This is a genomic window from Pseudomonas sp. WS 5503 (assembly GCF_012985385.1).
GTDB lineage: Bacteria > Pseudomonadota > Gammaproteobacteria > Pseudomonadales > Pseudomonadaceae > Aquipseudomonas > Aquipseudomonas paracarnis.
The window spans coordinates 285,740-370,053 of record NZ_JAAQWI010000008.1; the positions used below are offsets into that span (position 1 = coordinate 285,740).

Here is an 84,314-nt window from a genome sequence, read left to right on the forward strand (position 1 = left end):
CCAGCCGCTGCGTGCGCTGGCTTTGCTGCCGAAGCCGCCGCGGGAGGTGGCCGATGAAACCGAGCTCGACTTAGGTGAAGAGCGCAGCGTGTTGGTGTAATTGCTGCTGCCGTACCGGGCCTGATTGGAACGGCCAAAGGTCGCGCCATTGGACACGCGCTGGTTGAGCGTCGAATTACCGTAGTTGCCGCGATCATCGCGATAGCGGTACACCGGTTCCGAACGGTAGCTGTTGCGGTTGTTGCTCAGCATGTTGCCGATCAGCAAGCCGGTCAGCAGGCTGCTGGTGGAGAAGCCCGAGCCGCCGCCGCTGGCCTGAGCGTTGGCCGCTTGCGCATTGGCAGCGTCGACCTGGGATTGCGTCACCTGGCCTTCGGCGGTCAGTTCGAAACCGCCCAAGCGCGGGATGAATTTGCCGGTGGAGTCTTGCTGGCACCAATCAGCGACAAAGTCGGCGTCGCAATCGGCCTGGCTGTCATACACCGGCGCAATGCGGCGATGCTCGGCCATGGCCGTCATGTAGGCGTCCGAGCAGACGTCCACCGGAAGCTTTTCATCGGCGCATTGCTGTACCGACTGGAAGTTGTACTTCTTTTGCAGATCGTAGGTTTTTTCCGTTGGGCCGCAGCCGGATATCGCCATGGCGACCGACGCTGCCAGCGACAGCTGGACGTACTTGCTTCGTTTCATCGGGAGCTCCGTGGGCAATCAGTTCGAGGTGGGCGTCATGCACGCGGCATTCAGCATGCCGACGCTGATGGCCACCGCGGCCACGTAGATACCGGCCGCCAGTTCGCCCTTCTTGATGCGCTCGGACGTGCCTTTGAGCACCAGGCTGGTCAGCAGGAACGCCAGCAGTTGGACGACGGCGGCGATCACGGCCCAGACGATGAAGTCGAGAACGTTGATCGAGTAGGCAATCACATTGCTGGCCGGAATGGCGAAACCGACGATGGCACCGCCCAGGGCGACCGCTGCGGAGGTGTTGCCCGCACGGATCAGTTCGAACTCCTTGTGCGGGGTGATGCGGGTGTAGATGAACTGGAACAGCGCGAACAGTACCGCAGCCCCCAGGATGTAGAGGACAAAGCCGAGCACCGCAGCTTTGTTGAGGGAGATGGAGAGTGCTTCTAGCATGGACGGCTTCCTTTTTTTAGAGCGTAGTCAGGTCGGTGGTGTACAGCGAAATGCCCAGGGATGTGCTCAGGCTGATGGTGCCTTCGGCATCTTCTTCGACGGAGAACAGCAGGAACTCTCGACGGTCGGTCAGGCCGGTGTCGCGGGCGTATAGCATCGAACGGTGCTCGACGCTGTAGGTGGCTTCTGGGCTGGTGACCTGTTCGCTCATCGCCACCAATTCGGTCTGGCCGTCCTCGCTGCCCCACTCCCGGAAGTACTCGACGCCGTCGTGGATGTAGGTCGGCAGCCCGATCAGGCTCTGTGGGCCCGCCAGCCTGCGCAGTTCCGCTTCACTGCTGATGGTGACGTAGCTGAGGTAGTTGAACAGAATCACTGACTCGACCTGGCCCGCTATCTGGCCGGTGGTGTGCACCTGCAACCAATAATCTTCGTCGTTCATGTAATAGCGCGACAGCCAGGTGGACTGGCCAAGATCGATGGTGCCATTGCTCCAGATTTCCTGGGAGCCGGGGATCACCACGTTGGTTTTTTCATCGAGCAGCAATTTCAGGGTCGTGTCAAACATCACGCCCTTGCCCGGCGCCAGGCCCAAAGGACCGGTAACAGGCAGGCTTGGGCTGGCGGTTCGGCTCGAGTCGGTAGTGGCTTTTGGGGCCTCAAGCCCCATCAACTGTTTAAGCCATCCCATGGGAGATTTCCTTAAGGCGAGTGGAAGCGATGTAGAAGAGTTCGCCGCCTTTGACCTGTGTGGCACTGGGCGGATTGATCGACGGCTGCTGAACGCCTTTGGCGCGATAGCCGATGAGGGTGGCGTTGTGGCGCTCCTTCATCTGCGTGTACAGCTCGCCGAACGTTGCCTCAAAGGCATCGGGCAATTTCATCAGGTACTGGGTGGCGCCCTGCCCCACGCACAGCAACTCATTGATGACCACCGACGAGCCCGGATCCTGGGAGGCGCGCACCAGCATTTCGATCGCCATGCTGGACGTGCATTCAAGGCGCGGGGCGTAGGAGCTGGCCAGTGCAGCGATTTCACTTTCGTTGAAGTGGGCGACCACATGCCCGACGGGACTCAGTTGGTTCACCGCCAGCACGGTGGCCAGCGTCAGGTCATCAGACGGGGTTCGCACCAGCACACGCTCGGCACCAGGCACACCGGCACGCAGCAACAGTGCGGTGGAAGACAGGCTTTCGCCGCGGATGAACGCTGCTTTGCCCGGCATCGGGTTTTCTTCAAGGCTGCAATCGCAGATCACGATCAGGTTGTCGTTCGAGGTTTCGTCTTGCAGCAACAATTCAATCACCCGCTCGCTGGACGCGCCCTCCCAGCCGATCAGCACGGTATGGCCGACCTTGCCGGTGAAATCACCTTTGCCCTTCATGCCTTTTCTCCATGCATCGATAACACTGCTGGTGGTTTTGCCGATGGCGGCCGTGAGCAGCGCAATGCCCCCGAGCATGACCCAGGTCGCCACGAAAATTCGTCCCGCCGAGGTCTGCGGCGCGAGGTCGCCATAGCCGACGGTGAGTGTGGTGGTGAGGTAGAAGTAGATAAACGTGGCGGGAGCGGTGAGGTGTTGTTCGCCCAGCAACACCAGGCCCAGATAAGCCGTGCTCAGGTGGACACCCAAGGCAATGATCAGCCCTGCCCAACCGAAGCGGTGAAAGAGGGACGAGGCGTACATGCGTAACAGTAGGAAAATCGACATTTGGCCCCTGGCTCCCTGGGTACTTGAATCCTGACGACAGCATCGCCTCGGCGTCTGGATGCTCAAGTGCGGTCACCCGGCATTAAACCCGCTGCGCGGCGTGGATAGAAGTACCTTGGCTGCAATAAATCCGGCGAGCGCACCAAACAGATGCCCTTCGAAGGAAACGCCCTGCCGCGGAAGGAAGCCCACGATCAGCCCGCCATACAGCAAAGCCACGACAGCGGCTGTTAGCAAATTGCCCCAGCTTCTGTGAAACCAGGCGCGAGACAGCAGATAGGCCCATAGCCCGAACACCCAGCCGCTGGCGCCGACGTGTACGCCCGAAAAACCAAACAGCCAGACCAACAAGCCGCCCAGCAGAATGATGATGGCGCTGACGGCGATGAACCGGTTGACCCCTTCGATGATGACCAGAGAACCCAGGATCACAAAGGCAATCAGGTTGGCGCTCAGGTGGGCGAAGGAGGCGTGCAAAAACGGCGAGGAGAGGATGCCGAACAGACCCTGCACCGTTCTCGGGATTAGCCCGAATGCCATGAGGCTGTAACCGGTCGCCACATTGAGCAGTTGCAGCGCGACCATGAAGAGGGCCAGGCCTGCGATTGTCTTGAAACCCTTCAAGGCGTTCATCCTGACCTCAACATACAAAAGAAAGGCACTGCGACTGTGGCGAGGGAGCTTGCTCCCGCTGGGACGCGAAGCGGCCCCAAAAACAGGACTGCTGCGCAGCCCAGCGGGAGCAAGCACCCTCCCCACAGAGTTGCAGGCTTAACTGACCTGCGTTGATTACTCAGCCGACTTTTGCTTCAGACGCTCCAGAATCGCATTGGCACTGCCTTCGTTCGGCGTGATGCCGGCATCGCGCAGTTTGCGCTCCAGGTCCGTGCCCGTTGACGCATCAGCCAGCTCATCCTGGGCTTGCAGCTCAGCGGCACGTTGCTGCTGCTTGGCCTGCAAGCGGTTGAGCGTACCGACGGCGGTTTCCAGCTTGCCGTTGGCACCACCGCTGGCAATGGAGGCACTGACCTGGGCCTTTTGCACGCTGTCGCGAGCCTTGGCCATGTCCACTTGCTGGCGCAGGCTTTTGATGCGGCTCTCGGCTTTGGTGATGTCTTTGCGCATGCTTTCAGCGTACCCGCCGAACTCGGCGGTCTGCTTTTGCTCCACGTCCCGCTCGTTGGTCAGGGTCGAAATGGCTTCGGCCACTTCCAGGGCGAGGTCTTCACGGTTGGCCTGGATAGCGGCCATCGCCTTGGATTCCAGGTCTTTGATCTTGGCGTCGTACTCGCCAACACGATCACCCGCCAGTTTGTGCTTGGCCATGATGCTCACCAATTCACGCTTGGCGTTGGCCAAGGCGCTGTCGGCATCGCGAATTTCCTGGTCGAGGATGCGCAGGGCCTGTTGGTCGACGATCGATTCGCCGACTTCGCTGGCACCGCCACGCAACGCGGTGAACAATTTGCTCCAGATGGACTGAGTCATTGGATTTTCCCGAATAATTAAATGAAGAAACGTTCGAAGGCTTCGCTGGCGCGCTGCACGTTATCAACCAGGGTTTTCACCTCGGTCACGATGTTGGTCAGGCTGGAGTCGGAGCTGAGCGCACCGAACATGTTGTAAACCACCTGCCCGTTCGGCATGGACTCGATACCGATGGACGACAACGGGAACATCTCCCGGCTGCGCAGCACGGCGTCGTTGAATTTCGCGACATCGTTGATGGACTCGGCGTCGACCAGGACGGTATCCACGATGATTTGCTCGCCCACCACCGCGATGTAAATCGGCAAGCCACCAAAGTCGTTCATCTCCAGCTTGATGCTGGACTCGGAGCCTTGGACGAGAGAAAGCGTAATGTCATTGGACGTCACGTCATCCAGCGCCTGAAGAGCACTGAAGAGGCGATCGATATTCCAGTTGGTACCTGCGCTCATGAAATTCTCCGACATGAATGAGCCAGCCAGGATCGGTTGGCGTAGCTGTTTCTCCATTTGCTTGAGCAGGCTTCGGTTTTCGGGAAGCACCCAAGTCTCGTGTTTCACATAACCGGCCGCCGCCAGCCCCGCACGCATCTGCTTCATGTAAAAGCTCGACGGCTTTTTTGCGGACGGCTTCAAGCGCTCTCCCTTGAGGCTTGTTGAATCGGTATCGGGCCCAGTTGATGGGCTCGATGGAGAGCTGCTGTTCATGGTACTGACCTCGCTGCGAAAAACTCACGCGTGAGAAAATCTACAGACAATCCGCAAGGTACTCAATAGCTCACGCGTGAGATTTTTCCTTACATTTTTCAACCACCGAAAAGCCCCTGGCTACCCCGCCAACTCTCGCTCGATTTGCTCGTCTGCAGGGAAGTTTGTCCAAAAGCGCGACTTGATGGCACCAAGACAATTGTGCAGTAGCCTGTTGCACAATTTTCCGAATCCGACCACGCCTTAGCAAAAGCACGCCTGTACTTGAAATCGCGCGGCGAAGAACCCTGATGTCAGGGAAGGCAGGCTAGCCAGCCCACAGTACCGTCACAAGCGTTCATGAGCACTTCAGGAAGGGTCCTGCGCACCTCACAGAAAGGTCCTGCTGGCACTTGACTCTCCCCTATACGGCACCCCCTACCCTGAATGCCCTTTTCTCAGAACTTATCACCATGAGTCAGCGCATTCTGGTCATTCTCGGCCACCCGTCCGCCGATAGCTTTTGTTCCGCCCTCGCGCACACTTATATCCACGCTGCTAAAACGGCCGGTCACGAAGTCCGCGTCCTGCGCCTGGGTGATCTCAGGTTCGACCCCATCCTTCATCATGCTTACACCCAGGTTCAAGCGCTGGAACCTGACTTGCTCAGCGCCCAAGCCGACATCCTTTGGGCCGAGCATCTGGCCTGGGTTTTCCCTGTCTGGTGGGGCGGTGTCCCGGCACTGATGAAGGGCTTTATCGACCGCGTTTTCCTACCCGGCTTTGCCTTCAAATATCGCGAAGGCAAGGCATTCCCAGACAAGCTGTTAAAGGGCAGAACCGCGCACTTGTTAGTGACCCTGGACACGCCGTCGTGGTATTACCGCTGGGTTTATCGCATGCCGGCCATCTACCAGATGCGGCGCACCACGCTGGCGCTGTGCGGCATCGCGACGAGCAAGACGCTGCTGTTGGGGCCGGTGCTGGGCTCTTCGCTGACGCAGCGGGCCAAGTGGCTGAAACAGGCCGGCGCACTATTTGAAAAAGGGAATTTTCATGTACATCGGCAAAGCCGCGCAGTTGTCCGGCACGACCATCAAGGCGATTCGTCACTATGAGGCGATCGGGCTGATGCCAGCGCCTGCGCGTCGGGGCGGTTATCGCATTTATACCGAGCAGAGTGTCGAGCGGCTCATGTTTATAAAGTGCGCGCAACAGCTGGGGTTCAAGCTCAAGGAATTACAGGAGATTTTGCAGGGGTACGAGGGTGACGCGCTTCCTTGGGACAAGGCTGATCAAGCCATCGCCAATAAGAAGCAAGCGTTAGCCATGCAAATTGTGGCATTGCAGAATATGCATCGGGGTTTATTGGTCTTCGAGGCCCAATTGAAAGCGGCGCAGGCGGAGTGCTCGGTCGCCACGAAGGCAAGCTGAGACTCGGTGAGCCGAATAAACCCATCAATCGGCTCACATCACCGTGTGTGCGCCACTCATTTGCCCCAATCCCCCATGTCTGCTAGTGTCGCGCCGGTTTACCGTCTACCGGAATTGCCGCCATGGCCCGCAAAAAAGTTGCACTCGATTTCGAACAATCCCTCGCCGACCTGCAAGCCCTGGTCGAGCGTCTGGAGAACGGCGAGTTGTCGCTGGAAGACTCGTTGACAGCGTTTGAGCAAGGCATCGGCCTGACCCGCGACTGTCAGAGCGCGTTGGCGCAGGCGGAGCAGAAGGTCCAGGTGTTGCTGGAGCGTGACGGGGAGTTGGCCGAAGAACCTTTCGATGCGGAACAGCCGGAATGATCAGCGCGTATCAGGCCAGTAGCCAAGCCCGGGTGAATGCCGCGCTGGAGCCCCTGTTTGTTGCGCCAAGCCCGGAAATGACGCGCCTCTATGAAGCCATGCGCTACAGCGTGATGAATGGTGGCAAGCGGGTGCGCCCGTTGCTGGCCTATGCGGCCTGCGAAGCCCTGGGAGCGCCGGCGGCCGAGGCCAATGGCGCGGCGTGTGCGGTGGAGTTGATCCACGCTTATTCTCTGGTGCATGACGATTTGCCAGCCATGGACGATGATGATTTGCGTCGCGGCCAGCCCACCACCCATAAAGCCTTTGATGAAGCCTATGCGATCCTGGCCGGTGACGGCTTGCAGAGCCTGGCGTTCAGCGCATTGCTGGACCCGCGCTTGAGCAGCGTCAACGCCGAGATCCGCCTGCGCATGGTCACCGCCTTGGCCCACGCCGCAGGCCCGGCTGGCATGGTCGGCGGGCAAGCCATCGACATGGGCTCGGTCAGCCTCAAGCTGGATCAAAAAGCCCTGGAACACATGCATCGCCACAAGACCGGCGCGCTGATTGAGGCGGCCGTGCAGTTGGGCGCCCTGGCCAGTGGCCGCGCCGGCGCCGAGCAATTGGCGGCCCTGCAGACCTATTCCCGCGCTATCGGCCTGGCCTTCCAGGTGCAGGACGATATTCTCGACGTGGAAAGTGACACCGCCACCCTCGGCAAACGCCAAGGCGCCGATATCGCACGGGACAAGCCGACTTATCCTGCCTTGCTGGGGCTGCAAGCCGCCAAGGCGTATGCCGTCGAGCTGCGCGACCAGGCCCTGGATGCCCTGCGACCTTTCGACGCGGCGGCCGAGCCACTGCGTGACCTGGCGCGGTATATCGTCGAACGTCGCCACTGACAGCCGCGGCCATTTGCGCCGCATATCGGCCAAGTTAGGCCCTCTGCGTGGGCAGTTTGCACGGCTTGAGGTAAACTGCCGCCTCTTCTATACCTATAACGATTCGCCTGATGCCCACGACGTTTCAAGAGATTCCCCGCAAACGCCCGTCTACGCCCCTGCTCGACCGTGCTGCCACGCCGGACGGCCTGCGTCGACTGGGTGAAGCCGAGCTGGAAACCCTGGCCGATGAGTTGCGCCTGGAATTGCTCTACACGGTCGGCCAGACCGGTGGGCATTTTGGCGCCGGGCTGGGTGTGATCGAGCTGACCATCGCCTTGCATTACGTGTTCGACACCCCGGACGACCGGCTGGTGTGGGACGTGGGCCACCAGGCGTATCCGCATAAAATCCTCACCGGCCGTCGCGAGCGCATGGCCAGCCTGCGTCAGAAGGACGGCCTGGCCGCCTTCCCGCGCCGTGCCGAGAGCGAGTACGACACCTTTGGCGTCGGCCACTCCAGCACGTCCATCAGTGCAGCGCTGGGCATGGCGATTGCCGCCCGCCTGCAAGGCAGTGAGCGCAAGGCGATTGCGGTGATTGGTGATGGCGCGCTGACCGCAGGCATGGCCTTCGAAGCGCTGAACCATGCGCCGGAAGTGGACGCCAACATGTTGGTGATCCTCAACGACAACGACATGTCGATTTCGCGCAACGTGGGTGGCCTGTCCAATTACCTGGCGAAGATCCTCTCCAGCCGTACCTACGCCAGCATGCGCGAAGGCAGCAAGAAAGTGCTGTCGCGCCTACCTGGCGCGTGGGAAATCGCGCGTCGCACCGAAGAATACGCCAAGGGCATGCTGGTACCCGGCACCCTGTTCGAAGAGCTGGGCTGGAACTACATCGGCCCTATCGACGGCCACGACCTGCCCACCCTGATCGCCACGTTGCGCAACATGCGCGACCTCAAGGGCCCGCAATTCCTGCATATCGTCACCAAAAAAGGCAAAGGTTTCGCTCCGGCGGAAGTCGACCCGATTGGTTACCACGCGATCACCAAGCTCGAACCCCTCGATGCCCCCGCCGCCGCGCCGAAAAAGGCCAGCGGGCCGAAGTATTCCGGGGTGTTTGGCGAATGGCTGTGCGACATGGCCGCCGCCGACCCGCGCCTGGTAGGGGTTACCCCGGCGATGAAGGAAGGCTCCGATCTGGTGGCGTTCAGCGAGCGTTTCCCGCTGCGTTACTTCGACGTGGCGATTGCCGAGCAACACGCCGTGACCTTCGCGGCCGGCATGGCCTGCGAAGGCGCCAAGCCAGTAGTGGCGATCTACTCCACCTTCCTGCAACGCGGTTATGACCAGCTGGTTCACGATGTGGCGGTGCAGAACCTCGATGTGCTGTTCGCCATCGATCGCGCCGGCCTGGTAGGCGAAGACGGCCCGACCCATGCCGGCAGTTTCGACCTCTCGTACCTGCGCTGCATCCCCGGCATGCTGGTGATGACTCCGAGCGACGAGAACGAACTGCGCAAGATGCTCAGCACCGGCCACCTGTACAACGGCCCGGCCGCTGTGCGGTACCCGCGCGGCACCGGCCCGAACGCCGTGATCGAAAAAGACCTGGAACCGATTGAAATCGGTAAAGGCATCGTGCGTCGCCAAGGCAGCAAAACTGCATTCCTGGTGTTTGGCGTACAACTGGCCGAAGCCTTGAAAGTCGCTGAGAAGATCGACGCCACCGTGGTCGACATGCGGTTCGTCAAGCCACTGGATGACGCGTTGGTGCGCGAGATCGCCGCTGGCCATGAGCTGCTGGTGACCGTCGAAGAGAACGCCATCATGGGCGGCGCCGGTGCGGCGGTCAGCGAGTTCCTGGCGCGGGAGAATATCCTCAAGTCGGTGCTGCACCTAGGCTTGCCGGATGTATACGTCGAGCACGCCAAGCCGGCGCAGATGCTGGCTGAATGCGGGTTGGATGAAGCGGGTATCGAGGCGTCCGTTCGCGAGCGCCTGGCGCTACTGAATCTGTAATCTGCCCCAAATGTGGGAGCTGGCTTGCCTGCGATGACGGCGGCACATTCGCTAACAATGTGTCAGATACACCGATATCGCAGGCAAGCCAGCTCCCACAGTGGTTTTGCATGACCTTCGAATGCTATGGACAGCCCATGAAACGCCTGTGCCTTGCCCTGCTGCTGCTACCCTGCGCTGACCTGCTCGCCGATACCCGCGACCAGGCCCTGAAGCTCTCCGACGTGGTCATCAGCGCCAACCGCCAAGTCCAGGCGCGTAATGACAGCAGCGCCGCCAACACCGTATTCACCCGCGCCGACATCGACCGCCTTCAGCCCACCAGTGTCACCGACCTGCTCAGCCGCGTGCCGGGCGTGCAAGTTGCGCCAACCGGTGGGCGTGGCAGTTTGCCGGGGATTTTCATTCGCGGCACCAAGTCGGCGCAGAGCCTGGTGCTGGTGGACGGCCAACGCATCGCCAACACCACCTCCGGCGACAGCGGCTTGCAATACCTCAACGTCGATCAGATTGAACGGGTGGAAGTGCTGCGCGGTTCACGTTCGGTGATTTACGGCAGCGATGCGATTGGCGGGGTGATTCAGGTGTTTACCCGGCGCAATGCCGAGCAAGGCTTGCAGCCGCGCTTGAAACTGGGCTTTGGCAGCAACCAGACCTGGGAGCGCAGCTTGGGCCTGTCGGGCGGTGATGAACACACGCGCTTCAACCTGGGCGCGAGCCTGGATGAAACCGCCGGTATCAATGCGAGCCACGCGTCGTTTCCCAGTGACGGCGACCATGATGCCTACCGCAACCAGTCCATCAGCCTGAACCTCAGCCATTCGTTCAGCGATGAGCTGGAGGCGGGCTTCAACCTGTTGGATAACCGTGGCAAGTCGGAGTACGACAACAGTTATGGCCGCTACGACGGCGCCACCGGGCAGAGCCTGGGCCAGAAACCCTACACCGACTACACCGTGAGCAGCGCCAGCGGCTATCTCGATGCCAAGCTCAATGACAGCTGGCAGTCGCGCCTGGAGCTGGGCCACAGTGAAAACCGCGACACCAAGCGCGATACCCTCAGCGATGATTACAGTGCATTCAACACCTACCGCGACTCGGTCAATTGGCAGAACGACCTGACCCTGGATGAGCAAAACAGCCTGATCGTCGGCGGCGACTGGTACGAAGATCGTTTCCACGGTTCTACCACCTTTACCGAGAACAGCCGCTGGAACCGGGCAGCGTTCGTGCAGCATCGCTTCCGTAGCCAGTGGTTTTCCACCGAGCTGGGCCTGCGCCGCGACCAGAACCAGCAGTTCGGCGGCCAGAACAGTTGGAGCGGCACCCTGACCTTGCCGGTCAACCCTGACAATGACCTGCTCTTGAGCTACAGCGAAGGCTTTCGCGCGCCGACCTTCAACGACCTCTATTACCCCGACACGCAGTACAGCAACCCCAACCTGCAGCCCGAGACATCAAAGAGCTACGAGCTGCAATGGCGCAGCCAACTGAGCGACAGCACGCGCCTGGAAGCCTCGCTGTATCGCACCGACCTGAGCGACGCGATTATCCTTGACGCTGGCAAGCCGCAAAACGTGGCGTCGGCGCGGATCAACGGCTTTGAAGCGGCGCTCAAGCAGGAACTGTTTGGCTGGCAGGGCAACCTGGGCCTGTCGCTTATCGACCCGCGTGACCGTGACAGCGGCCACACCCTGGCACGTCGCGCACGGCGAACGGTGAACCTGGATCTGGACCGGCAATTTGATCAACTCGGTCTCGGCGCCAGCTGGCAAGCGATCAGCAGCAGCTACGACGATGAAGCCAACCGCAACCGTCTGGGCGGTTATGCTTTGTTGGGGCTGCGCAGTAGTTGGGCGTTGAACCGGGAGGTGTCGTTGTCGTTGAAGGTGGATAACTTACTGGACAAGTCTTACGCACGGGCGAAGTACAGCTACCTCGGGGAAAGCCAGAATTATCGTGAAGAAGGTCGGGTGTGGATGGTTGGGGTGACGTGGACCCCTGAGATCTAAGTAGCCTGATCCGGCGTCATCGCAGGCAAGCCAGCTCCCACAATTGAAATGCATTCCCTAGTGGGAGCTGGCTTGCCTGCGATAGCGTTGTCACAAGTTCGGCGCGATCACCTGGCACAACCGCCCCACCGCCTCCAACATCTGCCCGCTGGGCCGTTCCAGGCCCTTCTCCGGTACCAACCGCACCCGAGCAGCCATCGCCGGCCATGCTTTCCAGGCCTCCTTCTGAGCCTGATCCCCCACCAGGATCACCTCGGGGTCTCGCGCCAGCACCGATTCGATATTCACCTGCGGCGCCGGCAACTTCAGGTCATCAAACACATTGCGCGCCCCGCACACGCTGAGGGCATCGCTGATGATCTGCCCACCGCCCACGGTGTACAGCGGCTGGTTCCACACTTGGTAGAACACACGCAGCGGCTCGGCCCGCTGGTAGCGCTGGCGCAACTCGGCCAAGCGCTGGCGTAATTGTGCGGCACGCTGGCGCCCCGCCTCAGCTCGGCCTAATTGCTCGGCAATGGCCTGCACCTGGGCGGTCAGTTGTTCAAGGCTGTGGGGTTCGGCGACGTACACCGGGATATTCAACCGCTGGAGCTGCTCACGCTGGGCCGGACCGACGCTGCCAGGCCACAGCAGGATCAAGTCGGGCTTGAGGCTGAGCAGGCGCTCCATGTCCAACTGGCCGTAGTGCCCGACCGAAGGCACCGTCGCCAACGCCGCCGGGCGGTCACCACCGTCAAGCACGCCGGCCAGCAAGTCCTCGGCCCCCAGTTCAAGCACGATTTCAGACAGTGACGGCGCCAGGCTGACAACCCGCTCGACCGGCCAGCCCTGGGCACTGAATACCAGCAGCAGCGCCAGCCAATAGCGCTTCATCCCAGCTGGCGCGGTATGCGATAGAGATAGAACAACACCAGCGTCGACAGCGCCAACAGAAACAGCGGCACCGCCTCCAGGCCGACGAATACCGCCAGCGCGCCAATCCAGGCCGGTAACGCTGCAACCAGCAACGCCGTGCGCCGACGCGCCGCCAGGGTGATCCAGGCCGCGGGTTCGTCAGCAGTATCAAGGGCTTTGGAGGTGGCGATCAGCGCGTGCTTGTAGGCATGAAAATAACGCAGGCTGAGAAACATCGAGGCCACGCCGGCGATGAAGAACGGCATGGCCAATACGGGCAACAAGGATTCAGCACGGCCAAACAGCAGGTTGATCACGAACAAGGGCAGCAACGCCAGGGCCAGGTACTGCCACCAGTTGAAGGACAGTCGCCGTTTCACCTGGCCACGGGTCACGCGCGGTCGACCTCGCCCTGGTGCTCGTTGCCCATCATGTGGTCGAGCTTGCTGGCTTTGGTGGCCAGGTAGAGTTTGTTGTGCGGGTTGTGCCCGGTGTGTAGCGGCACCCGCTCGGCCACGGTGATGCCCATCTCGGTCAAGGCTTTGACCTTGCGGGGGTTGTTGGTCATCAGGCGCAGGGATTTGACCCCCAGGTGCTCGAGCATCGGCAGGCAGATGGCGTAGTCGCGCTGGTCGGCAGCAAAGCCCAGGCGCTCGTTGGCCTCGACGGTGTCGGCGCCGCCGTCTTGCAGCTCGTAGGCACGAATCTTGTTCAACAGGCCAATGCCCCGGCCTTCCTGGCGCAAGTACAGCAGCACGCCACGCCCTTCACGGGCGATGGCCTGCAGTGCGGCCTCCAGTTGCGAGCCGCAGTCACAGCGCTGGCTGAACAGCGCATCGCCGGTCAGGCACTCGGAATGCACACGCCCCAGCACCGGCGCGCCATCGGTGATGTCGCCGAGGCTGAGCACAACGTGCTCGCGCCCGGTGGCTTCTTCAAGAAAGCCGTTCATGGTGAACGTGGCAAAAGGGGTAGGCAGCTTGGAAGCGGCGACGAAAACGACGGGCACCGTGTGCTCCTGATTTCAGATTTCACAGAGGCGGGCATTGTAACAGCACGTTCCTACAGACGCTTAAGCTGAATTATCGCTGATAAAGATCAATAGGTTCGATTGGCCTTTGAGTCAGTTCTATGGGCGTCAGAACGGATACGGCTGTTTCCAGCGTTCGAATATCGCTTTCAACTCACCGGTCTGGACCAGGATACCCAAACGCTGGTCATACACGGCCATCAATGCCCTGCCGCGCTCGGTGTCGGCAAAGCCTACGTAGAGCGGCAGCTCAGCGATATGGGTGAGTTTGAACAGCGCCGGGTCTTGCGCCTGGCTGAGCACGTATTTGGCTTCGGTGAGGGCGTCGATATAAAAATCGGCACGGCCGTGTTGCAGCATTGGCAGAATGCCGCTGCGCCGCTCGATCTGGTTGAAGCGGCGCACGGTGGGCAGGTATTCCTCGTATTTATAGCCGCGCACCCAGGCCAGGCGGTAGTTGCCCAGGGTCGCCAACGTCGGCGTGGGTGAAGTTGCCAGCCCGAGAGCGTAGACATGATCGGCGTCGAAGTTCCTGCGCGGGTACAGCACTGCGCTGACCTCATCGCGGTAGGTGCCGACACAACCATCCGCCTCACCACGCTGGGCCAGGCCGACCGATCGGGTATAGGGCACGCTGCGAGTTTCCAGGGTAATGCCTGCTGGCTCGAAGACGCGGCGCAGCAGGTCCCAGGCCAGGCCGCTACCATCTCTGTTGGTGTAGTCGTTCCACTCCTCACTGGCCAGCACGATTTTACCGGGCACGGGAGTGTCCGCCTGGGCCAGGGAAACGAAGGAACACAGCACGATCAGCAGCCAGCGGCATGCAGCCATAGTCACGGCCTCTTACTCGGGATAATCGTCTAAAGGGTAGCGCAGACCGCCGGCTCAGGGCGTCTGGCGAAAATGCTGGTAGCCGCGCACGGCTGGGGTGATGTCCTGGCCGTCGCCGTCGAGCAGCGTCACTCCCTGCCCCGTTTCGACCCGACCGACCACATGCACCGGCCAGCCATCCGCCTGCAACGGCGCCAACTCGGACGGTGGCAAGGTGAACGCCAACACATAGTCGTCGCCCCCGCTCAACGCCGCTACTTGAGCCTGGTCTTCACCGACAAACGCCAGCAAGGCCTCGGACAACGGCAACCGCTGGCGCTCAACCACCAGGCGCACCGCTGACGCCTTGGCGATATGCCCACAGTCAGCCAACAGCCCATCGGAGATATCCATCGCCGCTGTCGCCTTGCCCCGCAGCGCCAGCCCCAGGGCCAGCTGCGGTTGCGGCGACCAGTAATGCGCCAACAGCGGCTCGGCGATTGCTGCGTCAGCCGTGCGTTGCCCCAATACCAGCGGCAAGGCACCAGCGGCATTGCCTAACTCGCCACCCACACACAGCAGGTCGCCGGGCTGTGCACCGCTGCGCGTCAAGGCCTGGCCAGCCGGCACACGGCCGAACACGGTCAGGGTCAGGCTCAGCGGCCCACGGGTGGTATCGCCGCCCACCAAGCCTACGCCGCAGCTTTGCGCCATGGCGTTCAAGCCTTGGGCATAGCGTTGCAGCCAATCGGCTTCGACGCTCGGCGTGGTCAGGGCAAGGGTAAAGGCGAGGGGGTGGGCGCCCATGGCGGCCAGGTCGCTCACCGCCACGGCCAGCGAGCGCTGGCCGAGCAGGAACGGGTCACAGGGGTCGGCAAAATGCACGCCAGCCACCAGCGTATCGGTGGAGACTGCCAGTTGCTCCCCGGCGGGAAGCGCCAGCAAGGCGCAGTCGTCGCCGATCCCCAGGGCAATGCCTTCGCCGCCTTGCGCACAAGGCGCGGCGGCGAAGTATGTGCGGATCAGCTCAAACTCACCCATTGAGGAATCAAGCGCAGATTAGCGCTTGTGTTCCTTCACTTCGGCTTCACGCAGGCGCGGGGCCAGCTTGTCGAGCACGCCGTTGACGAACTTGTGGCCATCGGTCGAACCGTAGACTTTCGCCAGTTCGATGCCTTCGTTGATCACGACGCGGTACGGCACGTCGACGCGCTTGAGCAGCTCCCAGGTGGACAGGCGCATCACGCACAGCTCAACCGGGTCGAGTTCTTCGATGGTCAGGTCCAGGCATGGCGCCAGGGCTGTGTCGATCTCGGTCAGGTTGGCATGCACGCCGTGCAGGATGTCATGGAAGTAGCTCTGGTCGGCGAAGGTGAAATCGTTATCGACGCGAAACTGTGCCTCGATTTCGTTCAGCGAAGCGCCTGCCAGGTGACGCTGGTACAGCGCCTGGGTCGCAAGTTGACGCGCCTTGCGACGCTTCTCGCTCTTGGACGGTTTGCCGGCATCGGCAGGACGCGGGTCCTGAGGATTGAACTGATCGCTTTCGTCGGAAATCACTTGGCCTCCAACTGCGACAGCAGGCTGACCATTTCCAGGGCGGACAAGGCAGCTTCAGCGCCTTTGTTACCGGCCTTGGTGCCGGAACGCTCGATGGCTTGCTCGATGGAATCCACGGTCAGTACGCCGAAAGCGACTGGCACGCCGAACTCCATGGACACCTGGGCCAGGCCCTTGGTGCATTCGCCGGCTACGTATTCGAAGTGCGGGGTGCCGCCACGAATGACCGCGCCCAGGGCGATGATCGCCGCGTATTCACCCTGCTGAGCAACTTTTTGCGCAACCAGTGGAATTTCGAAGGCGCCAGGGGCACGGATAAGGGTGATATCGCTCTCGCTCACACCGTGGCGAACCAGGGCGTCAACCGCACCGCTTACCAGGCTTTCAACCACGAAGCTGTTGAAGCGGCCAACCACCAGGGCATAGCGGCCTTTGGGGGCGATGAAGGTACCTTCGATGGTCTTCAGGGTCATTCGACAAATCTCTTAAAGAGCCGGGACGCGAAAAGTGCGTCCCTCAGTGATGATTTAACCGCGAACAAGGGGCAAAAATCGCCAGCCTTTATTCGGAGGGCACGTATTCTACAACTTCCAGGTCGAATCCGGATATCGCATTAAATTTCATCGGTGCGCTCATCAGGCGCATTTTGCGCACGCCCAGGTCGCGCAGGATCTGCGAACCGGCACCGACGATGCTGTAGGTGGTCGGTTTTTTCACCGGCACGGCGTCGGCGGTTTCGCGGATGTGCGCCAGCAGCACATCACCATCGAGCGGGTGACCGAGCAACAGCACCACACCGCTGCCGGCCTCGGAAACCGCAGCCATGGCGGCGCGCAGGCTCCAGCGACCGGGCTGCTTGACCATCAACAGGTCACGCAGTGGGTCCATGTTGTGTACGCGTACCAGGGTCGGTTCTTCTGCGCAAATGTTGCCCAGGGTCAGGGCCATATGCACGTCGCCTTCCACTGAATCACGGTAGGTCACCAAATTGAATTGGCCCAGCTCGCTGTCCAGTGGCTGCTCGGCAATCCGCTGAACGGTACGTTCGTGGATCATCCGGTAGTGAATCAGGTCGGCGATGGTGCCGATCTTGAGGTTGTGCTCTGCGGCAAAGGCCTCGAGTTCAGTACGACGGGCCATGGTGCCATCGTCGTTCATCACTTCGCAGATCACCCCGCTTGGCTCGAAACCGGCCATGCGCGCCAGGTCGCAGGCGGCTTCGGTGTGACCAGCGCGGGCCAGGGTACCGCCCGGTTGGGCCATCAGCGGGAAGATGTGGCCGGGGCTGACGATGTCTTCGGCCTTGGCGTCTTTCGCGGCAGCGGCTTGCACGGTGCGGGCGCGGTCAGCGGCGGAAATGCCAGTAGTGACGCCCGTGGTGGCTTCAATCGATACGGTGAACTTGGTGCCGAAACCCGAGCCATTGCGCGGCGCCATCAAGGGCAGCTTGAGCAGTTCGCAGCGTTCACGGCTCATGGGCATGCAGATCAGCCCCCGGGCGTGCTTGGCCATGAAGTTGATGTGCTCGGGCTTGCACGCCTCGGCGGCCATGATGATGTCGCCTTCGTTCTCGCGATCTTCGTCATCCATAAGGATGACCATCTTGCCTTGGCGGATGTCTTCAACCAGTTCTTCGATGCTATTGAGCGCCACGCGGCACCCCCTTGGTCAGGATTTCAGGTAGCCGTTAGCGGCCAGAAAACTTTCGGTGATGTTGCCTGATGCAGGCTCTGCGGCCTTTTCGCCCAGCAACAGGCGCTCCAGGTAACGGGCAAGCAAGTCCACTTCCAGGTTCACCCGGCGACCCGGCTGGTACGAGGCCATGATGGTTTCGCTGAGGGTGTGGGGAATGATGGTCAGTTCAAATTCAGCGCCATTCACGGCGTTCACGGTCAGGCTGGTGCCATCGACGGTGATCGAGCCTTTGTGGGCGATGTACTTGGCCAGCTCTTTTGGCGCGCGGATACGGAATTCCACGGCGCGGGCGTTTTCGCTGCGGGCCACCACTTCGCCGACACCGTCGACGTGGCCGCTGACCAGGTGACCGCCCAGGCGGGTGGTGGGCGTCAGGGCTTTTTCCAGGTTGACCGGGCTGCCGGCCGCAAGATCGTTCATCGCGGTGCAGTCCAGGGTTTCCCGGCTGACATCGGCAGCAAAGCCGTTGCCCGGCAGCTCGATGACGGTCAGGCACACGCCGCTGACGGCGATGCTGTCGCCCAGCTTGACGTCGCCGAGGTCCAGCTTGCCGGTTTCAACCAGCAGGCGGACATCCCCGCCTTTGGGGGTCATTGCACGGATGCTGCCGATGGATTCGATAATGCCGGTGAACATTTCGTTCTCCTGAAAACGAGGGGGCTGACGCTCAAGCGCAGGCCGGGAATTATACGCTCACTGCTGGGACGGGGATGGCAGTGACTCGCCAGTCGTCGCCCACAGCGCGCATTTCGGTGATCTTGAGTTGGGGAGCATCGGCCAACTTATCAAGCGGCCAGTCCAGCAACGGGCGGGCAGCGGAGCCGAGGAACTTGCCGGCGATGAATATCACGTATTCATCCACCAGGCCTTGTTGGGCAAACGCGCCGGCCAGGCTTGGGCCGGCTTCCACCAACACATCGTTGACGCCACGGGCGGCCAGGGCGACCAATGCCGAGCGCAGGTCAACCTGGCCCTCCACACCTGGAACCACAAGGCACTCAGGCCCGCGGGGGAACTGGTTCTCCGGAGTCACGCAGGTGATGACCAATGCCGGGCCGGCCTTGAAGAACGGTGCGTTGAGCGGCACCCGCAGGCGGCCATCGATCAGCACGCGCAACGGCGGGCGCGACATGGCCAGGGCGGTGGTTGCGTCGTCCAGGCCCAGTTCGGCAGCGCGTACGGTCAAGCGGGCACCGTCGGCCAGTACCGTGTCGGCACCGGTCAGCACCACGCTGGCCTCGGCACGCAAGCGTTGCACCGCAGCACGGGCGGCGGGGCCGGTGATCCATTGGCTTTCGCCGCTGGCCATCGCCGTGCGGCCGTCCAGGCTCATCGCCAGCTTGACCCGCACAAACGGCAGACCGTGCTCCATGCGCTTGAGGAAGCCGGGGTTAAGCGCCCGCGCTTCGGTTTCCAACACACCACTACGCACCTCGATACCGGCCTGGGCCAGGCGTTGCATGCCTCGGCCAGCCACTTCGGGGTTCGGGTCCTGCATGCCGGCCACCACCCGGGCGACGCCGGCGGTCACCAGCGCATCGGCACAGGGCGGCGTACGGCCATGATGGCTGCACGGTTCAAGGGTCACGTACACCGTCGCGCCACGGGCCTTGTCGCCAGCGGCGCGCAGGGCATTGGGCTCGGCATGGGGCTCGCCGGTGCGCTCATGCCAGCCTTCGCCGACAATCTGCCCGTCACGCACGATCACGCAGCCAACCCGCGGGTTGGGGTGGGTGGTGTACAGGCCCTTGCGCGCCAATTCGAGGGCACGGGCCATGTAGTGGGCGTCAAGCACAGCCTGTTCAGATGTCATTGTTTGGAGGGCTCACGGGCCAGGCGGTCGATCTCTTCGCGGAACTCATTGAGGTCCTGGAAGCGTCGATACACCGAGGCAAAACGGATATAGGCGACTTCGTCGAGCTTTTGCAGCTCGCCCATCACCAACTCGCCGACCACCAGGCTCTTGACCTCGCGCTCGCCGGTCGCCCGCAGCTTGTGCTTGATATGCACCAGCGCCGCTTCCAGGCGCTCGACACTCACCGGGCGTTTTTCCAGGGCGCGCTGCATACCGGCGCGCAGTTTTTCTTCGTCGAAAGGCTGGCGGCTGCCGTCGGACTTGATCAGACGCGGCAACACCAGTTCGGCGGTTTCGAAGGTGGTGAAACGTTCACCACAGGCCAGGCATTCGCGCCGGCGACGCACTTGGTCGCCCTCGGCGACCAGACGCGAGTCGATGACCTTGGTGTCGTTGGCACCGCAGAAGGGACAGTGCATGGTTGGCAGGCAACAAAAAATGGGAGGGCCATGGTAGCGCATCCCTGTGGCAAGACAAGCCATAGCCTTTACGGTATATAGGCAGGCTTATATGTTTCATATTTTTAAGCCACGGATTTTGTCCTTTCTGGAGCCGTACATGCAGTTACGACCACTCGTTCTACTCAGCCTGTTCAGTTTTCTGGTCGCCTGCAGCAGCGAAGCCCCCAAGCCGGCCGCGCCTCAACCAACACCGGCGCAAGAGAAAAAAGTCCCGGGCATTGAAGACCTCGGCCCCTTGCCCGCCTATCAGCGCGAAATCAGCGGCAGCCTGACCAACGTGCCCGCCGGTGCCGAAGTCGAGATGGCGCTCTTGGTGATCGACGACCGTTCGCGCCCGCAGCAACTGCTCGCCAGCAGCGTACTGAGCGGCAACGGCAAGCCCTTGGCCTTCCGCCTGCGCTTCAACCCTGAAGCCTTCCCGGCCGGTGCCCGCGTGGAATTGCGCGGCCGCGCCAGCCAGTCCGGCCAGTTGATCCTGCATCTACCCGCCGTGCGCGTCACCCAGGCGATCACCCAGAGCACCGGCCCCTTGCAACTCGTCAAGGCACCATGACACCACCGCTGCACCTGCAGCGTGCCTTGAGCGAACTGATCGGCGACGCGCAATTAGTGCCCTGCCCACTGCCGGGCACCGAATTGTCGCTGTGGCTGCTGGACGCCGACAACATGGACCGCGCCTTCAGCCAGGAAGAAACCCGGCGCATCCTGCATGAGCCGCCCTACTGGAGCTTTTGCTGGGCCAGCGGCCTGGCGTTGGCCCGCTACTTGGCGGCGCATCCCGAGTGGGTCGCCGGCAAACGCGTGCTGGATTTCGGCGCAGGTTCGGGAGTAGCCGGGATCGCCGCCGTCAAGGCTGGGGCCTTGGAGGTGGTGGCCTGCGACCTGGACCCACTGGCCTTGGCCGCTTGCCGTGCGAATGCCGAGCTCAACCAGGTGTCACTGAGTTATTCGGCAGACTTTTTTGCCGAAGCCGACCGCTTCGACCTGATCCTGGTGGCCGACGTGCTCTACGACCGCGCCAACCTGCCGTTGCTGGATCAGTTCCTCACCCGCGGCCGCGAAGCGCTGGTGGCGGATTCACGGGTACGGGACTTCCAGCATCCGGATTATCAGCGGTTGGAGATCCTCGAGGCTTTGACCCTGCCGGACCTGGCCGAGCCTTGGGAGTTTCGCAAGGTGAGCCTGTACCATTCGCGGCGCGCTTGAGGCCATCGCGGGCAAGCCCCAATGCCAGTCAGTTAAGGTTTTTTTGTAGGAGCGAGCTTGCTCGCGAAAAACTCACAGGCGCCGCGTTCATTCAGCAAGCACGCGTTATCGTTGACGATTTTCGCGAGCAAGCTCGCTCCTACAGTAGGCGATGGCCGCTTAACTGACTGCGATGGGGCAAGCCCGCTCCCACAGGGGAATGCATTTCAAAGGTGAGAGCGGGTTTGCCTGCGATAGCGGTCTTGAATCCAGGATGCTTTCAGCCAACCTCGCCAGCCCTTATAGTTGCCCCCATTCCCGCTTTATTCGAGACGCCCCATGAGTGAGCCCACGCCGTACATCTTCGACGTCACCACCGCCAACTTCGACCAGGCCGTTATCCAGAACTCCTTTGAAAAGCCCGTATTGGTCGATTTCTGGGCCGAGTGGTGCGCCCCCTGCAAAGCATTGATGCCAATGCTGGCGAAGATTGCCGAGAGTTATCAGGGTGAGTTGCTGCTGGCCAAGATCGACTGCGAAGCCGAACAGGACATCGTGGCGCGTTTTGGCATTCAAAGCCTGCCGACGGTGGTGCTGTTCAAGGATGGCCAACCGGTGGACGGTTTTGCCGGTGCACAGCCGGAGTCGGCAGTGCGGGCGATGCTGGAGCCCCATGTGCAAATGCCACCGCCGGCTGCGGCGGATCCGTTGGAGCAGGCTCAGGCGCTGTTCAGCGAAGGGCGTATCAGCGAGGCCGAAGCGTTGCTGGTGCAATTGTTGGGCGAGGACAATACCAACGCCGCCGCTCTGATCCTGTATGCACGCTGCCTGGCCGAACGCGGTGAATTGGGTGAAGCCCAGGCCGTGCTCGACGCGGTCAAGAGCGACGACCACAAGGCCGCCCTGGCCGGGGCCAAGGCGCAAATCACCTTCCTGCGCCAGGCTGCGGATTTGCCGGACGCTGCCGAGCTGAAAAGCCGCCTGGCGCAAAACCCGCAGGATGACGAAGCGGCCTATCAGTTGGCGATCCAGCAACTGGCGCGCCAGCAATACGACGCGGCACTGGAAGGTTTGCTCAAGTTGTTTATCCGCAACCGCAGCTACAGCGAAGGCCTGCCCCACAAGACCTTGCTGCAGGTGTTCGAATTGCTGGGCAATGATCACCCGCTGGTCACGGTGTACCGCCGCAAGTTGTTTGCCGCGTTGTATTAACCCAACCTTGTAGGAGCGAGCTTGCTCGCGAAAAACGACAACGATAACGCGGGCATCCTGAATGAACGCGGAGCCTGAGGGTTTTTCGCGAGCGAGCTCGCTCCTACAAAGGGCCAATCCATGTGTAGAGCGGTGTGTCGCCGCCGCTGGCCACCTTCACGTTCGCGCTGTGGCGCAGGCGCACCAGCAGGCGCTTGCCCGCCCCGGCATCGCCAGCCAAGCCTTCGAGTTGGTCGAGCAATTCCAGGCCATTGAGTTGCCCGGCCTTGCGTAGCAAATCCTGGGCGTTCTGCCACAGGTCTTCGTTCTGTTTGACCGGCGCCGCAGCCGGTGCGCTGGGCGTTGGAGCGGCCTGCAGTTGAGCGCCTAATCGCGCCCAATCGCCGTCGTCCAGCTCAAGGGTCAAGTCCACCGGCAGGTCGCCGATGGTTCCACGAATTCGCAACATCGTCCTTACTCCTGCATTTTTCTGACGGGCATGCTCCCATGCAGCTTGCGCAACACCAAGCGGGCGGTCAAACTCTCGAATCAATTGTTATAAGATCACATAACAAAACTTTCATCCTGGAGCCCTCTCATGCGCCGTTTGCTGCTTGCTTTGCCGTTTGCCCTGCTGCCACTGGCTGTCGCTCATGCCCACGAAGACCACGACCACGAGCACGGCAGCCTCGGCGCCCATGAACATGGCGTCGGGCGCCTGAATGCCGTACTGGACGGCCAGGCCCTGGAGCTGGAACTGGACAGCCCGGCCATGAACCTGGTGGGTTTCGAACATGCCGCCACCAGCGCCGCCGACAAAGCCAAGGTCGCCGCCGTACGCAAGCAGCTGGAAAATCCATCGGCACTGTTCAACCTGCCCAAGGCCGCAGGTTGCGTGGTCAGCAGCCAGGAACTCAACAGCCCGTTGTTCGGTGACAAACCAGAAGCTGAGCATGACGACGATGACCACGCCACCGACGGCAAGGGCGCAGCCGCCCACAAGCATGATCACGACCACAGTGAAATCCACGCCCATTACCAGTTCACCTGCGCCACGCCGGCGGCCCTGGGCAACCTGGACTTGAGCCAAGTGTTCAAGACCTTCCCCGCCACCCAGAAAATTCAGGTACAACTGATCGGCCCGAGCGGTCAGCAAGGTGTTGACGCGACGGCCACCGCCGCCACCCTGAAGTTCTGACTTGAAAGCACAGTCCCTGTGGGAGCTGGCTTGCCTGCGATACAGGCGATGCGGTGCAGCAGGCACACCGTAGCGATGCCATCGCAGGCAAGCCAGCTCCCACAGTGGATCGGCGCCATTTTCGACTACCAGGCGACACTGACTTCCCATGACTCAAGCGTTAATCGAACTGTCCGACCTGGGCTTCAACTGGCCCGGGCACCCGCGGTTGCTGGACATCCCCGCGTTCCGCCTGGAACCCGGGGAAACCCTGTTCCTCAAGGGCCCGAGCGGCAGTGGCAAGACCACTTTGCTCGGGCTGTTGGGAGGCGTGCAGAAACCCAGCCAAGGCAGCATCCGCCTGCTCGGCCAGGAGTTGACCGAACTCTCGGCCGGCGCTCGTGACCGTTTCCGTGTGGACCACACCGGTTATATCTTCCAGCAGTTCAACTTGCTGCCGTTTCTATCGGTACGCGAAAACGTCGAGCTGCCTTGCCACTTTTCCAAGCTGCGCGCGCAACGGGCCAAACAGCGCCACGGCAGTGTCGACCAGGCCGCCGCGGCCTTGCTAGCGCACCTGGGTTTGAAGGACCCGAGCCTGCTGGAACGCCGCGCCGATTCGCTGTCCATCGGCCAGCAACAACGGGTGGCCGCTGCCCGAGCGCTGATCGGACAACCGGAACTGGTGATTGCCGACGAACCCACCTCGGCCCTGGACTACGACGCCCGCGAAGCCTTCCTGCAGTTGCTGTTCGCAGAATGCCGCGAAGCGGGCGCCAGCCTGTTGTTTGTCAGCCATGACCAAAGCCTGGCGTCGCTGTTCGACCGCAACCTGTCGCTGGCCGAACTCAATCGCGCCGCCATGCCCGCAGAGGTTTGAGATGTATCTGTTCCGTCTAGCCATGGCCAGCCTGGCTAACCGCCGCTTTACCGCGATCCTCACCGCGTTTGCCATCGCGCTTTCCGTCTGCTTGCTGCTCGCGGTGGAGCGTGTGCGCGTCGAGGCGCGCAACAGTTTCGCCAGCACCATCAGCGGCACCGACCTGATCGTCGGTGCCCGTTCCGGCTCGGTCAACCTGCTGCTGTATTCGGTGTTCCGCATTGGCAACGCCACCAACAACATCCGTTGGGACAGCTACGAGCACTTCGCCGCCAGCCCTCAAGCGAAATGGGCGATCCCGATCTCCCTCGGCGACTCCCACCGCGGCTACCGGGTGATGGGCACCAACGAATCCTACTTCGAGCACTACCAGTACGGGCGCAAGCAAAACCTCGAGCTGGCCAGCGGCCGCGCCTTCGCCACCGACCCGTTCGAGGTGGTGCTCGGCGCCGAAGTGGCCGACGCGCTGCATTACAAACTCGGCGACAAGCTAGTGCTGGCCCACGGCGTGGCGGTGGTCAGCCTGGTCAAGCATGACGACAAGCCGTTCACGGTGGTCGGTATTCTCAAGCGCACCGGCACGCCGGTGGACCGCACGCTGCATATCAGCCTCGGCGGCATGGAAGCGATCCATATCGACTGGCACAACGGTGTGCCGGCTCAGGGCAAAGGCCGCATCAGTGCTGACCAGGCGCGCAATATGGACCTGACGCCGCAGGCCATTACCGCGTTCATGCTCGGCCTGAACAACAAGATTTCCACCTTCGCCTTGCAACGGGAGATCAATGAATTCCGTGGCGAGCCAATGCTGGCGATCCTGCCCGGTGTCGCGCTGCAAGAACTCTGGAGCATGATGGGCACTGCCGAAAAAGCCTTGTTTGTGATCTCGCTGTTCGTAGTACTGACCGGTTTGATCGGCATGCTCACGGCGATCCTCACCAGCCTTAACGAGCGTCGCCGCGAGATGGCGATCCTGCGGTCGGTGGGCGCGCGGCCTTGGCACATCGCAACGCTGCTGATCTTCGAAGCCTTCGCCTTGGCCTTGTCTGGCGTGGTGGCGGGCCTGGGGTTGCTGTACCTGTGCATCGCCGCCTCGCGGGGTTATTTGCAGGCCAACTACGGTCTGGACCTGCCGATGTCGTGGCCGAGCGAATATGAATGGACGTTGCTCGCCGGTATCCTGGCAGCCGCCCTGTTGATGGGCAGCGTGCCCGCGTGGCGCGCCTACCGCCAATCTTTGGCCGATGGCCTGTCGGTTAGGCTGTAGGACAGCAGTTGCCAGTTTCAAGCTTTAAGCTGCAAGCGCATCGGCTTTTACTTGACGCTTGCAGCTTGCAACTACCCACTGAGGAACGATTCATGCGTCGTGCCCTGTTTGCCCTGTTGTTGTTGATGGCCGTGCCTGCCTGGGCGCAGGAACAGCCCAAGGATCTGTCCTGGCAGGAGATGATCCCGCCGGATGCGCCACCTGAAGTGCCCAATATGAAGCCGCTGCACGACCTGTCGAACATGGCCGATGCCTTGTCCGTCGAAGCCGCGCCGGCGGCCAAGCAGGACATGCCTAACGCGCCAGTGGTACAGAGCCTGGACGGCCAGCACATTCGCCTGCCGGGGTATATCGTGCCTCTGGAAGTCAGCGAAGAAGGCCGCACCACGGAGTTTCTGCTGGTGCCGTATTTCGGCGCATGCATACACGTGCCCCCACCGCCATCGAACCAGATCGTGCATGTTAAAAGTGAAGTCGGGGTGAAGCTCGATGAGCTGTATCAACCGTACTGGATCGAGGGTGCGATGCAGGTCAAGCCATCGTCCAGCGAGTTGGCGGACGCTGGCTACCAGATGGATGCACAGAAGATTTACATGTACGAGCTTGAGGAATAACTCCACACACCGAAGCTCCCACAGGTTTAGATCAGTGGCGCAAGTGACTGATCACCCTTTCATTGAGCTGAGTCAAAAGACCGTACGGAACGATCTTTACCATTGGACGTACAACTTTTAAACGTCCTTTGGAGCTCCCATGAACAAGTCTCTGCTCGGCGCGTCCCTCTTCGCGCTCGCCCTCGTCGCCCCCGTCGCCCACGCTCACCAGGCGGGCGATATTCTGGTTCGCGCCGGTGCAATCACCGTGAACCCGAAGGCCGACAGCAGCAGCGTCAAGGTTGACCAGGGCCCATTGGCCGGCACCAATCTGGGCGGCAAGGCGACCATGAGCAGCGACACCCAATTGGGCTTGAACTTCGCCTACATGATCACCGACCACGTCGGCATCGAATTGCTCGCGGCCACGCCGTTCGAGCATGACGTGAAGATCAAGAACACCGCCCTGGGCGCCGCCAATGGCAAGCTCGGCACGCTGAAGCACCTGCCGCCGACCTTGAGCGTCGTGTACTACCCGCTGGATCACAAATCCGCGTTCCAACCGTATGTGGGCGCCGGTATCAACTACACCTGGATCTACGACGAGCACGTGGGCAGTCGCGCCGAGCAGGCTGGTTTCAGCAACTTCAAGGCCGAGAACTCCTGGGGCTGGGCTGCACAGATCGGCGCCGACTACATGATCAACGACAAGTGGATGATCAACGCCCAGGCGCGCTACATCGACATCAGCACCAAAGCGACTGTGGATAACAACGCGCTGGGCCAGGGCACTCGGGCCAAGGTCAATGTGGATGTAGACCCGATGGTTTACATGGTGGGTATCGGCTACAAGTTCTGAGTTCGGTTTAAGCCACACCGCATTACCCATGTGGGAGGGGGCTTATGTGGGAGCCGGGCTTGCCCGCAATGCAGACACCACGGTGTATCAGTGATACCCAGGTGATGCTATCGCAGGCAAGCCAGCTCCCACATAAGTCCCCTCCCACATTTTGGTTTTGAGGGTGTCAGCTATGGCGGTAGAAGCGATCCAGTAGCGCCGGCAAACCTGCCCGCCATGCCCGTGGTTTGATGCCAAAGGTGTGGAGGATTTTCTTGCAGGCCAACACCGCATGCTGCGGTTCATCCGCCGCATCCGGCCGCGCTGCGTGAGCCTGGGCGGTGGGGGACTCGATGGTCAGCGGATGGAAGTTGCGCGCTTCAGTCAGAATCGCCTGCCCCAGCGCCAACGGGGTAGTCGCCTCGTGGCCGGCGTAGTGGTAGGTGCCCCATAGCGGCGCAGCGCAATCGAGTTGCTTGAGCACCGAGATGATCACCCGCGCCGCATCGTCCACCGGCGTCGGGTTGCCCCGGCGGTCGTCGGCCATCAGTAGCTCGTCGGCGTTCTCGGCCCGGCCCAGGAAGCGCCCGAGCGTGCCGTCGACGCTGTCATCGAGCAGCCAGCCAAACCGCAGCAGCACATGCTGCGGGCACGTAGCGCGCACGCTTTGTTCGATACGCCACAACGCCTGGCCGCGCAGGCCCAGGGGCACCGGCTCGTCTTTCTCGCTGTAGGCCGTGGCGCGGGAGCCATCGAACACGCGGTAGCTGGAGGGTTGCAGCAGCGTGATGCTGTGATGCTGGCACAGCTCGGCCAGGCGTTCGATGGCGAACTCCTGGGCGGCCAAGCGGGTTTCGCTCACGGCTTCGGCCTGGAACCAGTCGAAATAGTAGGCGAGATTGATCAAGGCATCGGGACGGGTGTCGTCGAGCAATTGGGTGAGGCTTGCGGCATCCCAGCCGTCTTGGGGCGGTTTGGGGGCGAGGAAACCGATGTCTTCCTCCGCACCGAGGCGAATCAGCGCCTGCCCGAGGGCATTCCCGCCGCCCAGTAACATAAGGCGCATTCGCATAGATTGAGCAGGCCCGGTCTGTTTGGAACGATGGTTATTAACGACAGGCATGTGCGCCTTGCCGTAGGTAGTTGCCAGAATCGTTGCATTTTGCGGGTTTGTAGCGCAACCGTCACGGATAAAGTGCGGGGTTGCAACTTGGCCCCGCCGGTTGCATATAGGGTGAATGAACCTTCCCGAATCAACGGACAAGGGTTTGCACGGCTTTCACCCCGCCGTCAGCACTTGGTTCCGTAGTACCTTTCCTTCGGTGACCAACGCCCAGGCCCAGGCGTGGCCGTTGATCCGCCAGCGCCGCTCGACGCTGATCGCCGCGCCCACCGGCTCCGGCAAGACGCTGACGGCCTTCCTGGCAGTGCTAGACGACCTGGTGCACCAAGGCCTGGCCAACGGCGGCGAACTGCCGGACCAAACCCTGGTGGTGTATGTGTCGCCGCTCAAGGCGCTATCCAACGATATCCAGATCAACCTGCAAAATCCGCTGGCCGGCATTACCGAACATCTAGAGAAGCGGGGGCTGCCGCCGCTGGTAATCCGCACCGCTGTGCGCACCGGCGACACCCCGCAAAAAGACTGCGCGCAGATGCGCAAACGCGCACCGCATATCCTGGTAACCACTCCTGAATCGCTCTACGTGCTGCTTGGCTCGGATTCCGGCCGGCACATGCTCGCCAGCACACGTACGGTGATCGTCGATGAGATCCACGCCATCGCCGCTGGCAAGCGCGGCAGCCACTTGGCCTTGAGCCTGGAGCGCCTGCAAGGGCTGTGTGCCGAGCCATTGACCCGTATCGGCTTGTCGGCCACGCAAAAACCCATCGAAGCCGTCGCACGCTTTTTAGTTGGCAACGAACGTGATTGCGCCATTGTGGATATCGGCCACGCCCGTCCCCGTGACCTGGCGATCGAAGTGCCGCCGGTGCCGCTCTCGGCGGTGATGGCCAACGACGTGTGGGAGTTGGTCTACGATCGCCTCGCGCAATTGGCCCGTGAACACCGCACCACCCTGGTATTCGTCAACACCCGACGCCTGGCCGAACGCCTGGCCCGGCACTTGAGCGAGCGCCTGGGCAAGACCGCCGTGGCCGCTCACCACGGCAGTCTGGCCAAGGAGATGCGCCTGGATGCCGAACAGCGCCTCAAGGCCGGCGAACTGCAAGTGTTGATCGCCACGGCGTCCCTGGAGCTGGGGATTGATATCGGCGAAGTGGACCTGGTGTGCCAGATCGGCTCACCCGGTTCCATCAACGGCTTCCTGCAACGGGTCGGCCGTTCCGGGCACCAGGTCGGTGGCACGCCCAAGGGGCGCCTGTTTGCCACCACCCGCGACGACCTGATCGAGTGCGCCGCGCTGCTCGACTGCGTGCGCCGTGGCGAGCTGGATACCTTGCATATTCCGGTGGCACCGCTCGATGTACTGGCCCAGCAGATCATCGCCGAGGTCAGCGCCCAGGAATGGCCGGAACAGGCGCTGCTGGCGCTTATCCACCGCGCCGCGCCTTACGCCGAACTGGATGAACGACACTACCAGGCCCTTTTGCAGATGCTCAGCGAGGGCTACAACGGCCGCCAGGGCATGCGCAGCGCCTACCTGCACCGCGACGCTGTGGCCCACACCCTGCGTGGCCGCCGTGGCGCCAGGCTCACGGCGGTAACCAGCGGCGGCACGATCCCCGACAATGCCGACTACAGCGTGTTGCTGGAGCCGCAAAGCCTGAATATCGGCAGCGTCAACGAAGACTTTGCGGTGGAAAGCATCGCCGGGGATATCTTCCAGCTCGGCAATACCTCCTATCGCATCCTGCGTGTCGAAGCCGGCAAGGTGCGGGTCGAAGACGCCCAGGGCCAACCCCCGACCATCCCGTTCTGGTTGGGTGAAGCACCCGGGCGCAGCAACGAGTTATCGGTGGCCGTGGCCCGCTTGCAAGGGCAATTGGACAGCTTGCTCGGCGCCACGCCCGGCGACCTGCAACCGGCCCTCGACTGGCTTACCGGCACCCTGGGTCTCAATGTCGCCAGCGCCGACCAACTGTTGGATTACCTCGCCCGGTCGCGCCAGGCCCTGAGCGCCTTGCCGTCCCAGGACACATTGATCATGGAACGGTTTTTCGATGCGTCCGGCGGCACCCAACTGATCATCCACACGCCGTTTGGCAGCCGCATCAACCGCGCCTGGGGCCTGGCCTTGCGCAAGCGCTTTTGCCGTACCTTCAATTTCGAGTTGCAAGCGGCGGCCAGTGAAAATGCCATCGTGCTGTCGTTGTCCACCAGTCACAGCTTCGCGCTGGATGAGGTGTGGCGTTACCTCAACAGCAACAGTGCCGAGCACATCCTGATCCAGGCCGTGCTGGATGCGCCACTGTTCGGTGTGCGCTGGCGCTGGAATGCCGGCGTGGCCCTGGCGCTGCCGCGTTATACCGGCGGGCGCAAGGTGGCGCCGCAGATCCAGCGCATGAAGAGCGAAGACCTGATCGCCAGCGTATTTCCCGACCAGATCGCCTGCCTGGAAAACCTCTCCGGCGAACGCGAAATCCCCAACCACCCGCTGGTGGAGCAAACCCTCGACGACTGCCTGCACGAGGCCATGGACAGCGACGCCTGGCTGGCGCTGCTGCGGCGCATGGAACGCGGCGACGTGCGGTTGATCAGCCGCGACCTGCCCGCGCCCTCGCCCATGGCCGCAGAAATCCTCAGCGCTAAACCCTATACCTTCCTCGACGACGCCCCCCTGGAAGAGCGCCGCACCCAGGCCGTGCTCAACCGACGCTGGAGCGACCCGCAGAGCACCGACGACTTGGGCGCCCTGGATGCCGACGCCATCGCCGGTGTACGCGAAGAAGCCTGGCCGGCGCCCAATGGCCTGGATGAAATGCATGAAGCGTTGATGAGCCTGGCGTGCATCGCAGCGGGCGAAGTTACGCCGCAATGGGCCCAATGGTTGCAGGCCTTGCGCAAGGCCGGGCGGGCCTATCAGTTGCCCAATGGAATGTGGGGCGCCGTAGAGCGCTTGAATTGTTTGCAGGCGCTGTATCCCAACGATCTGCCGTTGCTGCCGGGGTTCGATGAGCCCTGGTCCTTTGATGAAGCGCTGGTGGAAGTGCTACGTGCGCGCCTCAGTGGTTTTGGCCCACTGACCCTGGTCGAGATCGCAGCGCCCCTGGCATTACCGGTGGTGGCGCTTACCCAGGCCCTGGCACGCCTGGAACAAGAAGGCTACGTGCTGCGCGGTCACTTCAGCCCCGGCGTGGGTGAAGAACAATGGTGCGAACGTCATTTGCTGGCGCGCATTCATCGCTACACGGTCAAGCGCCTGCGCCGGGAAATCGAGCCGGTGGCATTGCAGGATTTCATGCGCTTTCTGTTCGATTGGCAACACCTGTCCGACAGCACCCGCGGCCAGGGCAGCGCCGTGTTGCCGCAAATCGTCGGCCAGTTCGAAGGCTATGCCGCCGCCACGTCAGCCTGGGACACAGACCTGCTCAGCGCCCGCATCAAGGATTACTCATCGACCTGGCTCGATGACCTGTGCCGCAGCGGCAAGCTGGTCTGGACGCGCCTGAGCAACAAGGCCGGCGCCATGGCATTGCGCAGCACCCCGGTGGTTTTGCTCCCCCGTAGCCAGGTAGCGTTGTGGAGCGGGCTGACCGAGCCTACCGACAGCACCACGTTGTCGCCCAAGACGCAGAAGGTCCACCTGGCCCTGCGCGAGCATGGCGCGCTGTTTTTCGATGAACTGGTACACGAGGCCCATTTGCTGCCCAGCGAGTTGGAGACAGCCTTGCAGGAATTGGTAGGCGCCGGCTTGGTGAATGCTGACAGCTTCGCCGGCCTGCGCGCCTTGACCACCCCCGCGAGCAAACGCCAGGCGCGCAGCAGTCGACGTGGGCGCGGGGCGTTTGTCGGCGGTATGGATGACGCCGGGCGTTGGGCCTTGGTTCGCCGCTCGGCGACCGCCGCCGGCGCGCATACGGCCGAGACCCTGGAGCATGTGGCGATGACCCTGCTGCGCCGCTATGGCGTGGTGTTCTGGCGGCTGCTGGAGCGCGAGGCAGATTGGTTACCGAGTTGGCGCGAGTTGCTGCGCACCTTCCATCGGTTGGAGGCGCGAGGCGAGATCCGTGGCGGGCGGTTTGTCAGTGGGTTGGCGGGAGAGCAGTTTGCATTGCCGGAGGCGATACCGCTGCTGCGCGAGGTGCGGCGACGGCCCCATGATGGCAGTTTAATCGCGGTGTGTGGGGCGGATCCGTTGAATCTTGTCGGCACGCTGTTGCCGGGAGCCAAGGTGCCAGCGGTAAGCGGTAACCGGGTTGTGTACCGTGATGGGGTGCCGGCGGCGGTGATGGTAGGGGGCAAGCAGCAGGTTTTGTTGGAGGTGGATCAGCAGGCGGTGCAGGAGAAGTTGATCAGGCGCTGACCTTGAGGGCCTCATCGGAAGCAAGCCCCCTCCCACACTTGAAACGTGTTCACAAATCTCAATGTGGGAGGGGCTTGCTCCCGATGGGGCCAGAACAGCCACCTTCATCATTGAGACCTGGGCTGCTCCGTCAACACCACCGCATCCTGCTCATGCTCCTGCGCCACACGCTTAGGCAACAACACCTGCTGTGGATAAGTTTGCGCAAAATGGACCTCATCACAGTTATCCACAAGCTTTTTCAAACGCTGATTAAACGCACGGCTGACTGCGTATTGGCCACCCGAAACCGTGCGGAACTGCGCCGTGAGCACCACGCCATTGAGGTCCATCTTGTCCACCCCGAACACTTCCAACGGCCCTTGCAGGTTGTACTTGAGGAACACATCGTCGCGAATCGACTGGCCGGCCTCGCGGATCAGCTCCACGGCCCTGTCCACGTCAGTGTCGTAGGTGAACTGCACCGAGAAGAAGGCATAGGCAAATTGACGGGACTGGTTGGTGACCGCCTTGATCTGCCCGAACGGCACCGAATGCACAAACCCCTTGCCGTCACGCAGGCGCAGGGTGCGGATGGTCAGGCCCTCCACGGTGCCAGCGTGACCAGAGTCGAGCACCACCCAATCGCCGATGGACAGGGTGTCTTCGATAATGATGAACAGGCCAGTAATCACGTCCTGCACCAGTTGCTGGGAACCGAAACCGATCGCCAGTCCCACCACCCCGGCGCCCGCCAGCAACGGCGCGACATTGATGCCCAGATTGGCCATGGTGGTGATCGCGCAGATCACCACCAGGATGATCTTCACTGCATTGCGCAGCAGCGGCAGGATGGTTTTGACCCGGGTACTGGGCTGGCGACTGGAGCGTTTATTCACCGGTGGTTTGAGGGCTTCCTGGATCGCGGTGTCGAGCACCACCCAGAACAGCCAGGTCACCAACAGGATCAGGCCGATGCTGCTGAGGGAGTCACTGATGGCCCGCCCCACCGAGTTGCGCTGGGCGAATTCGAACAGCGAAACACCCCAGATACGCCCGAGTATCTCGATAAACGCGATGGCCATGACGATACGCAAAATTGCGTGCAGCAAACTCAGGAAGCGTTCCTTGTAGGCACTGCTGCGCTGGATCGATACCTGGCTGCGGGACTTGAACAGGTGTTGCAGCACAGTGCTGAGAAACACCGTGCCGATCAGTAACAAGGTGGTGAGCAACGCGCAGCGCAGGGCCTCTTGGTTGTCGTCACCGGCGCCAATCAGGTTGACCACCGACACCAGCACCATCAACAGAATCGGCCAGTACCAGAGCCCGGAAAACACCCGCAGCGACTGTTGCAATGCTGGATGTTTGAGACGCTGGGCCAACGGCCGATTGCGGATCAAATGGGCCACCGGCCGCCGCAGGCGTACCACCAGCACGCCAAAGATGACCGCGGCAAACAGGCCGGTAAACACGGCGATGCTGCTGGTGATATTGCCGCCCAACTGACGAGCGATTTGCGGGCTGGTCAGCGCATCGCTGAGGGCCGCGAGAAAGCCGATCAGGAACAGCGGCTTGGGGCAATAGTCACGAATGACCTGCACGGCAGGCCGCTTGTGCCCGACGTTGAACATGACAATGACGCACAGCAACAGCGAGGTGGAAAAGATGCCACTGCTGGTGGCGTAGGCAAAACACAGTGCCAGGGCTCGGCCGACAGACGCAGGTAAAAAGTGACTGACATAAAGGGTCAGCGGCAGGCAGATCAGCGCTGGAATCGTGTAGGGCACCACATAGCTCAGCAAGCCTTGGAGCCGTTGACGCCGCGCAAGGAACGAGCGGCGGCTCGATCGTTGCACAACCAGGCGCCCAAGCATCGTCAACAGGGCAAAGGCACCGGCCCACACGCCGGACAACAGCAGGAAATCGCCGGCCACGCTCCAGGGCGAGCGTGCGGCTGTCTGGTCTACCAGGCGTCCTACTTCGTCTGCGGCGCGATCAGCACGCAGGCGCCAGGCGTCGATGAGGTTCTGGTCGAGGTCGAGCTTGTTCTGCACGTCGTCGATGCTGGAGCTGATGGCCCCGAGCAACCCGCCTTCTACCAGCAGTTCCGGCTTGTCCGGCGTTTCGGCAGCGGGCGCCGTTGCCGCGGCTTGCAGCGCGCCATTGCCGCAGAGCAGCAGCGCGCCGAGCAGTAATGCAGTCTTTAAATTCAGCAAAACAGCGGGCTCCTTCAGCAGGGTGTGTAAGGAACTGACGAGCTGGGGCCTTTATCGTTCCCTGCATTTGCAATGCCCCTCCCGCATTTCACCCCTATTACCGCCTGTAGGAATGTGGAAACTTTCAGCCAAATAGCGCAGTCATCCCATAACGGAGGTCACCTCACCCACCATCCACGGGAGTAAACATGGCGGCGATTCACATCGGCATTTCCGGCTGGCGCTACACGCCCTGGCGCGGGGACTTTTACCCCGAAGGGCTGACCCAGAAACGCGAGTTGCAGTTTGCGTCACGCGCCGTCAACAGCATCGAAATCAACGGCTCGTTCTACGCGCTGCAAACCCCCAAGCGCTACGCCGAGTGGTATGCCGATACGCCCGAAGGTTTCCTGTTCAGTGTCAAGGCGCCCCGTTTCATCACGCATATCCTGCGCCTGCGGGACGTGCACAAGCCGATGGCGAATTTCTTCGCTTCCGGCGTGCTGGAACTCAAAGAAAAACTTGGCCCCATCCTCTGGCAGTTTCCGCCCAGCTTCAAATTCGACGCCACGCTGTTCGAAACCTTTTTGGCTGAATTACCTACCGATACCCAGCAGGCAGCCGCCCTCGCCCGCCAGCATGAGCCACGCCTGAACGGCAAGGCGAGCATGAAGGCCTATGCCAAGAAGCCTTTGCGCCATGCCGTGGAGATTCGCAACAAGAGTTTTGCCGTGCCGGAGTTCATCCAACTGCTGGATAAGCACGGTGTGGCGCTGGTGGTCGCGGACACCGCCGGCAAGTGGCCGTACGTGGAAGACGTGACCGCCAACTTCATGTACCTGCGCTTGCACGGCGACAAGCAGTTATACGCCAGCGGTTATAGCGCCGAAGCGCTCCAGCGCTGGGGCGACCGCATCGAGCGCTGGGCCCAGGGCAAGCAGCCTGCCGATGCACACCTCGTCGACCCGCACCACACACCCCGCAGGCGTAAACACCGTGACGTGTTCTGCTTTTTCGACAACGACATCAAAGTTCGCGCCCCCTTCGATGCACGCCAATTGCTGCAACGTTTCGGGCTGGACCAACACCTGCTCACCGAACCTGGCCGGCTGCCGGAACCAGGAGTATTGCCATGACGCATCCAGAGCTGATCCCCACCCCGCCGACCACCGCCATCACCCGTTTCACGGTGCTGACGGTTAATATCCACAAGGGTTTCACCGCACTGAATCGCCGTTTCATCTTGCCCGAGCTGCGTGAAGCGGTGCGCAGCGTGGGCGCAGACATGGTGTTCTTGCAGGAGATCCATGGCACTCACGAACGCCATCCCCAGCGCTACAGCGACTGGCCAAAAATGCCGCAGTATGAATTCCTCGCCGACAGCATCTGGCCGCAGTTTGCCTATGGGCGCAATGCGGTGTACCCCCATGGCGATCATGGCAATGCACTGCTGTCGAAATTCCAGATCATCCGCTACGACAACCTCGATATTTCGCAAAGCGGCCATGAAAACCGCGGCCTGCTGCATTGCGTGTTGCGCCTGCCGGGCAGCGGCCAGCAGGTGCACGCGATCTGCATCCACCTGGGCTTGCGCGAGGTGCATCGCCAACAACAATTGCGCTTGCTGGAACAACGTATCAGCGAGATTCCCGCCGATGCGCCGTTGGTGGTCGCTGGCGATTTCAACGACTGGCGGCAAAAAGCCGACCTGAGCCAAAGCGGCCTGCAGGAAGTGTTCATGCACACCCTCGGCAAACCGGCGCGCACCTTCCCGGCACGCCTGCCGTTGCTGCCGCTGGACCGCATTTATGTGCGCAACCTGACGGTGCACAACCCTCGCGTGCTCACCACTCGTCCCTGGTCCCATTTATCAGACCATGTGCCGCTGTCGGTGGAGGTTGAGCTATGAACGTTGCGGTAGACCATATCGCCACAGACCAACCGCCAGATGACAGCAAGGCGCGAGATCTGGATTACGGCTGGCAGAGCGGCAACCAGGTGGTGTTGCTGGAGAACGGCGAGGCGTACTTTCCTGCCGTGTTCGAGGCATTGCGCAGCGCCGAGCGCGAGATCCTGCTGGAGACCTTCATCCTTTTTGAAGACAAGGTCGGCTTTGAGCTGCACAGCATCCTCATCGAGGCGGCCCAGCGCGGGGTGAAGGTGGTGGTCAGCCTCGACGGTTTTGGTTGCGGCGAGCTGAGCCCGGGCTTCCTGCGGGAGTTGGCCGAAGCCGGGGTGATGGTGCAAATGTTCGACCCGGCGCCCAAGACCTTCGGCATACGCACTAACTGGTTTCGCCGCCTGCACCGCAAGATTGTGGTGGTGGATGCCCGCGTGGCGTTTATCGGCGGGATCAATTTTTCTGCTGACCACTTGGCGGATTTCGGCCCCGAAGCCAAGCAGGATTACGCCGTGCAGGTGATCGGCCCGGCCGTGGCCGACCTGCACCATTTCGCCCTTGCCCAAAGTGGCCGCCAGGTGCGCAGCCGTCGCGGTTGGCGGCGGCGCCAGCAGCGGCCTTCACCCTGGACGAACGAGCCAGGCGACGGCCTGGTACGCCTGATCTACCGCGACAATATCCAGCATCGTGACGACATCGAAGACGCGTATATCCACGCCTTGAGCCAGGCCCGGCAGCGGGTGGTGATCGCCAACGCGTACTTCTTCCCCGGCTATCGCCTGCTTCGCGAGATCCGTAACGCGGCGCGCCGTGGCGTGCAGGTGCAATTGATCATGCAGGGCCAGCCCGACGTGCTGTTGGCAAAACTTGCCGCGCGCATGCTCTATGACTACTTGCTCAAGGATGGCGTGGTGATTCACGAATACTGCCAACGCCCACTGCACGGCAAGGTGGCGCTGGTGGATGACGAATGGAGCACCGTCGGTTCGAGCAACCTGGACCCACTCAGCCTGGCATTGAACCTGGAGGCCAATGTGCTGATTCGCGACCGGGCTTTCAATCAGCAGCTCTACGAACGCCTGGAAGCCCTCGCCCACAATCATTGCCAGACCATGCCGGAAAAGCGCAAGCCACGCCTGTGGCTCTGGCGCTTGACCGTAGGTTTCCTGGTGTTTCATGTGATGCGCCATTTCCCGGTACTGGCCAGTTGGTTGCCGGCCCACAAACCGCGCTTGAAACCTTTTGAGGCCACGCCCCATGACGTCTGAAGCCCGCCCCCAAACGCAAGCCTCGGGGTTCAAGCGCTGGAAGAAACCGCTGACGATTGCGTTCTTCGTGCTGCTGATCGTGTTGTTTACCCTGCTCGCCCGGCGCATCGACTGGAGCGAAGTGTTCCAGACCCTGAGCGAGTTCAAGCTACGCACATTGTTCATCGCCGGCGCGCTGACGCTGTGCAGTTTTATCGTCTATGCCTGCTTCGATTTGATCGGCCGCACCTACATTCGCCAGCCGTTGCGTTGGAAGCAGATATTGCCGGTGGGCATCATCAGCTACGCGTTCAACCTCAACCTCAGCGCCTGGGTCGGCGGCATCGCCATGCGGTATCGGCTGTATTCACGCCTGGGCGTGAGCACCAGCAATATCGCCAAGATCCTCGGCCTGAGCCTGGCCACCAATTGGTTCGGCTATATGGTGTTGGCCGGGGTGGTGTTCAGCAGCGGGTTGGTGACCCTGCCGCCAGGCTGGAAGCTCAGCAGCGGCGCCTTGCAAGGCGTCGGGGTGTTATTGGTGATCGCGAGCCTGGGCTACCTGGCGGCGTGCCGGTTTTCGAAAAAGCGTGCGTGGTCGATTCGCGGTATCGAGATCAACTTGCCGTCGTTGCGCATGGCCTGTTTGCAGTTGGCCCTGGGTGCGTTGAACTGGTCATTGATGGCCGCGGTGATCTTTACCTTGCTGCCGGCCAAACTGGATTACCCACTGGTGCTGGGCGTGCTGTTGATCAGTGCGATTGCCGGGGTGGTCACCCATATCCCCGCCGGGTTGGGGGTGTTGGAGGCGGTGTTCATTGCGCTGTTGCAACATGAGGCGTCGCGGGGGAGTTTGCTGGCGGGGCTGATCGCGTATCGGGCGATTTACTTTATCTGCCCGTTGTTGATTGCATTGGTGATGTATTTGGGGGTGGAGGCCAAGGCCAAGGCGTTGCGAGTGAAGAAGACAGCCTGATGAGGCGGTGGTGACTGTTGAATCGCTATCGCGGGCAAGCCCGGCTCCCACAGGGGAATGCATTCCAAGGTGGTGCCAGGCTTGCCCGCGATAGCGATCACAAGGGCAACGACTATCGGGCCTGAATGATGCTCAACCGCTCCCCCACCACCATCTCGGTAATCCAGTCCACCAGGATCGAGGTGTACGCCTGCTGCGACACCGGGTCGCTCAGGGAATGGTCGGCGCCGTCGATGATGCGGTGGGTCAGCGAATGGGTCTGCTGGCACGCTGCGCGGTAACTCATGATGGTGGCGTGGGGCACATGGTCGTCGGTTTCCGACTCGACAATCAGCACATCGCCGGTAAATTGCGCGCAGGCATGCAGGGCGCGGTTGGTTTCGGCGTGCACGAGGGTGCCGCGGTAATCCATCAGGTCGGCTTTATCCAAGTCGCGCTTGGGCTTGAGCCATTCCTGGTCGCGGTACAGCGCCGGCACTCGCAGCGCCAGCCAACGTACCGGGCGCAATGAGGTGAGGATCGCCGCGAGGTACCCGCCATAACTGGTGCCCACCACTGCCACCGCCGAGGTGTCGATAGCCGGGTGGGACAGCAGGCGATCGTAAGCGGCCAACAGGTCGCGCAGGTTGTCTTCGCGGGTGACGCGGGACAAGGGGATGCCGGTGCCAGCATGGCCACGCAGGTCGAAGGTCAGGCATACACATCCAAGGCCTGCGATGCCTTTGGCCCGCTCCAGGTCGCGCTCCTGGCTGCCGCCCCAGCCGTGCACGAACAACACGCCGGGCACTTTGGACTTGGGACTGAGGAATGTCCCGCTCATCTGTTCGTCGTCTATATCGATGGTGATGCTCTCGCTTCTAGCCGTCATAAGTCTTGACCGTCACATACTTGAGTAGAAAGTCGCTGTTTTCGGCCGGGCCTCGGTATACCTCGATGGCATCCGCCGGCAGCGCCTGGTCTACATAGGTTTCTACCGAGGACACACGGATGGCCTTAAGGCCCGGATGGTTGATAAAACTCTGCAACGCCGCGACTTCCGCGCTGCTGGCCCCGCCCATGCGCCAGGATTGTTCGAGCACACCACTGCGGCGCTGGCCTGTGCTGTCCAGGCCTTGGGCGATGTCGTAGTTGCGGCGCGAGGCGAAGAAGCCTGGGTAGGCCTCATTCGCAGCACGGTCGAAAACCAGCGCCTGTTCGATGGCCTCACGCACGTCTTCAGGCAGATCCAGTTTGAGCAGGGCAGCGTAATCACCGGGGACGACCAGCAGATCGGAACCGCCGTAGACCTCTTCCCCCTGCCCGTCTTGCGTCAGGTGCTGCTCGCCGCAGTAGCTGAAGAGGTGATCGCCGATAAAGCTCTGGCCTACACTGTGGGTGACCACCGCGTGCAGGTCTTGTTCCAGCACCACACCTTCATTGAACATTCGGGCCGCTTCCGGGCGCGCCACTATCGCGTCGAACTCATCCAGGCTGTGGATAACTTCCTGCCCCCGCCCTGCACAGGCATTTACGGGTTTCAGACGAATCGGGCCGCTGTAGAGCAAGCGGGTCGCGGCAGGCCGTGCATCCTCAAGGGCGAACACACTCACACCGTCCAACACCACGTCACGCACACGCTCGCAGAATGACGGCGACCAGCCTTCGGGCGCCTTGGCCTCGGGACTCAGCAGCCCGTGACTGATGGCTTTGGTGCAGATGAACGCGTGATCGACATAGCCGCCCCACAGATCTTGTGGCCCCTTGATATTGAGCTGGCGCGCTTGGGCTGGCCCGACCAGGGTTTGCGTGGGCAGCAGATACAACTCCCGACCCGCATGCAGGGCCGGGTCGTAACTGCCACCGAACTTGAGCCCCAGGATCTGCGCGAGCCAGCGTGCGAGGGCGCGGTTGGTTTCGATTTCATGCAGGGGCGCCCCCTCTCGCATGGAGTGGGCGACCACCAACTTCTTGCGACTTATGGGGGTCATGCGGTCCCCTTTTCTATCAACCTTTGTGTAGCAGTGAGGTTGCATGGATCAGGCCAACGCTGGGATTGAGGGAAGAGCTGTTAAATCAATCAGTTGCGCAAAGGGTGATGGCCGTTAGCCTGTTTTATTCTGCACGACCCGGGGAGAAGCCTGCGGCGTTCTGCACGATTCAAACCCCGAAGCGGTTGCGGTAATCGCTGGGGGACAGGCCGGTGATTTTCTTGAAGATGACGCGAAAGGCGCTGGGGTCCTGATAGCCCACGGTCCAGGCAATGTGATCGATCGTGCCGTTGGTGAACTCCAGCATCTGCCGCGCCTTGCCGACTCGCAGATGCTGACAGTACTCGGTGGGTTTCAGCCCGGTGGCGTTGCGAAAGCGGCGCAAGAACGTGCGCTCCTCCAGGTTCGCCTCCTGCGCCATCGCCGCCACGGACACATCCACCGCACCACTGGCCTGCAGCCAATGCTGGACCTTGAGGACCGCACCATCACCATGCCTGAGAATCGGCGCAAAGTTGCTACCGCACTGGCTGGCACTGGCGCTGTGCTCGATCACCAGAAAGCGCGCAGTGTCAGCTGCAATGCTCGGCCCCATAAGCCGATCGACCAGGCGCAGGCCCAATTCCGACCAAGCCATCAGCCCAGCGGAGGTGATCAGGTCGCCGTCATCGACAATAGGTTTATCCGCTTCCAGTCGCACCGCCGGGTAACAGGCCGCAAAAGACTTCGCGGAGGACCAGTGGGTGGTGGCACTGCGGCCATCCAGCAGGCCGCTGCGTGCCAGCATGATCGAGCCGATGCACACGCCGCCCAGCACGGTGCCGCCCGCATGTTGCAGGCGCAGCCATTCCAGCAGCGCAGGCGGCGCCTGGTCTTCGGTGAACTCTGCAATCGAGGGCGGCACCAACACGGCCATCATCGGTTGCTCGGGGCCTGGGTGGCTGTCGAACGTGCGCGCGGGCGTGCCGTGGGCATCTACCTGCCAGTGGCTGACCCGCAGCAGCGGTAATTGCGCAGATTCATGCTCGGCGGCGATGCGGTTAGCGACCCCGAACAGGTCGGTCAGCCCGTGGACTGCGGCGAGTTGTGCGCCCTGGTAGATCAACACACCCAGCTCGACAGTGCTGCGTTGCGCGGCCATTGTCAGTTTTCCCCCTGTTATTGTCGGTGCAGCCAATTCTCGGTGTGATCGCCAGCTAAGATACTAGGCCCATCAACCCATCACGAGGCAACACACATGGCCAAGCAGGCGCTCATCCTAATCGATATCCAGAACGACTACTTCCCCCAGGGCAAGTGGCCGCTCGACGGCGTGGAAGCCGCAGCGGACAAGGCGGCGCAGGTGCTCCAGGCGTTTCGGCAGGCAGGCGATGCGGTGATTCATGTACGGCATGAGTTCGCTGGCGACGACGCACCGTTCTTCACACCGGGCTCCGAAGGCGCGCATTTGCATGCCAAGGTGCTCAACGAGGGCGATGAACCGGTGGTGCTCAAACACTTCGTGAATGCGTTTCGCCAAACCAACCTGCGCGAATTGCTGGAACAGCGCAGCATCACCGATGTGGTGGTGGTGGGTAGCATGAGCCATATGTGCGTTGACGCCGTGGTGCGGGCGGCAGCGGACCTGGGCTACAAGGTTACGGTGATCCATGACGCCTGCGCGACCCGCGACCAGGAATTCAACGGCCAGGTGATTCCGGCGGCACAGGTGCACGGGGCGTACATGGCCTCCCTGGCATTTGGCTATGCGGGTGTAGTGTCGGCAGAGGAATATCTGAAAGCCCAAGCAGCGGCTGCGTGACCGCCACCTGGGCTGATCGCTTTAGCGTGTGGCAATGATGAACAGCCGCGGAAAGGGCAACAACACCGTGCCATCGGCCAGGGCTGGATAAGCCTGGGTAATTCGCGCCTGGTATTGCTGCAGGAAGGCGGCTTTTTCATCGTCCGTCAACGGCGCAAGAAAAGGCCGCAATGCCGAAGCCTTGAACCACTCCACCACCGCCGCGTGGTCCGCCAAGGGGTGTTGATAGGTGGTGCGCCACACGTCCACGGTACTGCAATGCTTGCTCAGCAGTTCGTAGTAGTAACTGGCGGTGTGCCGTTCATTGTGTTTGACCGCCCCTATCTTTGCCGACCATGGGCCATCGGCCGCGACTTCTCGGGCCAGGCGATGAGCGGGCTCGTCAAGGTTGTCCGGGGTTTGCACCGCTAGCGTACCGCCTGGGTTCAGTTGGTGGACCAAATGCGGGTAGAGCGTGGCGTGGTCGGGCAGCCATTGCAGCGAGGCATTGGCCAGAATCACATCCAAGCGTTGCGCAGGATGCCAGGCGCCGATGTCCGCCAGCTCGAAGTTCAACCTGGGCAGGCGCTTGCGGGCATTTGCCAACATGTCATCGGAGCTGTCCATGCCAGTGACGTGCGCTTGGGGGAAACGTTCGGCCAGCACTTCAGTGGAGTTTCCCGGCCCGCACCCCAGGTCGACTGCGGTGCCCACGTCGGTGTTGGGAATTGCCGCAACCAGGTCACGGACGGGGCGAGTGCGCTGCTGTTCGAACATCGTGTACTGCTTGGCGGACCAGGTCATCACAGCCTTCCTTCTTTGTTAGAGGTGGCGCCAGCCTAAATCTTGTGAGCCATGAGAACAAATGCTGGGGTTGGTGTGCTGCCTGTACAAAGGCACCCCACGCGCGACGCCTGCACGTCGACCATAAAAAACCCCCGATGCTTTCGCTATCGGGGGTTTTGTTTGTTCAGGGTCGGTCTTGGACCTTAGAACGGGATATCGTCATCAAAGCTGTCAAAATCCGGAGCCGGTTGCGGAGCAGCCTGTTGTGGTGCTGGGCGCGACTCACGCTGTGGCTGCTGGCTTGGCTGCGGACGCGACTGCTGTGGGCGCGGTGCCGAGTTGGACATGCCGCCCTGGCCCTGTTGGTCGCCCTGTGGACGGCCGCCCAGCAGTTGCATGGTGCCTTGCATGTCGACCACGATTTCGGTGGTGTAACGCTTGATGCCGTCTTTTTCCCACTCGCGGGTTTGCAGTTTGCCTTCGATGTACACCTGCGAACCTTTGCGCAGGTATTCACCGGCGATCTCCGCAACCTTGCCGAACATCGACACGCGGTGCCATTCGGTCTTCTCGACCTTCTGGCCGGTCTGCTTGTCGGTCCACTGTTCGCTGGTCGCCAGGCTCAGGTTGGTCACGGCGTTACCGTTAGGCAAGTAGCGAACTTCGGGATCCTGGCCGCAAGTACCGACCAATATGACTTTGTTAACCCCACGGGCCATAACGTTCTCCTAGGCTGGGCGCGCTGTCGGCACTGGGTTGACCAGTTGCTCGAGCGTCGCGCGATCCAATAATTCGGTGTCCAATTTGATGTAAATGGCCGCCTCTTCAGCGACCACGACTGCATCCGTTACCCCTACGACAGCCTTCAGGCGCTCTACCAGGCCGGCTTCGCGGATCGCCTCGGGCGATAGCGGCAAACGCAGACTGGTGACGTAGGGAGGTTCGCGCATGGTAACAGCAAAGACCAGCCAAAGTGCAGCCAGCCCGGCGCATCCGAGGAACACAACCGACAAACCGCCATGCTGGAACATCCAGCCGCCCATGATGCCCCCCAACGCGGAACCCAGGAACTGGCTGGTGGAATACACCCCCATGGCCGTGCCCTTGCCGCCTGCCGGTGAAACTTTACTGATCAGTGACGGCAACGACGCTTCGAGCAGGTTGAAGGCGGTGAAAAACACCACCGTACCGATCACCAATGCTCGCAGGCTGTCGCCGAACTGCCAGAAGAATAGTTCAGTGAGCATCAATGTCGCGACGGCGCCGAGTAAAACTCGTTTCATTTTGCGTTTCTTCTCGCCATAGATGATGAACGGGATCATGGCGAAGAACGAAATCAACAGCGCAGTGAGGTAGACCCACCAGTGCTGTTCCTTGGGCAGGCCGGCTTTTTCCACCAGGGCCAGGGGCAAGGCGACGAAGCTGCACATCAGCATGGCGTGTAATACGAAGATACCTAAATCCAGGCGCAGCAGGTCCGGGTGCTTGAGCGTGGGAAGCAACGCCTTGCGTGCGACGCCCGATTCACGATGCTGCAGGGTACCGGTGGAGCGCGGCACCATAAAGGCAACTATCAGGATGCCAAACAACGCCATGCCGCCCGTGGCCAGGAACAGCCCATGCAAGCCGAACGCGCGCGTGAGCAAGGGCCCGACCACCATGGCCACGGCAAACGACAGGCCGATGGTCATGCCGATCATCGCCATGGCCTTGGTGCGGTGTTGTTCGCGGGTCAGGTCCGACAGCAGCGCCATCACGGCGGCGGAAATCGCACCGGCGCCCTGCAGGATGCGGCCGGCGATCACGCCCCAGATCGAATCGGATTGGGCCGCTAGCACACTGCCAAGGGCGAATACGATCAGCCCGAGATAGATCACCGGGCGACGGCCAATGCGGTCGGAAATAATCCCGAACGGGATCTGGAAAATTGCCTGGGTCAGGCCATAGGCACCAATCGCCAGGCCGATCAAGGCGGGGGTCGCACCTGCGAGATCCATCCCATAGGTGGCCAGCACTGGCAACACCATAAACATGCCCAGCATACGGAAGGCGAACACCAGGGCCAGCCCGCTTGCCGCTCGGGTCTCGCCGCTACTCATGCGTTCGCTGTGGGGATCGTGCATGGAAAAACCTCGTGTGAACCGGCGGCGATTCTACCAGTCCCATCGATTGAGAGGGTATATGCGGCGCTTTGCCGCGCAGCTTTCATGTAAGGCTGCAAGCGGCGTTTTGACAGTGTATATTCATCCAGTCTTTAGCCGTATACTCCGGCATCATTTACGCCCGCCGTGCGAGGCCATCTTGGACAAGATCCTGATTCGTGGGGCTAGAACCCACAACCTGAAGAACATCGACCTGACCCTGCCCCGGGACAAACTGATCGTCATCACCGGCTTGTCCGGCTCCGGCAAATCGTCCCTGGCGTTCGACACGCTGTATGCCGAAGGTCAGCGTCGCTATGTGGAATCGCTGTCGGCCTACGCCCGGCAGTTCCTGTCGATGATGGAAAAGCCCGATGTCGACACCATTGAAGGCCTGTCGCCGGCTATTTCCATCGAGCAGAAATCCACGTCCCACAACCCGCGCTCCACCGTGGGTACCATTACCGAGATCTACGACTACCTGCGCCTGCTCTACGCACGCGTGGGTATCCCCCGCTGCCCGGACCACGATATCCCCCTGGAAGCCCAGACCGTCAGCCAGATGGTCGACCTGGTGCTGGCCCAGCCCGAAGGCGCCAAGCTGATGCTGCTGGCGCCTGTCATTCGCGAGCGCAAGGGCGAACACCTGTCGGTCTTCGAAGAGCTGCGTGCTCAGGGTTTTGTACGTGCGCGCATCAACGGCAAGCTCTATGAGCTGGACGAAGCGCCGAAGCTGGACAAGCAGAAAAAGCACTCCATTGATGTGGTGGTCGACCGATTCAAGGTGCGCGCCGACTTGCAGCAGCGTTTGGCGGAATCGTTCGAAACCGCGCTGAAGCTGGCCGATGGCATTGCCCTGGTAGCGCCGATGGATGACGAGCCAGGCGAAGAGATCATCTTCTCCGCACGCTTCGCCTGCCCGATCTGTGGCCATGCCATCAGCGAGCTCGAACCCAAACTGTTTTCCTTCAACAACCCGGCCGGCGCCTGCCCGACTTGCGACGGCCTGGGTGTGAAGCAGTTTTTCGACATCAAGCGCCTGGTCAATGGCGAGCTGACCTTGGCCGAGGGGGCGATACGCGGATGGGACAGGCGTAACGTCTACTACTTCCAGATGCTTGGGTCGTTGGCCTCCCACTACAAGTTCAGCCTGGAAGTACCGTTCAACCAACTTCCGGCAGACCAGCAGAAGGTCATTCTAAATGGCAGCGGTTCGCAGAATGTCGACTTCAAATACCTGAACGATCGCGGCGATATCGTCAAGCGCTCGCACCCGTTCGAAGGCATCGTGCCGAACCTGGAACGCCGCTACCGCGAAACCGAATCGGCGAGCGTGCGCGAGGAGCTGGCGAAGTTCCTCAGCACACAGCCATGCCCGGATTGCCGTGGCACGCGCCTGCGCCGTGAAGCCCGGCATGTATGGGTGGGCGAGAAGACCCTGCCGGCAGTAACCAACCTGCCGATCGGCGATGCCTGTGAATACTTTGGCGTGCTGAAGCTGACCGGTCGTCGTGGAGAGATTGCCGACAAGATCCTCAAGGAGATTCGCGAGCGATTGCAGTTCCTGGTCAACGTGGGCCTGGACTATCTGTCGCTGGACCGCAGTGCCGATACCCTGTCTGGCGGTGAGGCACAGCGCATTCGCCTGGCCAGCCAGATCGGCGCCGGCCTCGTGGGCGTGCTGTATATCCTCGACGAACCCTCGATTGGCTTGCACCAACGGGATAACGACCGCCTGCTGGGCACGCTGAAACACCTGCGCGATATCGGCAATACCGTGATCGTGGTCGAGCATGATGAAGACGCTATCCGCCTGGCGGACTACGTGGTCGATATCGGCCCCGGCGCGGGCGTGCATGGTGGCCATATCGTTGCTGAAGGCACGCCTGCCGAGGTGATGGCACATCCTGATTCACTGACCGGCAAATACTTGTCTGGCCGTGTGAAGATTGAAGTACCCGCCAAGCGAACGCCGCGTAACAAGAAGATGGCGCTGCATCTCAAGGGCGCGCGCGGGAACAACCTGCGCAATGTCGACTTGGAGATTCCGCTGGGCCTGCTGACCTGCGTGACCGGTGTTTCCGGTTCGGGCAAGTCGACGCTGATCAACAACACCCTGTTCCCACTGAGTGCCACCGCCCTGAATGGCGCGACCACCCTGGAAGCGGCGGCTCACGACAGCATCAAGGGCCTGGAGCATCTGGACAAGGTGGTCGACATCGACCAGAGCCCGATTGGGCGTACGCCTCGCTCCAACCCAGCCACCTACACCGGGCTGTTTACCCCTATCCGTGAGTTGTTCGCTGGCGTGCCAGAGTCGCGCTCACGGGGTTATGGGCCGGGCCGCTTCTCGTTCAACGTTAAGGGCGGCCGCTGTGAAGCGTGCCAGGGCGATGGCCTGATCAAGGTGGAAATGCACTTCCTGCCGGACATCTACGTGCCGTGCGATGTGTGCAAGAGCAAGCGCTACAACCGCGAGACCCTGGAGATCAAGTACAAGGGCAAGAGCATCCATGAAACCCTGGAGATGACGATCGAGGAAGCTCGCGAGTTCTTCGACGCAGTGCCGGCGCTGGCGCGCAAGCTGCAGACGCTGATGGATGTGGGCCTGTCGTACATCAAGCTGGGGCAGTCAGCGACCACGCTGTCGGGTGGCGAGGCGCAACGGGTCAAGCTGTCTCGCGAGCTGTCCAAGCGTGATACCGGCAAAACCTTGTACATCCTCGATGAGCCGACCACTGGCCTGCACTTCGCGGATATCCAGCAGTTGCTGGACGTACTGCACCGCTTGCGGGACCACGGCAATACCGTGGTGGTGATCGAGCACAACCTTGATGTGATCAAGACTGCCGACTGGCTGGTAGACCTGGGGCCAGAAGGTGGTTCTAAGGGTGGCCAGATCATCGCAGTGGGCACTCCGGAGCAGGTTTCCGAAATGCCTCAATCGCACACCGGTTACTACTTGAAACCGTTGCTGGAACGCGACAGGGCCTGATTTTTTCATCGCCCAATAAAAAGCCCCTGCCACTTTGCGGTGACAGGGGCTTTTTGTAACCGGGAATCAGAACTGCGATTGCAGGTAATTCTCCAGGCCGATCAACTTGATCAGGCCCAACTGCTTTTCCAGCCAGTAGGTGTGATCTTCTTCGGTGTCATTCAACTGCACCCGCAATATTTCGCGGGTGACATAGTCGTTGTGCTGTTCGCAAAGCTCGATGCCCTTGCAGAGTGCGGCACGTACCTTGTACTCAAGGCGAAGATCGGCAGCGAGCATGTCTGGCACTGTGGTACCCACGTCCAGATCATCAGGACGCATACGCGGCGTGCCTTCGAGCATCAGAATGCGGCGCATCAGGGCGTCAGCGTGCTGTGCCTCTTCTTCCATTTCGTGGTTGATACGCTCATAGAGCTCGGTAAAGCCCCAGTCTTCGTACATACGCGAATGGATGAAATATTGGTCACGAGCTGCCAGTTCGCCCGTCAGCAACGTGTTGAGGTAATCGATTACGTCGGGGTGACCTTGCATCGCCCTACATCTCCCTGCTTGAAAGACTGTAGTTTGAACCATGCTGACTTGAAGGTCACGGGACAAACGGCAGAAAAGTGAAGATTTCCGGAGAAAAGTAGCTGAAATAACGCAAAAACCGCCCAAATGAGGGCGGTTCTGCTTATCGTTTAGAGTCAGTTAAGCGATACACCCAGTGCCCTTGCGATTGCGTCTCCGTAAGCCGGGTCGGCCTTATAGAAGTGCTGCAGTTGACGCTGGACCACATCGCTGGAAACGCCACCCATAGCACCGGCGATGTTATTGGTGAGCAGGGCTTTCTGCTCATCATTCATCAGACGGAACAGCGCACCGGCGTGGCTGTAGTAGTCCGTATCTTCGCGGTGATCGTAACGATCGGCGGCGCCGCTCAGGGCCAGTGCTGGCTCTGCATATTGCGGGGCTTGTTTCGGTGCGTCGGCATAGCTGTTTGGCTCGTAGTTCGGAGCCGCCCCACCATTGCTGCCAAAAGCCATGGAACCGTCACGCTGGTAGCTGTTAACCGGGCTACGTGGTGCGTTCACCGGCAGTTGCTGGTGGTTAGTGCCCACACGATAACGGTGAGCATCGGCGTAGGCGAAAACTCGACCTTGGAGCATACGGTCTGGCGACAGGCCAACGCCTGGGACCATGTTGCTTGGGCCAAATGCGGCCTGCTCGACTTCGGCGAAGTAGTTCTGCGGATTACGATTGAGCTCCAACTCACCCACTTCAATCAACGGGAATTCTTTTTGCGACCAGGTCTTGGTCACGTCAAACGGGTTCTCGTAATGGGCGTTCGCCTGTGCCTCGGTCATGATCTGGATGCACACGCGCCACTTGGGGAAGTCACCGCGCTCGATTGCACCAAACAGATCGCGCTGGGCGTAGTCAGGATCGGTACCCGCCAAGCGGGCAGCCTCGGCCGGAGCCAGGTTTTTAATGCCTTGCTTGGTCTTGTAGTGCCACTTCACCCAATGACGCTCGCCCTGGGCGTTGATCAGGCTGTAAGTGTGGCTGCCGAAACCGTGCATGTGACGGTAGCCGTCTGGAATCCCGCGGTCCGAAAATAGGATGGTGACCTGGTGCAACGCCTCTGGTGAGTGCGACCAGAAGTCCCACATCATCTGCGCGCTCTTCAGGTTGCTCTGCGGCAGGCGTTTCTGGGTGTGGATAAAATCCGGGAACTTCAGCGGATCACGGATAAAGAACACAGGGGTGTTGTTACCGACGATGTCCCAGTTGCCTTCCTCGGTGTAGAACTTCAAGGCGAAGCCACGTGGATCGCGCTCAGTGTCGGCCGAACCGCGCTCTCCACCTACCGTGGAGAAACGCAGGAACGTAGGGGTCTGCTTGCCAACGGACTCGAACAATTTGGCGCTGGTGTATTGGGTAATGTCTTTTGTCACCGTGAAGGTCCCGAAGGCACCCGAACCTTTGGCGTGCACGCGACGCTCAGGGATATTTTCACGGTTGAAGTGAGCGAGCTTCTCGATCAGGTGAAAATCGTCGAGCAGCAAGGGGCCACGAGGGCCGGCGGAACGTGAGTTCTGATTGTCCGCAACGGGCGCGCCGCTGGCGGTGGTAAGGACTTTATTCTGGCTCATGCGCATCTTCCTCAGGTCGGGCTTGAAACTGCCGGCTAATCGGCTTGGAGGGAGTATTGACCATCCACATGACACCTACAAATTCATTAAATTGTAGGCTTCAATAGAAAATAACTACCAACATGCCCGACGCTCATAGTGAAGCGTGCCGCCTGAAGATTCTTGTACGTAACGCGCTTGTGTTACGCGCACAAAAAACCGGGCACTAGGCCCGGTTCTTCGTTGCAGCTTGTCGTATTACTCGGCGCTTACAGCTTCGCCGGCAGTAGCACGATCAACCAACTCGACGTACGCCATAGGCGCGTTGTCGCCAGCGCGGAAACCGCACTTGAGGATGCGCAGGTAGCCGCCCTCACGGGTAGCGTAACGCTTGCCCAGGTCGTTGAAGAGCTTACCAACGATAGCTTTCGAACGAGTACGGTCGAAAGCCAGACGGCGGTTAGCCAGGCTGTCTGTCTTGGCCAAAGTGATCAGCGGCTCAGCAACGCGACGCAGTTCTTTAGCTTTCGGCAGTGTAGTTTTGATCAGCTCGTGCTCGAACAGCGACACCGCCATGTTTTGGAACATGGCCTTACGGTGCGAGCTGGTACGGCTCAGGTGACGACCACTTTTACGATGACGCATGGTTCATTCCTTACCAAACTCACGTTCGGTGATTACGACGATCAGGCAGTCGCCTTGTCGTCCTTCTTAAGACTTGCAGGCGGCCAGTTGTCGAGGCGCATGCCGAGGGACAGACCGCGGGAGGCCAGAACGTCCTTGATTTCAGTCAAGGATTTCTTGCCCAGGTTCGGAGTCTTCAACAGTTCTACTTCGGTGCGCTGGATCAGGTCACCGATGTAGTAAATGTTTTCCGCCTTAAGGCAGTTCGCCGAACGTACAGTCAGTTCCAGATCGTCAACCGGGCGAAGCAGGATCGGATCGATCTCGTCTTCCTGCTCGATTACCACTGGTTCGCTGTCACCTTTGAGGTCGACGAACGCAGCCAACTGCTGTTGCAGAATGGTTGCAGCGCGGCGGATAGCCTCTTCAGGATCCAGGGTACCGTTGGTTTCCAGATCAATAACCAGCTTGTCCAGGTTAGTACGCTGCTCGACACGGGCGTTTTCCACCACGTATGCGATACGGCGAACCGGGCTGAACGAAGAGTCAAGCTGCAAGCGACCAATGCTGCGGCTTTCGTCTTCATCGCTCTGACGCGAGTCGGCCGGTTCATAACCACGACCACGAGCTACAGTGAGCTTCATGTTCAGGGCGCCGTTAGACGCCAGGTTAGCGATTACGTGATCGGGGTTAACGATCTCGACATCATGATCCAGCTGAATATCGGCAGCGGTAACCACCCCCGAACCCTTCTTCGACAAGGTCAGCGTAACTTCGTCACGGCCGTGCAGCTTGATAGCCAGACCTTTAAGGTTCAACAGGATTTCAATTACGTCTTCCTGTACACCTTCGATGGCGCTGTACTCGTGGAGCACACCGTCAATCTCGGCCTCGACTACTGCACAGCCGGGCATTGAGGACAACAGGATGCGGCGCAGCGCGTTGCCCAGGGTGTGGCCAAAACCACGCTCGAGAGGCTCGAGAGTAATTTTGGCGCGGGTTGGACTGACAACCTGCACATCAATGTGGCGGGGTGTCAGGAACTCATTTACCGAAATCTGCATGGATGCACCTATTTTCTAGCCCTTACTTGGAGTAGAGCTCGACAATCAGGCTTTCGTTGATGTCGGCGGACAGATCACTGCGAGCAGGAACGTTCTTGAAAACGCCCGACTTCTTCTCAGTGTCTACTTCTACCCATTCTACGCGGCCACGTTGGGCACACAGATCGAGAGCTTGGACAATGCGAAGTTGGTTTTTTGCTTTCTCGCGAACTGCGACCACGTCACCAGCACGAACCTGGTAGGACGGAACGTTTACGGTCTGACCGTTAACGCTGATCGACTTGTGCGATACCAGCTGACGGGATTCGGCACGAGTCGAACCAAAGCCCATACGGTATACAACGTTGTCCAGACGGCATTCGAGCAGTTGCAGCAGGTTTTCACCGGTTGCACCTTTCTTGCCAGCAGCTTCTTTGTAGTAGCCGCTGAACTGACGCTCGAGAACGCCGTAGATACGACGGACCTTCTGCTTTTCACGCAGTTGGGTGCCGTAGTCGGACTGGCGACCGCGGCGTTGGCCGTGGATACCAGGTGCTGCTTCAATGTTGCACTTCGATTCGATCGCGCGCACGCCGCTCTTCAGGAAGAGATCGGTGCCTTCGCGACGAGCGAGTTTGCATTTTGGACCAATGTAACGAGCCATTCTTTACAATCTCCTGGATTACACGCGGCGCTTCTTCGGCGGACGGCACCCGTTGTGCGGGATTGGCGTCACGTCGGTGATGCTGGCGATCTTATAGCCACAGCCGTTCAAAGCACGGACAGCAGACTCACGACCTGGACCTGGACCTTTGACGTTAACGTCGAGGTTTTTCAGGCCGTATTCCAGCGCAGCTTGACCAGCACGTTCAGCAGCTACTTGAGCAGCAAACGGGGTGGACTTGCGGGAACCGCGGAAACCCGAACCACCGGAGGTAGCCCAAGAAAGCGCGTTACCTTGACGGTCGGTGATGGTCACGATTGTGTTGTTAAAAGATGCATGGATGTGGGCGATGCCATCAACCACTGTCTTTTTAACTTTTTTACGAGGACGAGCAGCAGGTTTTGCCATGATAATTTTCCTGTCGATTCGCTGGGGCGATTACTTGCGGATCGGCTTACGCGGACCTTTACGGGTACGCGCGTTAGTCTTGGTACGCTGACCGCGTACTGGAAGACCACGACGATGACGCAGACCGCGATAGCAACCGAGGTCCATCAAACGCTTGATTTTCATGTTGATTTCGCGACGCAGGTCACCTTCAGTGGTGAACTTCGCCACTTCGCCACGCAGCTGTTCAATCTGCTCGTCGCTCAGATCCTTGATCTTAGCGGCTGGGTTTACCCCAGCAACTGCGCAAATTTTCTGCGCAGTAGTGCGACCAACACCATAGATGTAGGTCAGCGAGATAACAGTGTGCTTGTTATCTGGAATGTTAACGCCTGCAATACGGGCCATTCAGTGGGACTCCAATTGACAGCTACCTACGCCCCGGAAGCCAAGAAATAGGGCGCGAGATAATATCGCTGTAATAACAAATAATCAACCCGGCAGCGCACTAGCTGCCGGGCTTCAAGCGGATCACACTCAGCCTTGGCGCTGTTTGTGACGCGGTTCCGCGCTGCAAATTACTCGAACAACACCTTCGCGGCGAATAATCTTGCAGTTACGGCACAGCTTTTTCACCGATGCACGAACTTTCATCACCAACTCCTCGAACCTTATGGGGTACTCAGCGCAACATGCCGCTGCCGTAGCCCTTCAGGTTGGCTTTCTTCATCAGGGATTCGTACTGGTGCGAAACGAGGTGCGATTGTACTTGGGACATGAAGTCCATCACAACCACGACCACGATCAGCAACGAGGTCCCGCCAAGGTAGAACGGAACGTTTGCTGCAACCACCAGGAACTGGGGCAACAAGCACACGGCCGTCATATATAGAGCACCGAACAGGGTCAAACGAGTCAGAACGCCATCAATGTAGCGTGCCGACTGCTCACCTGGACGGATGCCCGGAATAAAGGCACCGGACTTCTTCAGGTTTTCCGCTACGTCTTTCGGATTGAACATCAACGCCGTATAGAAGAAGCAGAAGAAAATAATCCCTGCACTAAACAGCAGAATATTCAACGGCTGACCAGGAGCGATCGACTGAGAGAGGTCCTGCAGCCAGCCCATATTTTCAGACTGACCAAACCAGGTACCCAACGAAGCCGGAAACAGCAAGATGCTGCTCGCGAAAATTGCCGGAATAACACCGGCCATATTCACTTTCAGCGGCAAGTGGCTGGTCTGCGCAGCGAAGACCTTACGGCCCTGCTGACGCTTGGCGTAGTGAACAGCAATACGACGCTGGCCACGCTCAATGAACACCACAAAACCGATAATCGCTACTGCCAGCAAACCGATGGCAACCAAGGCGAAGATATTGATATCACCCTGACGCGCAGACTCGAAAGACTGCCCGATTGCTCTCGGAAGACCGGCGACGATACCTGCGAAAATCAACATCGAGATACCGTTGCCAACACCACGCTCAGTAATCTGCTCACCCAGCCACATCATGAACATCGCACCAGCCACAAACGTGGATACCGCGACGAAATGGAAGCCAAAGTCACCAGTGAACGCAACGCCCTGCCCCGCCAGGCCAACGGACATGCCGATAGCTTGAACCAGGGCGAGGACGACAGTGCCGTAGCGGGTGTACTGGCTAATCTTGCGACGGCCAGCTTCACCTTCCTTCTTCAACTGCTCCAGCTGCGGGCTGACGGCTGTCATCAGCTGCATGATGATCGATGCCGAGATATACGGCATGATCCCCAGTGCAAAGATGCTCATCCGCTCCAGCGCGCCGCCGGAAAACATGTTGAACAAGCTAAGAATGGTCCCCTCATTCTGTCGAAACAGGTCTGCGAGTCGGTCCGGGTTGATACCTGGAACCGGGATGTGTGCGCCTATTCGGTAGACGATAATCGCCAGGAACAGAAAACGCAGACGAGCCCAAAGTTCAGACATACCGCCTTTGCCGAGCGCTGAGAGAGCACCTTGCTTAGCCATTTATTCCTCGAACTTGCCGCCAGCTGCTTCGATAGCCGAACGCGCACCTTTGGTGGCGCCGATTCCCTTGCCGATAGTGACAGCGCGAGTCACTTCACCGGACAGCATGATTTTCACACGCTGTACGTTGACGTTGATCACGTTGGCATCTTTCAGGGTCTGCACAGTAACGATGTCGCCTTCCACTTTAGCCAGCTCGGACAGACGCACTTCTGCGCGGTCCATGGCTTTCAGGGATACGAAACCGAACTTAGGCAGGCGACGATGCAGCGGCTGTTGACCGCCTTCAAAGCCTGGAGCGATGGTGCCACCGGAACGGGAGGTTTGACCTTTGTGGCCACGGCCACCAGTCTTACCCAAACCGCTACCGATACCACGGCCCGGACGATGCTTTTCGCGACGGGAACCCGGCGCTGGACTCAGATCATTGAGTTTCATCGATTAACCCTCTACACGCAGCATGTAGTAAGCCTTGTTGATCATCCCGCGATTCTCGGGAGTATCCTGGACTTCTACAGTGTGACCGATGCGACGCAGACCCAAACCTTTAACGCACAATTTGTGGTTAGGGATGCGGCCGGTCATGCTTTTGATCAGCGTTACTTTAACGGTAGCCATGATCAGAAGATCTCCTTGACAGTCAGACCACGCTTGGCAGCGATGGACTCAGGAGATTGCATAGCCTTCAGACCCTTGAAAGTGGCGTGAACCACGTTTACCGGGTTAGTCGAGCCGTAGCACTTGGCCAGAACGTTCTGAACGCCAGCAACTTCGAGGACAGCACGCATAGCGCCGCCAGCGATGATACCGGTACCTTCAGAAGCAGGCTGCATGTACACCTTCGAAGCGCCGTGAGCGGACTTCATTGCGTACTGCAGAGTGGTGCCGTTCAGATCAACTTGAATCATGTTGCGGCGAGCAGCTTCCATTGCCTTCTGGATCGCGGCAGGCACTTCACGTGACTTGCCACGGCCGAAGCCAACACGCCCTTTACCATCACCCACCACGGTCAACGCGGTGAAAGTGAAGATACGGCCGCCTTTAACGGTTTTGGCTACGCGGTTAACTTGAACCAGCTTCTCAATGTAGCCTTCGTCGCGCTTTTGGTCGTTATTTGACATAACTTAGAACTCCAGCCCAGCTTCACGAGCAGCATCAGCCAGCGCTTTCACGCGGCCGTGGTACTTGAAGCCAGAGCGGTCGAAAGCCACTTGCGAGACGCCAGCGGCCTTAGCACGCGTAGCGACCAGCTGGCCAACCTTTGTGGCCGCGTCGATGTTGCCAGTGGCACCATCACGCAGTTCTTTATCCAAAGTCGAGGCGCTTGCCAAGACTTTGTTGCCGTCGGCCGAGATGACCTGGGCGTAGATGTGCTGCGACGAGCGGAACACGCAGAGACGCACGACTTCGAGTTCGTGCATTTTCAGGCGTGCTTTGCGAGCGCGACGCAGTCGAGTAACTTTTTTGTCGGTCATTTGCTATGCCCTACTTCTTCTTGGCTTCTTTACGACGGACGACTTCGTCCGCGTAGCGCACACCTTTGCCTTTGTACGGCTCTGGTGGACGGAAGTCGCGGATCTCAGCGGCCACTTGACCTACCAGCTGCTTGTCGATGCCCTTGATCAGGATATCAGTCTGGCTAGGAGTCTCAGCAGTGATGCCCGCTGGCAGTTCGTAATCCACTGGGTGCGAGAAGCCAAGGGCAAGGTTCAAAACCGTGCCTTTTGCTTGCGCTTTGTAACCAACACCGACCAGCTGGAGCTTACGCTCGAAGCCTTGGCTTACGCCTTGGACCATGTTGTTTACCAACGCACGCGTGGTACCGGCCATTGCGCGAGTTTGTTGATCGCCATTGCGAGCAGCGAAACGCAGCTCACCAGCTTCTTCAACGATCTCAACGGACGAATGGATGTTCAGTTCAAGAGTACCCTTGGCACCCTTCACCGAAAGCTGTTGGCCTGCGAATTTGACTTCGACACCGGCTGGCAGCTTAACGGGGTTCTTAGCGACGCGAGACATGCTTATCCCCCCTTAGAACACAGTGCAAAGAACTTCGCCGCCGACACCGGCAGCGCGCGCAGCACGATCCGTCATCACACCTTTGTTGGTGGAGACGATAGACACGCCCAGACCGCCACGAACTTTCGGCAGATCTTCAGCGGACTTGTACTGACGCAGGCCTGGACGGCTAACGCGCTTCACTTCCTCGATGACCGAACGGCCTTCGAAGTACTTCAGCTCGATGGACAGCAGTGGTTTGATTTCGCTGCTGATCTGATAACCCGCAATGTAGCCTTCGTCTTTCAGGACTTTGGCAACAGCTACCTTCAACTTGGAAGATGGCATGCTTACGACGGACTTTTCAGCCATCTGGGCATTACGGATACGAGTTAGCATGTCCGCTAACGGGTCCTGCATACTCATGGGCTAGACGCTCCTAATACAAAAAAATTAGCCTTGCGGCTACATATGTCGCCGAGAATCTCCGAGCACAAAAAACACGGGCTCAGGCGAGCCGCGTATTTTAGACATACTCCAGAAATGAAACAAGCCCCAAAAGGGGCTTGATCCAGATTCAAGGTCACCGGCGGTCAGTATCTTGCGATTCCGACCACCTGGACGTTGAAAGTACTTACCAGCTGGCTTTAACCAGACCTGGTACGTCACCACGCATTGCCGCTTCACGCAGTTTGTTACGGCCGAGGCCGAACTTGCGGTAAACGCCGTGTGGACGACCGGTCAGGCGGCAGCGGTTACGCATGCGCGAAGCGCTTGCGTCACGTGGCTGCTTCTGCAGAGCAACTGTAGCTTCCCAACGCGCTTCTGGACTTGCGTTCAGATCAACGATGATTGCTTTCAGTGCTGCACGCTTCTTGGCGTACTTGGCAACCGTGAGCTGACGCTTCAGCTCGCGGTTTTTCATGCTCATCTTGGCCATGGTCCTACTCCAATCAGTTGCGGAACGGGAATTTGAACGCACGCAGCAGAGCGCGGCCTTCATCATCGTTCTTGGCAGTGGTGGTCAGGGTGATGTCCAGACCGCGGAGAGCATCGATCTTGTCGTAGTCGATTTCCGGGAAGATGATCTGCTCTTTAACGCCCATGCTGTAGTTACCACGACCATCGAAGGACTTGGCATTCAGGCCGCGGAAGTCGCGGACCCGAGGCAGGGAGATCGACAGCAGACGATCCAGGAATTCGTACATACGCTCACGGCGCAGAGTCACTTTGACGCCGATCGGCCAACCTTCACGGACTTTAAAGCCAGCGATGGATTTCCGAGCGTAAGTCACAACGACTTTTTGACCGGTGATCTTTTCCAGGTCAGCAACAGCGTGCTCGATGACTTTTTTGTCGCCGATCGCTTCGCCCAGACCCATGTTCAGGGTGATTTTGGTGACGCGCGGAACTTCCATCACATTCCCGAGCTTAAGTTCTTCCTTAAGCTTAGGGGCGATTTCCTTCCGGTAAATCTCTTGTAGTCGTGCCATGGTCTAATCTACCTAGCAGTGTTCAAGCATCAACCGCTTTTTGGGTCGACTTGAAGACACGAATTTTCTTACCGTCTTCTACTTTGAAACCAACGCGGTCAGCCTTGTTGGTTTCGCCGTTGAAGATGGCGACGTTAGAAGCGTCCAGCGGAGCTTCTTTCTCGACGATACCGCCCTGCACGCCCGACATCGGGTTAGGCTTGGTATGACGCTTGACCAGGTTCAGACCACCGATAACCAGACGGTTATTGGCGAGAACCTTAAGCACCTTACCGCGCTTACCTTTGTCTTTGCCGGCGATCACGATGATCTCGTCGTCACGACGAATCTTTTGCATGTCGGATCTCCTTACAGCACTTCTGGGGCGAGCGAGACGATCTTCATGAACTTCTCAGTACGAAGTTCACGGGTCACTGGCCCAAAGATACGGGTGCCGATCGGCTCTTGCTTGTTGTTCAGAAGAACAGCAGCGTTGCCATCAAAGCGGATAATGGAGCCATCAGCACGACGTACGCCGTGACGAGTGCGGACTACAACAGCAGTCATCACTTGGCCTTTTTTCACCTTACCGCGAGGAATTGCTTCCTTCACGGTAACTTTGATGATGTCACCGATACCAGCGTAACGACGATGGGAGCCACCCAGCACCTTGATGCACATAACACGGCGAGCGCCGCTGTTATCGGCCACATCGAGCATGGATTGAGTCTGAATCATATAATTTCTCCGACCCCTAGTCCTTAGACTTCCACAGCGCGTTCGAGAACATCAACCAGTGCCCAAGACTTGGTCTTGGCCATCGGACGAGTTTCACGAATAGTGACTTTGTCGCCGATGTGGCACTGATTGGTTTCGTCGTGCGCGTGCAGCTTAGTCGAACGCTTAACATATTTACCGTAGATCGGGTGCTTAACGCGACGCTCGATCAAAACGGTGATGGTTTTGTCCATCTTGTCGCTGACAACACGGCCAGTCAGCGTACGGACAGTCTTTTCGGCTTCAGCCATGATCACTTACCTGCCTGCTGGTTGAGCACAGTCTTCACGCGAGCGATGTCACGCTTAACTTGCGAGAGCAGATGAGACTGCCCCAACTGGCCAGTTGCTTTCTGCATACGCAGATTGAACTGGTCGCGCAGCAGGCCGAGCAGTTGCTCGTTCAGCTGCTGTGCGGATTTTTCACGAAGTTCATTCGCTTTCATCACATCACCGTCCGTTTAACAAAGGAGGTGGCGAGCGGCAGCTTTGCAGCAGCCAGGGCGAAAGCCTCACGCGCCAGCTCTTCAGAAACACCCTCGATTTCATACAGGACTTTGCCTGGCTGAATCTGGGCTACCCAGTACTCCACGTTACCCTTACCTTTACCCATCCGAACCTCGAGAGGTTTTTTGGAGATCGGCTTGTCCGGGAATACACGGATCCAGATCTTGCCGCCACGTTTTACGTGACGGGTCAGAGCACGACGCGCTGACTCGATCTGACGAGCGGTGAGACGACCACGAGCTACAGACTTCAGCGCGAACTCGCCGAAGCTGACTTTGCTTCCGCGCTGAGCCAGACCACGGTTGTGGCCTGTCATCTGCTTGCGGAACTTCGTACGCTTAGGTTGCAACATTTGGCGTACCCCTTACTTAGCAGCTTTTTTACGAGGCGCTGGTGCTTGTGGTTTCAGTTCTTCTTGGCGACCACCAATTACTTCGCCTTTGAAGATCCAAACCTTTACACCGATCACACCGTAAGTGGTGTGAGCTTCGTAGTTGGCATAGTCGATGTCGGCACGCAGGGTGTGCAGTGGCACACGACCTTCGCGATACCATTCAGTACGTGCGATTTCAGCACCGCCGAGACGACCGCTCACTTGGATTTTGATGCCTTTGGCACCAATGCGCATGGCGTTCTGTACGGCGCGCTTCATAGCGCGACGGAACATTACGCGACGCTCCAGCTGCTGAGCTACGCTCTGCGCAACCAGCATACCGTCGAGCTCCGGCTTGCGGATCTCTTCGATATTGATGTGCACAGGCACACCCATTTGCTTGGTCAGGTCCTGACGCAGTTTCTCAACATCTTCACCTTTCTTCCCGATAACGATACCTGGACGAGCGGTGTGGATGGTGATACGTGCAGTTTGCGCCGGACGATGGATATCGATACGGCTTACGGACGCGCTTTTTAGTTTGTCTTGGAGATACTCACGCACCTTCAGATCAGCGAACAAGTAGTCCGCATAAGTCCGACCGTCTGCGTACCAGACGGAGGTGTGCTCCTTGACGATTCCCAGGCGAATGCCAATGGGATGTACTTTCTGACCCATCTCTTCGACTCCGTTACTTGTCAGCAACCTTGACAGTGATATGGCAAGACCGCTTGACGATGCGATCAGCACGGCCTTTGGCACGTGGCATGATGCGCTTCAGCGAACGCCCTTCGTTGACGAAAACGGTGCTGACCTTCAGGTCATCAACGTCTGCGCCTTCGTTATGCTCGGCGTTGGCTACGGCCGACTCCAGCACTTTCTTCATGATCTCGGCGGCTTTCTTACTGCTGAAAGCCAACAGGTTGAGCGCTTCGCCCACCTTCTTCCCGCGGATCTGGTCGGCGACCAAGCGGGCTTTCTGGGCGGAGATTCGAGCGCCCGACAACTTAGCGGCTACTTCCATTTCCTAACCCCTTAACGCTTGGCTTTCTTGTCTGCCACGTGCCCACGATAAGTGCGGGTACCGGCAAACTCGCCCAGTTTGTGGCCGACCATGTCTTCGTTAACGAGAACTGGGACGTGTTGACGACCGTTGTGTACAGCGATGGTCAAACCGACCATTTGTGGCAGGATCATCGAACGACGCGACCAGGTCTTAACTGGTTTGCGATCGTTCTTTTCCGCCGCCACTTCGATCTTCTTCAGTAGGTGAAGATCAATAAAAGGACCTTTTTTCAGAGAACGTGGCACTGTCGTATCCCTCTATTTACTTGCGACGACGGACGATCATTTTGTCGGTACGCTTATTACCACGAGTCTTCGCGCCCTTAGTCGGGAAGCCCCATGGCGATACCGGATGACGACCACCAGAGGTACGACCTTCACCACCACCGTGTGGGTGGTCAACCGGGTTCATGGCAACACCACGAACGGTTGGGCGAACGCCACGCCAGCGTTTGGCACCAGCTTTACCCAACGAACGCAGGCTGTGCTCGGAGTTCGAGACTTCACCCAAGGTCGCACGGCATTCAGCCAGTACTTTACGCATCTCACCAGAACGCAGACGCAGGGTCACGTAGACACCTTCACGAGCGATCAGCTGAGCCGAAGCACCAGCGGAACGAGCGATCTGTGCGCCTTTACCTGGCTTCAATTCGATGCCGTGTACGGTGCTACCAACTGGAATGTTACGCAGTTGCAGAGCGTTGCCCGGCTTGATCGGTGCCAGAGCACCTGCGATCAGCTGGTCGCCAGCACTCACGCCTTTAGGGGCGATGATGTAGCGACGCTCGCCATCTGCGTACAGCAGCAGAGCGATGTGAGCAGTACGGTTTGGATCGTATTCGATACGCTCGACAGTGGCAGCGATGCCATCTTTGTCGTTGCGACGGAAATCGACCAGACGATAATGCTGCTTATGGCCACCACCGATGTGACGAGTGGTAATGCGACCATTGTTGTTACGACCACCAGACTTCGATTTTTTCTCGAGCAGCGGTGCGTGAGGAGCGCCTTTATGCAGCTCCTGGTTGACCACCTTGACCACAAAACGGCGGCCAGGGGAAGTCGGTTTGCATTTAACGATTGCCATGATGCACCCCTTCCTTACTCAGCACTGCTGCTGAAATCGAGATCTTGGCCTGGCTGAAGGGAGATAACTGCCTTCTTCCAGTCATTACGCTTGCCCAGACCGCGAGCAGTGCGCTTGCTCTTACCCAGAACATTCAGGGTAGTAACACGCTCTACTTTCACGCTGAACAAGCTTTCGACGGCCTTCTTGATTTCCAGCTTGGTTGCGTCAGTTGCAACCTTGAAAACGAACTGGCCTTTCTTGTCAGCCAGAACCGTAGCCTTTTCGGAAACGTGCGGGCCAAGCAGAACTTTAAATACGCGTTCCTGGTTCATCCCAGCAGCTCCTCGAATTTCTTCACGGCCGACACGGTGATCAACACCTTGTCGTATGCGATCAGACTAACTGGATCGGAACCTTGCACGTCACGTACATCAACGTGTGGCAGGTTACGAGCAGCCAGGTACAGGTTCTGATCAACAGCTTCGGACACGATCAAAACGTCGGTCAGGCTCATGTTGTTCAGTTTGCCCAACAGATCTTTGGTTTTTGGACTTTCAACAGCGAAGTCCTGAACCACGACCAGACGATCAGTACGCACGAGTTCAGCAAGGATGGAGCGCAGTGCTGCGCGGTACATCTTCTTGTTGAGCTTCTGAGAGTGATCCTGTGGACGAGCTGCAAAAGTGGTACCGCCGCCACGCCAGATTGGGCTACGGATAGTACCGGCACGAGCACGGCCAGTGCCTTTCTGACGCCAAGGGCGCTTACCGCCACCACGTACGTCGGAACGGGTCTTTTGCTGCTTGCTACCTTGACGGCCGCCGGCCATGTAGGCCACGACTGCTTGGTGAACGAGCGTCTCGTTGAATTCGCCGCCAAATGTCAGTTCGGAAACTTCGATCGCTTGAGCGTCATTTACATTTAATTGCATGTCAGCTTCCCCTTAACCGCGAGCCTTGGCCGCTGGACGTACAACCAGGTTGCCGCCAGTAGCGCCAGGAACAGCACCCTTGACCAACAACAGATTGCGTTCAGCGTCGACGCGCACTACTTCGAGGGACTGCACGGTCACGCGCTCAGCGCCCATATGACCGGACATTTTTTTGCCCTTGAATACACGACCAGGAGTCTGGCACTGGCCAATAGAGCCCGGGACGCGGTGGGAAACGGAGTTACCGTGAGTGTTGTCTTGACCACGGAAATTCCAACGCTTGATCGTACCCTGGAAGCCTTTACCCTTGGACTGACCGGTTACATCAACCAGTTGACCAGCGGCGAAGATTTCAGCGTTGATCAGATCGCCAGCCTGGTAGTCGCCGTCTTCAAGACGGAACTCCATGACAGTACGACCAGCTGCAACGTTTGCTTTAGCGAAGTGACCTGCTTGAGCAGCAGTCACGCGCGAAGCACGACGCTCGCCGACAGTGACTTGCACTGCACGATAGCCATCGGTTTCTTCAGTTTTGAACTGGGTGACGCGATTCGGTTCGATCTCAATGACCGTGACCGGAATGGAGACACCTTCTTCGGTGAAAATACGGGTCATACCGCATTTACGACCGACTACACCAATAGTCATGTTGTAAACCTCATGAGTGTACGGGGCTTTCACCCGCTATGGCCGCCCATTTCAGAGCGTTACACGACTAAGACCCAAGTCTTAGCCGAGGCTGATCTGTACTTCCACACCGGCCGCCAGATCGAGCTTCATAAGTGCATCAACGGTTTTATCCGTTGGCTGGACGATGTCCAGTACGCGCTTATGAGTACGGATCTCGTACTGGTCACGCGCGTCTTTGTTGACGTGCGGGGAGACCAGAACGGTGAACCGCTCTTTACGGGTAGGCAGTGGAATTGGACCACGCACTTGAGCACCAGTACGTTTCGCGGTTTCCACGATTTCCTGGGTGGATTGGTCGATCAGGCGATGGTCAAAAGCCTTCAACCTGATACGGATTTGCTGATTTTGCATTGGATTTCAGACTCCGGCTGCTATTCCCACCGGGCGCAATACGCCCGTTAAAAGGAGGCGCAATTCTATAGACGCCCTAGATAGGTGTCAACCCAATAAAAAAGGCCCCCGCTAAGCGGGGGCCTTTTCAAAACATCAGAGCTCACTCAAAAGAGAGATTACTCGATGATTTTAGCTACAACGCCAGCACCAACGGTACGGCCGCCTTCACGGATAGCGAAGCGCAGACCGTCTTCCATTGCGATGGTTTTGATCAGGGTAACAGTCATTTGAATGTTATCGCCTGGCATTACCATTTCAACGCCTTCTGGCAATTCGCAGTTACCGGTCACGTCAGTAGTACGGAAGTAGAACTGTGGACGGTAGCCTTTGAAGAACGGAGTATGACGGCCGCCTTCTTCTTTGCTCAGAACGTAAACTTCTGCGGTGAACTTGGTGTGCGGCTTGACCGAACCCGGCTTAACCAGAACCTGGCCACGCTCAACGTCGTCACGCTTGGTACCACGCAGCAGAACGCCGCAGTTCTCGCCAGCACGACCTTCGTCGAGCAGTTTGCGGAACATTTCAACACCGGTGCAGGTGGTGACAGTAGTGTCACGCAGACCAACGATTTCCAGTGGATCCTGAACGCGAACGATACCGCGCTCGATACGACCAGTCACAACAGTACCGCGACCGGAGATCGAGAATACGTCTTCGATTGGCATCAGGAACGGCTTGTCGGTCAGACGAACTGGTTCTGGGATGTAGCTGTCCAGAGTTTCAACCAGTTTACGAACGGCAGTGGTGCCCATTTCGTTTTCGTCGTTGCCTTCCAGAGCCATACGAGCAGAACCGATGATGATCGGAGTGTCGTCGCCCGGGAAGTCGTAAGTGCTCAGCAGATCGCGCACTTCCATCTCAACCAGTTCCAGCAGCTCAGCGTCGTCTACCAGGTCAGCCTTGTTCAGGAAAACCACGATGTACGGAACGCCAACCTGGCGGGACAGCAGGATGTGCTCACGGGTTTGTGGCATCGGACCATCAGCGGCCGAGCAAACCAGGATAGCGCCGTCCATCTGGGCAGCACCAGTGATCATGTTCTTCACGTAGTCAGCGTGACCTGGGCAGTCAACGTGAGCGTAGTGACGAATAGTCGAGTTGTACTCAACGTGCGCGGTGTTGATGGTGATACCACGAGCTTTTTCTTCTGGTGCGCTGTCGATCTTGTCGAAGTCAACACGAGCCGAACCGAAAACTTCGGAGCAGACGCGAGTCAGAGCAGCGGTCAGAGTGGTTTTACCGTGGTCAACGTGGCCGATGGTGCCAACGTTTACGTGCGGTAGGGAACGATCAAATTTTTCTTTAGCCACGACAATTAACTCCTTGCCTAAAGGACTGAATCAGCCTTGTTTTTTGGATACAGTTTCAGCGATGTGCGCCGGAGCTGTGTTGTATTTTTTGAATTCCATAGAGTAGCTTGCGCGACCCTGGGACATGGAACGAACGTCGGTCGCATAACCGAACATCTCGCCCAACGGAACCTCGGCGCGAATCACTTTGCCGGAAACCGTGTCTTCCATACCCAAGATCATGCCGCGACGACGGTTAAGGTCGCCCATGACATCACCCATATAGTCTTCAGGTGTAACAACTTCTACCGCCATGATTGGCTCAAGCAACTCACCACCGCCCTTCTGGGCCAGTTGCTTGGTTGCCATGGAAGCAGCCACCTTAAACGCCATCTCGTTGGAGTCGACGTCGTGGTAAGAACCGTCAAAAACGGTTGCTTTCAGGCCGATCAGCGGATAGCCGGCAACAACACCGTTCTTCATCTGCTCTTCGATACCCTTCTGGATAGCAGGGATGTATTCCTTAGGAACAACACCACCTACTACTTCGTTCACGAATTGCAGACCTTCCTGACCTTCGTCAGCAGGAGCAAAACGGATCCAGCAGTGACCGAACTGACCACGACCGCCGGATTGACGAACGAACTTGCCTTCGATTTCACAGTTCTTCGTGATGCGCTCACGATAGGAAACCTGAGGCTTACCGATGTTGGCTTCGACGTTGAACTCACGGCGCATCCGGTCAACCAGGATGTCCAAGTGCAGCTCGCCCATGCCGGAGATGATCGTTTGACCAGTCTCTTCATCAGTCTTGACGCGGAAAGATGGATCTTCCTGAGCAAGCTTGCCCAGAGCGATACCCATTTTTTCCTGGTCATCCTTGGTCTTAGGCTCTACGGCAACCGAAATAACCGGCTCCGGGAAGTCCATGCGAACCAGGATAATTGGTTTGGCAGCGTCGCACAAAGTCTCACCAGTGGTGACGTCCTTCATGCCGATCAGGGCCGCGATGTCACCAGCGCGTACTTCCTTGATCTCTTCACGGGCGTTTGCGTGCATTTGCACCATACGACCCACGCGCTCTTTCTTGCCTTTAACCGAGTTGATCACGCCGTCGCCGGAGGCCAACACGCCCGAGTAAACGCGAACGAAGGTCAAAGTACCCACGAATGGGTCGGTAGCGATCTTGAACGCCAGAGCCGAGAACGGCTCGTTGTCATCGGCGTGACGCTCCATTTCTTCTTCCTCGTTATCAGGGTTGGAACCCTTGATAGCAGGAATGTCGGTTGGAGCAGGCAGGTAGTCGATAACGGCGTCGAGAACCAGGGGAACACCCTTGTTCTTGAACGAGGAACCGCAAACAGCCAAGACGATCTCACCAGCGATAGTACGCTGACGCAGAGCGGCCTTGATTTCCACGTTGGTGAGCTCTTCACCTTCGAGGTATTTGTTCATCAGCTCTTCGCTGGCTTCGGCAGCAGCCTCAACCATGTTGTTGCGCCACTCGTCAGCCAGTTCCTGAAGTTCTTCAGGGATAGGCTTACGAACAGGAACCATACCCTTGTCGGAATCATTCCAGTAAACAGCTTCCATGTTGATCAGATCGATCTGACCCTGGAAGTTGTCTTCGGAACCGATAGCCAACTGGATAGGCACCGGAGTGTGACCCAGACGCTGCTTGATCTGACCGATCACGCGCAGGAAGTTGGCACCAGCACGGTCCATCTTGTTTACATAAACAAGACGTGGAACACCGTACTTGTTGGCTTGACGCCATACGGTTTCCGACTGAGGCTCAACACCCGAGGTGCCGCAGAACACAACGACAGCGCCGTCGAGTACGCGCAGGGAACGTTCAACTTCAATGGTGAAGTCTACGTGGCCCGGGGTATCGATTACGTTGAAGCGATGCTCGTCTTTGTACTGCTTCTCGGAACCTTTCCAGAAGGCGGTAATAGCAGCAGAAGTAATGGTAATACCACGCTCCTGCTCCTGAACCATCCAGTCTGTGGTCGCGGCGCCGTCATGCACCTCGCCCATTTTGTGACTTTTGCCGGTGTAAAACAGTACGCGCTCGGTGGTGGTGGTTTTACCAGCATCCACGTGAGCGACGATACCGATGTTACGGTAGCGGCTAATCGGAGTAGTACGAGCCATAAAGCCCTCGCAAAATTAGTGAAGCTAAAATTAGAAGCGGTAGTGCGAGAAAGCTTTGTTGGCTTCAGCCATACGGTGCACGTCTTCACGCTTCTTAACAGCAGCACCTTTACCTTCAGCAGCGTCCAACAGTTCGCCGGCCAAACGCAGAGCCATAGACTTCTCGCCGCGCTTACGGGCGAAGTCTACCAACCAGCGCATTGCCAGAGCGTTACGACGGGACGGGCGAACTTCAACCGGAACCTGGTAAGTAGCACCGCCTACACGGCGCGACTTCACTTCGACCAGCGGAGCGATGGCGTCGAGAGCTTTCTCGAAGATTTCCAGGGGGTCGCTGTTCTTGCGTTCTTTAACCTTTTCCAGCGCGCCATAAACGATACGCTCGGCAACGGCTTTCTTGCCGCTTTCCATCACGTGGTTCATGAACTTGGCCAGGATTTGGCTTCCGTATTTTGGATCGTCAAGCACTTCGCGCTTGGCTGCTACGCGTCTTCTTGGCATGGATAAGCCCTCAAACGGTCTTCAGGTTCGCTCGGAATCGGTGCCCTTTCGGGACGCCTCCGACCTTACTCTTATCGACTCAGAAAATAAGATGATTCAGGTTTACAAAAAGCCGCTACTACTTAGGCTTCTTGGTACCGTACTTCGAACGACCCTGGTTACGACCTTTAACGCCGGAAGTATCCAAGGAACCGCGTACGGTGTGATAACGAACACCTGGCAAGTCTTTTACACGACCGCCGCGGATCAGTACCACGCTGTGCTCTTGCAGGTTGTGGCCTTCACCGCCGATGTACGAGGAAACCTCGAAACCGTTGGTCAGACGCACACGGCATACTTTACGCAGTGCCGAGTTAGGTTTTTTCGGCGTGGTGGTATACACACGGGTGCATACGCCACGACGTTGCGGGCAGTTCTGCAGCGCAGGTACGTCGGATTTCTCGACGATACGCTTACGCGGCTGACGTACCAGCTGGTTGATAGTTGCCATCTACTAGCTCCACTGTTGTCTTGCGACGCTATTGTCTTGCAAGAAAAGCAAAATGGCAGGAACGAATTCCCGCCAAATTTAGGGGTACAAGAGTCTAAAGAGGATCTTGTCCCCAGTCAAGGCAAGGCCCCGACCTCCCCTCGCGTCGAACCGGGGCAAAAATGCCTCGATCCGACGAACGGGAGTGCCAGGGCCCAGACTCATCTATCGCAGAACTCAGTTACCGCTTGAGTTCAGCGCTTCGGTCAGTGCAGCTTCCACTTCACTGGCGCTTACGCGCAGCGGCTTGTCAGCATCACGGCGACGCTTACGCTCGCTGTGGTAAGCCAAACCGGTACCTGCCGGGATCAGACGACCCACGACTACGTTTTCTTTCAGGCCGCGCAGGTAATCGCGCTTGCCGGTTACCGCTGCTTCGGTCAGTACGCGAGTGGTCTCTTGGAAGGAGGCCGCCGAGATGAACGACTCAGTGGACAACGACGCCTTGGTGATACCCAGCAGCACGCGAGTGAACTTGGAGACAAACTTCTCTTCGTTCGCCAGGCGCTCGTTTTCTACCAGTACGTGAGTCAGTTCCATCTGGTCGCCCTTGATGAAACTGGAATCGCCGGATTCAGCGATTTCAACTTTACGCAGCATCTGACGCAGGATGGTCTCGATGTGCTTGTCGTTGATCTTCACGCCTTGCAGACGGTAAACGTCCTGGATCTCGTTAACGATGTACTTGGCCAGCGCACTCACACCCAGCAGACGCAGGATGTCGTGTGGATCGCTCGGACCGTCGGAGATAACTTCGCCGCGGTTTACCTGTTCGCCTTCGAACACGTTCAGGTGACGCCACTTCGGAATCAGCTCTTCATACGGATCGCTACCGTCGTTCGGGGTAATAACCAGACGGCGCTTGCCTTTGGTTTCTTTACCGAACGCGATGGTGCCGCTGACTTCAGCCAGAATCGACGCTTCTTTCGGACGACGAGCTTCGAACAAGTCGGCAACACGCGGCAGACCACCGGTGATGTCACGGGTCTTCGAAGTTTCTTGCGGGATACGCGCGATAACATCACCGATCGCGATCTTCGCACCATCCGCTACACCGACCAGGGCGTTGGCTGGCAGGAAGTACTGAGCGATTACGTCAGTGCCTGGCAGCAACAGATCCTTGCCGTTGTCATCGACCATCTTCACGGCAGGACGGATGTCCTTACCAGCAGCTGGACGATCTTTGGCGTCGAGTACTTCAATGTTGGTCATACCGGTCAATTCGTCAGTCTGACGCTTGATCGTGATGCCTTCTTCCATGCCCACGTAGGTCACGGTACCTTTCATTTCGGTAACGATTGGGTGAGTGTGCGGATCCCACTTGGCCACGATTGCGCCAGCGTCGACCTTGTCACCTTCTTTAACCGAAATCACAGCACCGTACGGCAGCTTGTAACGCTCACGCTCACGACCGTAGTCATCAGCGATGGCCAGCTCACCGGAACGGGACACAGCAACCAGGTGACCATCCACTCGCTCAACGTGCTTGAGGTTATGCAGGCGGACGGTACCGCCATTCTTCACCTGAACGCTGTCGGCTGCGGAGGTCCGGCTTGCCGCACCACCGATGTGGAACGTACGCATGGTCAGCTGGGTACCCGGCTCACCGATGGACTGGGCAGCGATAACGCCGACCGCTTCACCGATGTTCACCTGGTGACCACGAGCCAAGTCACGGCCATAGCACTTGGCGCAGATGCCGTAGCGGGTTTCGCAACTGATCGGCGAGCGAACGATCACTTCGTCGATGCTGTTGAGTTCGATGAACTCGACCCACTTCTCGTCAACCAGGGTGCCGGCAGGAACGATAACTTCCTCGGTACCTGGCTTGAATACGTCACGGGCAATAACACGACCCAATACGCGCTCACCCAGCGGCTCTACAACGTCACCGCCTTCAATGTGCGGCGTCATCAGCAGGCCGTGCTCGGTGCCGCAATCGATCTCGGTTACAACCAGATCTTGTGCAACGTCTACCAGACGACGAGTCAGGTAACCGGAGTTAGCGGTTTTCAACGCGGTATCCGCAAGACCCTTACGAGCACCGTGAGTGGAGATGAAGTACTGAAGTACGCTCAAACCTTCACGGAAGTTCGCAGTGATCGGCGTTTCGATGATGGAACCGTCCGGCTTGGCCATCAGGCCACGCATACCGGCGAGCTGACGGATCTGCGCAGCAGAACCCCGTGCGCCCGAGTCGGCCATCATGTACATCGAGTTGAAGGACTCTTGGTCAACTTCGTCGCCGTGACGGTCGATGACTTTCTCTTTCGAGAGGTTGGCCATCATCGCCTTGGACACTTCGTCGTTGGCCTTGGACCAAAGGTCGATCACTTTGTTGTACTTCTCGCCCTGGGTTACCAGGCCGGAGGCGTACTGGCTCTCGATCTCTTTCACTTCGTCAGTGGCAGCACTGATGATGCGAGCTTTTTCATCCGGGATAACGAAGTCGTTAACACCGATGGAAACGCCGGAGATAGTCGAGTAAGCGAAACCTGTGTACATCAACTGGTCAGCGAAGATAACGGTCTCTTTCAAACCAACCACGCGGTAGCACTGGTTGATCAGCTTGGAGATCGCCTTTTTCTTCATCGGCAGGTTGACGACGTCGTACGACAGGCCTTTTGGCACAACCTGATACAACAGCGCACGGCCGACAGTAGTGTCGACGATACGGGTGTTGCTCACGCTGCCGCCGTCACGGTCGTTGACGGTTTCGTGGATCCGCACCTTGACCTTGGCGTGCAGTGCGGCTTCGCCAGCACGGAACACACGGTCAACTTCTTGCAGGTCAGCGAACACACGACCTTCGCCTTTGGCGTTGATCGCTTCACGAGTCATGTAGTACAGACCCAATACAACGTCCTGCGACGGAACGATGATTGGCTCACCGTTGGCTGGCGACAGGATGTTGTTGGTCGACATCATCAACGCACGCGCTTCCAACTGGGCTTCCAGTGTCAGCGGTACGTGCACGGCCATTTGGTCGCCGTCGAAGTCGGCGTTGTACGCAGCACAGACCAGAGGGTGCAGCTGGATAGCCTTACCTTCGATCAGTACAGGTTCAAACGCCTGGATACCCAGACGGTGAAGGGTCGGTGCACGGTTGAGGAGAACCGGGTGTTCGCGGATCACTTCAGCGAGAACGTCCCAAACCTCTGGCAGTTCGCGCTCGACCATTTTCTTGGCCGCTTTGATGGTGGTCGCAAGACCGCGCATTTCAAGCTTGCCGAAGATGAACGGCTTGAACAGCTCGAGTGCCATCTTCTTAGGCAGACCGCACTGGTGCAGACGCAGGGTCGGGCCTACGGTAATTACCGAACGACCGGAGTAGTCAACACGCTTACCGAGCAAGTTCTGACGGAAACGGCCTTGCTTACCCTTGATCATGTCAGCCAAGGATTTCAGAGGACGCTTGTTCGAACCGGTGATAGCGCGGCCACGACGACCGTTGTCGAGCAGGGCATCAACCGCTTCTTGCAACATACGCTTTTCGTTGCGCACGATGATGTCCGGAGCGGACAGATCAAGCAGGCGCTTCAAGCGGTTGTTACGGTTGATCACGCGGCGGTACAGGTCGTTGAGGTCGGACGTCGCGAAACGACCACCGTCCAACGGTACCAGCGGACGCAGGTCTGGCGGCAGAACCGGCAGAACGGTCAGCACCATCCACTCTGGCAAGTTGCCGGAACCCTGGAAGGCTTCCATCAACTTCAGACGCTTGGACAGTTTCTTGATCTTGGTTTCGGAGTTGGTTTGCGGAATCTCTTCGCGCAGACGACCAATCTCGTGCTCCAGGTCGATAGCGTGCAGCAGTTCGCGGACAGCTTCGGCACCCATGCGGGCATCGAAATCGTCGCCGAACTCTTCCAGCGCTTCGAAGTACTGCTCGTCGTTCAGCAGCTGACCTTTTTCAAGGGTGGTCATGCCTGGGTCGATAACGACATAGCTCTCGAAGTAGAGAACACGTTCGATATCACGCAGGGTCATGTCCATCAGCAAGCCGATACGGGACGGCAGCGATTTCAGGAACCAGATGTGGGCAACCGGCGAAGCCAGTTCGATGTGCGCCATGCGCTCACGACGAACCTTGGCCAGTGCGACTTCAACGCCACACTTCTCACAGATCACACCCCGGTGCTTCAAGCGCTTGTACTTACCGCACAGGCACTCGTAATCCTTTACCGGGCCAAAGATCTTGGCGCAGAACAGGCCGTCACGCTCAGGTTTGAACGTACGGTAGTTGATGGTTTCCGGCTTTTTAACTTCACCGAACGACCACGAACGGATCATCTCAGGCGATGCCAACCCAATACGGATGGCGTCGAACTCTTCGACTTGACCCTGGTTTTTCAGCAAATTCAGTAGGTCTTTCAAGGCCTTTCCTCCTGGCGGAGCAGAGAGCGGGCTAAACAGCCCCGCTCTCGATTCGCGTCACGTGTTATTCGGTTTCCAGATCGATATCGATGCCGAGGGAACGAATTTCTTTGATCAACACGTTGAAGGACTCGGGCATGCCCGGCTCCATACGGTGATCGCCGTCCACGATGTTTTTGTACATCTTGGTACGACCGTTCACATCGTCCGACTTCACTGTGAGCATTTCTTGCAGAGTGTATGCAGCACCGTATGCTTCCAGTGCCCAGACCTCCATCTCCCCGAAACGCTGACCACCGAACTGAGCCTTACCACCCAGCGGCTGCTGGGTAACCAGGCTGTACGAACCGGTAGAACGAGCGTGCATCTTGTCGTCTACCAAGTGGTTCAGCTTCAGCATGTACATGTAGCCAACAGTAACCGGGCGCTCGAACTTGTTGCCGGTACGGCCGTCGAACAGCTGCATCTGGCCGCTTTCTGGCAGGTCTGCCAGTTTCAGCATGGCCTTGATTTCGCTTTCCTTGGCACCGTCGAACACCGGGGTAGCCATTGGAACGCCGCCGCGCAGGTTCTTCGCCAGATCCAGGATTTCCTGGTCGGAGAAGGTGTCCAGCTCTTCGTTGCGACCGCCGATCTCGTTGTAGATCTCGTGCAGGAACTTACGCAGGTCTGCGACTTTGCGCTGCTCTTCGATCATGCGGTTGATCTTCTCGCCCAGACCTTTGGCCGCGAGGCCCAGGTGGGTTTCAAGGATCTGACCAACGTTCATACGCGAAGGTACGCCCAACGGGTTGAGGACGACGTCGACCGGGGTGCCATTGGCATCGTGCGGCATGTCTTCAACCGGCATGATCACAGAGACCACACCCTTGTTACCGTGACGACCGGCCATCTTGTCGCCCGGTTGGATGCGGCGACGGATTGCCAGGTAAACCTTGACGATTTTCAGCACGCCTGGAGCCAGGTCATCGCCCTGCTGCAGTTTGCGCTTCTTGTCTTCGAACTTGTCGTCCAGCAGACGGCGGCGATCAACGATATAGGCCTGGGCCTTCTCGAGCTGCTCGTTCAGAGCATCTTCAGCCATGCGCAGTTTGAACCACTGCCCGTGCTCAAGACCGTCGAGGATTTCGTCGGTGATGTCCTGACCTTTCTTCAGGCCTGCGCCGCCTTCAGCCTTGTGGCCTACCAGAGCGGAACGCAGACGTTCGAAGGTCGCGCCTTCAACGATACGGAACTCTTCGTTCAGGTCCTTGCGGATCTCGTCGAGCTGAGTCTTCTCGATGGACAGTGCACGAGCATCACGCTCAACGCCGTCACGGGTGAAGACCTGTACGTCGATGACCGTACCCTTGGTACCGGTAGGTACACGCAGGGAGGTGTCTTTAACGTCGCTGGCTTTTTCACCGAAGATGGCGCGCAGCAGCTTCTCTTCCGGCGTCAGTTGGGTCTCGCCTTTCGGAGTGACCTTACCGACCAGGATGTCGCCAGCGCCAACTTCAGCACCAACATAAACGATACCGGCTTCGTCCAGCTTGTTCAGTGCAGCTTCACCCACGTTCGGGATGTCTGCAGTGATTTCCTCAGGCCCAAGCTTGGTATCACGCGCCACACAGGTCAGTTCCTGGATGTGGATCGTGGTGAAGCGGTCTTCTTGAACCACACGCTCGGACAGGCAGATGGAGTCTTCGAAGTTGAAGCCGTTCCATGCCATGAACGCGATGCGCATGTTCTGGCCGAGAGCCAGTTCACCCATGTCGGTGGACGGGCCGTCGGCCATGATGTCGCTACGCTGAACGCGATCACCCTTGCTCACCAGCGGACGCTGGTTGATGCAGGTGTTCTGGTTCGAGCGGGTGTATTTGGTCAGGTTGTAGATGTCGACACCGGCTTCGCCAGTTTCTACTTCGTCATCGGCAACACGAACCACGATACGGCTGGCATCAACGGAGTCGATCACGCCGCCACGACGAGCCACGACGCAAACGCCGGAGTCACGTGCTACGTTGCGCTCCATGCCGGTACCTACCAGCGGCTTGTCAGCACGCAGGGTCGGTACAGCTTGACGCTGCATGTTGGAACCCATCAACGCACGGTTGGCGTCATCGTGTTCCAGGAACGGGATCAGCGACGCTGCAACCGAAACTACCTGCTTCGGAGAAACGTCCATCAAGGTGACGTCTTCCGGCGCCTTGACGGTGAACTCGTTCAAGTGACGAACAGCTACCAGCTCGTCGACCAGGACTTTCTTGTCGTTCATCGTGGCCGAAGCCTGAGCGATCACGTGATCAGCTTCTTCGATGGCGGACAGGAATACGATCTCGTCGGTGACCAGGGCGTCTTTCACCACACGGTATGGGCTTTCGAGGAAGCCGTACTGGTTGGTGCGCGCATAGGCAGCCAGGGAGTTGATCAGACCGATGTTCGGACCTTCCGGCGTTTCGATCGGGCATACACGACCGTAATGCGTCGGGTGTACGTCACGGACTTCAAAGCCAGCACGCTCACGGGTCAGACCGCCCGGGCCCAGTGCAGAAACACGGCGCTTGTGGGTGATCTCGGAGAGCGGGTTGTTCTGGTCCATGAACTGCGAAAGCTGGCTGGAACCGAAGAACTCTTTCACCGCCGCAGCCACTGGCTTGGCGTTGATCAGGTCTTGCGGCATCAGGCCTTCGCTTTCAGCCATCGACAGACGCTCTTTGACCGCACGCTCAACACGCACCAGGCCAACGCGGAACTGGTTCTCGGCCATTTCGCCTACGCAGCGAACACGACGGTTACCCAGGTGGTCGATGTCATCGACGATGCCTTTGCCGTTACGGATGTCGACCAAAGTCTTCAATACCGCGACGATGTCTTCCTTGCACAGCACGCCCGAACCTTCGATCTCGGTACGACCGATACGACGGTTGAACTTCATCCGGCCGACCGCAGACAGGTCATAACGCTCAGGGCTGAAGAACAGGTTGTTGAACAGGGTTTCGGCAGCGTCTTTGGTTGGCGGCTCACCAGGACGCATCATGCGATAGATTTCGACCAGCGCTTCCAATTGGTTGCTGGTGGAGTCGATCTTCAGTGTGTCGGAGATGAACGGACCGCAGTCGATATCGTTGGTGTACAGGGTCTCGATGCGAACAACCTGGGCCTTGGCGATTTTGGCCAGGATCTCGGTGTTCAGCTCGGTGTTGCACTCAGCCAGGATTTCGCCTGTAGCCGGGTGAACGATGACCTTGGCGGTAGTGCGACCCAGAACGTAGTCCAGAGGCACTTCCAGCTCTTTGATACCGGCTTTTTCGATCTGGTTGATGTGGCGCGCAGTGATACGACGGCCAGCCTCAACGATGACCTTGCCTTTTTCATCCTGGATGTCCAGGACGGCAATTTCACCACGCAGACGCGAAGCGATCAGCTCCAGCTTGAGGGTTTCATCCTTCAGGCTGAATACGTTGGTGGTATAAAAAGCGTCCAGCACTTGCTCAGTGGTATAGCCGAGTGCGCGCAGCAGTACCGAGGCCGGCAGCTTGCGACGACGGTCGATACGCACGAACACGCAGTCTTTCGGGTCGAACTCGAAGTCCAACCACGAACCGCGGTACGGAATGATCCGCGCGGAGTACAGGAGTTTGCCGGAGCTGTGCGTCTTGCCGCGGTCGTGGTCGAAGAACACGCCCGGGGAACGGTGCAGCTGGGAAACGATTACACGCTCGGTACCGTTGATTACGAAGGTACCGTTTTCAGTCATCAGTGGGATTTCGCCCATGTAGACTTCTTGCTCTTTGATGTCCTTGATCGCTTTGTTCGACGATTCTTTGTCGAAAATGATCAGACGGACTTTTACCCGCAAAGGTACGGCGTACGTAACGCCACGCAACACGCATTCTTTGACATCAAATGCCGGTTCGCCCAGGCGATAACCGACGTACTCCAGCGCAGCATTGCCGGAGTAGCTGATGATCGGGAAAACGGATTTGAAGGCCGCATGCAGGCCCACGTCGCGGAACTGATCTTTGGTCGCTCCCGCCTGCAAGAATTCACGATACGAATCCAGCTGGATAGCCAGAAGGTACGGGACATCCATGACGTCCGGCAACTTGCTAAAGTCCTTGCGGATACGTTTTTTCTCAGTATATGAGTAAGCCATCAGCGTTCCCCAGCTTGGTCACCTGCTTGTTTGGCCCCTCCGACGGGAGCAGCCAGAAAATCTTGCAAACCCCATGGTTTGCACCACCGCTTCGGGTGGCTACAGCGCGTTAATGGCGGCGACCGAGTCGACAGCCAAGAACGGAAAAAGGCCGGTGGCAAGAGCCACCAGCCATCAGCCTTCAGCTTAACGCTTGGGCTGGAGACGCAAGGTCGATGCTTACTTCAGCTCGACTTTAGCGCCTGCTTCTTCCAGAGTAGCTTTGGCTTTGTCAGCTGCGTCTTTAGTAACAGCTTCCAGAACCATGGCAGGAGCGCCGTCAACTACAGCCTTGGCTTCTTTCAGGCCCAGACCGGTCAGTTCACGTACTGCCTTGATCACGTTTACTTTCTTCTCGCCAGCTTCGGTCAGCATGACGTTGAATTCGGTTTGCTCTTCAACAACGGCAGCAGCAGCAGCTGGACCGGCGGAAGCAGCGGCAGCGGAAACGCCGAATTTTTCTTCGAAAGCTTTGATCAGCTCAACAACCTGCAGAACCGACATTTCAGCTACGGCGTTGAGGATATCGTCTTGGGAGATAGACATTGCTGTATTTCCTGAATTGGGGGACGGCCTACGCGGCCATCGAAATAAACAAAAATACGCGAGAGAGGTTGCTCAGCCTTAGGCTGCGGCAGCTTCTTTTTGCTCGCGAACTGCAGCCAGAGTACGAGCCAGCTTGCTGGTAGCGCCTTGAATCACGCTCATCAGCTGCGAAATGGCTTCGTCGCGGGTCGGCAGTGTTGCCAGTACGTCGATTTGGTTAGCTGCGAGGAACTTGCCCTCGAACGCAGCTGCCTTGATCTCGAACTTATCCTGACTCTTGGCGAATTCCTTGAACAAACGGGCAGCAGCGCCTGGATGATCTTTAGAGAACGCGATCAGAGTCGGGCCAGTGAACACGTCGTTGAGAACACTGTATTCAGTGTCAGCAACGGCGCGCTTGAGCAGGGTGTTACGTACAACACGTACGTATACGCCAGCTTCACGAGCCTCTTTACGGAGTCCGGTCATAGCGCCTACTGTCACACCACGGGCATCAGCCACGACAGCGGACAGAGCAGCTTTGGCAGCCTCGTTGACTTCAGCGACGATGGCCTTCTTGTCTTCGAGATTAATTGCCACGGGTTTAACTCCTGCTTGTTACCGTTTCATCTGGCCTAGGCCTGATGTCGTTTTGGTGTCTGATTCGGTAAGGAACCGGGAGCACCATCTGCGTAGGCTTGTTGGTTTAAGACTTGCGTCGCCTACGGTCTTGGATAGCCCCCGCCAGGCAGGGACCCCAATCTTTCAATTGGCGCAATTGCTCGCGCCAATTTATGTCTTATACGTCCAGCGAGCCTTGGTCGATGACCAGACCTGGGCCCATAGTGGTGCTCAGGGTAACGCGCTTGACGTAGATACCTTTCGAGGAAGCAGGCTTGATACGCTTCAGATCAGCGATCAGGGCTTCAACGTTTTCCTTCAGCTTGACGGCATCGAAGCCGACTTTGCCAACGGAGGTGTGAATGATGCCGTTTTTGTCGGTGCGATAACGAACCTGACCAGCCTTGGCGTTTTTAACCGCGGTAGCTACGTCTGGAGTTACGGTGCCGACTTTAGGGTTAGGCATCAGGCCACGTGGACCGAGGATCTGACCCAACTGACCTACAACGCGCATTGCATCCGGGGAAGCAATTACGACGTCATAGTTCAGGTCGCCGCCTTTCATTTCGGCAGCCAGGTCATCCATGCCAACGCGATCAGCACCAGCGGCCAGAGCAGCTTCAGCAGCTGGGCCTTGGGTGAAGACGGCAACACGTACAGTCTTGCCAGTACCGTGTGGCAGCACAGTAGCGCTACGAACGACCTGGTCGGATTTACGTGGGTCAACGCCCAGGTTCACAGCAACGTCAACAGACTCGCTGAACTTGACAGTCGACAGCTCGGTCAGCAGGGCAGCAGCGTCTACGAAGTTGTAGGACTTGCCCGCTTCGATTTTGCCGGCGATAGCCTTTTGGCGCTTGGTCAGCTTAGCCATTACACACCCTCCACGTTAAGGCCCATGCTACGAGCAGAACCGGCGATGGTACGCACGGCTGCATCCATATCAGCTGCAGTCAGATCCGCGTTTTTGGTTTTCGCGATTTCTTCCAGCTGAGCACGGGTTACAGTGCCAACCTTAACGGTGTTAGGACGAGCGGAACCGCTGGTCAGACCGGCAGCTTTCTTCAGCAAAACCGAAGCCGGGGTCGACTTGGTTTCGAAGGTGAAGCTACGGTCGCTGTATACAGTGATGATCACTGGAGTCGGCAGACCTGGCTCAAGACCCTGAGTACGGGCGTTGAAGGCCTTGCAGAATTCCATGATGTTCACGCCGTGCTGACCCAGAGCTGGACCGACGGGTGGGCTAGGGTTGGCCTGAGCGGCCTTCACTTGCAGCTTGATGTAAGCGGTAATCTTCTTGGCCATGAGGCACTCCAATTACGGGTTCAAACGCCTCGAAAGGCTCCCCGGCTACTTGCGCGTTTATCCCAGTGACGACAAAACCCCACAGCCTAGGCTGCGGGGTTGGGATGCTTGCCCAGCTAGACCTTTTCGACCTGGCTGAACTCCAACTCTACCGGGGTAGAGCGACCGAAAATGAGCACTGCCACTTGGATCCGGCTCTTTTCGTAGTTAACTTCTTCGACCGTACCGTTAAAATCAGCGAACGGACCGTCTGTAACGCGAACAACCTCACCCGGCTCGAACAATGTCTTCGGCTTGGGCTTGTCGCTACCGTCAGCAACACGACGCAGAATTGCTTCCGCCTCTTTGTCGGTGATCGGAGCAGGCTTGTCGGCAGTACCGCCAATAAAGCCCATGACGCGAGGGGTATCCTTGACCAAGTGCCAAGTACCTTCGTTCATGTCCATTTGTACCAGCACGTAGCCAGGGAAGAACTTGCGTTCGCTTTTGCGCTTCTGCCCATTCCGCATTTCAACCACTTCTTCAGTGGGAACCAGAATTTCGCCGAAGCCATCTTCCATGCCTGCCAGCTTTACGCGCTCCAGCAAAGAGCGCATAACATGCTTCTCGTAACCCGAGTAAGCATGCACAACGTACCAACGCTTAGCCACGGGACACCCTTAGCCAACAATCAAGGAAACAAGCCAGCCGAGCAGGGAATCAAGCCCCCACAACAGCAACGCCATAACCAGAACAACAGCCACGACAATCAATGTGGTCTGAGTGGTTTCTTGGCGAGTCGGCCAAACGACTTTACGGATTTCGGTGCGAGCTTCCTTAACCAGTACCGCGAAGGACTTGCCTTTGGCAGTCTGCAGGCCTACAAAGGCAGCTACAGCAGCGAGGGCAAGCAAAGCGAGTACACGGTACAGGATCGGCGAAGCAGAATAGTACTGATTGCCAACAACGCCTACGACCACCAAGGCGACTACAGCGAGCCACTTTACCAGATCGAAACGAGAGCTTTGAGCTTCAGCCTTAGGAGTCATCTATGAAGATCCTGTGAAAAGAAAGCCAGACACACCACGTGAATCTGGCAGGTCAGGAGGGAATCGAACCCCCAACCTACGGTTTTGGAGACCGTCGCTCTGCCAATTGAGCTACTGACCTAAAACAAAATCAGGCCGACCATTATGCAGGCCTGAAAAAGACTTTACAACAACCAACCCCACAAGACCTGAAACATCGAACAACATTCAAGCCGAGGCAGCTGTTAAAACAAAGGCAGATATTTTCATATCTGCCTTGTCATATGGAGCTCTTGAGCGGATTTGAACCGCTGACCTCACCCTTACCAAGGGTGTGCTCTACCAACTGAGCTACAAGAGCGAAACATCTTGCACAACCTGCAAACTTGGAGCGGGTAGCGGGAATCGAACCCGCATCATCAGCTTGGAAGGCTGAGGTTCTACCACTAAACTATACCCGCGGAGCTTGCAGCTCACGCTAAAAATGGTGGAGGGGGAAGGATTCGAACCTTCGAAGTCGTAGACGTCAGATTTACAGTCTGATCCCTTTGGCCGCTCGGGAACCCCTCCTAAGCGAGCCGGCATTTTACATCACGCCGACCTTCTGTCAAGCATTTTCTCATTTAAATTATGAGGTTAGCTGCATTGACGGTAGCTTTGCACTGTAGCCCTTAAAGGTCTTCACTGCGAAGCGGGCGCCATTCTATGCAAACTATTCGAGAGTTGCAATGCCTTCGCACAGCATTATTTTATGTTTTAACTCATTGAATTCATTAGCAAGGCTTTCAAAGGGCAGATCGTCAGCCAGGCGACGGCTTTCAGGGGCCACACGCAACCAATAACCCGAGGCGCTCTGTGCATTCAGCAACTGGACCGTGACCTTTATATCCAGGCTCGTGAGCCTCTGCTCAAGAGAAGAGGCTTGGCGTCGATCCGAGAAACCACCGATGTACAAGCAGGTATTCTGCGCCTCCGCCGACCTCTCTCGATCACGCCGAGCCACCGCATCTGCCGACTCACTCAAGAGGCGAATATCTTGCTGCGCTCCTCGATGGAGATTCAAGGGCGTGACATCCTTGGCCCGCAATGGCGCCTCTTGCTGATGCCAGACGTAATAAAAAACATTGAGAACCAGTAAAAGTAAAAACAGCCAGCGCATAATCACCTCAAGACAAAGGACACGCCATCGCCAAACCAACAAACACCAAGTCCGGGACCAGCCGAGCCTGCGGCGCAGCATCCCTGACCAGGTCGGCGTCGCCTCCAGTGAGGAAGACCGTGAAATCCTCCCCCCAATAGCCTCGCGCCAACTCGAGCTGAGTCAGCACGAAACCTCTAAGCATGAGCGTACAACCACGCTCGACGGCCTCTACGGTCGTGCGACCTGGAGAGAGACGCTCCAGCGCCCGCTCAGCGGCCGCGTCGTCGTAGCGTATCTTGCGAGTATGGGTTCGCAGTTGATTACGCATAAGCGGTATACCCGGACAAATAAAACCGCCCAGGTGCTCACCGTCCGGACCGATAAAATCTGCGGTCGCCGCCGTACCAAAATCGAGTATCAGGCATGCACCTGACGCCAACTTGAACGCGCCTAGCATGGCCAGCCATCGATCCATTCCTAGGCGCTGGAAGTCTTCGTAGCCGTTGCGCACTCCGCTCATTTCTCGAGCAGAGGTGGCACAGGAAACAGCAACGCCAAATGCCCCTACCAACGCGGCTATCAACTTATCGGTCTCCTCAAGCGCGCGAACACTCACCAACCGACAACGCGTGAGCAATAGACCAGGCAAAGCCACCAAACTGTCGATCAGCGCAATATCCGAACCTGCGATGCCTTCGGCGCGGACACTTGCATCACTCGACTCAAGAACACGCCACTTGATAAAGCTATTTCCACAGTCGAGCTCAAGAATCATCACGCAACCTCAGGCTTAGCTCACCACCGCTGTATATTTTCTCAACGCCACCGACATCCAAACGCAACGCGCCCTGACAATCCACACCGAGCACAACCCCATCAATCCGATTGACGCCCGCGATAAGCGACACACACTTCCCTTGCCACGCGTGATGCTGCTGCCATTCTGCTTGCAGCCCGGCAAAACCCGCAGCCTTGTGTCGCTCCAGGTAGGCTTGTAGTTGCAAGCCCAGTCGCGCCACCAGGTGATTGCGATCAACAGAAGAGCCCGTCTCGAGCTGCATCGAGGTCCACTGCTGATCAACCTCTACAGCCTTCTGCATATTCACATTGATACCTATCCCTAGCACAACGTGACAGATATCTGCGGGATCTCCCACCAACTCAAGCAAGATGCCTGAGATTTTCTTGTGCCCAACCAGGACGTCGTTTGGCCACTTCAAAGCTGCGCCCTCCACGCCCGACTCACGCAGAGCCTGCAGGACTGCCAACCCCACCACCAGACTCAGCCCTTCCAGTTGCCGCAGGCCGCCCTCAACACGCAATACAAGGCTGTAGTAAACGTTTTGCGCAAATGGACTGACCCATTTGCGGCCTCGTCGCCCCCTACCAGCCGTCTGCTGCTCCGCTAGCACAATAAAAGGAGCCGCACTGCCCGCATCGACAAGACGTAAAGCCTCAGCATTAGTGGAGTCAATGGAGTCGAAAATGTGAACGGGCCAAGCCAAGGAAGCCGCCCTCTGAGAAATTTCCTGCGCATTCAAAAACATCAATGGCGCAGCCAATCTATATCCGCGCCCCCGGATCTTATGAATGGGGAGATTCAATTCTGCCTCAAGATGCTGAAGCTGCTTCCACACGGCACTGCGACTGACGCCTAGGGCGGCACCAAGCGCTTCTCCAGAATGAAAGCGACCATCTTTCAGAAGTTTCAACAACGTCAGCATGCACATATCGCCTCAGAATGAGGCACGCATGATAGCCATGCGCAGGGTCATTGCATAGAAAGGCTGGATATGAGTCATGATCGACGCCCCACCAGATTTTCGAGCGCCCAAAACAAAACCCCAACTGCTTTCGCAATTGGGGTTTCGGAATTTAATCTTGACGATGACCTACTCTCACATGGGGAAACCCCACACTACCATCGGCGATGCATCGTTTCACTGC

The 84,314-nt window shown here is 58.8% G+C and carries 93 protein-coding genes and 4 tRNA genes (1 of these 97 cut by a window edge); 21 read left to right on the top strand and 76 right to left on the bottom strand.

Annotated elements, in window-relative coordinates; translation table 11 throughout:
* From HBO10_RS21200 to HBO10_RS21230, 7 genes are all read right to left on the bottom strand, one after another.
* Positions 1 to 690: the 5' portion of a DUF1190 domain-containing protein gene (locus tag HBO10_RS21200; RefSeq protein WP_034126869.1), read on the bottom strand. 21 nt of this gene lie to the left of the window's left edge; 690 of the gene's 711 nt are visible here — the first part of the coding sequence; the start codon lies at positions 688 to 690; its stop codon lies off the left edge, out of view.
* 18 nt (positions 691 to 708) lie between these two features.
* A complete protein-coding gene (locus HBO10_RS21205) occupies positions 709 to 1,137 on the bottom strand; it encodes a DUF350 domain-containing protein (protein WP_003194539.1) in 429 nt (142 codons plus the stop codon).
* A 16-nt stretch (positions 1,138 to 1,153) separates the two neighbouring features.
* Positions 1,154 to 1,828 (bottom strand): DUF2491 family protein, encoded by a 675-nt coding sequence (locus HBO10_RS21210; protein ID WP_034126868.1) that lies wholly within the window; start codon positions 1,826 to 1,828, stop codon positions 1,154 to 1,156.
* Positions 1,815 to 2,849 (bottom strand): ion channel, encoded by a 1,035-nt coding sequence (locus HBO10_RS21215; RefSeq protein ID WP_034126867.1) that lies wholly within the window; start codon positions 2,847 to 2,849, stop codon positions 1,815 to 1,817. The genes HBO10_RS21210 and HBO10_RS21215 overlap by 14 nt, the downstream gene beginning before the upstream one ends.
* Before the next feature lie 72 nt (positions 2,850 to 2,921).
* Positions 2,922 to 3,482: a rhomboid family intramembrane serine protease gene (locus HBO10_RS21220; RefSeq protein WP_034126866.1), complete on the bottom strand. Its 561-nt coding sequence runs from the start codon at positions 3,480 to 3,482 to the stop codon at positions 2,922 to 2,924.
* A 156-nt stretch (positions 3,483 to 3,638) separates the two neighbouring features.
* Positions 3,639 to 4,337, bottom strand: a complete 699-nt coding sequence (locus HBO10_RS21225; RefSeq protein ID WP_034126865.1) for a PspA/IM30 family protein — start codon at positions 4,335 to 4,337, stop codon at positions 3,639 to 3,641.
* Between the two features lie 17 nt (positions 4,338 to 4,354).
* Positions 4,355 to 4,936, bottom strand: a complete 582-nt coding sequence (locus tag HBO10_RS21230) for a YjfI family protein (protein WP_034126864.1) — start codon at positions 4,934 to 4,936, stop codon at positions 4,355 to 4,357.
* Between the two features lie 560 nt (positions 4,937 to 5,496).
* On the opposite strand from HBO10_RS21230, the gene HBO10_RS21235 reads away from it, so the two are divergent.
* The 6 genes from HBO10_RS21235 (at position 5,497) to HBO10_RS21260 (ending at position 11,727) form a co-directional block, all read left to right on the top strand.
* The gene (locus HBO10_RS21235; protein ID WP_034126863.1) at positions 5,497 to 6,141 is read left to right on the top strand and encodes an NAD(P)H-dependent oxidoreductase; all 645 of its coding nucleotides are present in this window, start codon (positions 5,497 to 5,499) and stop codon (positions 6,139 to 6,141) included.
* Positions 6,080 to 6,457: a MerR family transcriptional regulator gene (locus HBO10_RS21240; RefSeq protein WP_034126862.1), complete on the top strand. Its 378-nt coding sequence runs from the start codon at positions 6,080 to 6,082 to the stop codon at positions 6,455 to 6,457. The genes HBO10_RS21235 and HBO10_RS21240 overlap by 62 nt, the downstream gene beginning before the upstream one ends.
* Positions 6,458 to 6,579: 122 nt before the next feature.
* Positions 6,580 to 6,822 (top strand): exodeoxyribonuclease VII small subunit, encoded by a 243-nt coding sequence (locus tag HBO10_RS21245; protein WP_003194556.1) that lies wholly within the window; start codon positions 6,580 to 6,582, stop codon positions 6,820 to 6,822.
* The gene (gene ispA / locus HBO10_RS21250) at positions 6,819 to 7,706 is read left to right on the top strand and encodes a (2E,6E)-farnesyl diphosphate synthase (RefSeq protein WP_034126861.1); all 888 of its coding nucleotides are present in this window, start codon (positions 6,819 to 6,821) and stop codon (positions 7,704 to 7,706) included. Before HBO10_RS21245 ends, ispA begins: the two co-directional genes overlap by 4 nt.
* Positions 7,707 to 7,816: 110 nt before the next feature.
* Entirely contained in the window at positions 7,817 to 9,715 is a 1,899-nt protein-coding gene (gene dxs, locus HBO10_RS21255; protein ID WP_034126860.1) for a 1-deoxy-D-xylulose-5-phosphate synthase, read from the top strand.
* 137 nt (positions 9,716 to 9,852) lie between these two features.
* Complete coding sequence (locus HBO10_RS21260; protein WP_034126859.1) at positions 9,853 to 11,727, top strand: TonB-dependent receptor; 1,875 nt, start codon at positions 9,853 to 9,855, stop codon at positions 11,725 to 11,727.
* A 90-nt stretch (positions 11,728 to 11,817) separates the two neighbouring features.
* On the opposite strand, the gene HBO10_RS21265 is transcribed toward HBO10_RS21260, so the two are convergent.
* The 11 genes from HBO10_RS21265 to nrdR form a co-directional block, all read right to left on the bottom strand.
* Positions 11,818 to 12,603, bottom strand: a complete 786-nt coding sequence (locus HBO10_RS21265; protein ID WP_034126858.1) for a cobalamin-binding protein — start codon at positions 12,601 to 12,603, stop codon at positions 11,818 to 11,820.
* Positions 12,600 to 13,019 carry a hypothetical protein gene (locus HBO10_RS21270; RefSeq protein WP_034126857.1) on the bottom strand — a complete coding sequence of 140 codons (420 nt, stop codon included), beginning with the start codon at positions 13,017 to 13,019 and terminating at the stop codon, positions 12,600 to 12,602. Before HBO10_RS21270 ends, HBO10_RS21265 begins: the two co-directional genes overlap by 4 nt.
* Entirely contained in the window at positions 13,016 to 13,633 is a 618-nt protein-coding gene (gene ribA, locus HBO10_RS21275) for a GTP cyclohydrolase II (RefSeq protein ID WP_005791841.1), read from the bottom strand. The genes HBO10_RS21270 and ribA overlap by 4 nt, the downstream gene beginning before the upstream one ends.
* 129 nt (positions 13,634 to 13,762) lie before the next feature.
* Positions 13,763 to 14,485 (bottom strand): transporter substrate-binding domain-containing protein, encoded by a 723-nt coding sequence (locus tag HBO10_RS21280; protein ID WP_034126856.1) that lies wholly within the window; start codon positions 14,483 to 14,485, stop codon positions 13,763 to 13,765.
* Between the two features lie 54 nt (positions 14,486 to 14,539).
* Positions 14,540 to 15,505 carry a thiamine-phosphate kinase gene (gene thiL, locus HBO10_RS21285; protein ID WP_034126855.1) on the bottom strand — a complete coding sequence of 322 codons (966 nt, stop codon included), beginning with the start codon at positions 15,503 to 15,505 and terminating at the stop codon, positions 14,540 to 14,542.
* Between the two features lie 18 nt (positions 15,506 to 15,523).
* The gene (nusB, locus tag HBO10_RS21290; RefSeq protein WP_014720126.1) at positions 15,524 to 16,024 is read right to left on the bottom strand and encodes a transcription antitermination factor NusB; all 501 of its coding nucleotides are present in this window, start codon (positions 16,022 to 16,024) and stop codon (positions 15,524 to 15,526) included.
* Positions 16,021 to 16,497 (bottom strand): 6,7-dimethyl-8-ribityllumazine synthase, encoded by a 477-nt coding sequence (ribE, locus tag HBO10_RS21295; protein ID WP_003194576.1) that lies wholly within the window; start codon positions 16,495 to 16,497, stop codon positions 16,021 to 16,023. The genes nusB and ribE overlap by 4 nt, the downstream gene beginning before the upstream one ends.
* A gap of 88 nt (positions 16,498 to 16,585) precedes the next feature.
* A complete protein-coding gene (gene ribBA, locus HBO10_RS21300; RefSeq protein WP_003194579.1) occupies positions 16,586 to 17,677 on the bottom strand; it encodes a bifunctional 3,4-dihydroxy-2-butanone-4-phosphate synthase/GTP cyclohydrolase II in 1,092 nt (363 codons plus the stop codon).
* Positions 17,678 to 17,692: 15 nt separating this feature from the next.
* Complete coding sequence (locus HBO10_RS21305) at positions 17,693 to 18,355, bottom strand: riboflavin synthase (protein WP_014720128.1); 663 nt, start codon at positions 18,353 to 18,355, stop codon at positions 17,693 to 17,695.
* Between the two features lie 49 nt (positions 18,356 to 18,404).
* Entirely contained in the window at positions 18,405 to 19,532 is a 1,128-nt protein-coding gene (gene ribD / locus HBO10_RS21310) for a bifunctional diaminohydroxyphosphoribosylaminopyrimidine deaminase/5-amino-6-(5-phosphoribosylamino)uracil reductase RibD (RefSeq protein WP_019818853.1), read from the bottom strand.
* A complete protein-coding gene (nrdR, locus tag HBO10_RS21315; protein ID WP_019818855.1) occupies positions 19,529 to 19,993 on the bottom strand; it encodes a transcriptional regulator NrdR in 465 nt (154 codons plus the stop codon). The genes ribD and nrdR overlap by 4 nt, the downstream gene beginning before the upstream one ends.
* Before the next feature lie 139 nt (positions 19,994 to 20,132).
* Between nrdR and HBO10_RS21320 the strand changes: the two genes are divergently transcribed.
* The 3 genes from HBO10_RS21320 to trxA all read left to right on the top strand — a co-directional run bounded on the left by HBO10_RS21320 (position 20,133) and on the right by trxA (position 22,432).
* A complete protein-coding gene (locus HBO10_RS21320) occupies positions 20,133 to 20,588 on the top strand; it encodes a YbaY family lipoprotein (RefSeq protein ID WP_003194586.1) in 456 nt (151 codons plus the stop codon).
* Complete coding sequence (locus HBO10_RS21325; protein WP_034126854.1) at positions 20,585 to 21,241, top strand: 50S ribosomal protein L11 methyltransferase; 657 nt, start codon at positions 20,585 to 20,587, stop codon at positions 21,239 to 21,241. The genes HBO10_RS21320 and HBO10_RS21325 overlap by 4 nt, the downstream gene beginning before the upstream one ends.
* Positions 21,242 to 21,559: 318 nt before the next feature.
* Positions 21,560 to 22,432 carry a thioredoxin gene (gene trxA / locus HBO10_RS21330; protein ID WP_019818859.1) on the top strand — a complete coding sequence of 291 codons (873 nt, stop codon included), beginning with the start codon at positions 21,560 to 21,562 and terminating at the stop codon, positions 22,430 to 22,432.
* Positions 22,433 to 22,535: 103 nt separating this feature from the next.
* On the opposite strand, the gene HBO10_RS21335 is transcribed toward trxA, so the two are convergent.
* Positions 22,536 to 22,880: a hypothetical protein gene (locus tag HBO10_RS21335; protein ID WP_034125933.1), complete on the bottom strand. Its 345-nt coding sequence runs from the start codon at positions 22,878 to 22,880 to the stop codon at positions 22,536 to 22,538.
* Between the two features lie 129 nt (positions 22,881 to 23,009).
* On the opposite strand from HBO10_RS21335, the gene HBO10_RS21340 reads away from it, so the two are divergent.
* From HBO10_RS21340 to HBO10_RS21360, 5 genes are all read left to right on the top strand, one after another.
* Complete coding sequence (locus HBO10_RS21340) at positions 23,010 to 23,609, top strand: DUF2796 domain-containing protein (RefSeq protein WP_034125932.1); 600 nt, start codon at positions 23,010 to 23,012, stop codon at positions 23,607 to 23,609.
* A gap of 148 nt (positions 23,610 to 23,757) precedes the next feature.
* Positions 23,758 to 24,468 carry an ABC transporter ATP-binding protein gene (locus HBO10_RS21345; protein WP_034125931.1) on the top strand — a complete coding sequence of 237 codons (711 nt, stop codon included), beginning with the start codon at positions 23,758 to 23,760 and terminating at the stop codon, positions 24,466 to 24,468.
* 1 nt (position 24,469) lies between these two features.
* The gene (locus HBO10_RS21350; protein WP_034125930.1) at positions 24,470 to 25,735 is read left to right on the top strand and encodes an ABC transporter permease; all 1,266 of its coding nucleotides are present in this window, start codon (positions 24,470 to 24,472) and stop codon (positions 25,733 to 25,735) included.
* A gap of 92 nt (positions 25,736 to 25,827) precedes the next feature.
* Positions 25,828 to 26,349, top strand: coding sequence for a DUF3299 domain-containing protein (locus HBO10_RS21355; RefSeq protein WP_034125929.1), 522 nt, complete (start codon positions 25,828 to 25,830; stop codon positions 26,347 to 26,349).
* Between the two features lie 139 nt (positions 26,350 to 26,488).
* Positions 26,489 to 27,187, top strand: coding sequence for an OmpW family outer membrane protein (locus HBO10_RS21360; protein ID WP_014720136.1), 699 nt, complete (start codon positions 26,489 to 26,491; stop codon positions 27,185 to 27,187).
* A gap of 166 nt (positions 27,188 to 27,353) precedes the next feature.
* On the opposite strand, the gene HBO10_RS21365 is transcribed toward HBO10_RS21360, so the two are convergent.
* Complete coding sequence (locus HBO10_RS21365) at positions 27,354 to 28,238, bottom strand: sugar nucleotide-binding protein (protein ID WP_034125928.1); 885 nt, start codon at positions 28,236 to 28,238, stop codon at positions 27,354 to 27,356.
* Positions 28,239 to 28,404: 166 nt separating this feature from the next.
* Between HBO10_RS21365 and HBO10_RS21370 the strand changes: the two genes are divergently transcribed.
* Entirely contained in the window at positions 28,405 to 32,652 is a 4,248-nt protein-coding gene (locus HBO10_RS21370; RefSeq protein ID WP_034125927.1) for a DEAD/DEAH box helicase, read from the top strand.
* A gap of 107 nt (positions 32,653 to 32,759) precedes the next feature.
* Here HBO10_RS21370 and HBO10_RS21375 read toward each other — a convergent pair whose 3' ends face one another.
* The gene (locus HBO10_RS21375; RefSeq protein WP_034125926.1) at positions 32,760 to 34,850 is read right to left on the bottom strand and encodes a mechanosensitive ion channel domain-containing protein; all 2,091 of its coding nucleotides are present in this window, start codon (positions 34,848 to 34,850) and stop codon (positions 32,760 to 32,762) included.
* Between the two features lie 188 nt (positions 34,851 to 35,038).
* Between HBO10_RS21375 and HBO10_RS21380 the strand changes: the two genes are divergently transcribed.
* Genes HBO10_RS21380 through HBO10_RS21395 form a run of 4 tightly spaced genes read left to right on the top strand, consistent with a single transcriptional unit; the run spans position 35,039 to position 38,952 of the window.
* Positions 35,039 to 35,965 carry a DUF72 domain-containing protein gene (locus HBO10_RS21380; RefSeq protein WP_034125925.1) on the top strand — a complete coding sequence of 309 codons (927 nt, stop codon included), beginning with the start codon at positions 35,039 to 35,041 and terminating at the stop codon, positions 35,963 to 35,965.
* Positions 35,962 to 36,738, top strand: a complete 777-nt coding sequence (locus HBO10_RS21385) for an endonuclease/exonuclease/phosphatase family protein (RefSeq protein WP_032895083.1) — start codon at positions 35,962 to 35,964, stop codon at positions 36,736 to 36,738. The genes HBO10_RS21380 and HBO10_RS21385 overlap by 4 nt, the downstream gene beginning before the upstream one ends.
* Positions 36,735 to 37,997 carry a cardiolipin synthase ClsB gene (clsB, locus tag HBO10_RS21390; RefSeq protein ID WP_034125924.1) on the top strand — a complete coding sequence of 421 codons (1,263 nt, stop codon included), beginning with the start codon at positions 36,735 to 36,737 and terminating at the stop codon, positions 37,995 to 37,997. Before HBO10_RS21385 ends, clsB begins: the two co-directional genes overlap by 4 nt.
* Entirely contained in the window at positions 37,987 to 38,952 is a 966-nt protein-coding gene (locus HBO10_RS21395; RefSeq protein WP_034125923.1) for a lysylphosphatidylglycerol synthase domain-containing protein, read from the top strand. Before clsB ends, HBO10_RS21395 begins: the two co-directional genes overlap by 11 nt.
* Before the next feature lie 112 nt (positions 38,953 to 39,064).
* On the opposite strand, the gene HBO10_RS21400 is transcribed toward HBO10_RS21395, so the two are convergent.
* The 3 genes from HBO10_RS21400 to HBO10_RS21410 form a co-directional block, all read right to left on the bottom strand.
* Positions 39,065 to 39,820: an alpha/beta fold hydrolase gene (locus HBO10_RS21400; protein WP_019818878.1), complete on the bottom strand. Its 756-nt coding sequence runs from the start codon at positions 39,818 to 39,820 to the stop codon at positions 39,065 to 39,067.
* Positions 39,810 to 40,919, bottom strand: a complete 1,110-nt coding sequence (locus HBO10_RS21405; protein ID WP_034125922.1) for a DUF3182 family protein — start codon at positions 40,917 to 40,919, stop codon at positions 39,810 to 39,812. The genes HBO10_RS21400 and HBO10_RS21405 overlap by 11 nt, the downstream gene beginning before the upstream one ends.
* A 169-nt stretch (positions 40,920 to 41,088) precedes the next feature.
* Positions 41,089 to 42,060, bottom strand: coding sequence for a GlxA family transcriptional regulator (locus HBO10_RS21410; protein ID WP_034125921.1), 972 nt, complete (start codon positions 42,058 to 42,060; stop codon positions 41,089 to 41,091).
* A gap of 96 nt (positions 42,061 to 42,156) precedes the next feature.
* Between HBO10_RS21410 and HBO10_RS21415 the strand changes: the two genes are divergently transcribed.
* Positions 42,157 to 42,720, top strand: coding sequence for a cysteine hydrolase family protein (locus HBO10_RS21415; RefSeq protein ID WP_032895077.1), 564 nt, complete (start codon positions 42,157 to 42,159; stop codon positions 42,718 to 42,720).
* Between the two features lie 21 nt (positions 42,721 to 42,741).
* Here HBO10_RS21415 and tam read toward each other — a convergent pair whose 3' ends face one another.
* From tam to HBO10_RS21430, 3 genes are all read right to left on the bottom strand, one after another.
* The gene (gene tam, locus HBO10_RS21420; RefSeq protein ID WP_034125920.1) at positions 42,742 to 43,503 is read right to left on the bottom strand and encodes a trans-aconitate 2-methyltransferase; all 762 of its coding nucleotides are present in this window, start codon (positions 43,501 to 43,503) and stop codon (positions 42,742 to 42,744) included.
* Between the two features lie 185 nt (positions 43,504 to 43,688).
* The gene (locus HBO10_RS21425) at positions 43,689 to 44,204 is read right to left on the bottom strand and encodes a single-stranded DNA-binding protein (RefSeq protein ID WP_003232445.1); all 516 of its coding nucleotides are present in this window, start codon (positions 44,202 to 44,204) and stop codon (positions 43,689 to 43,691) included.
* A gap of 9 nt (positions 44,205 to 44,213) precedes the next feature.
* Complete coding sequence (locus tag HBO10_RS21430; protein WP_014720149.1) at positions 44,214 to 45,608, bottom strand: MFS transporter; 1,395 nt, start codon at positions 45,606 to 45,608, stop codon at positions 44,214 to 44,216.
* Between the two features lie 178 nt (positions 45,609 to 45,786).
* Between HBO10_RS21430 and uvrA the strand changes: the two genes are divergently transcribed.
* Complete coding sequence (gene uvrA / locus HBO10_RS21435) at positions 45,787 to 48,621, top strand: excinuclease ABC subunit UvrA (RefSeq protein ID WP_003194630.1); 2,835 nt, start codon at positions 45,787 to 45,789, stop codon at positions 48,619 to 48,621.
* 66 nt (positions 48,622 to 48,687) lie between these two features.
* Here the strand turns inward: uvrA and bfr are convergent, their stop codons facing one another.
* The 49 genes from bfr to birA form a co-directional block, all read right to left on the bottom strand.
* Positions 48,688 to 49,152: a bacterioferritin gene (bfr, locus tag HBO10_RS21440; RefSeq protein ID WP_003176400.1), complete on the bottom strand. Its 465-nt coding sequence runs from the start codon at positions 49,150 to 49,152 to the stop codon at positions 48,688 to 48,690.
* Between the two features lie 155 nt (positions 49,153 to 49,307).
* Positions 49,308 to 50,756 (bottom strand): catalase, encoded by a 1,449-nt coding sequence (locus HBO10_RS21445; protein WP_034125919.1) that lies wholly within the window; start codon positions 50,754 to 50,756, stop codon positions 49,308 to 49,310.
* A gap of 237 nt (positions 50,757 to 50,993) precedes the next feature.
* Positions 50,994 to 51,380, bottom strand: a complete 387-nt coding sequence (gene rplQ, locus HBO10_RS21450) for a 50S ribosomal protein L17 (protein ID WP_003176402.1) — start codon at positions 51,378 to 51,380, stop codon at positions 50,994 to 50,996.
* A 41-nt stretch (positions 51,381 to 51,421) separates the two neighbouring features.
* A complete protein-coding gene (rpoA, locus tag HBO10_RS21455; protein WP_003176403.1) occupies positions 51,422 to 52,423 on the bottom strand; it encodes a DNA-directed RNA polymerase subunit alpha in 1,002 nt (333 codons plus the stop codon).
* Between the two features lie 22 nt (positions 52,424 to 52,445).
* Positions 52,446 to 53,066 carry a 30S ribosomal protein S4 gene (rpsD, locus tag HBO10_RS21460; RefSeq protein WP_003176404.1) on the bottom strand — a complete coding sequence of 207 codons (621 nt, stop codon included), beginning with the start codon at positions 53,064 to 53,066 and terminating at the stop codon, positions 52,446 to 52,448.
* An 18-nt stretch (positions 53,067 to 53,084) separates the two neighbouring features.
* Complete coding sequence (gene rpsK / locus HBO10_RS21465) at positions 53,085 to 53,474, bottom strand: 30S ribosomal protein S11 (protein WP_002555466.1); 390 nt, start codon at positions 53,472 to 53,474, stop codon at positions 53,085 to 53,087.
* A 30-nt stretch (positions 53,475 to 53,504) separates the two neighbouring features.
* Complete coding sequence (gene rpsM, locus HBO10_RS21470) at positions 53,505 to 53,861, bottom strand: 30S ribosomal protein S13 (protein WP_003194635.1); 357 nt, start codon at positions 53,859 to 53,861, stop codon at positions 53,505 to 53,507.
* A gap of 129 nt (positions 53,862 to 53,990) precedes the next feature.
* The gene (gene rpmJ, locus HBO10_RS21475) at positions 53,991 to 54,107 is read right to left on the bottom strand and encodes a 50S ribosomal protein L36 (protein WP_002555468.1); all 117 of its coding nucleotides are present in this window, start codon (positions 54,105 to 54,107) and stop codon (positions 53,991 to 53,993) included.
* A 28-nt stretch (positions 54,108 to 54,135) separates the two neighbouring features.
* On the bottom strand, positions 54,136 to 55,464 hold the full coding sequence (gene secY / locus HBO10_RS21480; protein WP_003194637.1) for a preprotein translocase subunit SecY: 1,329 nt from the start codon (positions 55,462 to 55,464) through the stop codon (positions 54,136 to 54,138).
* Positions 55,465 to 55,902 (bottom strand): 50S ribosomal protein L15, encoded by a 438-nt coding sequence (gene rplO, locus HBO10_RS21485; RefSeq protein ID WP_003176407.1) that lies wholly within the window; start codon positions 55,900 to 55,902, stop codon positions 55,465 to 55,467.
* A 3-nt stretch (positions 55,903 to 55,905) separates the two neighbouring features.
* Positions 55,906 to 56,082, bottom strand: a complete 177-nt coding sequence (gene rpmD, locus HBO10_RS21490; protein WP_003176408.1) for a 50S ribosomal protein L30 — start codon at positions 56,080 to 56,082, stop codon at positions 55,906 to 55,908.
* Between the two features lie 2 nt (positions 56,083 to 56,084).
* Positions 56,085 to 56,585, bottom strand: a complete 501-nt coding sequence (gene rpsE, locus HBO10_RS21495) for a 30S ribosomal protein S5 (protein ID WP_003176409.1) — start codon at positions 56,583 to 56,585, stop codon at positions 56,085 to 56,087.
* A gap of 3 nt (positions 56,586 to 56,588) precedes the next feature.
* Entirely contained in the window at positions 56,589 to 56,939 is a 351-nt protein-coding gene (rplR, locus tag HBO10_RS21500; RefSeq protein WP_003186037.1) for a 50S ribosomal protein L18, read from the bottom strand.
* A gap of 10 nt (positions 56,940 to 56,949) precedes the next feature.
* Positions 56,950 to 57,483 carry a 50S ribosomal protein L6 gene (gene rplF, locus HBO10_RS21505; RefSeq protein WP_003194640.1) on the bottom strand — a complete coding sequence of 178 codons (534 nt, stop codon included), beginning with the start codon at positions 57,481 to 57,483 and terminating at the stop codon, positions 56,950 to 56,952.
* 12 nt (positions 57,484 to 57,495) lie between these two features.
* Complete coding sequence (gene rpsH, locus HBO10_RS21510) at positions 57,496 to 57,888, bottom strand: 30S ribosomal protein S8 (RefSeq protein WP_003176413.1); 393 nt, start codon at positions 57,886 to 57,888, stop codon at positions 57,496 to 57,498.
* 208 nt (positions 57,889 to 58,096) lie between these two features.
* A complete protein-coding gene (gene rpsN, locus HBO10_RS21515) occupies positions 58,097 to 58,402 on the bottom strand; it encodes a 30S ribosomal protein S14 (protein WP_003176414.1) in 306 nt (101 codons plus the stop codon).
* A 13-nt stretch (positions 58,403 to 58,415) separates the two neighbouring features.
* Positions 58,416 to 58,955, bottom strand: coding sequence for a 50S ribosomal protein L5 (gene rplE, locus HBO10_RS21520; RefSeq protein ID WP_003194642.1), 540 nt, complete (start codon positions 58,953 to 58,955; stop codon positions 58,416 to 58,418).
* Positions 58,956 to 58,977: 22 nt separating this feature from the next.
* The gene (gene rplX, locus HBO10_RS21525) at positions 58,978 to 59,292 is read right to left on the bottom strand and encodes a 50S ribosomal protein L24 (RefSeq protein ID WP_003176416.1); all 315 of its coding nucleotides are present in this window, start codon (positions 59,290 to 59,292) and stop codon (positions 58,978 to 58,980) included.
* Positions 59,293 to 59,303: 11 nt separating this feature from the next.
* Positions 59,304 to 59,672 (bottom strand): 50S ribosomal protein L14, encoded by a 369-nt coding sequence (gene rplN, locus HBO10_RS21530; RefSeq protein WP_002555479.1) that lies wholly within the window; start codon positions 59,670 to 59,672, stop codon positions 59,304 to 59,306.
* Between the two features lie 23 nt (positions 59,673 to 59,695).
* Positions 59,696 to 59,962, bottom strand: coding sequence for a 30S ribosomal protein S17 (gene rpsQ / locus HBO10_RS21535; RefSeq protein ID WP_003194644.1), 267 nt, complete (start codon positions 59,960 to 59,962; stop codon positions 59,696 to 59,698).
* Between the two features lie 2 nt (positions 59,963 to 59,964).
* On the bottom strand, positions 59,965 to 60,156 hold the full coding sequence (rpmC, locus tag HBO10_RS21540; protein WP_002555481.1) for a 50S ribosomal protein L29: 192 nt from the start codon (positions 60,154 to 60,156) through the stop codon (positions 59,965 to 59,967).
* On the bottom strand, positions 60,156 to 60,569 hold the full coding sequence (gene rplP, locus HBO10_RS21545; RefSeq protein ID WP_003176421.1) for a 50S ribosomal protein L16: 414 nt from the start codon (positions 60,567 to 60,569) through the stop codon (positions 60,156 to 60,158). Before rplP ends, rpmC begins: the two co-directional genes overlap by 1 nt.
* Before the next feature lie 12 nt (positions 60,570 to 60,581).
* Positions 60,582 to 61,268: a 30S ribosomal protein S3 gene (gene rpsC, locus HBO10_RS21550; RefSeq protein WP_003176422.1), complete on the bottom strand. Its 687-nt coding sequence runs from the start codon at positions 61,266 to 61,268 to the stop codon at positions 60,582 to 60,584.
* 13 nt (positions 61,269 to 61,281) lie between these two features.
* Positions 61,282 to 61,614, bottom strand: coding sequence for a 50S ribosomal protein L22 (gene rplV, locus HBO10_RS21555; protein ID WP_003103908.1), 333 nt, complete (start codon positions 61,612 to 61,614; stop codon positions 61,282 to 61,284).
* An 11-nt stretch (positions 61,615 to 61,625) separates the two neighbouring features.
* Positions 61,626 to 61,901, bottom strand: coding sequence for a 30S ribosomal protein S19 (gene rpsS / locus HBO10_RS21560; protein ID WP_002555486.1), 276 nt, complete (start codon positions 61,899 to 61,901; stop codon positions 61,626 to 61,628).
* A 16-nt stretch (positions 61,902 to 61,917) separates the two neighbouring features.
* A complete protein-coding gene (gene rplB / locus HBO10_RS21565) occupies positions 61,918 to 62,742 on the bottom strand; it encodes a 50S ribosomal protein L2 (RefSeq protein WP_003186055.1) in 825 nt (274 codons plus the stop codon).
* A 14-nt stretch (positions 62,743 to 62,756) separates the two neighbouring features.
* On the bottom strand, positions 62,757 to 63,056 hold the full coding sequence (gene rplW, locus HBO10_RS21570; protein WP_002555488.1) for a 50S ribosomal protein L23: 300 nt from the start codon (positions 63,054 to 63,056) through the stop codon (positions 62,757 to 62,759).
* Entirely contained in the window at positions 63,053 to 63,655 is a 603-nt protein-coding gene (gene rplD / locus HBO10_RS21575; RefSeq protein ID WP_003176424.1) for a 50S ribosomal protein L4, read from the bottom strand. The genes rplW and rplD overlap by 4 nt, the downstream gene beginning before the upstream one ends.
* Before the next feature lie 12 nt (positions 63,656 to 63,667).
* Positions 63,668 to 64,303, bottom strand: coding sequence for a 50S ribosomal protein L3 (gene rplC / locus HBO10_RS21580; RefSeq protein ID WP_003194649.1), 636 nt, complete (start codon positions 64,301 to 64,303; stop codon positions 63,668 to 63,670).
* Positions 64,304 to 64,384: 81 nt separating this feature from the next.
* Positions 64,385 to 64,696 carry a 30S ribosomal protein S10 gene (gene rpsJ / locus HBO10_RS21585; protein ID WP_003186070.1) on the bottom strand — a complete coding sequence of 104 codons (312 nt, stop codon included), beginning with the start codon at positions 64,694 to 64,696 and terminating at the stop codon, positions 64,385 to 64,387.
* A gap of 158 nt (positions 64,697 to 64,854) precedes the next feature.
* The gene (tuf, locus tag HBO10_RS21590; RefSeq protein ID WP_005791980.1) at positions 64,855 to 66,048 is read right to left on the bottom strand and encodes an elongation factor Tu; all 1,194 of its coding nucleotides are present in this window, start codon (positions 66,046 to 66,048) and stop codon (positions 64,855 to 64,857) included.
* Between the two features lie 30 nt (positions 66,049 to 66,078).
* The gene (gene fusA / locus HBO10_RS21595; RefSeq protein ID WP_003194651.1) at positions 66,079 to 68,184 is read right to left on the bottom strand and encodes an elongation factor G; all 2,106 of its coding nucleotides are present in this window, start codon (positions 68,182 to 68,184) and stop codon (positions 66,079 to 66,081) included.
* 30 nt (positions 68,185 to 68,214) lie between these two features.
* Positions 68,215 to 68,685, bottom strand: a complete 471-nt coding sequence (gene rpsG, locus HBO10_RS21600; protein ID WP_002555493.1) for a 30S ribosomal protein S7 — start codon at positions 68,683 to 68,685, stop codon at positions 68,215 to 68,217.
* A gap of 118 nt (positions 68,686 to 68,803) precedes the next feature.
* Positions 68,804 to 69,175: a 30S ribosomal protein S12 gene (rpsL, locus tag HBO10_RS21605; protein ID WP_002555494.1), complete on the bottom strand. Its 372-nt coding sequence runs from the start codon at positions 69,173 to 69,175 to the stop codon at positions 68,804 to 68,806.
* A 216-nt stretch (positions 69,176 to 69,391) separates the two neighbouring features.
* Positions 69,392 to 73,591 (bottom strand): DNA-directed RNA polymerase subunit beta', encoded by a 4,200-nt coding sequence (gene rpoC / locus HBO10_RS21610; RefSeq protein ID WP_003194653.1) that lies wholly within the window; start codon positions 73,589 to 73,591, stop codon positions 69,392 to 69,394.
* A gap of 64 nt (positions 73,592 to 73,655) precedes the next feature.
* Complete coding sequence (rpoB, locus tag HBO10_RS21615; protein WP_010206926.1) at positions 73,656 to 77,729, bottom strand: DNA-directed RNA polymerase subunit beta; 4,074 nt, start codon at positions 77,727 to 77,729, stop codon at positions 73,656 to 73,658.
* A 219-nt stretch (positions 77,730 to 77,948) separates the two neighbouring features.
* Positions 77,949 to 78,314 (bottom strand): 50S ribosomal protein L7/L12, encoded by a 366-nt coding sequence (gene rplL / locus HBO10_RS21620; RefSeq protein ID WP_020302454.1) that lies wholly within the window; start codon positions 78,312 to 78,314, stop codon positions 77,949 to 77,951.
* A gap of 78 nt (positions 78,315 to 78,392) precedes the next feature.
* Positions 78,393 to 78,893, bottom strand: a complete 501-nt coding sequence (rplJ, locus tag HBO10_RS21625) for a 50S ribosomal protein L10 (protein ID WP_003232405.1) — start codon at positions 78,891 to 78,893, stop codon at positions 78,393 to 78,395.
* A 199-nt stretch (positions 78,894 to 79,092) separates the two neighbouring features.
* On the bottom strand, positions 79,093 to 79,788 hold the full coding sequence (gene rplA, locus HBO10_RS21630; RefSeq protein WP_003176434.1) for a 50S ribosomal protein L1: 696 nt from the start codon (positions 79,786 to 79,788) through the stop codon (positions 79,093 to 79,095).
* Complete coding sequence (gene rplK, locus HBO10_RS21635) at positions 79,788 to 80,219, bottom strand: 50S ribosomal protein L11 (protein WP_003176435.1); 432 nt, start codon at positions 80,217 to 80,219, stop codon at positions 79,788 to 79,790. Before rplK ends, rplA begins: the two co-directional genes overlap by 1 nt.
* A 116-nt stretch (positions 80,220 to 80,335) precedes the next feature.
* On the bottom strand, positions 80,336 to 80,869 hold the full coding sequence (nusG, locus tag HBO10_RS21640; RefSeq protein WP_003176436.1) for a transcription termination/antitermination protein NusG: 534 nt from the start codon (positions 80,867 to 80,869) through the stop codon (positions 80,336 to 80,338).
* A gap of 9 nt (positions 80,870 to 80,878) precedes the next feature.
* Complete coding sequence (gene secE / locus HBO10_RS21645; protein ID WP_003194658.1) at positions 80,879 to 81,247, bottom strand: preprotein translocase subunit SecE; 369 nt, start codon at positions 81,245 to 81,247, stop codon at positions 80,879 to 80,881.
* A gap of 45 nt (positions 81,248 to 81,292) precedes the next feature.
* Positions 81,293 to 81,368, bottom strand: a tRNA-Trp gene (locus HBO10_RS21650).
* 143 nt (positions 81,369 to 81,511) lie between these two features.
* Positions 81,512 to 81,587: transfer RNA gene (locus HBO10_RS21655), tRNA-Thr, on the bottom strand.
* Positions 81,588 to 81,613: 26 nt separating this feature from the next.
* Positions 81,614 to 81,687: transfer RNA gene (locus HBO10_RS21660), tRNA-Gly, on the bottom strand.
* A 24-nt stretch (positions 81,688 to 81,711) separates the two neighbouring features.
* A tRNA-Tyr gene (locus tag HBO10_RS21665) sits at positions 81,712 to 81,796 on the bottom strand.
* Positions 81,797 to 81,938: 142 nt separating this feature from the next.
* A complete protein-coding gene (locus HBO10_RS21670) occupies positions 81,939 to 82,385 on the bottom strand; it encodes a hypothetical protein (RefSeq protein ID WP_034125918.1) in 447 nt (148 codons plus the stop codon).
* A gap of 7 nt (positions 82,386 to 82,392) precedes the next feature.
* Positions 82,393 to 83,142, bottom strand: coding sequence for a pantothenate kinase (locus tag HBO10_RS21675; RefSeq protein WP_034125917.1), 750 nt, complete (start codon positions 83,140 to 83,142; stop codon positions 82,393 to 82,395).
* Positions 83,132 to 84,091 (bottom strand): bifunctional biotin--[acetyl-CoA-carboxylase] ligase/biotin operon repressor BirA, encoded by a 960-nt coding sequence (birA, locus tag HBO10_RS21680; RefSeq protein WP_034126367.1) that lies wholly within the window; start codon positions 84,089 to 84,091, stop codon positions 83,132 to 83,134. The genes HBO10_RS21675 and birA overlap by 11 nt, the downstream gene beginning before the upstream one ends.
* Positions 84,092 to 84,314 lie beyond the last annotated feature (223 nt).

Coding starts and splice junctions, on each gene's coding strand:
- thiL (WP_034126855.1), bottom strand. CDS start 15,505: ATGGGTGAGTTTGAGCTGATCCGCACATACTTCGCCGCCGCGCCTTGT.
- HBO10_RS21235 (WP_034126863.1), top strand. CDS start 5,497: ATGAGTCAGCGCATTCTGGTCATTCTCGGCCACCCGTCCGCCGATAGC.
- nrdR (WP_019818855.1), bottom strand. CDS start 19,993: ATGCACTGTCCCTTCTGCGGTGCCAACGACACCAAGGTCATCGACTCG.
- rpsM (WP_003194635.1), bottom strand. CDS start 53,861: ATGGCCCGTATTGCAGGCGTTAACATTCCAGATAACAAGCACACTGTT.
- HBO10_RS21245 (WP_003194556.1), top strand. CDS start 6,580: ATGGCCCGCAAAAAAGTTGCACTCGATTTCGAACAATCCCTCGCCGAC.
- rplB (WP_003186055.1), bottom strand. CDS start 62,742: ATGGCAATCGTTAAATGCAAACCGACTTCCCCTGGCCGCCGTTTTGTG.
- HBO10_RS21205 (WP_003194539.1), bottom strand. CDS start 1,137: ATGCTAGAAGCACTCTCCATCTCCCTCAACAAAGCTGCGGTGCTCGGC.
- HBO10_RS21305 (WP_014720128.1), bottom strand. CDS start 18,355: ATGTTCACCGGCATTATCGAATCCATCGGCAGCATCCGTGCAATGACC.
- HBO10_RS21265 (WP_034126858.1), bottom strand. CDS start 12,603: ATGAAGCGCTATTGGCTGGCGCTGCTGCTGGTATTCAGTGCCCAGGGC.
- rplD (WP_003176424.1), bottom strand. CDS start 63,655: ATGCAATTAAATGTAAATGACGCTCAAGCGATCGAAGTTTCCGAACTG.
- HBO10_RS21355 (WP_034125929.1), top strand. CDS start 25,828: ATGCGTCGTGCCCTGTTTGCCCTGTTGTTGTTGATGGCCGTGCCTGCC.
- rpsG (WP_002555493.1), bottom strand. CDS start 68,685: ATGCCAAGAAGACGCGTAGCAGCCAAGCGCGAAGTGCTTGACGATCCA.
- HBO10_RS21405 (WP_034125922.1), bottom strand. CDS start 40,919: ATGACCCCCATAAGTCGCAAGAAGTTGGTGGTCGCCCACTCCATGCGA.
- rplL (WP_020302454.1), bottom strand. CDS start 78,314: ATGTCTATCTCCCAAGACGATATCCTCAACGCCGTAGCTGAAATGTCG.
- rpmD (WP_003176408.1), bottom strand. CDS start 56,082: ATGGCTACCGTTAAAGTAACGCTGATCAAAAGCATGACCGGCCGCATC.
- birA (WP_034126367.1), bottom strand. CDS start 84,091: ATGCTGACGTTGTTGAAACTTCTGAAAGATGGTCGCTTTCATTCTGGA.
- secE (WP_003194658.1), bottom strand. CDS start 81,247: ATGACTCCTAAGGCTGAAGCTCAAAGCTCTCGTTTCGATCTGGTAAAG.
- rpsK (WP_002555466.1), bottom strand. CDS start 53,474: ATGGCAAAACCTGCTGCTCGTCCTCGTAAAAAAGTTAAAAAGACAGTG.
- rplP (WP_003176421.1), bottom strand. CDS start 60,569: ATGTTGCAACCTAAGCGTACGAAGTTCCGCAAGCAGATGACAGGCCAC.
- HBO10_RS21325 (WP_034126854.1), top strand. CDS start 20,585: ATGACACCACCGCTGCACCTGCAGCGTGCCTTGAGCGAACTGATCGGC.
- rpoB (WP_010206926.1), bottom strand. CDS start 77,729: ATGGCTTACTCATATACTGAGAAAAAACGTATCCGCAAGGACTTTAGC.
- rpsQ (WP_003194644.1), bottom strand. CDS start 59,962: ATGGCTGAAGCCGAAAAGACTGTCCGTACGCTGACTGGCCGTGTTGTC.
- HBO10_RS21675 (WP_034125917.1), bottom strand. CDS start 83,142: ATGATTCTTGAGCTCGACTGTGGAAATAGCTTTATCAAGTGGCGTGTT.
- HBO10_RS21365 (WP_034125928.1), bottom strand. CDS start 28,238: ATGCGAATGCGCCTTATGTTACTGGGCGGCGGGAATGCCCTCGGGCAG.
- rpoA (WP_003176403.1), bottom strand. CDS start 52,423: ATGCAGATTTCGGTAAATGAGTTCCTGACACCCCGCCACATTGATGTG.
- bfr (WP_003176400.1), bottom strand. CDS start 49,152: ATGCAAGGTCACCCCGACGTAATCGATTACCTCAACACGTTGCTGACG.
- HBO10_RS21345 (WP_034125931.1), top strand. CDS start 23,758: ATGACTCAAGCGTTAATCGAACTGTCCGACCTGGGCTTCAACTGGCCC.
- rplR (WP_003186037.1), bottom strand. CDS start 56,939: ATGACCGACAAAAAAGTTACTCGACTGCGTCGCGCTCGCAAAGCACGC.
- HBO10_RS21415 (WP_032895077.1), top strand. CDS start 42,157: ATGGCCAAGCAGGCGCTCATCCTAATCGATATCCAGAACGACTACTTC.
- ribE (WP_003194576.1), bottom strand. CDS start 16,497: ATGACCCTGAAGACCATCGAAGGTACCTTCATCGCCCCCAAAGGCCGC.
- dxs (WP_034126860.1), top strand. CDS start 7,817: ATGCCCACGACGTTTCAAGAGATTCCCCGCAAACGCCCGTCTACGCCC.
- rplF (WP_003194640.1), bottom strand. CDS start 57,483: ATGTCTCGCGTCGCTAAGAACCCCGTTAAGCTGCCAGCCGGTGTCGAA.
- rplN (WP_002555479.1), bottom strand. CDS start 59,672: ATGATTCAGACTCAATCCATGCTCGATGTGGCCGATAACAGCGGCGCT.
- HBO10_RS21670 (WP_034125918.1), bottom strand. CDS start 82,385: ATGCGCTGGCTGTTTTTACTTTTACTGGTTCTCAATGTTTTTTATTAC.
- rplA (WP_003176434.1), bottom strand. CDS start 79,788: ATGGCTAAGCTGACCAAGCGCCAAAAGGCTATCGCCGGCAAAATCGAA.
- HBO10_RS21380 (WP_034125925.1), top strand. CDS start 35,039: ATGGCGGCGATTCACATCGGCATTTCCGGCTGGCGCTACACGCCCTGG.
- tam (WP_034125920.1), bottom strand. CDS start 43,503: ATGACCTGGTCCGCCAAGCAGTACACGATGTTCGAACAGCAGCGCACT.
- trxA (WP_019818859.1), top strand. CDS start 21,560: ATGAGTGAGCCCACGCCGTACATCTTCGACGTCACCACCGCCAACTTC.
- rpsH (WP_003176413.1), bottom strand. CDS start 57,888: ATGAGTATGCAGGACCCGTTAGCGGACATGCTAACTCGTATCCGTAAT.
- HBO10_RS21430 (WP_014720149.1), bottom strand. CDS start 45,608: ATGCACGATCCCCACAGCGAACGCATGAGTAGCGGCGAGACCCGAGCG.
- fusA (WP_003194651.1), bottom strand. CDS start 68,184: ATGGCTCGTACTACTCCGATTAGCCGCTACCGTAACATCGGTATCGTC.
- rplW (WP_002555488.1), bottom strand. CDS start 63,056: ATGAACCAGGAACGCGTATTTAAAGTTCTGCTTGGCCCGCACGTTTCC.
- rpsE (WP_003176409.1), bottom strand. CDS start 56,585: ATGTCAAATAACGACCAAAAGCGCGACGAAGGCTACATTGAGAAGCTG.
- HBO10_RS21210 (WP_034126868.1), bottom strand. CDS start 1,828: ATGGGATGGCTTAAACAGTTGATGGGGCTTGAGGCCCCAAAAGCCACT.
- ispA (WP_034126861.1), top strand. CDS start 6,819: ATGATCAGCGCGTATCAGGCCAGTAGCCAAGCCCGGGTGAATGCCGCG.
- HBO10_RS21410 (WP_034125921.1), bottom strand. CDS start 42,060: ATGGCCGCGCAACGCAGCACTGTCGAGCTGGGTGTGTTGATCTACCAG.
- HBO10_RS21400 (WP_019818878.1), bottom strand. CDS start 39,820: ATGACGGCTAGAAGCGAGAGCATCACCATCGATATAGACGACGAACAG.
- HBO10_RS21280 (WP_034126856.1), bottom strand. CDS start 14,485: ATGGCTGCATGCCGCTGGCTGCTGATCGTGCTGTGTTCCTTCGTTTCC.
- HBO10_RS21225 (WP_034126865.1), bottom strand. CDS start 4,337: ATGACTCAGTCCATCTGGAGCAAATTGTTCACCGCGTTGCGTGGCGGT.
- HBO10_RS21395 (WP_034125923.1), top strand. CDS start 37,987: ATGACGTCTGAAGCCCGCCCCCAAACGCAAGCCTCGGGGTTCAAGCGC.
- rplC (WP_003194649.1), bottom strand. CDS start 64,303: ATGACTATTGGTGTAGTCGGTCGTAAATGCGGTATGACCCGTATTTTC.
- rplX (WP_003176416.1), bottom strand. CDS start 59,292: ATGCAAAAGATTCGTCGTGACGACGAGATCATCGTGATCGCCGGCAAA.
- HBO10_RS21260 (WP_034126859.1), top strand. CDS start 9,853: ATGAAACGCCTGTGCCTTGCCCTGCTGCTGCTACCCTGCGCTGACCTG.
- HBO10_RS21215 (WP_034126867.1), bottom strand. CDS start 2,849: ATGTCGATTTTCCTACTGTTACGCATGTACGCCTCGTCCCTCTTTCAC.
- HBO10_RS21360 (WP_014720136.1), top strand. CDS start 26,489: ATGAACAAGTCTCTGCTCGGCGCGTCCCTCTTCGCGCTCGCCCTCGTC.
- rpsJ (WP_003186070.1), bottom strand. CDS start 64,696: ATGCAAAATCAGCAAATCCGTATCAGGTTGAAGGCTTTTGACCATCGC.
- HBO10_RS21370 (WP_034125927.1), top strand. CDS start 28,405: ATGAACCTTCCCGAATCAACGGACAAGGGTTTGCACGGCTTTCACCCC.
- rplK (WP_003176435.1), bottom strand. CDS start 80,219: ATGGCCAAGAAGATTACCGCTTACATCAAGCTGCAAGTGAAGGCCGCT.
- clsB (WP_034125924.1), top strand. CDS start 36,735: ATGAACGTTGCGGTAGACCATATCGCCACAGACCAACCGCCAGATGAC.
- HBO10_RS21445 (WP_034125919.1), bottom strand. CDS start 50,756: ATGAGCCAGAATAAAGTCCTTACCACCGCCAGCGGCGCGCCCGTTGCG.
- HBO10_RS21240 (WP_034126862.1), top strand. CDS start 6,080: ATGTACATCGGCAAAGCCGCGCAGTTGTCCGGCACGACCATCAAGGCG.
- ribD (WP_019818853.1), bottom strand. CDS start 19,532: ATGACATCTGAACAGGCTGTGCTTGACGCCCACTACATGGCCCGTGCC.
- HBO10_RS21350 (WP_034125930.1), top strand. CDS start 24,470: ATGTATCTGTTCCGTCTAGCCATGGCCAGCCTGGCTAACCGCCGCTTT.
- rplO (WP_003176407.1), bottom strand. CDS start 55,902: ATGAAACTCAATGATCTGAGTCCAGCGCCGGGTTCCCGTCGCGAAAAG.
- rpmJ (WP_002555468.1), bottom strand. CDS start 54,107: ATGAAAGTTCGTGCATCGGTGAAAAAGCTGTGCCGTAACTGCAAGATT.
- HBO10_RS21320 (WP_003194586.1), top strand. CDS start 20,133: ATGCAGTTACGACCACTCGTTCTACTCAGCCTGTTCAGTTTTCTGGTC.
- rpsD (WP_003176404.1), bottom strand. CDS start 53,066: ATGGCTCGTTACATTGGTCCAAAATGCAAACTCGCTCGTCGCGAAGGC.
- secY (WP_003194637.1), bottom strand. CDS start 55,464: ATGGCTAAGCAAGGTGCTCTCTCAGCGCTCGGCAAAGGCGGTATGTCT.
- HBO10_RS21340 (WP_034125932.1), top strand. CDS start 23,010: ATGCGCCGTTTGCTGCTTGCTTTGCCGTTTGCCCTGCTGCCACTGGCT.
- rplQ (WP_003176402.1), bottom strand. CDS start 51,380: ATGCGTCATCGTAAAAGTGGTCGTCACCTGAGCCGTACCAGCTCGCAC.
- HBO10_RS21335 (WP_034125933.1), bottom strand. CDS start 22,880: ATGTTGCGAATTCGTGGAACCATCGGCGACCTGCCGGTGGACTTGACC.
- rpsL (WP_002555494.1), bottom strand. CDS start 69,175: ATGGCAACTATCAACCAGCTGGTACGTCAGCCGCGTAAGCGTATCGTC.
- HBO10_RS21385 (WP_032895083.1), top strand. CDS start 35,962: ATGACGCATCCAGAGCTGATCCCCACCCCGCCGACCACCGCCATCACC.
- HBO10_RS21230 (WP_034126864.1), bottom strand. CDS start 4,936: ATGAAGCAGATGCGTGCGGGGCTGGCGGCGGCCGGTTATGTGAAACAC.
- rpsC (WP_003176422.1), bottom strand. CDS start 61,268: ATGGGTCAGAAAGTACATCCCATTGGCATTCGCCTGGGAATCGTCAAG.
- rplE (WP_003194642.1), bottom strand. CDS start 58,955: ATGGCACGACTACAAGAGATTTACCGGAAGGAAATCGCCCCTAAGCTT.
- rpmC (WP_002555481.1), bottom strand. CDS start 60,156: ATGAAAGCGAATGAACTTCGTGAAAAATCCGCACAGCAGCTGAACGAG.
- HBO10_RS21425 (WP_003232445.1), bottom strand. CDS start 44,204: ATGGCCCGTGGGGTTAACAAAGTCATATTGGTCGGTACTTGCGGCCAG.
- rplV (WP_003103908.1), bottom strand. CDS start 61,614: ATGGAAGTAGCCGCTAAGTTGTCGGGCGCTCGAATCTCCGCCCAGAAA.
- HBO10_RS21220 (WP_034126866.1), bottom strand. CDS start 3,482: ATGAACGCCTTGAAGGGTTTCAAGACAATCGCAGGCCTGGCCCTCTTC.
- rpsN (WP_003176414.1), bottom strand. CDS start 58,402: ATGGCCAAGATGAGCATGAAAAACCGCGAGCTGAAGCGTCAGCTCACG.